Genomic DNA, 115343 nt, shown 5'->3' with positions numbered 1-115343 from the left:
GCCTGCCTCGCGGGACTGGGGCTGGTGCAGGTGCCGCGCCGGGGCAATGACGGCGAGGTGGACAAAGGGCGCCTGCGCGAGGTGTTGCCGCACCACCGTGCGGCGCCGATGCCGGTGCATCTGCTCTATCCGCACCGGCGCCAGTTGCCGCGCCGGGTGCAGGTGTTCATGCAATGGCTGGCGGATCTGATGGCCCCCCGCCTGATCCCGTTATTCTCCGGGGGCAGCATCGGCCACCCGGAAGGCAGCTCGACGGCCGCATGACCTCACCCTCCGACCGCTTCAGCGCTTCCACCGTGGACCTTCTCAACGCCGCCCAACTGGCTCAGGCTGCCCTGCAGTCCGGGGATGCGCTGGCCGCGCAGGCGCCCGGCGAGGAATGGCTGCTGCTCGCTCTGGAGGCTGGCGACCGTGCCCATCAGGCCCAGGCGCTGCTGCACCTGGCCCGCTGCGACCGTGCCCTGCACCGCCCGCGTGACGCCCGGCCCCGCTGTGAGCTGGCCGCACGGCTGTTCCGTCACGTCGGTGACCCCGCGGGCGAGGCGGGCGCGCTGTCGGTACTGGCGCATACCGCCTCCCTGGCTGGCCATCATGAAGAAGCGATCGAGGCCGCGTTGCTGGGCCTGCGACTGGCGCAGTCGCAGGAGAGCGGCGTGGCCCAGGTGGTGGCGCTGCAGGACCTCGGCGCCTGTTATGTCTGGGCCCGCAGCTTCGAGCCGGCGCAGCAGGTGCTACGGCAGGCTGCGGATGCCGCCAATGCCTGCAAGCCCCGGCAGACGCCCCTGGCAGCCTGTCTCTGGCTGGCCACCGGCGAGTTGCTCCGCCTGGCGGGCGAGCGGGAGCAGCGCGGCCAGTTGCCCGCTCTCGGCGCGCTGGAAGCCCACCTGATCAATGCCCGTCACCTGCTGGGTGAGGTGCTGGAAGGGGCCGTCGGCGGCGTGACCGGCGAGCTGGCTGGCGAAGCCCAGTGCTGGTGGACGCTGATGCAGACACTCGCCCAGATCTGGAAGGGCGCGTCGGGATTGGCGCAGCCGGAGTTCCAGCAAGCCCTGGCCCTGCTCCCGGGAGGCGACCGTCATTGGCTCGCGGCGCTGGCGGCCTGGGTGCAGGCGGAGCTGGCCTGGTCTCGGCGCCTGTGGCCGCAGGCGCGGCGTGCGGCGTCGCAGCTCGTGGCGCAGGCCGATGCGGTGCAGCATGAGCCGCTGGCACAGCTCGGGGAGTTGATTGCCAGCCAGATCGAGGAACAGCAGGGCCAGCCGCAGCGGGCCCTGCAGCGGATGCGCGCCCTGCGGGAGCGCGAGGCGCGGGTGCGCATCGCCAGCCTGGACAGTCGGGCCGAAGCGGTGCAGTGGCAGCTCGATGCGCGTCGCAGTGAACGGGACCGCGCCCAGCTGGCGGATCAGGCGCAGCGGCTGGAGAAGCTGTCGATGGAAGATCCGCTGACGGGCCTGGCCAACCGGCGGAGCTTCGAGGCGCAGGCCGAATCGGTGCTGCGTGCCGGCGGTGTGGTCAGTGTGGCGCTGATCGATGTGGACCACTTCAAGCAGGTCAACGACCGCCATTCACATCTGGTCGGCGACCAGGTGTTGAGCCAGATCGCCCGGCTGATGCGGCTGCATGTGCGGGAGCAGGATCTGGCGGCTCGACTGGCCGGCGACGAATTCGTGCTGCTGCTGCGCGGTGCCACGGAGGACGTGGCGCAGCAGGCGTGTGAGCGTCTGTGCAGCGCGGTGAAGGCCCATGACTGGAGCGCCATCGCCGACGGATTGGCGGTCAGCGTCAGCATCGGCGCAGCCCAGCGTCAGGACGGCGACACGCTTCAGACCTGGCTGGCCCGCAGCGACGCGGCCATGTACGCCGCCAAGCGAGAGCGCCATGCGCAGGCGCTGGCATCCGGCGCGGAAGACGGCGAAGGCGACACGCTCGATTGAGCCGACCGGCGCCGCCTGTGTCCGCTTACTTGAAGAACCAGTACCCCACGATGATGGTGCCGATGAGGCCCACCACGTCCGCGATCAGGCCGCAGGTCAGCGCATAACGCGTCTTGCGGATATTGACGCTGCCGAAGTAGACCGCCAGCACATAGAAGGTGGTTTCGGTCGAGCCCTGGATGATGGCGGCGAGCTTGCCCTCGAAGCTGTCCACGCCATAGGTCTTCATCACGTCCACCATCAGGCCGCGGGCGCCGCTGCCCGACAGCGTCTTCATCAGACCCACCGGGAGGGCGGGTACAAAGTCGGTGGGCAGGCCGACCGCGGCCACGGCGGCGGCGATGCCCCGCACCACGTAGTCCATGCAGCCGGTGGTGCGGAACACCGAGATCGCCACCAGGATGGCCACCAGATAGGGAATGATCTGCACCGCCACGCCGAAGCCTTCCTTGGCGCCTTCGACGAAGCTCTCGTAGACGTTGATGCGGCGCCACGCCCCCACGGCGATGAACAGCACGATGATGCTGAGGATCACGAGGCTGCCCAGCAGGCCGATCATCTGCGACATCACCTCGGGCGGGTACTGATGCAGCCAGCCGAAGACGCCGGCCATCAGGCCGACGAAGCCGGCGACCAGCGCCAGCACCGGCGCGGTGAACAGGTTGATGCGCTGGTACACCGCCACGGCCACCAGGCCCGCCATGAAGGAGATGAAGGTGCCGACCAGGGTGGGCAGGAAGATGTCTGCCGCATTGAAGTTGACCAGATGCTGATCCACCGCGATGGCCTGGCGGATGGCGATCACCGAGGTCGGAATCAGCGTGATGCCGGCGGTGTTGAGCACCAGGAACATGATCATCGCGTTGCTCGCGGTGTCCTTCTGCGGATTGAGGTCCTGCAGTTCCCGCATCGCCTTGAGGCCCAGGGGAGTGGCGGCGTTGTCCAGTCCGAGCATGTTGGCGGAGAAGTTCATCACCATCGATCCGCCGGCGGGATGGCCGCGCGGCACCTCTGGAAAGATGCGGGCGAAGAAGGGGCCCATGATCCGCGCGAACAGCTGGATCACGCCGGCCTGCTCGCCGATTTTCATGATGCCCAGCCACAGGCTCATCACGCCGACCAGGCCCAGCGAAATGTCGAAGCCGGTCTTGGCGGTCTCGAAGATGCCGGTGAGCACCTGGGTGAAGAGGGTGAGGTCGCCCTGGAAGAGCCGCACCAGGGCCACCGCGAAGCCGATCAGGAAGAAGCCGATCCAGATGAAATTGAGCACCATGAGGGCGGATTATTCCCGGCCCTTGCGACCTCGAGCGCGGATGCGGCCCGGACGGCGCATGACGAGCGCAGCACCACCCATAACCGGGGGCGGCTGACTTTCAGACGGCGCGCCGGCTTTGGGGCATAGTGCCGGCACTTTCCACATTGCCAACCTCAGCTGCGGACCTGCCTGCGCGCTCGCCTTGCCTGGCGCCCGGTGGCTGGTGCCGCGGCTGTCATCAAGGGTTTCCATGAAACGATCCAGTTCCAACGTCCGCGGGTCCCACCTGGCCCTGGCCGCGGTCCTTTGCGCCGGCGCAGCCGTTGCGGGGGCTGCCGGTGCCGCCACGCCAACGGACCCGGCTGCGCCGACGGGCGATGTCTCGGCCGCGCCGACCCCCAGCGCAGCGGCCCTCGCGGCGGCCCGGTCGGCTTCCAGCCCTGCATCCATGCGAGCACCGAGGGCCGCCTCCAGCGCGGCATCCAGCATCGGATCCAGCGCGGCAGCCAAGGCAGCCGCCCGCAAGCCCGGACCGGCCCCGACCTCGCAGGACGCCGAACGTTTTGTGAAAGAGGCGGAAGCGCGCCTGGAGGCTTTGCTGATCAAGTCTCAGCGGGCCGAATGGGTGGCGGAGAACTTCATCACCGACGACACCCAGCAGATCACGGCCGAGGCCAATGAAGAGCTGCTCAAGGCCAACGGCGAGTTCGCGCTGGCTGCGCGCCGCTACAACGGTCTGACGCTGCCGGCGGACACGTCGCGCAAGCTCAAGCTGATGCAGCTGACGATGATGATTCCGGACGACCAGGAGCGTGCCCGCTTCACCCGGCTGGCCACCAGCATGACCAGCGCCTACGGCATGGCCAAGTATTGCCCGGAGCCCAAGCCGGGCCAGGATGCGTCGGCCAAGCCGGCCTGCCTGCCGCTGGACGAGCTGGAGAAGATCATGGCCGAGAGCCGTGATCCGGCGCAGCTCAAGGATGCCTGGATCGGCTGGCATGCCCAGTCCCGTGCCTACAAGCAAGCCTATGTGGACTATGTGGCCCTGTCCAACAAGGGGTCCCGCGCGATGGGCTTTGCCGACACGGGTGCGCTGTGGCGCTCTGGTTACGACATGACGCCGGAGGCCTTCTCGGCGGACATGGCGCGGGTGTGGCAGCAGGTACGGCCGCTGTATGACTCGCTGCACACCTATGTCCGCTTCAAGCTGCGCCAGACCTACGGCCCGGACCAGGTGCCGGCGACCGGGCCCATTCCGGCGCATCTGCTGGGCAACATGTGGAGCCAGAGCTGGGAGAACATCTATCCGCTGGTCAAGCCGGCGGCGCAGGCCGGTGACTACGACCTGAGCCAGGTGCTGGCGCAGCGTGGCACCTCGGCCAAGGACATGGTCAAGTGGGCCGAGGGCTTCTACACCTCGTTGGGCATGGAATCGCTGCCGGCCACTTTCTGGGAGCGTTCGCTGCTGACCAAGCCGCAGGACCGTGAGGTGGTCTGCCATGCCTCGGCCTGGGACATTGACCAGCAGCAGGATGTGCGGGTGAAGATGTGCATCCGTCCCACTGAAGAAGACTTCATCACCATCCACCACGAGCTGGGCCACATCTATTACGACCTGGCCTACCGCAGCCAGCCGACGCTGTTCCGCAATGGGGCCAATGACGGTTTCCATGAAGCCATCGGCGACACCGTGGCGCTTTCCATCACGCCGGACTACCTCAAGCGTCTGGGCCTGATGAAGGACACCGACCGTCCGGGCGACGACATTGACAACCTGTTGATGCAGGCCCTGCGCAAGGTGGCCTTCCTGCCCTTTGCCTACAAGGTCGATGCCTGGCGCTGGCAGGTCTACGGCGGCCAGGTGAAGCCGCAGGACTACGACAAGGTGTGGTGGTCCCTGAGCGAAACCTACCAAGGCATTTCCCGCCCGGCGCCGATGCAGGCGGACGGCTTTGACGCTGGCGCCAAGTTCCACGTGGCCGCGGACGTGGCCTACGCCCGTTACTTCGTTGCGCACCTGCTGCAGTTCCAGTTCCAGCGCGCCCTGTGCCGTGAAGCCGGCTACACCGGGCCGCTGCACAGCTGCTCCATCTTCGGCAACAAGAAGGCCGGCGAGAAGTACCAGGCCATGCTCAAGATGGGTGCGAGCAAGCCCTGGCCCGAAGCCTTGAAGGCCATGACGGGTGAGGAGCAGCTCGACGGCAGCGCGCTGATCGAGTACTTCCAGCCCTTGAAGGTCTGGCTCGACGAGCAGAACGCCCAACTGGCCCAGACCGCCGCGGCACTGAAGCCTTGAAGGGCGCGACCGCCATCGGCTGAATCGGCGACAACGACAAGGCCGACACGGCCGAAAAACGCTGGGCCAGCCGGAAGCGGCGACACAGTCAGAAGGCGAATGAAACCAACGAAGCCCGCCCAGCCTCGCACCGGCTGGGTGGGTTTTTTTCTGCTCATCCGCTGCAGGCAGGGCCGATGCCCCACCACGATTCGAGCCGCCGGAATGCCGGGGGGTATTAGCGGAAGTAAAGAAGGGAATGGCCGGCGCAGCCGGACAGGAATGACATGAAGCTAATGCCCCCCGGCGTTCCGGTGGCGGCGCGCAGTGCACCACATTGCAATCAGTCGGTTTCCTGAAACCTCGCCCGCACTTCCAGCACCGCCGGCAGCACCCCGATAAACAGCTCCACCAGTCTCGGATCGAAATGCTTCCCTGCCTGTGACCGCAAATGCGCCACCGCATCCTCCACCGGCCAGGCGCGCTTGTACGGCCTCACGCTTGTCAGCGCGTCGAACACATCCGCGATGGCCACGATCCGCGCTTCCTCCGGAATTGATTCTCCCGCGAGCCCCTCCGGATACCCACTCCCATCCCACTTCTCGTGGTGCCCCAGCGCAATCCTGCGCGCCAGCCCCAGCAGCCCGGTCGCATGCTCGCCCAGGATCTCCGCGCCGATCTGCGGATGCCGCTGCATCACCGACCATTCCTGCTCATCCAGCTTCCCTGGCTTCTGCAGGATGGCATCCGGAATCCCCAGCTTCCCCACGTCATGCATCGGTGCCGCATGCAGCAGCTCTTCTGCATCCGCTTCCGAATACCCCGCGGCCAACGCCAGCAGATGGCTGTAGTGGCTCATCCGCACCACATGCCACCCGGTCTCGTTGTCCTTGAATTCTGCGGCCCGCCCCAGCCGCTGCACCACCTGCAGCCGCGTCTCCCGCAGCTCCTGCGCCCGCACCAGCGATAGATGATTCCGCACGCGTGCCCGCACCACCGGCGGACTCAGCGGTTTGGTGATGTAGTCCACCGCGCCCACGTCAAACCCTTCCGCCTCATGCCCCGGATCCGCCAGCGCGGTCACGAAGATCACCGGGATGTGCGCCGTCGCGCTCTGCACCTTCAGCGTCTTGCAGACTTCCATGCCGGACAGCTCCGGCATCATCACATCCAGCAGGATCAGATGCGGCTGCTCCTCCCGGGCCAGTGCCAGCGCCTTGTGCCCATCCCGGGCAAACAGCAGCCGGTACTGATCCTGCAAGGCATGACGCAGCACCTGCAGGTTGGCGGGCTCATCGTCCACCAGCAGCAGCTTGGGTCGATGGTCCTGCGCGGGCTTTGCAGCCACGGACGGCGCCTCAGTTGCCGCCTCAGCTGCCGCTTCAGCAAGCGCCTCGGCAAGCATCTCAGAAGGCACCATGGAGAGTGGGTCAGGCAGAACGCTCATGGCTGGACAGAGGGTATGGCCGTAGAGGCGGTGGGTCGGCCGGGGCTGGCGCCGGAGGTCGTCGCCGGTGAAGTGAACTGCATGCGCAAGCGCTGCAAGGCGCGCAAGGCGCTGTCGAAATCAAAGTCGCTGATCGCATGGATCAGCGGCTCGCAGTGCCGCAGGCCCCAGGCCTCGCACAGCACCCCCAGAGCCTCATCGTCCAGCTCACTCCCGCGCAGCGCATGCGCCAGACGATCTGCGGCCGGCCCCACGCGCGGGTCCGCCATCAACGGCCCAGGCGCCGTGTCCATCGGCCTGGAATCGTCGGCCAACCGGGCGATCGCATTCAAGGCCTGGCTCAGCGCAGCGCACACCGTGTCTGCACAGGCAGCGAAGGCGTCCTGATCGTCCTCCGACAAAGCCTCTTCAAAAGCGGAGGCCGCATCCAGCAGCACCGGCAGTGCCAGCGACCCCGCGGCCCCGCGCCAGCGATGCACCAGCGCCCGCAGCGCCGGCCAGTCGCGCCGCTGCAGCAGCTGCTGAAGCTGGGTCACGCCTTCACGCTGGTCTCGCGCGAATCGTCGCAGGCCCCGATGCCACGCCGTGGCATTGCCCCACAGATGCAGCCCATGCGGCCAGTCGAGGTCGGTCACTTCCAGCCCCATCGGCTGCGTCGGCGTGCCGTGCCGCGCGGCCAGGGTGGCGGCCATCGATGGGGCTGGCGCCCCGCTGGCCGGCAACAGCGGTGTGATGCCCATCACCCGGGCCATCTCCGCCACCAGCCGAACCGGCTCCACCGGTTTCACCGCAAATCCATCCATGCCAGCCGCGAGCGCGGCCTGCCGGTCTTCTTCCAGCACGCTGGCCGTCAGCGCCACGATCGGTGTGCGCGGTCGGCCATTGGCCTGCTCGAAGTTGCGCACCCGGCGCGTGGCGCCCAGGCCATCCAGCACGGGCATGTGCACATCCATCAGCACCAGGTCGAAGCGCTCTTCGGTCAGCGCCTTCACCGCCGCCAGTCCATCCGCCACGGTCCGCACCTCGTGCCCCTGCCGGCTCAGGATCAGCTGCAACAGCTCGCTGTTCTGCGGCACGTCGTCGGCCACCAGCAGCCGCAGCGGCGGCAGCCCCGTCGAGGTGCCGCCGTCGGACGCCTCGGTGTCCAGGGCCTGCCCGGCGGCCAGCGGCAGATGGACGTGGAAGACACTGCCTTCCCCTTCCACGCTCTCCACGGTGATGCGGCCGCCCATGCACTCCACCAGCTGCCGAGAAATCGTTGTGCCCAGCCCCGTGCCGCCAAAGCGCCGCGTGGTCGAGGCATCCGCCTGCGCAAAGGCTTCGAAAATCCGATCCAGCCGGTCAGCCGCAATGCCAATGCCGGTGTCGATGATGCTCAGGTGCACGCGGCCCTGCTCCCACCGCATGCGCAGCGTGACCTCGCCGCGTTCGGTGAACTTGATGGCATTGCCCACCAGGTTGAGCAGCACCTGTTGTACGCGAAGCGCGTCGCCCCGGAAGTGCTCCGGCTGGTCCGCCGCATAGTCCAGATGCAGCCGCAGACCCTTGCGCTGGGCCAGCAGACCGAGCGAGGCGATCGCCTGCTCGCAGACGCGGCGCAGCGAGAAGTCCGCGTCTTCCAGCGTCATCGCGCCCTTGTCGAGCTTGGCGGTATCCAGGATGTCGTTCAGCAGCCCCAGCAGGGAGCGCGCGGAGCTGCGCACGGTGCTCAGATGGCGGCGCTGGGATTCGGTCAGCGTCGTGTCCAGCAGCAGCTCGGTGAAGCCCAGGATGGCATTCATCGGCGTGCGGATCTCATGGCTCATGTTGGCCAGGAAGGCGCTCTTGGCATCGGCGGCGGATTCGGCACGATGCTTGGCTTCTTCCAGTTGCAGGTGCAGGCGCATCCGCTCGGTGATGTCCAGCATCACGCCGTCGATCCAGAGCAGCCGGCCACGATCGTCGGTCACGGCCCGGCCGCGTTCGGAGACCCAGCGCTCGCCCCCATCACGGGTGTGCAGCCGGTATTCGACGGTGTAGGGCTGACGCTGCGCCAGCGCTTCATCCACCGTCTGCTCAACGCGTTGCCGGTCATGGCGGTGGATCAGATCGCCCACATGCAGCTGCCCGCCGATGAACTCGGGCGCAGGCCAGCCGGTCAGGGTCTCGATCGCGTCGCTGATCAGGATCATGCGCCAGGGCGCCCTCAACTGGCAGCGGAAGCTCACGCCCGGGCTGTTGGCGATGAGGGTGCGGTATTTGTTTTCGCTCTCGCGCAGCGCCTGGTCGGTGACGTTCTTCCGCTGGCGTTCTTCCAACAGTTCGCGGTTCAGGCGTCGCAGGGCCATCAGGCCATTGGCGCCAGCGGTCACGCCGCTGATGGTGAGGGTGGCCAGGGTGATGGCCAGCGCCAGCAGCCCGTTGTCTTCCAGGCCGGTGTTGCAGGGACCGTCGCCCACGCCGATGAAGCGGGCCGCTGCCATGGCGGTGTAGTGCATGCCGGCGACGGCGCCGCCCATGACGAGTCCGCCCAGCGAGATCACCCACACCGGCCGCCAGCGGTGCGCCAGCCCGAAGCGGATCCACAGGGCCAGCATCGCCAGCAGCACCGCCACCACGATGGAGGCGGCAAACCAGAGCGGGTCGTATCGCAGTTGCGCGGACATCTCCATCGCGGCCATGCCGGTGTAATGCATGGCGCCAATGCCGGCGCCCACCAGCACGCCGCCCAGCACCCACGAGCGGGTACTGAGCTGCCCGCGCGAGATCAGCGAGAGCGCGACCCAGGAGGCCACGAAGGCCGGCACCGCCGATGCTGCGGTGATGCCCGCCTGAAAGCTCACCCGGGTGCACAGCTGGAAGGCCAGCATGCCGATGAAATGCATCGACCAGATGCCGCCCGTCAGCGCCGTGGCCCCGGTCAGCAAGACCAACTGGCGATGCAGGCCATGGCTGCGCCGCGCGACGCCGGCCACCTGCAGGGCCAGTGCCGACGTGAGCGACGCCACGGCCACCGACAGCAGCACCAGCCAGACCGAATAGTGACCGGTCAGCAGCAGGGTGGGCGCACCTTCGCGGAAGATGAAAAAGCGCGGCAGCAGGGAGGCAAGGTCGGACACGAAGCGCGTTCCAGGGCAGGGCTGCGGAGCAGGTCCGGCAGACGATGGAGGGAGGCCCTCGATGGTGACGCCTGTTCCTGGTTCCGACGCGGAACAAATCCTCGGCTTCTGACTTGGCCGTGGAGCGCCCCCCCTAGACCGGGGCAGGGCGAGGCATCCTGCGCGGCGCGCGTCGGGCAAAAAAAAGCCTGCCGGCGATGTCGCGCGGCAGGGCTGTTGAGGAGGGGCAGGGTCGCGTTGCGTTGCGTTGCGTTGCGTTGAACGCCCAGAAGCGATCAGAACGCCGGCACCACCGCACCCTTGTACTGGGTCTGGATGAAGCGCCGCACCTGCTCGCTCTGCAGCGCGGCGGCCAGCTTCTTCACCGCCGGCGCATTCTGGTTGTCGGCGCGGGTCACCAGCCAATTGGCATAGGGCGAGTCGCCGCCTTCCACCGCCAGCGCATCCTTGGTGGGATTGAGCTTGGCTTCCAGCGCGTAGTTGGTGTTGATCAGGGCCAGGTCCACCTGCGGCAGGATGCGGGGCAGGGTGGCGGCTTCGATCTCGCGGAACTTCAGGCCCTTGGGGTTGTCGGTGATGTCCTTCACCGTGGCCAGGATGTTGGTCTTGTCCTTGAGGTGGATCACACCGGCCTTGTCCAGCAGGATCAGCGCGCGGCCGCCATTGGTCGGGTCATTGGGCAGGGCCACGGTGCCGCCCTTGGGCAGCTCGGCCAGGCTCTTGTGCTTGGTGGAATAGGCGCCGAAGGGCTCCACATGCACGGCCACCACCGGCACCAGGCTCGTGCCCTTGCCCTTGTTGAACTCATTCAGATAGGGCTTGTGCTGGAAGAAGTTGGCGTCCAGACGCTTTTCGGCCACCTGCACATTGGGCTGCACATAGTCGGTGAAGACCTTCACCTCCAGCTCCACCCCCTGTTTGGCCAGCTCCGGCTTGATCAGGTTCAGGATCTCGGCATGCGGCACGGCCGTGGCGGCCACGGTCAGCTTCTCGGCCAGGGCGGTGCCGGCGGACAGGGTGGACAGGGTCGCCAGGGTGGCAACGATGATCTTCTTCATGTTCAAACTCCTCGACTCACAAACACAGGGGCACGCATCCCGCGGCAGGACGCTCATCGATGCGACACCCGCTTGACCAGCCAGTCGCCCAGCATCTGCAAGGCTTGCACCAGCACCAACAAAAGCACCACGGTGACCACCATCACTTCCGTCTGGAAGCGCTGATAGCCAAAACGGATGGCCAGGTCACCCAGGCCGCCACCGCCGATCACGCCGGACATCGCGGTGTAGGACACCAGCGTGATGGCGGTGACCGTCAGGGCCGAGACAATGCCCGGCAGCGCCTCGGGCAGCAGCCCCTGCCAGACGATCTGCCGGGTGGTGGCGCCCATCGACAGGCCCGCTTCCACAATGCCGCGGTCCACACCGCGCAGGGCGGTCTCCACCAGCCGGGCCAGGAAGGGCGTGGCGCCCACCACCAGGGGCGGAATGGCACCGGCCACACCCAGCGATGTGCCGGTGACCAGCAGCGTGAACGGGATCAGCACGATCAGCAGGATCACGAAGGGCAGCGAGCGCAGGACATTGATCAGCAGCGACAGCAAACCATACAGCCGGGGGGAGGCCAGCAGCTGCCCGCGGTCCAGCAGGAACAGGACAATGCCCAGCGGCAGGCCCAGCAGCGTGGTGAAGAGCAGCGAGCCGCCCAGCATCAGCAGGGTGTCGCCCCCCGCCACCGCGATTTCCGACCAGTCCAGCGTGGCCAGCGTTTGCCAGAGGGAGACACTCATGCGCGCAGCTCCTCGACTTGCACGCCGCGATCAGCCAGCAACTGGCGCGCCGCCGGCAGGTCACCGCCGGTGATGGCGATGGTCAGTTGGCCGTAGGGCACCCGCTTGATGCGGTCGATGCGGCCGGAGAGGATGCCGAAATCCAGATTCGCATGGCGGGCCACCTCGCCCAGCAGTGGCTCGTAGGTGCGCTCGCCGAGGAAGGTCAGGCGCCACAAGTGCCCTTGCACCTGCGCATGGTCGTCACGCTGCTCCCCTTCATCCACATGCTCGGCGGCCATCACGAAACGGCGCGCGGTGGGAGATTGCGGATGCAGGAAGACCTGCGCCACCGGCCCTTCTTCCACAATGCGTCCGCCCTCCAGCACGGCGACCCGGTCGCAGATGCGGCGCACCACATCCATCTCGTGGGTGATCAACACGATGGTCAGCTTCAGTTCCTGATTGATCTCCGCCAGCAGGTCCAGGATGGAGCGGGTGGTCTCCGGATCCAGTGCGCTGGTGGCTTCGTCGCACAGCAGCACCTGCGGCTCCAGCGCCAGCGCGCGGGCAATGCCGACACGCTGCTTCTGGCCGCCGGAGAGCTGGGCGGGATATTTATGGGTGTGTTCGGTGAGACCGACGCGGGCCAGCAGGGCTTGCACTCGCGCCTCGATGCGGGCCGGGGGCCAGCCGGCGATGCGCATCGGCCAGGCCACGTTCTGCGCCACGGTGCGGGAGCTCAGCAGGTTGAAGTGCTGGAAGATCATCGCGATCCGCTGCCGGGCGGCGCGCAGGCCGGCGCCATCCAGCGCCGAGAGCGTTTGACCGGCGACCTTCACCTGGCCCTGGTCGGGCCGCTCCAGCAGGTTGATCACTCGCAGCAAGGTGCTCTTGCCGGCGCCTGAGGCACCGATCACCCCGAAGACCTCACCGGGCCGGACATGAAGGTCCACGCCTTTCAGGGCGGCGACCTGACGGCCATCGACCGTGTAGGACTTGTGCAGGGCTTGAAGCTGGATCACAGAAGAGCGGGCTGAAAAAGCGGGCCGAAAAACCGGTGAACCCGTGATCCTTAGGGATTACCCGGCGTTTGGCAACCACTCATTCTTCATATGCATATAAAGGTTGGGGAATTCCCAGCGTTTCGGGCATAAGGTTCGCAAGCGCCGAAGCCCGGCTTCGTTGGCCAGGCGGGTACGGTCGGGTGCGGGCGGCGCCGCTCAGGTCGGCAGCGGCAGGGACGCCAGATCGCGCAGCAATTCGCCGATGTTGGACCGCAGCGCCCCTTCGGTGGCGATGCGCAGCTGCTGGGTGGGGCTGAGGCTGTCGTCAATGCCAGCCTTCTGGGTGGTGCGCAGGATGCGCTGGTAGACCGGGGCCTTGCCGCCACGCTCGGTCAGTGTGTAGCGCACCGAGACGGCCACCTCCGGCGCCATCGGCACATTCGGTTGCGCCACGGCCATCAGTTCCACCTTGAGCTGGTAGCGCCCGGTCTCGGGTACATCCGGCATCAGGCCCACACGGCGCAGCGACTCCTGATAGGCCTGGTTCAGGCTCATGTCGCTCATGCGGGTGCCCCACAGGGGATTGGTGTCCTGCCCGCCTTGCACCGGCAGCAGATCGACATTGCGCCGCAACTGCGGGCTGAGCCAGGAGCGCAGCTGCAGCGAGTCCATGTCGGTGATCGACAGCTCCAGCGGACGTGCGGGGGCGCCGCAGCCGGTCAGCAAGGTCGCGCAGACGGCGGCCATCACAGCGGCCAGGCAGGCGGTCTTTGAGGCGGACGTGCGGGTCTGGGCAGTGCGGCGGTCGATCATGCCCTGCATCTTGCCAACAGGAAGGCCTGTGCGGTCGCTGGAAGTGACGGGGAAAGCCCGGGGACGTCGGGCGTTCAGAGCCGCCGATGGTTCAAGGCCGGCAACTGCGTGCGCACCTGCTTGAGCCGCGCCGGGTCGATGTCGGCCAGCGCCAGGCCTTCGCCTTCCGCAACGCAGGCCAGCACCTCGCCCCAGGGATCGATGACCATGCTGTGGCCCCAGGTCCGGCGGCCATTGTCGTGTTGCCCACCCTGGGCGGCGGCCATCACAAAGGCCTGGTTCTCGACCGCCCGGGCGCGCAGCAGCAGTTCCCAATGGGCCTGACCGGTGGTGTAGGTGAACGCCGCCGGCACGCTGATGAGATCCAGCGGCGGCTGCCCCGCCTCGAAGTTCATCGCCCGGTACAGCTCCGGGAAGCGCAGGTCATAACAGACCGACAGGCCGATGCGCAGGTCCGGATCGCCCGCACCCATCCGGGCGGTGAAGGTGGTCGGCGCATCGCCCGCCTCCAGCACACGACCTTCGTCGTAGTGCTCCCGCCCGTTGTCGTAGCGGAAGAGGTGCAGCTTGTCGTAGCGGGCCGCAAGGCTGCCGTCCGGCGCAAAGACGCAGGTGGTGTTGCGCACCCGCTCGGCCGGTGCTGATCCGCCTTCCAGCGCCATCGGCAACGTGCCGCCCAGCACCCAGACGCCGGTCTCCCGCGCCGCACGGCTGAGCATGCCCTGGATGGGCGCCTCCAGGTCTCCGGCGCGTTCGGCGAAGGCGAGCTTGTCGCCGTCGTGGTGGCCCATCAGGCAGAAATATTCCGGCAGGGACACGAGGCGGGCGCCCTGCGCGGCGGCTTGTTCAATCCAGTGCCGGGCCCGGTCCAGATTCGCCTGGAGCTGGGGGCCGGACACCATCTGAATGGCGGCGATCTTCATGGTGCGCTCTCTCCTGAAGGGTGGGAAGCCTCGCTGCTGCGCGGGGCGTCCGCACTGCGGCTGCGATCTCCACGGCCATTGTGGGCCTCGGAGGCTGACGGGGCGCTGGCGGACGGCTCGGCAGCCGGGACCGACCGACGCGGCAACTGCTCGATTTTGGGGTCGCTCCAGCTGCCCGTCACCCGGAACTCTTCGGTGCCGGCGGCGGCGATCGGTTTGCGCAGCAGCCACTGCGCCACGAAGGTGCCCAGGCCGATGGCCGGGTTGATCGCGGCATAGGCCAGCGCAGCACCGCCGGCATTGATCTCGGGCACCACCAGCACATGCAGGTCCTGCGTTTCGGCGGCGAGATCGGCGGAGCCTTCCATCAGCACCGCGGCCTGCAGGCCCTTCATCCGCAGGTTGTCGCTGCGGGCGACGCCGCGGGCAATCTGGATGTCGCCGCTGACGTTGTCGAAGGCGAAGCCTTCCGAGAAGATGTCGCGGAAGTCCAGCGTCAGCCGGCGCGGGATCGATTGCAGGCTGAGCACGCCCAGCAGGCGGCCGACCCCCGGCTCGGCCTTGAGGAACTGCCCGGCGTCCAGCGCGATGTTCATCTTGCCGGTCATCGACGGATAGTCCGGCGACATCGGCGACCCCGACCAGGCGAGTTGACCGGTCAGATGCCCCTTGCCGCGACGCAGCACCTGCCCCTGGCCCATGCGCTCGGCCAGCTTGCCGGCGTCTTCCACTTCCAGCTTCCAGTTCAGATCGGTGCGGCGCAGCGCCCGGCCGGGCTCCGGCGCCCACTGGCCGGTGGCCGTCAAGGTGGCGTCCTCATTCTTGAGCAGCAGCTTGCTCAGCTTCCAGTCGCGGGCATCGGTCTGCTGCTGCGCCTCGATCTCCAGCCGGCCCAGGCGCTTGCCCTTGAGTTCGAAGTTGTCCACCACGATGTCCAGCGTGGGGAAGGAGCGGGGGTTGCTGTCCAGCAGTTCCTCCACCGACTCCGCCTCGCTCTTGGGCACCGAGAGACGGGCCAGGCGTGCATAGACGCGGCCCGGCTGGTTGGGCCTGGCCATGCGCAGTTGCACGAAGCCGCTGAGCTGCTCTGCGTCGATGGACGCGCTCCAGGTGTTGGCGGGCGCGTCATGCGTCAAACCGGCGACGACGCGGTTGAGCGTGCGTCCGCTGACCTGCAGCGTCTGCGCCTTGATGGCCAGTTGCGTCGGGGCGTAGGGGCTGTCGGCCTCGGCGGCGGCCAGGGCCGGTTCCGGCGCGGCGGCGGTGCCGCTGGTGGTGGGGCCGATCAACGTGGGGATGACGGTCTGCCAGGCATCCACATTCAGCTGGTTCAGCGCCGCGCGGGCCAGCACGCCTTGCGCGGGCAGGTCGGGCAGCTTGTCGCCCAGCGACAGGGCGCCGCGCAGGACCTTCGCGTTCTCGCCGGTCACATCACGTTGATACAGCGCCGCCAGCGGACCGGCCTCTACCCGCAGTTCGTCCCGCAGCGTCCCGGCGGGGGCATTCAGCGCGCGGATGCTGACGCGCAGCGGCCAGGTTTCATCCGCCGTCTTGCGCAGCGGCGCGGGCAGGTCCACGCCCAGGCCTTGCAGATTGCTGGTCAGGCCGATTTCGGTCTGGCCCTTGACGATGCCCAGCTCGAAGCGCACCGGCGTCTGTCCGGTCATCACCGAGGCGAGACGCGACCCCACCAGGATCTCGGGCGCGTTGCGCAGGGCATCGGCGGTGACGGTGCCGTTGGCCACGAAACGCATGCTGCCGTCCGGCAGCGAGCCACCTTCGAAGCTGGTGTCGCCGCCCAGCACACGGGCCTGTCCGCCGCGGATCTGCAGGCCCTTTTCATCGAAGTCGATGCGGGCGCGGGCCTGGTTGAACATTGGCGCATCGGGCCGCAGGCGCAGGTCGTTGCCGGGCAGCAGCACCTGGCCCTTCACCGTGGTGTCGACGATGTGGGAGAGCGGTAGCTTCAGCGCCAGACGCAGCGACATCGGCCCGGTGCCCACCGACGAGTCCAGTGCATGACTGGTCATCTCGTTGACCGGGGAATGCTTGACGTAGCGCAGGGCGTCAGTCAGGGTGCCGCGGGCATCGCCGCTGATGTCCAGGACGGGGCTGTGGTGGTAGAGGTCCTGGATCAGGCCCTGCACATTGGTCAGCTCCAGCCCGCTGAGCCGGGTGCGGCCGTTGCGGATGGCCATGCTCGCGCGGTCAAACACCAGTTCCGCATCCAGCTGCTCCATGACAGGCCAGGGAGACGTGAAGGCCGGCTGGCCGTTCTCCGCCGGGTGGCTGGGCACATAGGCCAGGGTGATCCCGCGCAGCTGGGTGCTGACCTTGAAGATGCCCCTGCTACGTGGTGCGTCGAACGGGAATTCGGCCAGGTCGCCTTGCAGCCGGACGGCGACCTTGTTGGCGGTGCCGTCGCGGATCGCGTCCCGGACATAGCGGCTGGCGTCGACACCCATGCTGGCGGGCAGGTACTTGATCACCCGGTCAGCGCGGACTTCCTCGATGTGGCCGGTCAGGTCGAGGCGACCGGGCGTGCGGGTGCCGCGCGTCTGGCCGCCGCTTTGCCAGGTGCCCTCGAGGTCGGCCTGAAGGTCTTCGGTGACGAGCCGGACCTTGTTGAACTGCACGGTCCAGAGGGTGCCGGGCGCGGCCGAGGGCAAACCCGCACCCGCGCTGGCGTTGGCGCTCGCGGCCGCAGCAGGGGTCGCAGCCACCGATGCAGGCGACGCCGCGGAAGAGGCCGCCCGCTTGGCGGCCAGCACGGCCAGCCCGCCGACGGGCGCCTGCGTCACCGCCGGTTTCTGTGCGCGCCAGCTGAGCGATGCCTGCGCCTGCCGCAGCGCCAGCGTCGGCTCCGACAACACGCCCGGCAGGGTGATTTCACCGTCCCGGATCACCAGCGAGGCGGTGCCGCCCTGGTCGGTGGCTTCAAACTGGAGGTCAGCATTGCGGACGCCCGGGCGGCCGGTGTGCGGGGAGGACGCCGGATCGGCAGGCGCTTCGGCCGCCGCCGCGGCCAGTTGCAGGCCCTGCAGCTGACCCTTGGCGCGATAGCTGCGGGGCCGCTCCAGCGGACCGTCCCAGTGCACCTGCAAGGCATTGAGCATGCCGGCGGGTTTCATGTCCGCCACCAGGGTCCGGGGCGCATCGCCCACCGGCAGGCGGGAGAGGATCTGGGCGCCCAGCGTCAGGTCCAGCTGCTGGGCCTGGAAGTCTCCGCCCAGCACCTGACCGTTGCGTTCATCCCGCTGCAGGTCCACCGACCAGTCCGAGCGCGGCCATTCCAGACCGTCGCCGGCACTGAAACCCAATTGCTGCGCCTGCAGCAAAAACTGGGTGGGCGACTGCTTCATCACCAGTCGGCCTTCGATTCGTGCCAGGTCCAGCTCCGGCAGGCTGGGGGCCACCCGCAGCTTCACTGCGCGCAGGCCCATGTCCAGCGTGAGTTGCGTCGGCTGACCCTTGCGCAGGTCCAGCCAGGCGCGCAGCGCGCCATCCCCTTCATTCAGTTCGAAGGGCAGGTCGAGGTAGCGGCGCAGTTCCCGGACATCGGTGCGGGGCAGGTCGGCAAACAGCTGGCCGCTCCAGTGCTGCAGGGCCCCGGGACGTTCCAGCAGCGACTGGGTGAACTGACCACGCAAGGTGAAGCGCTGACCCCAGCCGGCCGGCGGCGTGGCGTCCACCCGCAGGTCGTGCCGACGCAGTCCGTTGCGCAGCACCAGGTTCAGGTCGAACAGCTCCAGCGGCGGCGCCTGCCGCATTTCATCCACCCAGCGGATGCGGCCATGCGCGATGGCGAATTCATGCTGCTGGAAAAACCAGTCGGCGGCATCGTCGGAAGCCGAGGTGTCCTGCGAGCCTTCGTCCACGCTCAGGCCCGCCACATACACCCGTCCCTGGGTGTCCCGGCGCAGCAGCAGCTCGGGGCTGTCCAGCAGAAGCCTGGAAAACCTCAACTCAAGCGCCAGCAGGGAGCGTGCCGACAGCACCGCATTGACCTGGGGCAGCCGCAGGGTCTGGCGACCGGCGGCATCGATCAGGCGAACATCCCGCAGGTCCAGGGCCGGGGCCCAGCCGGTGGACGGCGCGTGGATGCTGCCGATGCGGACCTGTATCCCCAATGCCTGGGTGGCTTGCTTTTCCAGGTCGGCACGCCAGTCATTGATGTGGGGCAGAATCGCCCACTGCAACGCCAGCCAGGCCGTCAGAAGCAAGGCAAGCAAGCCCGCGGACAGCCCGGCGATCCAGAGCGCGCAACGGGTCCACCAGCGTCGCGTCGCGACCGGGGACCCGGAGGCAGTGCTGGGATCGGCGGGAGAAGACATGTATGAGGGAACGGCGGACGCCGAATCTAGCACAGCCATTCCGGGCCATGAGCCAACGAGAGTTTTCTTTACCGATGGATTCAGTTGCAGCAGCGGTGAGCGCCGAACATAGCCGTTTTGTCCAGAGGATCCGGCGCCGGTATGGGTCGGAATTGTCTCTGTTGCCGCCCGGCCTGCCGGACGACACGGTCATGCGCGACCTCGTCACCCGATTGGGGCAAGACGGGCGCCCGCTCGCGGCGGCACTGCGGGTGATGCGCCAGCTGGTGCTGGAGCGTCTGGCGGTGCTGGATTGCGAGCAGGCCGCGCCGATGACCGACGTGACGCAGGCCATGACCCATCTGGCCGAAGTCAGTCTGGATATCGGCCTGGCCCATTGCCGCAGCGAGCTGGATGCGGTGCACGGCAAACCTCGCAATGAGAACGGCGAGGAAATCGATTTCTGGGTCGTGGGCATGGGCAAGCTCGGCGGACGGGAGCTGAATGTCTCGTCCGACATCGACCTGATCTATGTCTACGAGGACGATGGCCAGACCGACGGTCCGCAGCGCATCTCCGCCCATGAATACTTCGCGCATCTCTCGCGACGCCTCTCAACGCTGATTGGCGACGTGACCGAGGACGGTCAGGTCTTCCGGGTGGACCTGGCCCTGCGGCCCAATGGCAATTCCGGCCCGCCGGCGGTGAGCATGGCGATGCTGGAGGAATACTTCCTGGTGCAGGGCCGTGAATGGGAGCGCTTTGCCTGGCTCAAGAGCCGGGTGATTGCGCCCCGGGCCAGCGTGGCCAGCGGGCGCGCCTTGCAATTGCGCCATCTGGTGCAGCCATTTGTCTTCCGGCGCTATCTGGATTACGGCGTCTTCGAGGGTCTGCGGCAACTGCATCGCAAGATCCGCGATGAAGCCCAGCGCCGTGCCGCCGGCCGCCCCGAACGCGCCAATGATGTGAAATTGTCCCGCGGCGGCATCCGCGAGATTGAATTCATCGTGCAATTGCTGCAGGTGGTGCGCGGCGGGCAGTTCCCGGAAATCCGCACCCGTTCCACCCTCAAGGCTCTGAACCGGCTGGCCGCACGCGGCCTAATGAAGCCGGACACGGCCGCTGCGCTGGCTCAGGGCTACGACTTCCTGCGCCGGGTGGAACATCGCATCCAGTATCTGGACGACCAGCAGACCCACTGCCTGCCCAGCGGCGATGAAGACCTGAGCTGGATCGCCCGCAGCATGGGCCTGATCTGCCGCAACGACACCTGCCAGCTGCTGGACCGGTTGCTGGAGGTGCGCGAGCTGGTCGCCACCGAATTCGATGCGCTGCTGCATGACGGCGTGGCGCCGTCCTCCGGCGGCTGCCGCAACGGCATGTGCGGTGGGCCGCCGCTGCCCATCGACAGCGAAGAATTCCTGGAAAAGCTGCAACCGGACCTCGCCACCAATGTGCGGCGCTGGGCGCAGCAGCCGCGGGTGCAGAACCTGCGGGAAGAGTCGCGGCTGCGGCTGGCCAAGCTGGTCGGCCGCGCGTCCCTGGCGGTGAAGCAGGGCGAATGCACGCTGGAAGCGGCGCAGCGCTTTGTGGACTGGGTGGAGCCGCTGCTGCGGCGCGAAAGTTATCTGGCGCTGCTGGTCGAGCGGCCGGCGGTACAGGGCCGCCTGCTGCGGCTGCTGGGCCTGGCGCGCTGGCCGATGCGGTATCTGATGCAGCATCCCGGCGTCATCGACGAGCTGGCCGACACCCGGCTGCTGCACGAGCGCTTCGACGGGCCCGCATTCATCCAGGATCTGCAGGCGCGGCACGACGCCTGGGCAGAACACGGCGAGGCCAGTGAAGACGCCTTGCTCGACAGCCTGCGACGTGCGCACCACGCCGAGGTCTTCCGTACGCTGGTGCGGGACGTGGAAGGCCAGATCAGCGTGGAGCAGGTGGCGGACGAGTTGTCCCTGCTGGCCGATGCCACGCTGCAGTGCGTCATGGACTGGGCGTGGGACCGGCACAAGCAGAAGCACCGTCCGTCGCCGCGTCTGGCGGTGGTGGCGTACGGCAAGCTGGGGGGCAAGGAGCTGGGCTATGGCAGCGACCTGGACCTTGTCTTCCTGTTCGACGATGACGACGAGAACGCCCCTGAAATCTACGGCGCTTTCGTGCGCAAGCTCATCACCTGGCTGACGCTGCGCACCGCGGCGGGTGAGCTGTTCGACATCGACACGGCCCTGCGGCCCAATGGCAATTCCGGGCTGCTGGTCACTTCGCTTGAATCCTTCAACCGCTACCAGACCGGACGCGGCAGCAACACCGCCTGGACCTGGGAACATCAGGCCATCACCCGGGCGCGTTTCTGCGCGGGGGATGCGTCCCTGGCGGAACGCTTCGAGGCCACCCGTCGCGCCGTGATCACCTCGGCGCGCGATCCGCAGGCGCTGCGACTGGAAGTGGTGTCCATGCGCAACAAGCTGCGCGCGGCGCGGCCGGTGCGCGACGGCTTCTTTGATGTGAAGCACAGCCCCGGCGGCATGGTGGATGCGGAATTTGCCCTGCAGTATCTGATCCTTGCGCATGCCGGAGCCCATGAGGAATTGCTGGCCAATGCCGGCAACATCGCGCTGCTGCAGCGTGCCGAGGCGGTGAATTTGCTGCCGCCAGGTGTGGGCCGGGCCGCCGCCGACGCTTACCGCGAGCTGCGCAGGGTGCAGCATCGGGCGCGCCTGAATGAGCAATCCACCGCGTTGGATTCGGAAGCGGCCAAGGCGCTCGAAGGTCAACGCGACGCCGTGCTCACCCTGTGGCGGTCGGTGTTCGGCGAGTGACGGCGACAGACGCCGACCCACGCGGCGCCGTCCGCGTCTGGATGCTGATGGCCCTGGGGCTGACGGCGGGGTCCCTGCTGGCCTGGCTGCAGCCGCCTGCCGTGCAGGCCTGGCTGGAATGGCGGCCGGAGCATGCCTGGGACCAGCCGTGGCGCGCCTTCACCGCCGCCTGGGTGCACTGGAGCCCGCAGCATCTGGTGGCCAATCTGGCGGGCTGCGCGGTGGTCGGGTTGCTGGGCGTGACCGCGCGGCTGGGCCGCACTGAAACCCTCGCCTGGTTGCTGGCCTGGCCGCTGACGCAACTGCTGTTGCTGTCCGAGCCGCAACTGAACCGCTTCGGGGGGCTGTCTGGTGTGCTGCATGCCGGCGTCGCGGTGGCGGCGGTGTCGCTGCTGCGGGAGCCGCGGATCCACGGTCGGGTGCGGGCCATTGGCCTGCTGATTGCGCTGGGGCTCGGCGCCAAGATCATCGGTGAGCAACCGCTGGCGGAACCGCCCTTGCGTCATTGGGATGGATGGAACATCGCCATTGCACCGCTGGCGCATCTGACGGGCGCTTTGAGTGGCGCGGTGACAGCCCTGTTGTGTCTGATCTTGCGGGATGCGAAGCGTGATGCTTCCACGTCCAGCGACTCTTCTTCCTCATGAACGTTTCTGCGCCTCGCAAGTCCACCTTGTCTTCCACGGAGGCCGTGGTGGTGGCCGCGCTGTGCTTCGGCCTCTTCAGTCTCTGGTCGATCCAGGCGGTGCTGGCCGGCTTTCCGGCGGCCGAATATTCCAACGACGGTGTCCTGCAGATGATGGGCCTGGAGCTGATGCTCGCTGCCGCGGCGCTGCTCTTCCTGCGGGTGCGCGGCTTTGACGTCGCTTCATTGCTGCCCCGGCCCACCTGGTGGGACACGCTGTTGGGGGCCCTGACCTATCTGGCGGCGTGGGTGTTGGAGACGGTGAGCATGTCCGTCTATGAATCGGTCGTGCCGCCGGCCGCCACTCATGATGTCGTGCAGTTCTCGTTCACCGGGTTGACGGTGGCCACCTTGATCGGGTTCTCCGTCGTCAATGGGCTGTTCGAGGAAGTGTTCCTGCTGGGCGTGCTGACTCGGGGCCTGCGTCAGTGGGGGCTGGGTCTGGCCATTGGGTTGCCGATTCTGCTGCGGCTGATCTATCACACCTACCAGGGCCCGCTCGGTGCGATTGGTGTGGTGGCCTTCGGGCTGACGGTCACCGCGGTATACGTGAAGACGGGGCGGCTGTGGCCGTCGGTGTATGCGCACATCCTGGCGGACGTGATTCCGATGGCGGTGTGGGGCGCAGCGCAATAAGCTGCGTTTCGGGGCCACTCAAGCGCCCAGTTGCGGTCCATTTGCGGTCCATTTGCGGTCCGTTTGGCTGTGCAGTCGCCGGGCGCCGTGAAGGATTCGTTACATCGTTCGGGAGCCGCTTGGGGACAATCCAACGGTCCTTTCCAGCCCCTGCATCCGCAGCCCACGCCGGGAGGGCGTCTGGATGTGCGGAAGCGGTGGTATGCAGAAGAATGAATGCCTGGGCCAGCTCGGGCCGTGGATGAGCCGTGCAGCGGCGGCGGTGGCAATAAGTGCCCTCGTGGCATGCGGCGGCGGCAGCAATGGGTCCGGCGACAGTACCGCGACGCCGCCGGCGGGCACGGACCCGTCCTCGCCGGTGGCGAGTGCGCCGACCGGAGGAACCGGTAGCGGAACAGGAACAGGAACAGGAACAGGAACTGGCACTGGGACGGGAACTGGTACCGGCACTGGCACTGGCACTGGCACTGGGACCGGCACTGGGACTGACACCGGAGCCACCACGCCGACGCGCACCTTGAGCTTCACCGCCACGGACGCAGAATTCCCGAACCCCGAGCGCGGCTTCTATCGCTGGGCCTGGAACGACCTGGGCGGCTTCACCGCCGCCGATGCGCAGGACGCCTACAACAATGGTTACCGGCTCGTTTATGGCCGGCTCAACCTCGCCAACTACCGCACCACCGACCTGCCGGCCAGTCTGCTGACTCAGCTGACGACGGCGTTTGCCAATGCACGCGGCGCCGGCATCAAGCTCGTCATCCGCGCGGTCTACAACTATCCGGAAACCGAGACGGACTATCAGAATGCCCAGGACGCCAGCCTGACGCGGGTGCAGTCTCATCTGAACCAGCTCAAGCCCGTGCTGCAGGCCAATGCAGACGTGATCGCCTATGTGCAGGCCGGTTTCATCGGCGCGTGGGGTGAGTGGCACACTTCATCCAACCAGCTGACCACGGAGGCCAACCGTACAGCCGTGCGAGACGCGCTGCTCGCTGCGGTGCCCAGCACCCGCTTCATCGATGTCCGGTATCCGCCGTATGTGATGGCCTGGACGCCGACCCTGCCCAGCCTGCAGTCCGCGCTCAGCGGCGCTTACCGGGTGGGCGTGCACAACGACTGCTTCCTGGCGAGCCGTACCGACGTCGGCACCTATGACGACAACAGCAGCGCTCAAGCCGCCCAGCGCGACTATGTGGCGCGGCTGGGAGACCTGGCGCCGTTTGGCGGCGAGACCTGCAACCCCGCTGATGAAGCGGGCGCGGTGCCGCGCACCAGCTGCGCGGACATCCTGGCCGAGGGCGCCAGGTACCGGCTCACCTACCTCAACGACGAGTACTACCGCGACCTTTTCCACGCCCGCTGGATCCAGAACGGCTGCATGGCGGAAGTGAAGCGCAAGATGGGTTACCGGGTGCAACTGGTGTCAGCGACGCATGCCACCTCGGCGACCCGAGGCCAGGTGCTGACGCTGGACCTGACAGTGCGCAATACCGGCTGGGCGCGGATGTTCAATCCACGCGGCGTGCAGGTGCTGCTGCGGGATGCGTCAGGGTCGGTGCGCAAGCTGACGGCCACCGGTGCCGACCCGCGCAGCTGGTTGCCTGGCGCGGACCAGGCGGCGAGCGTGGCAGTGACGCTGCCGTCGGATCTGCCTGCGGGCCCCTATTCGGTATGGCTGGCCCTGCCCGATGCGGAGCGCAGTCTGGCGGCGGACGTCCGTTATGCGGTGCGATGGGCCAATGCGGACGATGCAGTCACGGGCCAGAAATGGGATGCGACGCTGGGTGCGTTCAGCCTGGGGTCATCGATCGAGGTGAAGTGAGCGGCGGCGGCGGGAATGTCCTTTGCTGAGGATGCGGGTTTCCGATTGGAGGCCCCATGTCCCGCAAGCCGCTTAATCTGTCCCTGGCGCTCTCGGCTGTGCTGAGTGCCGCCGCCTTCAACGTCCATGCCCAGGCCAACACGGCGCCGCCGGGGAAATCCCACGATGGCGAGAAGGAAGTGCTGGGCGACGACAACACCTATTTCCACACGCACAGCCGGGTGCGCATTCCACGCGGGCGCCTGCCACCCAAGGGCCAATGCGGTCTTTGGTATCCGGACAAGAAGGGCAGCGAACAGCCGCAGCCGTTCAAGTGCTCGCCGGATGTGAAGGTGGAGCCGGGCGGCTTCCTGATCGTGCCGGGGACCGATCCGAACAATGTGGAAGTGGCCGTCTTTGACAAAGAGCGTCCCGGGGTGGTCATTGGCCGCGCGCTGTTTGACACCCGCACGGGCGGCATCCTGAGGCCGCTGGATCCGAAGCGAAGCTTGGATGGCACCGTGGGGGGAGAGAAGGGGACGCGGAATTGATAGCGCAGGGTATGGGGCGCTGCGTGCGATGAGGCGGGGTGCCGTGCCGCTGAATGAGATTGCCGAGCGTTGAAGGTAAGCTGCGTGCTCGCGCAGATCAGCGCCGTTTCAACGCATGGTGAACGCAGTGAACAGCGCCATCCCGGACTGCCCGCCCGCCATCAAGGACGACGGTCGCGCGCATCCCATTGCGGGGGCGTGGCGACCCATGCTGGGTGCGCTGGTGCGACGCTTCGCCTTGGGGGACTACGGACTCGCCGAGGCGGTTGAAGGCGTCGATCCCATCGCGCCTGAAACCGCGCAGCAGGTTCGTGACGCCGTGGAGGACTACGGCGCCACACTCATCGAGCTGCCGGAAGCCACGTGGCAGACCTCGGTGTCGCAATGGCAGGGCGACTTCTGGGACATGAACGGGTCGGCGAAACGCGATAAGTATTCCTGAGGCCACCTCCGCCGGAACTCACGGCCGGACACCGACACACGGCAAATACTGGCTGTGCGCCTCGACGCGCACATGCCCGAACGATGCACTCCCCATCGATGCCTGGTCGCTGAAGTCGCATCCAACACGTCGGGTCGTGATGACACCAAGGAGACGAGATGCTGATTGACTTCAAACGACTGAACATCCAGATCAGTGGCCTGGCGCTGTTGCTGCAAGGCGTCGTGATACCGGCGCATGCTGCCGCACCCGCCATGGCGCCATTGCCGGCCGTCCCGGCGCAGATGGGTTGCACCCTGGCCGCCTTCCAGGAGATGAACCTGAAGGGCGTCGCCGACGACAACGCCCCGGTCACCTTCACAGCCGTCTCGGTGGTGCCCGTGTCGTCAACCAATCCTGCCGCCTACTGCTCGGTGCGCGGCGTCATCGGACCGGGCGCCAGCTCCATCGTCATGAAGTTGCCCATGACGGCATGGACGCAGCGTTATGTGCAGAACGGCTGCGGGGGCGAGTGTGGCAATGACAATCTGGGCAATCCGACGCAGTCGGTCGGCTGTGTGCCGGTGAACAACGGTGAGCTGGTGACCGCCACGACCAACATGGGTCACACCAACGCGCAGGGCGCGACCTGGAACGTCAACAACCCCTGGGCCGCCATCGACTTTGCCTACCGCGGCGTGCATGTCACCGCACAGGTCGCCAAGGCCGTCATCCAGAACTTCTACGGCCGTCGTGCCGCCTACGCCTATTTCGACGGCTGCTCGGATGGCGGCCGTGAAGCGCTCATGTCCGCGCAGCGCTATCCGAACGATTTCAATGGCATTGCCGCCGGGGCGCCCGCCAACAACATGGACGTGCAGAACACGTATCACCATGCCAATCGGGTGCTGACCAACCAGACGAAGCCCGGCGTCCTGCCGATTCCCGCCCGCAATACCTACCTGCTTCTCCAATCGAATTTGCCCTATGTGCATTCGAAGGTCGTTGAGGCTTGCGACACCCTGGATGGGGTGGCGGACGGCATCATCGACGACCCGCGCAATTGCAAGTTCAAGACCGATACGCTGGTCTGTGAGAAGAACGGCCAGGAGGCGGGTTGCCTGACGCAGGCGCAGGCCGATGCGGTCGCCCGCATCCACGACGGCGCGCGCTCGACCGACGGCCAGCGTCTGGAGCCCGAGGGCGCCAGTCAGTGGGGATCGGAACTGGACTGGACGCTCTACATGCCGGCAGCGCAGGGCGGGACGGCGCAGGGGGAAAACTTCGTCAACAGCTGGCTGTACAAGACCTTCCTGAACCGACCGTTCAAGGACGCCGCGACACAGACACCCAGAACCCTCAACGACCTCAACTTCAGCGTCGCCGGCTTCCTGTCCACCGTGGCGTCATCTTCCATGTATGCGGCGACCAACCCCGACCTGCGTTCCTTTGCCGGGGCCGGCGGCAAGCTGATCCTCTGGCACGGCTGGGCAGACCAGCACATCTCGCCGCAGGGCACCCTCCAGTATTGGGAGACGATGAGCAAGCTGACGCGTCCGGCCAGCAGCTTCGCGCGCTTCTACCTCTTCCCTGGCATGGGCCATTGCGGCGGCGGTCTGGGACCGAATACCTTTGACCTGCTGACACCGCTGATGGCCTGGGTGGAGACCGGCGCGGCACCGGAGGCGCTGGTCGCCAACAATCCGACCACCGGCGTGTCACGCCCGGTCTATCCTTATCCGGCCGTTGCGCGCTACACCGGCGCCGGCAGCACCAGCGACCCGGCCAACTTCGTGCCGTGGACGCCCGCCACCGCGTCGGACGTCAGCACCAGCAACGTCGGCAACTACCTCTACACACCGTTCCTGAAGCAGGCCGCATGCACCGTGGTCGGCGGCGAAATCGTCTGCACACCTTGATGGCCCTGTCGTCCATCCATTCAACGCAAAGGGTTCTGATGAAAGCAATCTCTTTCAAGCAAGGGTGGCTGACGGCGATGGCCGCTCTCAGCCTGTGTGGTTCCGCGATGGCCGGTGATCTGGTGGTCAATGGAGGCTTCGAAGCCGGCAGTCTGGCGGGATGGTCGGGCAGCGTGCTGACCAATCCGTACAGCGGCGTGGTGTGCCTGGGCGCGGGCAGCGTGCCCGAGGGGAGCTGCGAAGCCTTCCTGGGCACCAGCGGCAGCGCCGATACGATGACCCAGGCGCTATCGACCGTCGCGGGACAGGCCTACGCCATCAGCTTCCTGCTTCAAAGTGACGGGAGTGTGCCCAGTGACTTCTCAGTGAGTTTTGGCGACCAATGGCTGTACACATCGGCGACCAGTCTCCTGCCAACCACGCCCACGGTACTGAGCTTCATGGCAGCGGCCACTGCTGAGGCGACGTCGCTGACCTTCAGCTTCCGCAATGACCCGGGTTACTTTGTGCTGGATGCGGTGTCGGTCACCGCAGTGCCAGAGCCGTCCGCGCTGCCACTGATGCTGCTGGGTGTGGGGGCCATCGCCGTCTGGCGTCGGCGCCCGGGGCCGTCCGCGGTCGCGTAGACCCGGGCGCCCCCCGGGCTGCGGAACACCGCTGCGTCAGCAACGACGCGGCGGATCTCCTCCATCAGCGCCCGCGCGCCGGGTGAGGCGAAGCAGCCCGCCCGCTGGGTCAGACCAATCTGCCGCCGCGTGGTCGCCAGCGGGATGGCGAGTTCCACCAGGCTGCCATCCAGAATCTCATAGCGCAGCTGGTGGGCGGAGATGGCCGTCACCATGTCGCTTTCCATCAGCAGTGCGCGCAGCACCGCCAGGTCACCGGTTTCCACCGCGGGGACGGGCGCGGGCAAGCCCGACGCGGCGAAGCACTGTTCAAACAGTTCGCGCGATGGCGCCCCCCGGCGTGACAGCACCCATCGCGCGCCGCTCAGCGCGCTCAGACCCTGGGTGACGCGGGACAGCGGATGCCCGGCGCGCACGATGAGTGAGAGTCGGTCTTCAAACAATGGCTCCGCTGCAAGTTCAGGCGTCAATTCGCCAGGCCGCAGGGCGCCCAGGATGAAATCCAGGTCGCCGCTGCGCAGCGAAGCCGCCAATGCGCTGTAGGGACTCTCTTCAGTGGCGATGTGCAGTCCAGGATGTTTGTCCAGCAAGGCGGCAATGGCCGTGGGCAGGAGGTGAGTGCGTCCCAGGGGCAATGCGCCGACATGCACGCTGCCCGTCAGCACGCCTTCGCTGGCGGCAATGTCCGGAATGATGTTGCGCAGCTCTGCCAGCACCCGGCGGAAGTAGAACGCGACGATGTCCCCGGCCTGGGTGGGCGCCAGTCCCCGGGCGCTGCGTTCGAACAAGGGCACACCCAGCCGCGTCTCCAGGTCCTTCAATGCGGCGCTCACCGCAGGCTGCGTGATGCCGAACTCGCGCGCCACCGCAGCCATGTTGCGCCGTTCGGCCAGGCTTGCGACCACCGCCAGACGACGGCCATTCAGGATCGACGCAAACAGTGAATTGGCATCGGTGCCGCCCTTGACGCCACCGCGCGCCATCAACTGCGTACGAGCGGCTTCGAACTCGGTGTCGATGCGTCGAGCGCGAACCAGCACGAGCTGGCCGTAGGCGTTCAGCACGGTGCCGCGCGCGCGCCGCTCGAACAAGGGCCGACCCAGCGCGGCTTCGAGTTCTGCAATGGACCGCGTGACCGCTGAGGAGACCCGGTACAACTCTTCGGCCGCTGCCGCAATGCTGCCGGAGGCAGCAACTGCGCATAGCGCACGCAGGTGTCGCAGATTGAGGTCCAGCGATTCGACATGGGTCGTCATGGCGGGCGATCTTCCGGGCAATCCCTGGCCCAAACCTCCGTAGAAACCCGGCCCGATAAAAAAGTTTGAGGTCTGGCGGGCCGGAAATCACGCCGCGCCGCGCGGCCCTTCGCCACACTGGGCAGCATCGAACAAGACCTACGGAGACAACCGTGAACCGAGTACCGACCACCGCGGTGGACGTCAAGGCATTCATTGACGAGCGCCCCATGGGGCGCATGCAATGGCTGCTGCTGGTGCTGTGCTTCGCCATCGTGGCGCTGGATGGCATGGACGTGGCCATCATGGGCTTTCTGGCGCCGTCCATCCTGCAGGAATGGCATGTGTCCCGCGCCGCATTCGGCGTGGTGATGAGCGCAGCGCCGTTGGGCCTGGTCCTCGGCGCGCTCCTGGCGGGCCCTGCGTCCGACCGGATCGGCCGCAAGGTGGTGCTGATTGGCTCGGTCTTGCTGTTTGGTCTCTTCACCTTCGCAACCGCCTACGCAGGCAACCTCACTGAAATGGCGGCCCTGCGTCTCCTGACGGGTGTGGGCCTGGGTGCGGCGATGCCCAACACCAGCACGCTGCTGTCGGAGTACGTCCCTCAGCGCTCCCGGTCCCTGTTGATCGCGGTGATGTTCACCGGCTTCAATCTCGGCTCTGGCGTGGTGGGCTTCGTGGCAGCCGCCATGATCCCTTCGGGTGGCTGGCGCTCGGTACTAATGCTGGGCGGCGTGCTGCCGCTGCTGCTGGTGCCGGTGCTGGTCGTGCTGTTGCCAGAGTCGGCGCGTTTCCTGGTGGTGCGCCGTGCCGCTGCGGACCGGATCGGTCGTGTGCTGGGCCGGGTCACCGGTGCCGTCTTCCCCTCCGGCACCGAATTCTTCGCACCGGAACCGCCCGTGCAAGCCAAGCAATCGATCGGCGTGCTCTTTTCCAAAGGCTACGGCCTGATGACGGGCGCCCTGTGGCTCACCTACTTCATGGGGCTGCTGGTGATCTACCTGCTGACGGGTTGGTTGCCCACCCTGATCAAGGACGCCGGACTGCCGATCTCGGAGGCCGCCACGATCACGGCCATGTTCCAGATTGGCGGCACGCTCGGGGCCATCCTGGTCGGCTGGGCGATGGACCGCCGCCCGCCGACGCGTGTCATCGGCGCGACCTACGCCCTGGGGGCCGTGTGCATCCTGGCGCTGGGTGTGGGCGGGGCGCTCTCCGGCTCCCTGGTCTGGCTGGTGACGGCCGCGGGCTTCTGCATGAGTGGTGCGCAGACCGGGCTGAATGCCTTTGCGCCGAGCTGCTACCCGACCCAGGCGCGCGCCACCGGTGTCAGCTGGATGCTGGGCATGGGCCGCTTCGGCAGCATCACCGGCTCCATGGTGGGCGGGCTGCTGCTGTCGCTGGGCTGGGGCTTCGGGGCGATCATCGGTCTGCTCGCCGTGCCGGCCGTCCTGGCGGCACTCGCGGTGCAGATGGCGCGGCGCGCCGAGCAGCCCGAGGAGCGTCCGCTCGTGGGCAAGTCGATCGCCGCCTGAGTCACCCTCCACCGGATTTTTTCCCATGGCCACGATCATTGGCGGCATTGCCGCCTCGCACACGCCCACCATCGGTTTTGCCTTCGACCGCGACAAGCGCGACGACCCCGTCTGGGCACCGATCTTCGCCGCCTTCGCACCGGTGCAGGCCTGGCTCGAGGCCAAGCGCCCCGACGTGCTGCTGATGATCTACAACGATCACATCACGTCGTTCTTCTTTGACCACTACAGCGCCTTTGCCCTGGGCACCGGTGAGCGCTGGATGCCGGCGGACGAGGGCGGGGGCGCGCGCGACCTGCCGGGGATTCAAGGCGACCCGGCATTCGCGGCGCACCTGGGCCGGTCGCTGATGGCGGACGAGTTCGACATGAGCTTCTTCCAGCAGCGTGCGCTGGATCACGGCTGCTTCTCGCCGCTGTCGGTACTGAGCCGTCATGACGGTCAGGCCTGGCCCCACCGGTTGGTGCCGCTGCAGGTGGGCGTGCTGCAGTTTCCCATCCCCACTGCCAGGCGCTGCTACCGGCTGGGGCAGGCGCTGCGTCGGGCGATCGAAAGCTATCCGCAGGACCTCAAGGTGGCCATCGTTGCCACCGGCGGGCTGTCGCACCAGGTGCATGGGGAGCGCGCGGGCTTCAACAACACCGAGTGGGACGAGCGATTTCTGGACCTCTTCGAGAAGGACCCCGAGCAGCTCACCGCGATGACGCACGCACAGTATGCGGCGCTGGGCGGCCTGGAGGGCAGCGAGGTCATCATGTGGCTGGTGATGCGCGGCGCGCTGGCCGAGCGGGTGAACTGTCTGCACCGCACCTATTACCTGCCGTCCATGGCCGGCATTGCGACCGCCATTTACGAGAACGCAGAGAACACCCCGGCCGAGCCGAGCCGCGCCGACGAACAGCTGGCCGGCATCGAGCAGTTGCCCGGCACCTATCCCTTCACCATTGAGCGCGGCGTGCGCTGCTACCGGCTCAATGCCTTCCTGCATGACCTGGTGATACCGGAGAACCGGGCGGCATTCCTGGCCAATGAGGAAGCTGTGTTCGAACTCGCCGCGCTGAGCGAGGAAGAGCGTGATCTCGTTCGCCGCCGTGACTGGCGCGGCTTGATCCGGTACGGGGCGATCTTCTTTGTGCTGGAGAAGCTCGGGGCGGTGGTGGGCGTGTCCAACCTGCATATCTATGCGGCGATGCGCGGCGAGACGCTGGAAGCGTTTCAGGCCACCCGCAACACCCGGGCGCTTTATTCCGTGGCGGGGCAGGGCGCCGGTGCGCTGAAGTGGGACGCCCCGTCCTCCGCAGCGACACCGCCTTCCCCGGCAGCGCCGGCCCCGGGACCGACCGATCACAACAAGGAGAGAGACAAGTGACGATACTGAAAACAAGCCTGGCCGCGGCAGCTCTGGTGCTGTGCGCCTGTGGCGCGCAGGCCCAGAACCTGGCTCTGTATGGCCTGCTCGACCAGGCGGTGGAGCACTTGAACAACGTAGGGACCGGCCACGATTCGCTGACCCGCCTGCCAGGCCTGGCCGGCAGCTATCCGTCGCGGCTGGGCGTGCGCGGCTCCGAGGATCTCGGGGACGGCCTGAAGGCGATCTTCACGCTGGAAATGGGCATGGGCCTGGACAGCGGAACGTTCAACCAGGGCGGTCGCGCCTGGGGCCGTCAGGCGTTTGTCGGCCTGCAGGGCCACTGGGGCACGGTGTCCCTGGGCCGACAGTATTCGATGCTGTTCTGGTCCCAACTCGATGCCGACATCCTCGGCCCGAACACCTTCGGATCCGGCTCGCTGGACAGCTATCTGCCCAATGACCGGGTTGACAACACCGTGGCCTATCGTGGCACCTTCAGCGGCCTCACGGTGGGTGCTACCTACAGCGTCGGCCGAGATTCGGTCAATGCAGGTCCGACCCCGGCCGGGACCAACTGCCCCGGTGAAAGCGCCACCGACACATCGGCCTGCCGGCAATGGTCCGCCATGCTGAAGTACGACACGGCCACCTGGGGCGCTGCGGCGGTGGTGGACGAGATCCGCGGGGGTGCCGGTGCATTCGCCGGGCTGACGAGCAGCGCGCTGAAAGACCGTCGATCGTCGCTGGCGGGCTGGGTGAAGCTGAGCCCGGACCTCAAGCTCGGCGCCGGCCTCATCGCGCGCAAAAACGACGCCAGCGTCACGACGCCCAAGAGCACCCTCTGGTACGTCGGCGGCACCTACAACTTCACCGCTGCGTGGAGTGCGGACGCGGAAGTCTTTAAGCTCGACTACCGGAACAGTGCCAACCAGGCCACGCTCTATGCCTTGCGTACGACCTACCAGCTCTCCAAGCGGTCGGCCGTGTATGCCACTGGCGGCCACATTGCCAACGACGGCACGCTGGCGCTGGGCGTGAGCAATGGCGCTGCCGGCGCGACGCCCGTGGCCGGCGCGAGCCAGACCGGTCTGGCGGTCGGCATCCGTCATTCATTCTGAGCCTGGGTGCGGCGGTCCGACATGACGCTTCAATTGCACGGCATTTCATCGATGGCCACCCGGGCTTTGCTCGCGGAGATGGCCGCGGCCTATGCACGCGAGACAGGCAGCACGCTGCGATTCGAATCGGTCGGCGGTGTGGATGCAGCGGAACGGGTGCGCCAGGGCGAGGCTTTTGACCTGGTGGTGCTGGCCGAATCCGCGCTTGAGCAGCTTCAGGCCGATGGCCATGTGAATGGCGAGCCGAAGGTGGTCGGCACGTCCGCCATGGGTGTGGCCGTGGCGAAGGGCGTGGCCAAGCCGCGCGTGGACGCCGCCGAGGCGCTGCGTGAGACCCTGCTGGCCGCACCGCGCATCGCCTATTCCACCGGCCCCAGCGGCACCGCCCTGTTGAAGCTTCTGGAACGCTGGCAACTGGGCGGCCTGCTGAAACCCCGACTGGTGCAAGCCCGCCCGGGCGTGCCGGTGGCGGCACTGCTCGCCGCCGGCGAGGCGTCCTTGGGATTTCAGCAGATCAGCGAGCTGCAGGGGCAGCCAGGCATTGAAGTGCTCGGCCCAATGCCCCCCGGCGCCGAGGTCATCACGCGCTTTGTCGGCGCCGTGGCGGCGTCATCCCGACGAGGCCCTGCGGCATTCGCCGCGCTTTCGTTCATCGCCGGACCTGACTGTGATGCGATCCGGCGCGCACTTGGAATGTCCAACACTACGACCAGCCCTTCACCATGATCATTGATGTACACGGCCACTACACCACCGCGCCCGCGGCGCTGGGCGCCTGGCGAGACCTGCAGGTCGCGGGCTTGAAGGAGCCAGGACTGGCGCCCTCCCGCGCATCGCTCAGCATCAGCGACGACGAGTTGCGCGAGTCGATTGAGATCAACCAACTCGCCAAGATGCGTGAGCGCGGCATCGATCTGACGGTGTTCAGCCCCCGCGCCAGCTTCATGGCCCACCACATCGGCAACTTTGAGACATCGGCCATCTGGGCGGCGATCTGCAATGAGCTGTGCCACCGCGTCAGCGAAATGTTCCCCGATCATTTCGTCGGTGCGGCCATGCTGCCTCAGAGCCCGGGTGTGGCACCGGCCAGCTGCATCCCCGAACTGGAGCGCTGCGTCAAAGAGTACGGCTTTGTCGGCATCAACCTCAACCCCGATCCGTCCGGCGGGCATTGGACCAGCCCCCCTTTGACGGACCGCCATTGGTACCCGCTGTACGAGAAGATGGTGGAGCTGGACATCCCCGCCATGATCCATGTCTCGACCAGCTGCAATGCCTGCTTCCACACGACGGGCGCGCATTATCTGAACGCTGACACGACCGCCTTCATGCAGTGCCTGTCCGGCGATCTCTTCAAGGACTTTCCGACGCTACGCTTTCTGATTCCGCATGGCGGCGGCGCGGTGCCCTACCACTGGGGGCGTTTCCGTGGCCTGGCGCAAGAGATGAAAAAGCCGCTGCTGGAAGAGCACCTGCTGAAGAACATCTTCTTCGACACCTGCGTGTATCACCAGCCGGGCATCGATCTGCTGACCGGCGTGATTCCGGTGGAGAACGTGCTGTTTGCGTCGGAAATGATTGGCGCGGTGCGCGGCCTGGACCCGCAGACCGGCCACCACTTTGACGACACACGGCGCTACATCGAGGCCACGCCGCATCTCACCGACGCCCAACGGCACCAGGTCTTCGAAGGCAATGCGCGGCGCGTGTTTCCGCGCCTGGATGCACGACTGGCCAGCAAGGGACTCTGACATGTACGAACTGGGTGTCGTCTATCGCAACATCGAACGCGCGGACCGCGCCACGGCGGATGCCCTGGCCGGCCCGGGATCGGCCACGGTGCACGAAGCCATGGGACGCGTGGGCCTGCTCAAGCCGTACGTGCGGCCCATCTACGCAGGCGCCCAGGTCAGCGGGACGGCCGTGACCGTGCTGCTGCACCCGGGAGACAACTGGATGATGCATGTGGCCGCGGAGCAGATCCAGCCCGGCGACATCGTGGTGGCCGCCATCACCGCTGAATGCACCGACGGTTACTTCGGCGACCTGCTGGCGACCAGCTTCCAGTCGCGCGGTGCACGTGCGCTGATCATTGACGCCGGTGTGCGCGACGTGAAGACGCTGACGGAGATGAAGTTTCCCGTCTGGAGCAAGTGCATTTCGTCGAAAGGCACCATCAAGGCGACGCTCGGCTCGGTCAACATCCCGGTGGTCTGCGCCGGCATGTGGGTGACGCCGGGCGATGTGATCGTGGCGGATGACGACGGGGTGGTGTGCGTCCCGCGCGGCTTGAGTGCGCAGGCACTGGCCGCGGCGCAGGCGCGGGAGGCGCATGAAGGCGCCAAGCGGGAGCGGCTGGCCGCAGGCGTCCTGGGGCTGGACATGTACGGTATGCGAGAGCCGCTTCAAAGGGCTGGGCTGCGGTACATCGACTGAGGCCTGCGCAATCGCGGGAGGCGGGTGATCGGTCGGAAACCATAATAGTGAGGGGAGGCGCTCGAAGTCTTGTAAAAACTAAACTCCGGCCGACGCCCGCATCTGGAGATCCTTGCTTGGATCCGGCCGGCGATGCAGGCCGGTCACTCCAGCAATGTCATTGCTGAATCGAGACACGGCCGCGGTGTGGAATTCCGAGAGCGGTATCAGGCGGATGGCGCCTCATTCCGGTCTTCGCAATCGGGCCCCTGCACAGGGCGAGTGCACCTCGGGCCTATGGTGCCCGGATTCGCATGATCACCCAACAGTCTACGATTTCCGGGCCCCCTTGGCGTTGCCGTTGCCCACTATTTCGGAGTTCCGGCTTCCAGAAAACGACGCCAAATTCGTAGAGTGGGTCGGCAATGAGGCCTGCAAGATTCAGAGCGCTGATGGCACGGTAAGACTGTTTGACGTGCCGGAAAGGTCTGCAACCTAGCATCCGAACATGCGGTCTTGGTGTGGAAGGGGCAGGTCGAACCTGCAGTACATCGCTGTCGGATTGCGCACAACCCAAAACTGAAAACCGGTCCTGATCAGCCACTTGGCCCTGAGTGAATCAGCGGACTTTGAACCCGTATCTCACGCAACTCTGAACTTTCAGCATTTTGTTTCGCTCAACTTTGAACTTTGGGCACCAACAAAGCCTCCGGCGATAGAAGGGGCGACGGCGTCCGCCCAGACGCCGCGTCGGCACCCCGATCGTGCGCTTGAGCAGGCTCATCAGTTGAGCCTGCTAGGATCTGGGCCGCTAGAAGGCTGCTAGGAGTGCGCTTCAGCCCCGCGGGCTGAACGTTCTAGGGAACACAACTGGCGCGCTGCGGTCGGCGAGTCGGTACCCCATGGCAGGCCGGTTCGAACTGCCCTCCACGTACCCCTCCTCCACCAAGAACTGCGCGGCAAGCATGCGTGTCCTGAAACCACTCTTGTCCACGTCGCGATTCAGCACGATCTCGTAGATGCGCTGCAGTTGCGGCAGCGTGAACGGCTCTGCCAGTAAGAAGGCAGGCAGCGAGGTGTATTCCACCCTCCCGCGCAGTCGCTCGACGGCAGCTTGCAGGATGGCGGCATGATCGAACCCCAGCCTCGGGTTCGCCAGCACCTCCTCCACCTTCAACCACGCGACGTCCGCAGCGTTGGCGCCCTTGGCGAGCTCAATATCGCGGCTGGGGATCAACGCGAAGTACACGTGTGTGGCCGACCATCCGCGGGGATCTCTCGCCGCTCCACCCCAACTGCCCAGTTGCTCGAGGTAGGGGCTGCGAACACCCGTCTTCTCGAGGAGCTTGCGTTCGGCGCATGCCAACAGATCCCGGTCGACATCCACGTTCACGAATCCGCCCGGCAAGGCCCACCAACCCGGGAACGACTCCGACGCCTTGTCTTCGGGCCGCTGCACGAGCAGCACCTTCAGCGCCTCGTCGGAGACAGTGAAGATGACCAGGTCTACCGTGGTGAATGGCAGTGGAAAGCCCAACGAAGCGGCTCTCGGCCGAGATGGCTTGGCGGTCATGCGAGCCCTTTACTTGACGCACTTGAATATGAGTTGTATTGTCCAACTTATTAAAGGTTGCACAAAACAACTAACTGAACTCAGGGAAGCTCATGAACGAGACCGTCACGCTCTACCGCCCCACCGGCCCCACGGAATTGGCGCTGGTGGAAGCCAGCGGCAATCGTCGATGGCCGCCACGGCTGCCGGACCAGCCCATCTTCTATCCGGTGACCAACGAGGCATACGCCGTGGAGATCGCGCGCGACTGGAACGTGCCGGCAAGCGGCGCCGGCTTCGTGACTCGCTTCGAAGTGCGGAATGCCTTCATGGAGCACTATGCAGTTCACCAAGTGGGCGCTGCTCATCACACGGAGTGGTGGGTGCCGGCTGAGGATCTGGAAACCCTGAACGACAACATCGTCGGCACCATCGAGGTGATTCGACGCTTCCCCGAGAACAACAATGAGAACGGAACATGAAACTTGCAACCGCTCCCTACCTTCAGCAAGCCGCTGAATGGCCGGAACAAGGCGAACACATGCTTGCCCACCATGACGACACCAGCGTTGTCGTCTATCAGGCCTATCGCCCTTCCATTGGTCGTTACGCCATCGAGCATGGCCACTTCGGCGGGCCGGACTACAGCTTCAACCGCATGAGCTGGGTGAAGCCGAACTTCCTGTGGATGATGTACCGCTGCGGCTGGGGCATGAAGGAGGGGCAGGAGGTCATCCTGGGCCTGCGCATCCGCCGGGCCTTCTTCAACACGTTGCTCGACGCCGCGGTGTCGTCGTCCTTCGATGCCACGCGCCATGCCACTCAACAGGAATGGCAGGACGCCGTGGCCAGCTCAGAAGTGCGACGGCAGTGGGATCCCGACCATGCGCCCAGCGGCGCGAAGTTGCCGCGCCGCGCCATCCAGCTCGGCCTGCGCGGCAGCCTATTGCGTGCGTTCGCGACGACGGAACTGATGGAGGTCATCGACATGACCGACTTTGTCGCCGAGCAGCGCCAGTACGCCCAGGATGACAACCCGCAATTGATGACCCCGCTTGAGCACGTCTACCAACCGCAACACCATGACTGACATCTTGAACCTCCGCAGCGTCGAAGACCTGATGCGTGCGCTCGAAGCTGGCGCCACGCCGAAGTACGTACTCTTCTGGGGACACCAGCCCAATGCCGACGGCTCCATCGGCAAGGGCTGCTTCAGCCAATGGTTCGAAGCGAGCTTCCTGGTCGATGGCCAGACGTACTGACGGCCGAACACTTCATGATGGCCGAGAAGGCCCGCCTCTTCGGTGACATGGCCACCCGAGCCAGGATCCTTGCAGCCAAGACGCCTGCGGAGGCAAAGAAGCTGGGAGAGGCGTGCAAGGGTTCGACGATGTGCGCTGGGAACAGGCTCGTTTTGACATCGTCGTCCGCGCCAATGAAGCCAAATTTTCGCAGAACCAGGCATTGCGGGATTACCTGCTCACCACGGGTGACCGCGTGCTCGTCGAGGCCAGCCCCGTTGACCGCATCTGGGGCATTGGCCTGGCAGCGAACGACGAACGCGCGTTGGAGCCACGCACGTGGTGCGGCCTGAACCTGCTGGGTTTCGCACTGATGGAAGTGCGCGCTCGTTTGGCGGTGAACTGAAGTGGACGGTGTTGATGGAAGCGATTGACCGATACCGGGGAGCGCTGTTGGGCCTGGCCTGCGGCGACGCGGTCGGCACCAACGTGGAGTTCATGCCGAGGGGCAGCTTCGCGCCGGTGACCGACATGCTGGGGGGCGGTCCTTTCTCGCTTGCACCTGGCAAGTGGACCGACGACACGTCGATGGCCCTCTGCCTGGCCGAGAGTCTGATCCAGACCGGCCGCTGCGATCCCGCAGATCAGATGGCCCGCTACGCCAACTGGTACGAATGGGGCTACTGGAGTTCGACGGGCGTCTGCTTCGACATCGGGATCACAACCAAGGGTGCCATCCATCAATTCCTGCTGAGCGGCGAGGCTCTTTCGGGGCCTTCTGATCCAAATGCAGCAGGCAATGGCTCCCTGATGCGAATCGCTCCCATTGCGTTGCGCTTCGGTCATGACGAGCAGCTGGTTCAGGACATGGCCGCCCTCAGCTCGCGGACAACGCACGGCGCCACCGAATGCCTGGATGCATGCCGCGTGTTTGCTGTGGCGCTGAGCCGCGCGCTGCGAGGCCTGCCGAAGGAGAAGGTACTGGACCTCGGAGGAATTGCCACTGAAAGTGCCAAGGTCCGGGCCATCGCCGCTGCCGATCACGCGACCAAGTCGGTTGGACAGATCAAGGGAAGTGGCTATGTCGTCGACAGCCTGGAAGCCGCGCTCTGGTGCTACGCCAGGCACAACAACTTCCGCGACACCATCCTTGAAGCCGTGAATCTCGGCGACGACGCAGACACGACTGCCGCCATCGTGGGGCAGATTGCCTGCGCCACCTATGGCATGGCCGGGATCCCGCCATCATGGTTGGGGCGCCTGCATCTCACGCAGGAAATCACCCACTTGGCCGATGCTTTGTACCGCGCGCGTTCCGAAGCCCTGGCAGGCATCTGACACACGAGGCCAAATGAGCAGAGGGTACGCGTCCGCGCCACTCTTGAGGCCATGAGGCAGGACGCGGCCGGATGGTGACTTGTATGCGGGTGACCAGCACGCTGCGGAGCCTTTGGAGCTGCTGGCGTGCCGGCATGTCAGGACGACACAGGATGAACGCAAGGCTGCGATGGCGTACTCCTTGTACCTGGGCTCCCAAGGATCTACATCGTCGAAATACAGCCAAAGCGACGCAGTGGCGAAGTCGAAGCCGGACTTCAGGCTGACCCCTGACCCCCTGCACCTCATCCCCCCTTTTCTGCATTTCGTCGCGCCCCCTTGGCGCCAGTCCCGCCCTCATCGTTATGGTGTGCTACCTCACCAACACACCGGCGCCTCCCGGCGCCTTGACCGATGCAAAGCTGGAACGACCATGCGCCGATCTACCAGCAGCTCGCGGACCAGCTCGCCGCGCAGTTGCTGGAAGGCGACCCCAATGAAGGCGATGCCATGCCCTCGGTCCGGGCCCTGGCCAGCCGGTACGTCATCAACCCGCTGACCGTCAGCCGGGCTCTACAGTCCCTGGTGGACGAAGGCCTGCTGGAGAGCCGCCGCGGCATGGGCATGTATGTGCGCAGCGGGGCCCGCACCCGACTGTTGCAAACCGAGCGGGAACACTTCCTGCGTGACGAATGGCCCCGATTGCGAGAGAAACTCCACCGCCTGGGCCTCGGTCCGGACGATCTGATCTGGGAGGACGCATGACGCCCAGCCAGCCCATTCCACCCGTTCCGCCCACGCCGCAGACCCCGCCACATGGAGCTTTCATGACCCCCCTCATCGAGGCGCGCAATCTCAGCCTCCACTACGGCCGCAAAGCCGCTCTGCAGGATGTGAGCTTCACCGTCCCGGCGGGACGCGTCGTTGGCCTGCTGGGTCACAACGGGGCCGGCAAGACCTCCTTGATGAAGGCGCTGGTCGGCACCAAGGCCGTCAAGGGCGATCTCACCGTGCTGGGGCTGAATCCTCATGCGCATCGCGCCGAGCTGCTGCAATCGCTTTGCTACATCCCGGACGTTGCGGTGCTGCCCCGCTGGGCCCGCGCCGGGGATCTGATCACCCTGATGGCCGGTCTGCAGCCGAAGTTCTCCGCCGACCGCGCCCGGGCCCTGCTGCGCCGCACCTCGGTCACCGAGCGGGACAAGGTCAAGCATCTCTCCAAAGGCATGGTCACCCAGCTCCATCTGGCGCTGGTGGCCGCCATCGATGCCCGGCTGATGGTGCTGGACGAACCGACCCTCGGTCTGGATGTCATGTCCCGCAAGAGCTTTTACGAGATGCTGATCGACGAATGGTGCGACGGTGAGCGCAGCGTGATCATCTCGACCCATCAGGTGGAAGAGGTCGAGACGCTTCTCTCCGACGTGATCATGCTGGATGAAGGCCGCATGGTGCTCAACATCAGCCTGGCCGAGATCGACGAGCGCTTCGTGGCGCTCTCCCACGACCCGGAGGCCGCTGCCGCCGTCGCCGCGGGCCATCCGCTGCTCCGTTACCGCGTGCAGGGCCGTCCGGCCGCGCTGTTCGATGGGCCGCCGCCGGACGACATCAGCCATCTGGGCCAGCGTCTGCGGCCCAATCTCGTGGACCTCTTCATGGCCCTCACCCGCAAGCCTGAAATCCAGGCACGCGAAGCCTGACCCGCGGAGCCCATCACCATGACTCTCTTCAATACGCTGCTGCTGCGTGAATGGATCCAGTACCGCTGGGGCTGGCTGTGCACCGTCGGCATCCCTCTGACCCTGCTGCTCGCTCTGGTGCCATTCAGCCAGGTGGCCGGTATCGAAACGATGGCACCGGAGCCCATTGCGCTGATCAGCGCCGGCCTGTCCCTGGGCCTGATCATGGCCGTGGCCTTCGCCACCAGCGTCTATCAACTGGTCATCCTCCCGCGACGGGATCAGCAGGACCGCTCCATCGAATTCTGGAAGTCACTGCCGGGCACCGACACCCAGAGCGTTGCCGCACCCATGGTGGCGCACGGGTTGTTGATGCCGCTCGCCGTGCTGGTGCTGGCCTCGATCGGCAGCGCAGTCGTGGGGGTGGCGATGGCCTACAAGGAGCTGGGCGCGGACGGCTTGCGCCAGATGCAATGGGCGGGACTCGGCCCTGCGGCTCTGTGGCTCGTCGCGCGTCTGGCGGTAGGCCTCTCGCTGGCCATGCTGTGGCTCTCCCCCATGGTGCTCGCCATGATGGCCGCCAACGCATGGTTCAAGCGCTGGGGGCCGCCGCTGCTGGTGTTTGTGGTGGGCGCGCTGTTGAAGCTGTATGAACCCCTGGGCCTGCAGCAGGTGCTGGGGCGGCAGTTGCACGGCGCAGCCAGCGCATTCTTCGCCAGTGCGGCCGGGCTGCCCGACATCCCGGACGAATCGAAAAGCCTGCCCATGGAAGTCGTCTACGACACCATCTATCGTGTGCCCACATGGGCCCCTCACGACATGCTGCTGGCGCTTCAGTCCACCTGGAATCCGCAGTTCATTGGCGGCGTTCTGGTCGCTGTGGTCTGCTTCGTGCTGATCGTTCTGCAGCGCCGCCGGGCAGGCTGAGCGGGGAGGCCGTCCCATGGGGACGCTCTCTGGGCCGTTCCCTGGCCGTTCCTTGGCCATTCGCTGTGCCGTTCCCTGTGCCACTCCGTGGGCCGCAGAGGAAGGGCAACGATGAGTCTTCCGCGGAAGGACGACGCAGGACGCGTTTGAAAGAACGGCCCGCCGAAGCGAGCCGTTCGTATGTCCAGCATTCGTGCCGGGATCAGGCGTTGGCCGTGACCGGCGAGCTCAAGTCCGTGGCGCGAACCTGACGCAAATCGCCTTCGGCTTCACTGAGCAGGGCCATCGCGGCCCAGACCAGCGCAACCGCCAGCCCGATGCTGGCGGCGCGCGTCAGGCGCTGGCGCCAGAGGCGTCGCGCTGCGGCCCGTCGTCGCTCGGCATTCGGATGCGCATCCGCCAGGGAACCGGGGAGGTGGAGAGGGGCTTTCATGACATGGCCTTCAACGTGGGAGCTGTCGGCTCAGACGGCTCAGGGCAGCACGGTGCCCAAGCCCCAGAGCAGGGCCGGGTAGACCGCTCCCCAGGCGACGGCCAGGAGGCCGAGTGCCTTGAGTCCGATCATCAGGGGATGTCCGCGCTTGGCGGCAGAAACAGTCTTCAACATGGTGCTCTCCTTGAGCTGGCCGACTTCAAGTGCAAACGCCGTGCCAGCCCCGCCCGTTGACGGGGGTCACCACCCATTCGCGTGAGTTACTCACGTTCACAATCGGTCAGGACTGAATCGCCCCCGCTGCGAACAATCAAGCGTTGCGGTCGACCCGCAGCGCCAGCAGCACCGAGGTGTGGGTCTTGAGCACGCCGTCGATCTCGCCGATGTCGTCCAGCAGTTCGTCCAGCCGGGCGGTGCTCTCCGCCCTGAGCGTAGCCATGTAATCAAAGGCGCCGCTGACCGACGCCAGCTGTCGCAGTTCCGGAAAGCGCGACAGCTTCTTGACCACCTCCCGGCCCGCCCGCGGCTCCACCGTGATGCCGACAAACGCCTGCACCCCACGCTCCACCGCCTCGCCGCCCAGCCGGACGGTGTAGCCGGCAATCAGCCCCTCGGCCTCCAATCGCGCCAGCCGCGCCACCACCGTGGTGCGCGCAATGCCCAATTTCCGTGCCAGGTTGGCGGTGGATTCCCGCGCATTGGCCTGCAACAGGGTGATGAGGTCGCGGTCCAGCCGGTCACGCAATGCGGGGACCGGTGCCTCTGACAAAGCCTTGCTCATGACAAACCCTCGGTTTCGCCGAAATGGTGGTTGGTGGATGACGGATCGTCAGGCTAGCAGTGTTTTCCGACGAAACGAGGCTTTCTTTCGTCACCAAGCCTCGCGAGACTGCGGCCATGCAACGGGCGACCAGCAACGCGCTGGGCCCGCCTCTGACACCAGAAACAGGAGACGATTCATGAAAGTGGCACTGCTCGGCGCCGGACACATCGGCCAGACCATCGCTCGACTGCTGCATGGCAGTGGTGACTATCAGGTCACCGTGATGGACCGCAATGCGCAGGCCCTGGCCCTGCTGGCAAAGGAGGGCATCGGCACCCAGCAGGTGGACACCGAGCATCAACCCGCCCTGGCCGCAGCGCTGCGCGGCCAACAGACGGTGGTCAACGCGCTGCCGTACCACCTGGCCATTCCCGCCGCGCACATGGCGCTGGAAGCCGGCTGCCACTACTTCGACCTGACCGAAGACGTCGCCGCCACCAAGGAAATCAAGCGTATTGCCGAAGGCGCCAAGACCGCCTTCATGCCGCAATGCGGTCTGGCCCCCGGTTTCATCGGCATCGTGGCCCACCATCTGGCCAAGCGCTTTGACGAGCTGCACGACGTGAAGATGCGCGTCGGCGCGCTGCCGGCCTTCCCGACCAATGCGCTGAAGTACAACCTGACCTGGAGCGTGGACGGCCTGATCAACGAATACTGCCACCCCTGCGAAGCCATCCACGACGGCGCCCCGATCTCGGCACTGCCGCTGGAAGGACTGGAGCATTTCTCGCTGGACGGCGTGGAGTACGAAGCCTTCAATACCTCCGGTGGTCTGGGCACCCTGTGCGAGACCTGGTCCGGCCAGGTGCGCAACCTGGACTACAAGACCGTCCGCTACCCGGGCCATCGCGACCTGATGATGCTGCTGCTGGACGACCTGCAGCTGAAGAACGACCAGGAAACGCTGAAGAACATCATGCGCCGCAGCATGCCGGCCACCATGCAGGACGTGGTGCTGGTCTTCGTCACCGTGTCGGGCATGAAGAACGGCACGCTGATGCAGGAAGTGTTCGCCCGCAAGATCTTCGCCCAGCGCGAAGGCGAGCAGCCGCTGTCCGCCATCCAGATCACGACCGCCGCCGGCATCTGCGCCGCCGTGGACCTGTTCCGCGAAGGCCGCCTGCCGCAGCGCGGCTTCATCCGCCAGGAAGAAGTGGCCCTGCCCGACTTCCTCGCCAACCGCTTCGGCCAGGCCTATCAGCAGTCTCGCCAGGTGGAGTCGATCGGCTGAAGGAGAATTGCGCCATGAGCACCACAAGTACCGATCTGCTGGCCGCCCTGGGCGTCCCTAGCACTGCCTATACCGGCGGTTCCATGACCGTCCGCAGCCCCATTGACGGCGCCGTAATCGGCGCCGTGGCGGAGGCCTCCAGCGCCGCCATGACTGAAGCTGTCGCCCGCGCCCACACCGCCTTCCTGGCCTGGCGCCAGGTGCCCGCGCCCAAGCGCGGCGAGCTGGTGCGCCTGTTCGGCGAAGAGCTGCGCGCCCACAAGGCGGATCTGGCCCGTCTGGTCTCGCTGGAAGCCGGCAAGGTGACCAGCGAAGGCGAGGGCGAAGTGCAGGAGATGATCGACATCTGCGACTTCGCCGTCGGCCTGTCGCGCCAGCTGCATGGCCTGACCATCGCCAGCGAGCGCCCCGGGCACCGGATGATGGAGCAGTACCTGCCGCTGGGCGTGGTCGGCATCATCTCCGCCTTCAACTTCCCGGTGGCCGTGTGGGCGTGGAACTCCGCGCTGGCCCTGGTCTGCGGCGACACCTGCGTCTGGAAGCCGTCCGAGAAGACCCCGCTCACTGCGCTCGCAACGCAGGCGCTGTTCGACAAGGCGGTGGCCCGTTACGCCGGTGCCCCCGCGCATCTGTCGCAGGTGGTGATCGGCGGGGCCGCCGTGGGCGAAGCAATGGTGGACGATGCGCGCGTGGCGCTGGTGTCTGCCACCGGCTCCACCCGCATGGGTCGCGCGGTTGGCCCGCGTGTGGCGGCGCGTTTTGGCCGCTGCCTGCTGGAGCTGGGCGGCAACAACGCCATCATCGTGACGCCAAGCGCCGATCTGGACCTGGCGGTGCGCGGCATCCTCTTTGGTGCTTATGGCACGGCCGGCCAGCGCTGCACGACCACCCGCCGCGTGATCGCCCATGAGTCCATTCATGACGAGCTGGTGCAGCGACTGGAGCGCGCCCGTGCGCAGCTGAAGATCGGCAGCCCGATCGAAGCCGGCAATCTGATCGGTCCGCTGATCGACAAGGGTGCCTTCGATGCGATGCAGGCGGCTTTGGCTGCGGCACGGGCGCAGGGCGGCGAGGTGTCCGGCGGCGAACGGGCGCTGGCCTCGCGATATCCGGAAGCCTGGTATGCCGTGCCGGCGCTGGTCCGCATGCCGGCCCAGACCGAGGTGGTGCGTCAGGAAACCTTCGCGCCCATCCTCTACACGCTGAAGTACAAGACGCTGGATGAAGCCATCGCGATGCAGAACGACGTGCCGCAGGGCCTGTCTTCCGCCATCTTCACCAACGACATCCGTGAGGCCGAGACCTTCGTCAGCGCCACCGGCTCTGACTGCGGCATTGCCAACGTCAACATCGGCACCTCCGGCGCTGAGATCGGCGGCGCCTTCGGCGGCGAGAAGGAAACCGGCGGCGGACGTGAGTCCGGCTCCGACGCGTGGAAGGCCTACATGCGCCGCACGACCAACACCGTCAACTATTCGCGCGAGCTGCCGCTGGCGCAGGGTGTGAAGTTCGATGTCTGAGATCGGCACCAGCGCGACCGCTCCGGCGACGGAGGTGGTCGCGGAAGACAGCGGCGTCTATCGGCTGCTCAAGGTCGCGCTGGGCGAAGTGCCCGCGCGGCAAGCCTTTGCGCAGGTGGACGTGGTGCCGGCGCTGCTGCGCCCGGTCGGCGACATCGTCAGCCGCGCCGAGCTGGCGCAGGCACTGAACATGGCGCTGTTCCTGGACGTCACCCGGCGGGTGCCCATGGCCTCGGCCTATGTGGCGGACCTGCAGCGGGCCGGTCAGCGGCTGGTGTTCGACCACGGCGCCCTGCGCACCGTGGCCTGGCCCAGCGGCGCCTTGCCGCCTGGGGAAGCGTCGATCACCCGGGTGCTGCGCCCGCTCGGTTTCAAGATGGCCGCGACCTATCCGCTGCCCAAGCTGAAAATGACCGGTCGGGCCTGGCGGCATGCAGACCTGCCGGAGGACATTGCACAGTACTTCGTCTCCGAGCTGCATCCGGAGCGCTTCTCCGAAGTCTTCCAGGCGACCGTGACCCGGGTGCTGGCCAGCTCGCGGGATCCGCTCTCGCCGTCCGACCTGGCGCTGCTGGAGCAACTGGCGCGAGACCGTCAGTTGCCCCGCGCATCGGCGGAAGTGCTGTTGCCGCATCTCATCGCCTGTTTTGCGCGTCACCACGGCTTGTTCGAGGCGGACGACTATCAGGCGCTGCTGAGTGAATCCGCCGAGATGGCCTGGATCTCCACCGAGGGCAATGCCTTCAACCATGCGACCGACCGGGTGCCCGATGTGGCGGCCGTGGCGCAGGGCCAGCGGGACCTGGGCCGTCCGGTCAAGGACAGCATCGAGACCTCGGCCACCGGCCGGGTGCGCCAGACGGCCTTCCGGGCCGCCCGGGTGATGCGGGAGTTCCATGACCGGGGTCAGCGGGTAATGCTGGAAGTGCCGGGCAGCTTCCACGAATTCATCCAGCGCGAGACGCTGCCGAATTCGACCGCGCTGGATCTGGCCTTTGATGCAGGCAATGCCACCGGCATCTTCAAGATGACGGCCGGCCGTGCGGCGGACGAGGCGCCTGCATGCTGAGCCGCCTGCTCGCGCAGGCCCGTGGCCTGTGCGGCGATGCGCAAGTGCAGGAGGGCGGAGACATCGAAGCCCGCTATCTGCAACCGGCGCGTTATGGCGCGGGGCAGGCCGCAGGTGTGGTGCGACCGGGGACGGTGGCGGAAGTGGCCTCTCTCATGGCGATGGCCGCCGAGCACGAGGCGCGGGTGATCCCGCAAGGGGCGCACACCGGGCTGGTCCGTGCCGGCACGCCGACCGATGGCGCGCGCGACTTATTGCTGAGCACCGAACGGCTCAAGCAGGTCTTTGAGCTGGATCTGCTGGACCGCACGGTGCGGCTCTCGGCTGGTTTTCGCCTGTCGGAGCTGAATGAGCGGCTGGCCGAGCACGGACTCTGGTTCCCGGTGGATCTCAGTGCCGATCCGAGCATCGGCGGCATGCTGGCGCACAACACGGGCGGCACGCGCATGCTGCGTTACGGCGACGTGCGGGCCAACACGCTGGGCCTGGAGGTCGTGCTGGCCGAGCCGGCCGGGCAGGTGCTGCGGTGCGGGCAGGGGCTGCAGAAGGACAACTCCGCGCTGGCGCTGGGCCACCTCTTCATCGGCTCCTCCGGCAGCCTTGGGGTGATCACCGAGGCCACGCTCAAGCTGAGCCCGTTGCCTCGCCAGCGGGCCGTCGCGCTGGTCGCACCAACGGGCCTGGGGCCGGTGTTCCCGCTCTATCAGACGGTGATGCAGCGCTGGGGTGTGCTGGTGTCCGCGTTTGAGGGCATCAGCCGTGCGGCGCTGGAAGCAGGGCTGCATGGTCAGGAGGTGTCGCGTTGGTTCAGCGGTGAGCTGCCGGACTATGCGCTGCTCATTGAGCTCAGCAGCGAGCTGGCGGCAGACCAGCTCGATCTGAATGCATTGCTGCAAGGCTGGCTCGAGTCTGAATTCGAGAGCGGGCGGGTGGCGGATGCGGTGCTGGACGCCGATGAAGCCATTTGGGGGCTGCGCCATCGGATCAGCGAGGGGTTGAGGGCGCAGGGCAAGGTGATCGGGCTGGACCTGTCGCTGCCCCGTCGGTCCTTCATGGTGTTCCGTGAAGAGGGCTCAGCCTGGCTGGCGTTGCACCATCCGCAGATGCGTCTGGCGGACTTCGGCCATCTGGGCGACGGCGGCATGCACTTCAACATGGTGTGGCCGGCGGCCGCGGGCCCGCTGGCGCCGGAGCAAGAGCTGGCCGTGCGGGACGGGCTTTATCGGCTGGTGGCGGCGCATGGCGGATCCATCAGCGCGGAGCACGGGGTGGGGCCGCAACTGCAGCAGGCGTATGCGGCGCATTGGCGTCAGGTCTCGCCTGCCATCCTGGAATGGGCGAAGCGAGTACAAATGCTCTTTGATCCGCACGAGCGTTTGGGAACCACACGCTGGGCTGGATAAAACGCTTGCCAACCCTTCAAGTTGTGCTAAAGTCTAATTCTTCGCTGATCGCTGCAGCAAACAGCCGAAACGCAAAAGCCGGAAGTTGAGACTTCAGGCACTTGTGAAGAGGTTGGGAGAGCCAGGCGGTGAGTGAATAAATCCTGAAAGCCCAGGTGGCGGAATTGGTAGACGCACTAGTTTCAGGTACTAGCGGGTAACTCCGTGGAGGTTCGAGTCCTCTCCTGGGCACCAAAATTCAAAAAGGGTCAGCGAAAGCTGACCCTTTTTTCATTCTGCCGCCCAGGAAGTGAAGTCCGGTGGACTTCACGCGAGGACTCGAATGGTTTTGACCGTGAGGTCAAAACCGGGGTCGCGCTTGCGTGACCGAGTCCTCCAACGCAGTCAAAGAACGCAACGTGTCCTGGCTGCTCCCGCTCCCCGCCACCTAGGCCCTGCGCATCTCCCCACATTGCGCCAAAATCCGCGCATGCCCAAACCCGCCACCATCATCGACGTCGCCCGTGAGGCGGGGGTGTCGATCAAGACCGTGTCTCGCGTTGTGAATCGCGAGGCCGGCGTGCATGCCGAGACGCGGGAGCAGGTGGAGCAGGTCATGGCCCGGCTCAACTACCGGCCCAAGCAGTCCGCGCGCAGCCTGGCGGGTGGCCGCTCATTCCTCATTGGCTTGCTGTACTACGACCCGAGCGCGGCCTTCGTCGGCGGTGTCCAGCAGGGCGCCACACTGCGCTGTCGGGAAGCCGGTTACCACCTGGTGGTCGAGTCCTTGCACAACGACGCCCCTGACCTCCCGATGCAGGTGGACCGCATGGTGTCGGCCCTGCGACCGGACGGCATGATCCTCACGCCGCCGCTGTGCGACAACCCGCAGGTGCTGAAGGCGTTGCGGGACAGCCAGACGCCTTGCGTGCTGATCTCCCCTGCGGCGGATGATCCTGAACATCCCAGCGTCCGCATGGACGACGTGCATGCCGCCGAAGAGATCACCAACCTGCTGATCAGCCTGGGCCACCAGCGCATTGCCATCATCAAGGGGGCGAAGGACCAGGTGGCGTCCAAGCGGCGGTATCAGGGCTATGCGGCCGCACTCAAGGCCCATGGCATTCCCCTGGACAAAGACCTGGTGGTGCAGGGCGACTTCACCTTCCCCACCGGCGTGGAAGCGGCCTACCAGCTGCTGAGCCGCCGTCAGCGCCCCACCGCTGTCTTTGCAAGCAACGATGAAATGGCGCTCGGCGTGCTGGTGGCCGCGCAGCGGCTCGGTCTGGAAGTGCCCGGAGATCTGTCGATTGCCGGCTTCGATGACACACCAGCCGCCGCGCGGGTCTGGCCGCCGCTGACGACCGTGCGTCAGCCGATGGACGACATGGCCCGTGCCGCAGTGGATCTGCTGGTCGGCACCCGCGCGAGCGACGGCGGCGGGCAGGTGGTGGTGACCAGTGGCAGCGCGCAGCACAAGGTGCTCAAGCACGAACTCATCGTGCGCGATTCCACAGCGGCGTCGGTGGACAAGCCGACACGCGCGCGCAAAGCGGCGTCGGCCTGAGCCGCCGCCCCTGCAACTCAAGCCGCTTTAAGCCGCTTTAAGCCGCTTTAAGCCGCTTTAAGCCGCTTTAAGCCGCCATCTTGAGCCCCGCCCGGCTCAGCATCATTTCGATCAAATCCCGATGCCGCGGCAGGTCTCGCACCGCATGCTGGCCCAGCTGGGCGATCATGCCGAATTCCTTGCGGGCCTCTTCCGCACGTCGCCATCCCGCACGTGCGCCCTGCAGCTGCGTGTCGTACTCCATGCCATAGAGCACGTATTGCCAGCTCGCCGGCAGGTACATCTCCACATCGGTGATGAAGTCCAGCCGCTGCGGCGGCCGATGGCGCCACATGGCCAGCTTGTCCTTGAGGCTGTCCGGATGCGAGGCCGGATCGGCGTTGTCGCGCCAGAAGGCGGTGTCCTGCCGCTTCGTCACCGCGTAGTGCAGCTTGATGAAATCCACGATGCGGGCGTAGCGCTCACTCATGAATCGGTTGAAATGACGGGCCACCGGCTCGGTGTCTCCGTCAAATGGGAACAGCTGCGCAATCAGATAGGCCGCAGTCTCGATCAACCCGATGCCTGACGATTCCAGGGGTTCCAGGAAGCCGCCTGACAGCCCGACCGCCACGCAGTTCTTCACCCACTGCGTCTCCCGATAACCGACGTTGAGGGTGAGCTTGCGGGGGCTCAGTGCATCCGCGGCGGGGCCGATGTAGTGCCGCAGCTCACGCTCGGCCTGTTCGTCGTCGGTGTGGCGGCTGCTGTAGACGTGGCCGATGCCGCGACGCTCCTGCAGTCCGATGTCCCAGATCCAGCCATTGCGCTGCGCAGTGGACAGGGTGCAGGAGGCAATCGGCGTGTCCGGCCGGTCGTAGGGCACCTGCATGGCAAGGGCCCGGTCCACAAACAGCGTGTCGTTCAGCGAAGTGAAGGGCGCGCCCAGCGCCTGGCCGATCAATCGTGCATGAAAGCCGCTGCAATCGACGTAAAGACCCGCACGCAGCGCGCCGGCCTCACGCGTGACAACGCCGGCGATCGCGCCCTGCTCATCGAGCTCCACCTGATCCACCGTCGCAATCACCCGCTTCACACCCAGCGACTGCGCCTGTTCCGCCAGCAGCGCGGCGAATCGGCCGGCGTCGAAGTGATAGGCGTAGTTGAGGGCGCCCATGAAGTCGCCGTCGGTGGCGCGCTTGGGGCCGTGTCTCGCATCCACCACCGCCTTCTGCAGTGTCACCGCTTCGGCAAAGGCGCGGTCCGGCCCTGCGTCCCCCATCAACCAGTACGGCAGCAATTCCGGCGCACCGGGGCGCTGGCTGGGCAGGCTGAAGGGATGGAAGTAATGGTCGGGGCCTGATTCACCGGCACCGCGCTGATCCACCGGAGGCCGTACCCAGTCATTGAATCGAATGCCCTGCTTGAAGGTGGCGGAGCACGCCTGCAGGAAACGCGATTCGGAAATGCCAATGGCGGACAGGGTCCCCCGGATCGAGGGGAAGGTGCCTTCGCCCACGCCGATGATGCCAATGTCACTCGACTCCACCAGGGTGATGCGCACCCCGCCGTGCGCCGTTCCCAACTGCTGCGCCAGGAAGGCGGCGGTCAGCCAGCCGGCAGTGCCTCCGCCCACGATGAGAATGTCTTCAATCGCCTTCATGCCGTTGTGTCTCCGTGTTTGTGCTGTGTTGTGCAAAGGCATCAGTCTCGCGGCAGCCCTGTGTCCATCGGCTCTGCGGCCTCTCTGGGAGCATGGGGTCCACTACGGGTAAATGATAGTGCCCGAAATGACAACGGTGTCAATCCAGCCGTTGACAACGTTGTCAACGATTGCCTAGGATGGCTGCAAACGACAAGAACAAATTTTTGAAGAGCTTTCAGAGCCACCCAGGAGACAACATGACTTCAGCTTCGTCCCGCCGACCCGCCATCGGGCTGGTCACACCCGTCCAATTCGCCGTGCTGGCCTTGATCGCCGGCGCCGTGCAGGCGCAACAGGCGCCCGACACACCGGCCTCACAGACTGTCGCCCAGGCCGCACCGCAGGATTCCGCCCCGCAGGGCAGTGCAGGCGCCAATGCCACCACCACGGCTGACGGCAAGCAGGCCCTGCCCCAGGTGCTGGTGACCGCCACCAAGCGCAGCACCTCGCTGCAGAAGACGCCGGTCTCGGTGACCGCCATCAATTCCCAGACCCTGGACGACAACCATGTGAAGAGCATGCTGGACGTCTTCAATCTGGTGCCCAGCATGCAGGGCACCGGTCAGGGCGACCACGGCATCGTGAGCATCACGCTGCGCGGCATCGGCAACGACAGCGCCAAGACCGAATATGCCGACCCGGAAGTCGCGCTGTTCGTGGACGGCGTGTTTGCGCCGCGTCCCGAAGGCGCCGCGACCATGCTCTTCGACCTCGATGGCATCGAAGTGCTGCGCGGCCCACAGGGCACGCTGTGGGGCCGCAACTCCACCGTCGGCGCCATCAACATGAAGACCGCCAAGCCGGTGCTGCGTGACACCTCCGGTTATATCGAAGGCGGGGTCGGCAACTACGCCCGCATGGGCATCAAGGGCGCGGTCAACATTCCGCTGGGCGACACCATCGCCGCACGGGTCGCCTTTGCCCATGAGCAGCATGACGGCTACGTCTCCTATCAGCGTGCGCCGAACGTCTCGCTGGCCTCGCAACGGGCCGCCTACGACGCTTATGTCGCGGGCGGTGGCAAGGACGTCGGCTTCCAGCCGATCAATCCCAACCTGTTCGTCCAGAGCGGCGACAAGTACAACGCCCAGGACCAGACGGCCGCCCGTCTGAGCTTCCTGATCAAGCCCAGCGACAAGCTGCGCTGGGACATCTCTCTCGAGCAGTTCGCCGACCGCGGCACGCCCTCGATGAGCCTGATGCAGACGCCGCGCGAAGGCGAGAAGTTCTGGTCCGCCCTGATCGACACCGCCCCGTCGCTCAAGCGTGATTCGACCTCCATCCGCAGCCGTCTCGAGTACGACATGGGCGGCATGTCTCTGGCCTACGTGGCGGGCTACACCCACTTCAAGGGATCGGGCACCTACGACCAGGATCTGGGCGTCAACGTGCCCACCAGCTTCACCACCGGCGCCACGTATCAGGCCGACAACACCGTGTGGAGCAAGTACACCAGCCACAGCCATGAAGTGACGCTGCAAAGCAATGAGCGTCAGACCATCGACTGGGTGCTGGGCCTGTACTACGCGGCGGAAGACAACGGCATCCGCTTCGACATCCCGATCATGAACGGCACCCAGCAGGGCACCGTGAATTGGCAGGGCTCCTTCATCCAGCCCAAGGAAACGGTGGATTCCTCCGCCGCCTTCGGCCAGGCGACCTGGAATCTGTCCGACGCCTTCCATGTGACCGGCGGCCTGCGCTACACCCACGACGACCGCAAGAACAAGGGCGGCCGGGGCTGGACCTGGGCGAACGTCGCCACGGCGCCGCAGATTCCGCTGAATCCGTCGGTGGACCCGACCGATCCGGCCAACGGCTATACCGCCGGCAACATCAACGACGCGCACTACACCGGCAACAAGACCACCTGGCTGGCCCGCGCCGCCTATGACCTGAGCAAGACCACGATGGTCTACGCCAGCGTCTCCACCGGCTACAAGTCCGGCGGCACGGGTGACGGCGGCCTGGCCTACGGTCCGGAAACGCTGACCAACTACGAAGCCGGCTACAAGTCCACGCTGCTGGACGGACGCATGACCTTCAATGCCAGCGTCTATCACATGAAGTTCAAGGACTTCCAGTTCAGCGCACCGGTCATCGTCAACGGCAACCGCCAATTCGCCTACAGCAACGCCGAGGGCGCGAAAGTGTCAGGCGTGGAAGTGGAAGCGGCCTACCTGATCACGCCGGACGACCGGCTGCAGCTCAGCGCCAGCTACACCAAGACGAAGCTGGGTGCCCTGGTGGCGTCGTCCAACGACTATGCGCTGCCCGCCTGCACCACGCTGACCGGCAACTGCCTGGACGTGACCGGCAACGAACTGCCCCACGCGCCGAAGGTGTCGCTGCAGCTGATGTACGAGCACAACTTCCCGCTCTCCAACGGGGATTCCGTCGCTCCGCGCATCAGCTATCACTACCAGAGCGCCAACTGGCTGTCGGTGTTCAACCTCGGGGACGGCGATCGCCAGAAGGCCTACTCGACGGCGGACGTCGCGGTCCGCTACAGCTCCAAGCGCAACTGGTATGCCGATCTCTACGTCCGCAATGTGGGCGACGAAAAGATCAAGACCAGCGCGGGCAGCTCCGGCAGCTACGCCAGCGCGATCTGGACGGCGCAATACGCCGCACCGCGCACCTTCGGCCTGAACGCGGGCTACAACTTCTGACGGGCAGGTGATGGGAGCGCCCGGTCCGACATCGTTTCTCTGCACTGCACCGCCGGTCGCTTCGGCGATGGCGGGCCGTGCCGCTCCCTGCCCTTGATTCCGCCATGAACAGAAAGACCATGCAGCCTTCCGACGCCACGCCTGCGGCCGACACCGCCCTCATTCGCGACCTGATCGCCACCTTGCCCAGCGGTTTCCAATGGGGCTCGGCCACCAGCGCCGCGCAGATCGAGGGTGCCGCCCGCGAGGACGGCAAGGGCGAGTCGATCTGGGACCGTTTCTGCGCCCAGCCGGGCCGCATCAAGGACGGCTCCAACATCGACATCGCCTGCGACCACTATCACCGCTACGGCGAGGATGTGGACCTGATGAAGTGGCTGGGCCTGGACGCCTACCGCTTCTCCTTCGCCTGGCCGCGCGTGCAGGCGCAAGGCCGTGGCGCCTGGAATGAAGCAGGCTTTGCGTTCTACGACCGGCTGATCGACAAACTGCTGGAAGCGGGCATCCGTCCGCATGCGACGCTCTATCACTGGGACCTGCCGCAGGCGCTGGACGACGGCATCGGCGGCTGGCTGTCGCGGGATGTGGTGCCGCTGTTCGCCGACTATGCCGCCGAGGTGGCCCGCCGCTTCGGGGACCGTCTCGGCAGCATCGCCACGCTCAATGAGCCGTGGTGCTCGGCGACGCTCGGTTATGAGACCGCGCAATTTGCGCCCGGCCACACGAGCCGGGCGGAAGCGGCGCAGGTGTCGCACCACCTGCTGATGGCCCACGGTGCGGCCATCCAGGCGATGCGGGCGGTGGGGTCGAAGGCCGAGCTGGGCATCGTGCTCAACTTCACCCCGTCCTTCCCGGCCGAGCCGCTGCTGGAGGCCGACCGCCGTGCCGCGCGCATTGACGACGGACTCAGCACCCGCTGGTACATGGACCCGGTCTTCCGCGGCCAGTATCCGGCCGATGTGATCGAGTACCTGGGCGCCGACGCACCGAAGATCCAGTCGGGAGACCTCGCCTTGATCCAGCAACCGCTGGACTTCCTGGGCGTGAACTTCTACACCCGCAGCTTCATCAGCACCCAGCAGCCGGGTCTGACGCCGCCAGGGGAACTGGGCTTCACCGACATGGGCTGGGAGATCTACCCGCAGGCGTTGACGCAGCATCTGCTGCGCATCACTCGCGAGTACACCCCGCCGCCGCTCTACATCACCGAAAACGGCATGGCCAATGCCGACTCGGTGGTCGATGGCGCGGTGCCGGACCAGGAACGCATTGCCTATTTGCGCAGCCATCTGTCGGCCTTGTCGCAGGCGGTGGCACTGGGAGCGGATGTCCGCGGCTACTTCTACTGGAGCCTGCTCGACAACTTCGAGTGGAACTCCGGCTACCAGAAGCGCTTCGGCCTTTTCCACGTCGACTACGCGACGCAGCAGCGGCTGGCCAAGGACAGTGCGCACTGGTACAGGAACGTCATCCAGCAGTATCGTCAGCCGTGATAGGGAGCGCTGAGCGCCACCACTGAGCGCCGGCATCGATATCAGCGAGCGGAGTGGTGTACCCACCCTCTGCGCCTGCTGAAAAACCAACGGGGCCTCGCATCCAACCGGATGTCGAGGCCCCGTTCTTTTGCAGGGTCGTCAGGCCCCGGACCTGCGCGGGTGCGCAGGCGTCGGGCCAGGGATCAATCGATCGACCCGTCCATCAAAGGATCACCAGATGCGGATGCGGTCCTGCGGCGCCTTGTACATCTTGTCGCCTTCGCGGGTCTTGAAGGCTTCATGGAAGCCGTCATGGTTGACCGCGGCGCCGTTGGCGCGGAAGGCCGGCGGCGAGTGCGGGTCCACCGTCAGCAGCGTCAGCTCGCGCTCTTCACGCGTCTTCTGACGCCAGGCCTGCGCCCAGCCCATGAAGAAGCGCTGCTCGCCGGTGTAGCCGTCGATCACCGGCGACGGCTTGCCGCCCAGCGAGCGCAGGTAAGCCTTGTAGGCGATCTGCAGGCCGGACAGGTCGGCGATGTTCTCACCCAGCGTCAGCTTGCCGTTCACATGCTTGCCCGGGATCGGCTCGTAGCCGTCATATTGGGCCACGAGGCGGGCGCCGATGGCGTCGAAGGCCTTGCGGTCTTCATCGGTCCACCAGTTGCGCAGCGCGCCGTTGCCGTCGAACTGGCTGCCCTGGTCATCGAAGCCGTGGCTGATCTCGTGACCGATCACCGCGCCGATGGCTCCGTAGTTCACCGCATCGTCCGCCTTCGGGCTGAAGAAGGGCGGCTGCAGGATGGCGGCCGGGAACACGATCTCGTTCATCGTGGGGTTGTAGTAGGCATTGACCGTCTGCGGCGTCATCAGCCAGTCTCGGCGATCCACCGGCTTGCTGGCCATTGCGGCCTTGCGCTGCCATTCAAACTGCGAGGCGCGGATGTCGTTGCCCAGCGCATCGCCGGCGCGCACTTCCAGCTTGCCGTAATCACGCCAGGTGTCCGGGTAGGCGATCTTGATCATGTACTTGGACAGCTTGTCCTGCGCCTGCGCCTTGGTGGCGGGCGTCATCCAGCTCAGGCCGTCGATCGAGTCCTTGTACGCGGCCAGCAGGTTGTTCACCAGCGCCAGCATGCGGGCCTTGTCCGCCGCAGGGAAGTAGCGCTTCACATACTCCTGGCCCACGGCTTCGCCCAGCGCGCCATTGACCTGGTCCACGCCCTTCTGCCAGCGGGCCTGCTCGGTCTTCAGGCCACTCAGCGCCTGGCCGTGGAAGGCGAAATGCGCTTCACGGAAGGCCTTGGGCAGCAGCTCGGCATGGTTGTCCAGCGTGTGCAGGGTCAGGTAGAGCTTCCAGTCGTCCAGCGAGGCTTCGCCCAGCAGCTTGGCCACGGCGGTGAAATAGCTCGGCTCCAGGACCACCAGCTTGTCGAGGTCGGGCACCGAGGCGGCGGCCAGGAAGCCCTTCCATTCGAAGCCCGGCGCCTTCTCGGTCAGCTCGGCCGGCGTCATCGGGTTGTAGACCTTGGTCGGTTCACGCAGGTCGACCTTGTCCCACTGCACTTCCGCCAGGCTGCGCTCCAGCGCCAGCACGCGGCGGGCGGCGTCGGCCGGGTCCTTCAGGCCGGCGTGGCGGGCGAGCGTCTGCAGGTAGTTGGTATAGGCGCCCAGGGCCTTGGCCAGCCGCTCGTCGTCCTTCTTCAGGTAGTAGTCGCGGTCCGGCAGGCCCAGTCCGGCTTGTCCGGCCTGCAGTCGGTTGATGCCGGGTTCGGCATAGTCGGCTTCGATGTCCAGGCCCACCGGCGTGTTGACCACGCCGCTGGCCTTGCCCATCCAGGCGGCCAGCTGTTCGCGGGTCTGGATGGCGTTGATGCTGTCCAGCATCGGACGCACCGGCGTGAGGCCCGCCTTGTCGATGGCGGCGGTGTCCAGGAAGGACTTGAAGTAGTCGCCGACCTTCTGGTCATTGCCGGTCTTGGCCTTCTTGGCGGCCAGTTCCTCGGCGATGCTGCGCACGCGCTTGTCGGTCATGTCGGCCAGCACGGTGAACGCGCCGAACGAAGACTTGTCGTTCGGGATCGCCGTATGGGCCAGCCAGTGGCCGTTGGCAGCACGGAAGAGGTCATCTTGCGGACGGGCGGTCTTGTCCGCGCCGGACAGGTCCAGGCCCGACTGCGGCGGGGCGGCCATGGCAAGGGCGGCGAACTGCATCGCGGTCGCCAGCAGGGTCAGACGGATGGCTTTTTTCATCACAAGCGCATGAAAGGAGTGCGGGCAAGCCCGGCGGAACTTTGAGCCTATGTCAAAAGTCAGGACCTGCCAAAAGGCATGAATCCCGCAATCGCAGGGGAGGGCGCCCGGCGCACTGCGATACTCCCGTCCAAACAGGACCGCCGGGGCTGCGGCAGACCGTCGCCCGCCCACGGCAGAGCCAGGAGACCGTGTGGAGACATTGCAGATCACAACCGATGCCCGAGGCGTCGCCCGGGTGCTGATGAACCGGCCGGAGGTGTTCAACGCCTTCAATGAGGCGATGATCGCCGAGCTCACCGATGCCTTCGACCAGCTGGGGCAGGATCCCGCCGTGCGGGTGATCGTGCTGAGCGGCCAGGGCAAGGCGTTCAGTGCCGGCGCCGACATCCAGTGGATGAAACGGGCGGCCGAGGCCACCCAGGACTGGAACCTTGCGGACGCCCGCAAGTTCGCCGCCATGCTGGACGGGCTGGCGCGCTGCCCCAAACCGACGCTGGCACAGGTGCATGGGGTGGCACTGGGCGGTGGGGTGGGCTTGACACTGGCCTGCGACCTGGCGATTGCGTCCTCGAAGGCCCAGTTTGCGGTCAGTGAGGCGCGCTTTGGCATCCTGCCTTCGGTCATCGGCCCGTATGTGGTCAATGCCGTGGGACCGCGTCAGGCGCGTCGTCTGGCACTCACCGCCAGCCGCATCGGCGCCCAGGAAGCGCTGCAGCTCGGACTGGTGCAGCAGGTCGTCGAAGCCGAGGCGCTCGATGCCGCCGTGCAGACCTGCATCACCGAGCTGCTGGCCGGCGGACCACAGGCCCAGGCCGAAATCAAGCGTCTGATGGCGCAGCTGGAGGTCGGGCCGATCACGCCGCAGGTGCGGGAGCTGACGGCACAGACCATCGCCCGGGTGCGCACTGGCGACGAAGCGCGCGACGGCTTCGCGGCCTTCCTGGCCAAGCAGCCGGCGCCCTGGGTGCCGCCGACGTCCACACAGGACTGAGTTGAGGAGACATGCAATGACAACAGCAGGCAACACGTGGCGGGTGGCCTCGGCCGCCGCGGCCGACGCGCCGGTGGCGGTGATCGGCGCCGGCGTGATGGGCGCCGGGATCGCCCAGGTGGCGGCTCAGGCGGGACATCCGGTGCAACTGATGGATCTGCGTGAGGGGGCGGCGCAGGCCGCCATCGCCAGGATCGGCCAGACGCTGGACACGCTGGTGGGCAAGGGCCGCATGAGTGCGGAGGAGCGCAGCGCGGTGATGAGCCGGCTGCAGCCCGCCGCTGCGGTGGCGGACCTGGCGGGCGCGGCGCTGGTGGTGGAAGTCATCATCGAGCAGCTGGAACCGAAGCGGGCACTGCTGAAGGAACTCGACGCCCTGCTGCCGCCCGACGCCCTGATCGCCTCCAACACCTCGTCCATCAGCATCACCGCGCTGGCCAACGGCATGGCCATGCCGCAGCGGCTGGTGGGCATGCACTTCTTCAATCCGGTGCCGCTGATGAAGCTGGTGGAAGTGGTGTGGGGCGCGGAGACCGACGCCACCGCCGCATCCGCCATTGAAGCCCTGGCCCGGCGCTGGAACAAGACGCCGGTGCATGCACGCTCGACCCCCGGCTTCATCGTGAACCGGATCGCGCGGCCCTATTACGCGGAATCCCTGCAGGTGCTGCAGGAGCAAGGCGCGACGCCCGCGATGGTGGACCGGGCCCTGCGCGGCGCCGGCTTCCGCATGGGCCCCTGCGAACTGATGGACCTGATCGGACATGACACCAATGCGCTGGTGACCCAGTCCGTGTTTGAAGCGAATTTCGGAGACAAGCGCTTCCAGCCATCGCTGGTGCAGCGAGCGCTGGTGGACGGGGGCCGCCTGGGCCGCAAGGTGGGCAAGGGCTTTTATGACGGGGTGCCTGCTGCCGCCGAACCGGTGCCGCCGCCCCAGACCTCACCGCCCGAGGTGACGCTCATGGGCCGGGGGCCGCTGGTCGACCGTCTGGCCAGCTGGCTGACCCATCGCGAACTGGCATTCGCGATCTCGCCGCAGTCCGACTGGCAAGGACTGGCCCTGAACGGCCTCGAATTGCATCTCACCGATGGCCGCTGCGCCGCCGAACTGGCGCATCAACGGCAGCAGCCCAAGCTCGCAGTGATGGACTGGCCCCTGGCGCCTGACCGCGCCGACGGACTGGCCGTGGCCTTCGGTCCGAAGGTGAGCGCCGACCAGCAATCCGCCGCGCGAGACCTGCTGCGTCACCTGGGCTGGGACCTGCTGGTGCTGCGCGACATCCCCGGCCTGGTGGTCGCGCGGACGGTTGCGATGCTGATCAATGAAGCGTCCGATGCAGTGTGGCAGGGCGTTTGCGATGCCGAAGGCGCCGACACCGCCATGAAGCTCGGCGTGAACTATCCGGCTGGCCCCTTCGAGTGGCTGTCGCAGCTGGGCGCCGGGCCGGTGGTGCAGGTGCTGGACGGCCTCTTCTCCAGCTACCGCAGCGAGCGCTACCGGGTGAGTCCGCTGCTGCGGCACCGGATCTGGTCCGTCTGAACTGCTTCGCCCAAGAAAAACGCCGCGGCGGCAAACCGCGGCGGCGTTGTTCAGAGCGGGTCTGACTCGATGCGGCGCGAGCCGTTCAGAGCAGCATGCGCAGGTGAGCCTGGGCCTGCAGCAGCGGCGGCAGGCAATGCTCGACCATCTGTTCCATGCTCATGCGCGAAGCATGCACGCTGATGGCCATGGCGGCGACGGTGTCACCCTTGTAGTTCTTCAGCGGCACGCTCACCGAACGCAGGCCCTGTTCCAGTTCCTGGTCGATCAGCGCATAACCCTGAGCGCGGGCGCGGGCGATTTCGATGCGCAGGCGTTCCGGGTGAACGATGGTGTGCGGGGTCAGCGCGGTCAGTTCCTGACGGGCGATGAATGCATCCACATCCGCCTGCGACTGGGCCGCGAGCAGCACACGGCCGTTGGCGGTGCAGTAGGCCGGCACACGGGTGCCCGGCTGCAGGGTCGGCGAGACCACGCGGCCCGCGCTGGTGGCGGAGATGCAGATCACGTCGTTGCCATCCAGCACGCCGGCAGAGCTGGCTTCCTTCATCGCATAGGCCAGCTTGTGCAGCTCGGGCTCGATGATGCGGGGCAGGCGGGCGGAGTGCATGTAGCTCTGGCCCAGGCGCAGCACCTTGGGGGTCAGGGCAAACATCTTGCGGTCCTGCGAGACGAAGCCCAGATGGGTCAGCGTCAGCAGGTAGCGGCGGGCGGCGGCGCGGGTCAGACCGGTGCGGCCAGCCACTTCACTGATGGTCAGGCGGGGACGTTCCTGGTCGAAGGCCTCGATGACGGCCAGGCCCTTTTCCAGACCGGCGACCAGATCCCGCTTGAGCGGACCCGTGCGGACTTCTTCGGTGGGGGCGTCGGGAATGACCGCAGAGGTCAGTTCGTCGTCTAGGGAGCGTTCAGCGGACATGGTAAACCGTTTGTGCGTTTGACGCCCAAATCTGCTGGGCGTGGGCAGGAGTTCCCGTCACTATAGGGACAACCCTGTGAAGAATCTTTGCCAGGGCAATTGTTTCCAACGCTATTCGCACCAACCTGCCCCACTTTGGGGATATCGCGACGGTGGTCGCCCGGCGGCCATCAAAAGCAGGACGTCGGGGCGGCAATCGCAACTCAAACGGGTGAAACGGGGTGGTGACGGGCGATTGGCAACAGGAAATGACGAGGGGGACCGCGGGGAGGTGGTCGTACAACTCATATATGAGCGGTATGCGCCACCGGACGCCGTCAGTATCCCATGCGATGTGCGATTACCGCTTCCTCGAATGGGAGCGATGCCATGACAATTTTTCTGACTTGTCTGACTTTTTCTCATGCATGTCTTACGCGTACATCAGCGCGCGGCTCGCCCAGACCTCCCCCAAAGGGGCGAAGGCGCTCCGAAAGCGTCAAGGGCGCCCGAAGGCGCCCTTGAAAGCGGAACAAGCGTGACAGTGCGAGAAGTCAGCCAGGAGATCGGACGACTCAGGCCCGATCAGCGCCCAGGTCGGAGCCGCTCAGACCCGCTCCACCACCACCGCAATCCCCTGGCCGACGCCGATGCACATGGTGCACAGCGCATACCGGCCGCCGGTCCGCTGCAGCTGGTGCACCGCGGTGGCCACCAGCCGCGCGCCGCTCGCCCCCAGCGGATGACCCAGCGCGATGGCGCCGCCGTTGGGATTGACCCGGGCGTCGTCGTCCTTCAGGCCAAGGTCGCGCAGAACGGCCAGACCCTGGGCCGCAAAGGCTTCGTTCAGTTCGATCACATCCATCTGGTCCAGCGTCAGGCCGACCTGCGCCAGCACCTTGCGGCTGGCCGGCGCCGGACCGATGCCCATGATGCGCGGCGGCACACCGGCGGTGGCCATGCCCAGCACCCGGGCCTTGGGTGTCAGCCCGTGGCGCCGGACGCCTTCTTCGCTGGCCATCAGCAGGGCGACGCTGCCGTCGTTCACGCCCGACGCATTGCCTGCCGTCACCGTGCCGTCCGGCCGGACAACGCCCTTCAGTCTGGCCAGCGCTTCCAGACTGGTCTCGCGCGGATGTTCATCCTGGCTGACGACCACCGGATCGCCTTTTTTCTGCGGCAGGGTGACCGGGCAGATTTCCTCCGCCAGGAAGCCGCTGCGCTGGGCAGCCAGCGCCTTCGTCTGGCTGGCCAGCGCCATGCGGTCCTGCGCCTCGCGTTCGATGTGGAAGTCGGTGGCCACGTTCTCCGCCGTTTCGGGCATCGCATCCACGCCGTATTGCGCCTTCATCTGCGGATTTACAAAGCGCCAGCCGATGGTGGTGTCATACAGGGCGCTGCTGCGGGAGAAGGCGCTCTCGGCCTTCGGCATCACGAACGGGGCGCGACTCATGCTCTCCACCCCGCCGGCCAGCATCAGATGCGCTTCCCCGCTTCGCAGGGCGCGGGCAGCGGTGCCCACTGCGTCCATGCCGGAACCGCACAGGCGGTTCAGGGTCATGCCGCCCACGCCCACCGGCAGACCCGCCAGCAGGGCGGCCATGCGGGCCACATTCCGGTTGTCTTCCCCGGCCTGGTTCGCGCACCCGTAAAGCACGTCATCCACGTCGGCCCAGTCCAGCGACGGATGCCGTGCGATCAGCGCCCGAATCGGCATTGCAGCCAGATCGTCCGCGCGGACCGAGGACAACGCACCGCCATAGCGACCAAAGGGCGTCCGCTGTGCGTCACAAATGTAGGCAAACATGACAGTCTCCGGAATCTTTATGAGAATGGTGGGTCGGGAACGATCATAGGGGGGCAGGGGAAAAAGCCGTGACAAGTTGCACGCAAGCGGATGGAACGTCTGCGCCGTCGTGCTGCCGACGCGAATATGGCTTAACTTCCGCCCCTCTTCAGCCGATGCTCGGATGAGGGCGCAAACCCTGTGGAATCAAAATGAAGGATAAGTCGGCCGATCCGTTGATCGATGTCAGTCAGCTCAAGGTGGGGATGTTCATCCACCTCGACCTGGGCTGGATGTCGCATCCGTTTCCGCTGAGCAGTTTCAAGCTCAGCTCGGAAGAGCAGCTGCTCATCCTTCGTCGGCTGGGCCTCAAGCAGGTTCGCTGGAGCCCCGGCCGGAGTGACCTGCCGCTGGAAGCCGCCCCGATGCCGGCCACTGCAACCGCCGCCAGCGCCGCCGCGGCCGCTGCTGCCGCGGCTCAGTCCGACCCTGAAAAAGATCAGCACCGCCTGGCGCTGGCACAGCAGCGGGAAGCCCTGCTGCTGTGCGAGCGTCAGTATGCGGAAGCCACGTCCGCGCTGCGCGACCTGATGGATCTGGTCCCGCGCGAGCCGGTGAATGCCCGCGACCGCTCCGCCGCGCTGTCCCGCGCCCTGCTGGACAAGATGCTGGTCGAGGGGGACATCAACATCCGCCTGCTCAACGAAGGCGCGGGCGACCGGGCCTCGGCACATGCGTTGAACGTGGCCATCATTTCCATGTTGCTGGGCCGGGCCTTCGGCCTGGGCAATGAAGAGCTGGCCGACCTCGGCCAGGGCGCGCTGCTGCATGACGTCGGCAAGCTGGAACTGACCCCGCGCTTCCGGCATCGCGACGAGAGCTTCACCGGCGCCGAAGTGCAGGCCTATCAGCAGCACGTGGCCAAAGGCGTGGCGCTCGCCCAGAAGATGGGCGTCGGCGCGGCGCCGCTGCTGGTCATTGCGCAGCATCACGAACATGCGGACGGCAGCGGTTTCCCCCAGCATCTCAATGCAGACCGGATGAGCATCCTGGCGCGCATCGTCGCCCTGGTGAACCGCTTCGATGGCCTGTGCAATCCGCTGATTGCGGCCAAGGCGATGACGCCGCATGAGGCGTTGTCGCTGATGTTTGCACAAGGCCGCAGCCGCTTTGACGCGACCATGCTCAATGCGTTCATCCGCATGATGGGTGTGTACCCGCCCGGCTCCGCGGTGCAGCTGACGGACGACCGCTATGCGCTGGTGGTGGCGGTGAATTCTTCCCGCCCGCTCAAGCCCAAGGTGATGGTGCATGACGCCAGGGTGCCGCGCGACGAAGCGCTGCTGCTCAACCTGGAAGAGTTGCCGGACCTGGGCATCCGGCGCAGCCTGAAGCCGCAGCAATTGCCGCGCGCGTCGATGGATTACCTGTCGCCGCGCGGCCGCATCGCCTACTTCTTCGAACCCGCCAACGCATCACAGTCCCGGGAGCTGGCGGCGTGACCACAGTGCGTCCTGTGCGCGGCGCCGCGGTGGTGCCGGAATCGGTATCGACTGCCGCTTCCTTGCTGGATCCTTCCTTCCTGCGCCTGATCGACGGCCTGCAGGAATCGGTCTGGCTGGTGTGCGCCCGCAGCCACACGGTGGTGGCGGTGAACACCGCCTCGCGCGCCCTGCTGGGCCTGGAGGCCCGGGACCTGATCGGCACGCAAATCGAATCGCTCGCCACCACGCCGGAAGATGCGCTGTTCTGGATGGATGCCGCCATCGGCCGCCGGGAGCCGCTGCACAGCGACACCATGATGCGCCATGCCGATGGCCGCATGCTGTGGGTGTCGCGACGGATCAGCCACGTGCCGCAGCCGCAGGGTCACGGCCTGTGGCTGGTGGCCATGCGGGACCAGACCCAGCAGCGCCATCACGATGAGGAACGCGAGACACTGCTCGCCGAGCTTCGCGCCACGCTGGAATCAACGGCCGATGGCATTCTGGTGACCGACCTGGCCGGCCGCATCCGCAGCTTCAACCAGCGGCTGGCGTCCCTGTGGGGGCTGCCGGAAGACCTGCTCAACGAGCGCAATGACGATGCGGTGCAGGCGTGGATGCGCCGCAGTGTGGTGGACGGCCAGGCGTATGCGGTGCGGCTGACCGCCATCCAGGAATCGCCGCTGCTGCACACCAGCGACAACATCAAGCTGATCGACGGCCGGGTGCTGGAGCGTGTGTCGCTGCCGCAATGGAGCCGGGGCCGTCCGATCGGCCGGGTCTATTCCTTCCGCGACCTGAGCGAAAAGCTGGCCGCGCATCAGCGCATCGAAGAGCTGTCCCACAACGACATGCTCACCGGACTGCCCAACCGCCGCGCCCTGCTGGAGCGGGTGGACTATGCGCAGGCCATGGCACGCCGCGAGGCCTCGCCGTTTGCGCTGCTGAATGTGGACCTGGACCGGTTCAAGCAGATCAACGACACCCTGGGCCATTCCTACGGCGACCGGGTGATCAAGGAAGTGGCCCTGCGCCTGAAGGAATCGCTGCGGGAGGTGGACACCGTCGCCCGCCTGGACGGCGATGAATTCGCGCTGCTGATCCATCAGGCCGATGCACGCGGGGCGGAACATGCCGCCCGCCGGGTGCAGGAAGCGATGTCGCGGCCGTTCAGTTTCGACACCCTGAGTTTCACCGTCACCTGCAGCATCGGCATTGCGCTGTTCCCGGGCGATGGCGCCAGCGCGGACGACCTGCTGGCCAGCGCCGAGCGCGCCATGCACTGGGTGAAGGAGAGCGGGCGCAGCGCCTTCCGCTTCCATCAGCCGCGCAAGGATGTGGACCTGCTGTCGCGCATGCGGCTGGACCATGCGATGCGCCGGGCCCTGCAGGAGCACGAATTCCGGCTGCACTTCCAGCCGCAGATTGCGGTGGAGTCGGGCGCACTGATCGGTGCCGAAGCCCTCATCCGCTGGCGCGATCCGCATCGCGGCGACGTGCCGCCTTCCGAATTCATTCCGGTGGCGGAGGAGAGCGGCTTCATCGTGGCCATCGGCCAGTGGGTGCTGCATCAGGCGGTGGCGCAGGCGGCCGACTGGTTGAAGAAGGGCTTGCGGGTGCCGATTGCGGTGAACGTGTCGGCACTGCAATTCCAGCAGCCGCAGTTCGTGGATACCGTGGCCCAGGCGCTGCGGGCGGCGCAGCTGCCGCCGGAGCTGCTGGAGCTGGAGCTGACCGAGTCGGTGCTGCTGCGGGATGCGGACGAAGCGCTGCACCGGATGCAGGCGCTCTCCGAGCTGGGGCTGCAGCTGGCCATCGACGATTTCGGTACCGGCTATTCCAGCCTCGGGTATCTCAAGCGCTTCCCGATCCAGCGCCTGAAGGTGGACCGCAGCTTCGTCAAGGGACTGCCGGGCGATGCAAGCGACAAGGGCATCGTCAATGCCATCGTGCAGATGGGGCGGGCGCTGAACCTGCAGGTCATTGCCGAAGGCGTGGAGACCGACGCGCAGCTGGCGTTTCTCGGCGAGTGCGGCTGTCACGAATATCAGGGATTCCTGTGCGCGCCGGCGCTGGATCCGCGCGCCTTCGAGCAGCGGTTCAAACCCGACCCCGTGGTCGGCACGACCCCGGCCCACGACGACGCTGCGGGCCCGGTGGACGGCGCCAAGGCCGAGGGCGTCAAGCCCGCCTCGCCCGTCCGTCTGGTGCGCGGCGCCTGAGGGCACAATGCACGCAGCCGCCGATGCACGGCGGAGCGGAGACCAGCGTGCTGTACAAATTCAAATCCAAGGCGGGTGCGGACGTGATCATGCTTCAGCCCCATGGCGACCACGCCCTGGAGGTGCTGGGACGCGAGCCGTCCGCCCAGGGCATCTTTCAGGCGTCTGACCTGTCCGCGCTGATCCAGCGCGGCGAGGCCGCCATCGCCGAAGAACAGGCCGCCCACGAGCGGGCCCGGGCGGAAGCGCAGGCTGAAGGCCGCAAGGCGCCGCCGGCCCCCGAGGTCTCGCTGCGGCAACGCCTGTGGCCGCTGCTGGAGCTGATGCGCGCAGCGGCTTCCTCGAACACCGACGTGGTCTGGGGCGTCTGAGTGGACGCCACGCTGATCCTGGCCCTTCGGCACGGCGAGACCGCCTGGAACCGGGAAGGTCGCCTGCAGGGCCATCTGGACCTGCCGCTCAATGAGCGGGGACAGGCCCAGGCCCGTCTCCTCGGTGAAGCCCTCGCGGATCAGCCCCTGCACGCGGTGTATGCCAGCGACCTGGACCGCGCGTTCACCACCGCCAAGGCGGTGGCTGCGGCCCACGGTCTGCCGGTGATCCGCGACGCCCGCCTGCGCGAGCGCAGCTTCGGCCGTTTCGAAGGACGGCTCTGGGCCGAGATCGAGGCGGAACACCCAGAGGCGGCGGTGCGCTGGAAGCAGCGCGATCCGGGCTTCGAGCCGCCCGGCGGTGAAAGCCTGAACACCTTTTATGCCCGCTGCATTGAGGCGGCCTCCGCCATCGCACAGGCCCACGCCGGCCAAACGGTGGCGCTGGTGGCCCATGGCGGTGTGCTGGACTGCCTCTACCGCGCCGCCACCCATGTGGACCTCCAGGCGCCGCGCAGCTGGATGCTGGGCAATGCCAGCATCAACCGGCTGCTGCACACCCCGCAGGGTTTCAGCTTGGTCGGCTGGAACGACGACCAACATCTGCAGGGGCTCGCCCTGGACGACGCCGGCGTGCCGGGTTTCATGCCGCGCGCGGAGACCCGCCCGGCCTGACTGGGTCATTGCGTCTGTGGTGCGCATTTGCGCGTATCGCGCCCACACTGCAATGGACACCGGATTGCTATGCGACCCCGGGGTTTCCCTAACGCACTCTTTGGTGGGATCCATCCGCAGGTTTGTCGGTGCAAACGGACTCGGCATTCAATTGAAGTGATTGACCTGCAATCGCTCGAAGCGCGAGAAGCCCGTGTTCATCGGCATTTCGGGACGCAAGTCCCTGATTCCCATGGCGTTCGTCTGTTGTTGATTTCCCTAGCCGAGAACTGTTGCAATTTCGCGTCGGGGCTCAACAGGTGCGTGCAACGCACTTCTATACTCGCTTCACTCTGCAGTACGCCCATCGCGCCAATCGCGACCACTTTCTCCAACAGATGAAGGTCACTATGAAGAAGATTGCTCTTGCTGCTGCCGTGGCGGCCCTGTCCGCTCCGGCGTTTGCCCAAAGCTCCGTCACGCTGTGGGGACGTATCAACACCTCGATGGAATCGCAGAAGACCGGCAACGGCGATCGCATCTCGGTGCTGCAGAACAACGCATCCCGTCTGGGCTTCAAGGGCACGGAAGACCTGGGTGGCGGCCTGAAGGCCAGCTTCGCCCTGGAACACGGCCTGAACGCCGACAACGGCGCAGCCACCGGCGGTACCCAGTTCTGGAACCGTGAAGCCAGCGTGCAACTGGCGGGTGACTTCGGCGCCGTGCGCCTGGGCCGCTGGACCAACGGCAGCTACTACGCCACCGCCGACTACGTGTCCATGCACAACCATGACACCGGCACCTCGTCGGACGCGCTGTACTCGGGCGTGGGCTTCTTCACCCCGAACGGCAACCCGCAAAGCAACAAGATCGCCTACTTCACGCCGAACCTGGAAGGGTTCAACGCTGAAATCGCCCTGCACGCTGGCGAAGGCGTCGACAAGCGCGCCTACGACGTGGCCCTGAACTACGACCAGGGTCCTCTGCACCTGGGCGCCGGTTACACCAAGCAAGGCAGTGCCAACCAGTACGCCGTGCGCGCCCTGTATGAAATGGGCCCGTTCACCTTCGGCGGCTACGTGCAGCGTGAAGACAGCGGCGTGGCGCAGTCCATCGGCGCCAAGGACACCCGCACCATCGGTCGCGTGTCCGCCATGTACACCCTGGGCCAGTCCGAATTCCACGTCAACGTGGGCGGCACCAAGGCCGGTGGCTACTCCTTCAACGGCGGCCGCAACGGCGGCAAGCAGTACACGCTGGCCTACAACTACAACCTGAGCAAGCGCACCAAGGTGTACGCTTTCTACACGGCTGTGGACGCCACGACCGCCAACAAGGCCGACGATTTCAACTCGTTCGCCGTGGGCGTTCGTCACAACTTCTGATCGTCTGATCGGGACTGCGGGCCTGCGGGCCCTACCGCCCAAAAAAAGGCGCCTCCTTGCGAGGCGCCTTTTTTCATGGGTCGGTCGTTGCCCGATGCCCGTTGGGGAGCGGACTACTCGTCGAACAGCTGCCCCACCTGACGCGGCGGTGCCACACCCAGATGCCGGAAGGCCGCGAGGGTGGCGATGCGTCCGCGCGGGGTGCGCTGCAAAAAGCCCTGCTGGATCAGATAGGGCTCGATGACGTCTTCAATCGTGCCCGGCTCCTCGCCGATCGCAGCGGCCACATTGTCCAGGCCCACCGGCCCGCCATCGAAGCGATGCACCACCGCTTCCAGCAGCTTGCGGTCCATCAGGTCGAAACCTTGCGGATCCACATCCAGCATGGCCAGCGCCTTTTCGGCCATGTGAAGGGTGATGGTGCCGTCGCCCTTCACATCGGCATAGTCGCGCACCCGGCGCAGCAGGCGGTTGGCGATCCGCGGCGTGCCGCGGGAGCGCCGCGCCACTTCCAGCGCACCGGAGGGATCGATCGGCGCGCCCAGCAGTGCGGCCGACCGGGTGACGATGCGCTGCAGTTCCTGCGCGGTGTAGAACTCCAGCCGCGCCACGATGCCGAAGCGGTCGCGCAGCGGATTGGTCAGCATGCCGGCGCGGGTGGTGGCGCCGACCAAAGTGAAAGGCTGCAGGTCCAGCTTGATGGAGCGGGCCGCCGGACCCTCGCCGATCATGATGTCGATCTGATAGTCCTCCAGTGCCGGATAGAGGATTTCCTCGACCACGGGCGAGAGGCGATGGATCTCGTCAATGAACAGCACGTCATTGCGTTCGAGATTGGTGAGGATGGCCGCCAGGTCCTTCGGCTTTTCCAGCACCGGGCCGCTGGTCTGCCGCAGATTCACGCCCAGTTCGGCCGCAATGATGTGGCTCAGGGTCGTCTTGCCCAGACCCGGCGGGCCGAACAGCAGCACATGGTCCAGCGCTTCACCGCGTTTGCGGGCGGCACCAATGAAGATCTCCAGCTGCTCGCGCGCCTTGGCCTGGCCCACGTATTCGTCCAGCAGCTTGGGCCGCAGCGCCCGCTCGATCGCGTCCTCGTTGGGCGAGGTCGGATGGGCGCTGATCAGCCGCGCCTGCTGGGGCGCGGGGGTGAAGTCGTCGGTCTGGATGCTCATGGCGGAGGGGATTGTGGCGGCTGCGCGGCGTCAGGCCGTCAGGAGAGATGTTTCATCGCCAGCTTGATGCCGTCGCTCACCGACACATCAGGCGGCAAGGTCTTGAGGGCCGCAACGGCTTCCTTCTCGCTGTAGCCCAGGGCCACCAGGGCCTGAAGGATGTCGGCCTGGGCGTCGTTGGCCACGGTGACCGGCTGCGCGAGGTCGGGGCCGAGCTTGCCCTTGAGTTCCAGCAGCAGGCGTTCCGCCGTCTTCTTGCCGATGCCCGGCACCTTCACCAGCCGGCCGGCTTCCTGACGCGACACCGCCTGCGCCAGTTCCGGCACCGACAGGCCGGACAGCAGCGACAGCGCCATCTTCGGCCCGACGCCGCTGATCTTGATCAACAGGCGGAAGGTGTTGCGTTCTTCGGCGGTGAGAAAGCCGAACAGGACGTGGGCGTCCTCCCGGATGGAGAGATGGGTGAGCAGGCTGGCCCGCTCGCCCAGGGCCGGGAGGTTGAAGAAGGTGCTCATGGGCACGTCGACTTCATAACCGACGCCCTGGACGTCGATGAGGATCTGCGGGGGCGATTTTTCCGCGATGACGCCAGTGAGTCTGCCGATCATTCCGGCATTATCCGCTGGCGCCGGCGCTCGCCCCGACGGCGGCGGTGTGGATCAGTTCCGGCCGAACAGGCCCAGACGCTGGGCTTCCAGCGCAGCTTCCGCGCGGGAGCTCACATTGAGCTTGCGGTAGATCTGCTTGACGTAGTCGGCAATGGTGTGACGGGACAGGCCCAGCTGCACACCAATCTCCGGGAGGGTGAAGCCCTTGGCCACACGCAGCAGCACTTCGGTTTCACGGTCGGTCAGCGAGACCTCATGCAGCACGGCGGCCGCCTGCGGACGGCGCTGCGAGGTGAAATAGGCGATGACCTTGCGCGCGATGCTGGGCGACAGCGGCGGCTCGCCCTGGCTGATGCGCTGCAGCTGTTCCACCAGCAGCTCGCGGGACTGTTCCTTCAGCAGGTAGCCGAAGGCACCCGCCTGCAGGGCGGGGAAGAGGTGCTCGTCGTCGTCATGGATGGTGACGATGACCGACTGCACTTCCGGCTGCTTCTCGCGCAGGGCGGTGATCACCTCGACGCCAGAGCCATCCGGCAGACCCAGGTCCAGCAGCGCCAGGGTGAAGCGCTGGCTGTTCACCTGCTGCAGGGCGTCCTGCACCCGCGAGCATTCGGTGACCACCGCATTGGCGAAGACCTGTTTGATCAGGACCTTCAGCCAGGCGCGGATTTCGGGAATGTCTTCGAGCAGGAGGATGTGATTCATGGCGCGCGTTCTTCGCTGAGTTTTCTATCTTCATTTTCTGGCCCACAGGCCGGAAAGGGGGGCCCGCTGCTGACGCAATGGGCCTCGATGCAACACTACGGCTTTCTCCGCAGTGTGCCTACCCCACTTTGTGGCCAGTGACGGCCGTCGTGGGGAAAGCGTCACGCCCGAGGCTTTGCTGAACGCAGCGGCTCGTGGGGTCTTTCCTCTGAGCGGAATTCAGGCCGCACAGAGGGAAGCGGTCAAAGGGGAATCGTCAGACGAATGACGGTGCCCCAGCCCGGGCCGGACTCCACCAGGCACTGGCCATGCATCTGCTTGGCGCGCGACTTCATGCTGGCCATGCCGTGTCCCTTGTCCAGGCGACCTTCCAGCTCCAGCGGGATGCCTTGGCCGTTGTCCTGGATCACCACAGAGAAGTAGCCGTCCTGGGCGGAGCAGCCCACCACGCAGTGGGTGGCGCCGCTGTGTTTGATGATGTTGCTGACGGCCTCGCGCAGGATGCGGGTCGTCTGCACATAGGCGCGGGCGGGGAAAGTGTGGTCGATGTCTTCCGCCGGCGACTTCCATTCCGCCAGGATGTTGGCCTGAGCCAGGCGGGACACCACTTCGGCCCGCCAGTCGCCCAGCGCATCCAGCAGCTGAACCGGCTTGCCGGTCAGGCCCCGCACCGACAGCCGCATTTCTTCCAGTGCCTCGCGGGCCAGGGTGGAGATGCGGTCGGATTCGCTGGTGTGGACGATGGTCAGGAGTTTGGCGCCGAGGTCATCGTGCAGGTCGGCGGCAATGCGCTTGCGTTCGCGTTCGGTCACCTGCTCCAGCTTGGCCTCCGCCACCTGGTCGAAATGACGCTCCAGCTCGGCGATGCGCTCCTGCATCCGCAGCTCGCCCTGCAGCACCTGCAGCTCTGCCTGGGTCAGCCCGCGGGAAAACTCGCGCACCCGCTGCAGCGCCAGACCGATGAGCGAGACGGCACCGAGCACGCTGGTCAGGCCGGTGGCCGGCAGCAGCACGGCGGAGACGGCGGCACCGGCGGCGAGTGCCAGCAGGACGCAGGTCAGGATGAAGTCATTGCGGGGATAACGCTCTTCCAGGGTCGGCAGAAACATGTCCTGCCACAGCAGCCACAGATGCCAGCCCATGGCAGCGATGAGCTCCAGACCCAGGCAGATGGTGACAGCCACCGCCAGCGCCGCATGGGGCAGCGGCAGCAGCAGGGTGAGCGGCAGCATCACCGCCTGGAGCAGCATCAGCCGCTTCAGGCGTCGGTCCTGCCGACGCACCCGGCGCAACAAATACTGCACCGCCATCAGCAGCAGCCAGGGACCCACCAGCACGGCCAGCGCCGCCGGCCAGGGCGTGTGGGGCACGAGGCCAACGAGCACCACCCATCCCGCCATCAGCCCGGCCAGCCAGCCGATATGGCGCTGGGCGCGGCGCTGCCAGATCAGCAGGGTCAGCACCAGGGCCAGCGCCAGCACCATCGCGTTCAGGCCACCGATCAGCCAGTCGAGCGGATGGCCGTGGGCGGCGGCCAGGGATGTGGTGGTGGCGGTGAGTGACGCAGCGCTGGGCACGGCACCCACCGGGGTACCCGCCGCGGCGCTGACCGCAGCGCGGGCCGCAACAGGTGCAAAGACCGATGCGGAGAAGGCGGTAGACGCCGCCAGAAGACCGGCGATGGAGCGGAAAGGCGAAGCCGAAGGTGTGTCGTTTGCTGGGATGCGCTGCATGAGGACGATTGTGCAGGCGTGGGCACACGCCAAAGCCTGCGCGGGAGACAATAGCGTGCTTAACCCCCCTGAATACGGAGCTTCGGCTGTCTTGAACCTGCGTCACGACTTCACCCCTGTCGACAACGATCGACTCTCGCATCTGTGCGGCACCCTGGATGAGCATCTGCGCGCCATCGAATCGGGCCTTCGGGTTCGCATCAACCACCGCGCGCAGCACTTCCAGATTGAAGGCGACAAGTCCGCCGTACAACGCACGTTGATGCTGCTGGAATCGCTCTATGCGCGGGCGGACCGCCCCATCGAGCCGGACGATCTGCGAATGGCCATCATCGAGGCGGCGGGCGATGCGCGCGGGCCGGGTGGTGAAGGGAGTGGATCGTCGGATGGCGCCGCGGCCGACGGCAGCATCGTGCTGCGCACCCGCCGCGCGGACCTGGCCGGCCGAACGGCCAACCAGCATCAATACCTGCGGCAGATTCTGTCGCACGACATCAGCTTCGGCCTGGGCCCGGCGGGCACGGGCAAGACCTTCCTGGCGGTCGCCTGCGCGGTGGATGCGCTGGAGCGGTCGTCGGTGCAGCGCATCATCCTGACCCGTCCGGCGGTGGAGGCGGGTGAGCGTCTGGGCTTCCTGCCCGGGGATCTGGCGCAGAAGGTGGACCCTTACCTGCGGCCACTCTATGACGCGCTGTATGACCTGATGGGCTTTGACCGGGTCACCAAGGCGTTTGAGAAAGGGCAGCTGGAGATTGCGCCGCTGGCCTTCATGCGGGGCCGCACGCTCAATCACGCCTTCGTGATTCTGGACGAAGCGCAGAACACGACGCCGGAACAGATGAAGATGTTCCTCACCCGGATCGGGTTTGGCAGCAAGTGCGTGGTGACCGGGGACACGAGCCAGATCGACCTGCCGCGCGGCATGGTGAGTGGGCTGGTGGATGCGCAGCGGGTACTGGACGGGGTGGAGGGCATTGCCATGACCCGCTTCACCCGTGCGGACGTGGTGCGGCATCCGCTGGTGGCGCGCATCGTGCAGGCGTATGAGGAGCGGCAGTCGGCGCGGCAGTTGCAGGAAGCGCGTGAGGAGCGCGAGGCGCAGCAGGCGCGGGGCGAGCGGGAGATGCCACAGTCGCAAGGTGAGCGCGAAGCGCTGCTGGTGCGGGATGAGCGGGTGTCGTCCCCTGCGCCGGCACCGGTGAAACGGGCCGCCGCGACGAAGTCGGCCACCACGCGGCAGCCCGCGCCGAAGGCATCGGCGAAGGTGCCGGCAACCGCTTCTGGAAAGACATCGGCGAAGGCCTCTGGGAAGCCGGCTGCCAAGGCACCGCTTAAAGCGACCGCCAACGCTGGGAGTAGGACAGTGGGCAAGCCGGCCGGCAAGACTGCTGCAAAGACCGACTTGAAAACCGCATCGAAGGCCGCTGCAAAGACCGTGGCCAAGCCCGCGGTCAAGGCCGCTGTTAAGCCGGGTGCCAAGGCCGCTGCCAAGTCCGCTTCGTCCGCCCGTGCGCGCACGAAGGGAGGTTCGCGATGAGCCAGCCGGATCTGAGTTTGTCCTTGCAGTTCGCGGATCCACGCCACAAGGCTTTGCTGCCTCGGCACAAGGTGATGCGTTGGATGCGAGCGGCGCTGGAGTTGCCGGGCGAGATGACGGTGCGCATCGTGGATGCCGACGAAGGCCGCAGCCTCAACCACGAATACCGGCAGAAGGATTACGCCACCAACGTGCTGACCTTCGACTACACCCATGAGCCGGTGGTGGCGGCTGACCTCGTGATCTGCGCCGAGGTGGTGGAACGCGAGGCCAAGGAGATGGGCCTGGACCTGACGGCCCACTACGCCCACATGCTGGTGCACGGCACGCTGCATGCGCAAGGCTACGACCACGAAGAGGATGACGAAGCCGAGTGCATGGAGGCCCGCGAGACCGAGATCATGCTGGCCCTGGGCTTTGCCGATCCCTACAAGAAGTAGAAGAAAGTCGAAGGACCATGGCACTGACGAAGAAGGGTGAGTTCTGGTACGGGACCACGTCCGGGGACACCCAGGCTGAACTGCGCAGCTACAGCGTGGCGAACGAGCATGAGGCTTCGCGGTTTGCCGCGTCCAAATGCGATTGCGGATGCCGGACCTTTGCGCTTCAAAGTGATGAAGACGCCGGCGTGGCCATCCGCACCTGTACCGACTGCGGCCAGGAACACCTGATGGGCGACAGTGCAGACCACCTGGACGATGCCGCCCCGGAAACGCATGAGTGCGTCTGCGAAAACGAGGTGTTTGAGCTGATGTCCGGAGTCTCGGTCACGCCAGGGACGCATGACGTGCGCTGGTATTACATCGGGTGCCGCTGCGTGGAATGCAATCTGGTCGCGGTCTTTGCGGATTGGCCGTGTGACGCGGGGGATGCGGCAGCGTTCCTCGCCAAGGTCTGAGCCTCAGGCGGGGTCATTCCCGGCCCTGGGCCGGCTGAGGCCAGCGCCGGATCCACAGCGGGCCTCAACTCGTCCCCAAGTACCGCTTCCGCCAAAAGAACGCCCCCAGCCCGATCGCCAGCGCGCCCATCAGCGATACCGCCACCCAGAAGCCAGTGGCCTGGTGAATCAGTGGCAGGTTGTCGAAGTTCATCCCGAACACGCCGGTGATCAGGTTTAGCGGCAGGAAGATGGCGGTCAGCACCGTCAGCGTCCGCATGATGTTGTTGGTGCGCTCGCCCGTCAGCGAGAAGTGCATTTGCACCGACGTCTCCGCCGACGTCTCCAGCCGCCGCACGTGGGTCAGCACCCGCTCGACGTGCTCCAGCACATCCCGCGACCGCACCCGCAGCAGCTCCCGTTCGCGCTCTTCCTGCAGGCTGCCCATCGGCCACTCGCCCAGCGCATCAATCCATTCCTGCACCGCGCTGCGCTGGTCCTCGCAGATGTCTTCCAGCCGAGAGAGCGTGTCCCGCGCCACCAGCACCACATTCCAGTCCCTGAAGTGGCTGCGGCGGTCCAGCAGCAGTTGCTGCAGCGTGGTCAGGTCCCGGGTCAGCAGCCGGCGCAGGTCCAGGTAGCTGTCCACCATGTGGTTGACCATGCGCAGCATCAGTTCCGCGGGGCTGGTCGGCAGACGGGTGCTGCCGCGCAGGTCGCGGCCTTCCTGCTGGTGCCCCAGCTTCGATGCGAAGTAATCGCGCAGCGAGCATTCGCCGGGGTGGACAGTGATCAGCACCCGGTCGAAGACCGCAAAGCCCACCGGGCTCGTGTCGATCGACTTGAACGCCTGATCGGCCGACGCCACCGTGCGCGGCGCCTCTTCCACCACCGTGGCGGAACCGGCTGCATTGGCCATGCCGTTGCTGCTGCTCGCGCCAGTGCCGGTGCCGAGGCTACCCGCGCCGCCGCTCATCCCACTGCCACCATTGGCCCCGCCGCCCGGCAAGGCCCCAGGCAGCGCCGCCAGACGGCGGAACACCATCAGGTCATACCAGCTGGTGTAGTCAAAGTGCGAAGGCAACTGCTGGTTCAGCAGGTCCGAGACATGCAGGTCCAGCAGTTGGGCGCCGGTCCAGTGCTGCAGGCGCTGCTGCATCGTCGGCAGCTGCAGCTCGAACTCCCGCCGAGGCATGCCCAGCCACAGGAAGCCCTGCTCTGGCAGGTCGAACGGCAGCTCGGACAGCTCTTCGTAGATGTTGTCGCTGAGATGGAAGATGCGCATGCGCAGGCGGTGTTCAGGCTTCCCGGATCAGGCGGGCGGCGTCCATGGCGAAGTAGGTCAGGATGCCGTCGGCCCCGGCCCGCTTGAAGGCCAGCAGCGATTCCAGCATCACCGCATCATGCTCCAGCCAGCCATTGGCAGCCGCAGCCTTGAGCATGGCGTACTCACCACTGACCTGATAGGCGAAGGTCGGCACCCGGAACTCTTCCTTCACGCGGCGGACGATGTCCAGATACGGCATGCCGGGCTTGACCATCACCATGTCGGCGCCTTCGGCAAGATCCAGGCCCACTTCGCGCAGCGCTTCATCGCTGTTGCCGGGGTCCATCTGGTAGGTCTTCTTGTCCGCCTTGCCCAGGTTGGTCCGAGAGCCGACGGCGTCTCGGAACGGACCGTAGAAGGCGCTGGCGTACTTGGCGCTGTACGCCATGATCCGCGTGTGGATGTGCAGGTCGCCTTCCAGCGCATTGCGGATGGCGCCGATGCGGCCGTCCATCATGTCGCTGGGCGCCACGATATCCACGCCCGCCTGGGCCTGGACCAGCGCCTGCTGCGTCAGCAGGTCCACCGTGCGGTCGTTCAGGATGTAGCCGTGTTCATCCAGCACACCGTCCTGTCCATGGCTGGTGTAGGGGTCCAGCGCCACATCGGTCAGCACCCCCAGGTCGGGGAAGTGCTGCTTCAGTGCCCGCACCACGCGGGGGATCAGGCCCTCCGGATTGGTGGCCTCGACGCCGTCCGGCGTCTTGAACTGCGGGTCGATCGCCGGGAACAGCGCCATCACCGGAATGCCGAGCGCAACGCACTCTTCGGCCACCGGCAGCAGCATGTCCAGGCTCAGGCGCGAGACGCCGGGCATGGAACTGATCGGCTCCACCCGCTTCTCGCCCTCATGGACGAACACCGGATAGATGAAGTCGCTGGCATGCAGACGATGCTCGCGAACAAGCGCGCGGGTGAAGGCATCCCGACGCAAACGGCGGGGGCGACTGGCGGGGTAGGGGGCTGGCAATTGCATGTTTGATGTGAAATTTGCGAGAAATTCCACCGGTATGAGGGGCCTTACGTAGAAAGACGTAGCGACGGAAATTCGACAGATCTGTTAAAGTCGTTCCTGAATGATAGCCGCTCGGTTGTCATTCCCTGCTTTTCCTCCCTGAGCAGGAGCCTTAGCGTGATGACAGCGATAAGGCTTTCCAACCCCGGCTGTGAAGCCGGGGTTTTTTTTCGCCGCGTTGATAATGCACGCATGCTCTGGATCAAAGCGCTGCACATCATCTTCGTGGCCGCCTGGTTTGCCGGCCTGTTCTATCTTCCCCGGATTTTCGTCAACCTGGCGATGGTTCCGGCGGACAGCCATCCGGAGCGCGAACGCCTGTTGCTCATGGGCCGCAAGCTCTACCGCTTCAGCAGCGGGTTGATGGTGCTCGCCCTGGTCTTCGGCGCCACGCTCTGGCTCTACTACGGCATCGGCCGTGGACCGGGCAATGGCTGGATGCATGCCAAGCTGGCCCTGGTGGTCGGCGCCATTGGTTATCACCATGTCTGCCGCGCCATGCTGCGCCGCTTCGAACTGTTGGCCAATCAGCGCAGCCATCGCTTCTACCGGGTGTTCAACGAGATGTCGGTGCTGCTGTTCGCAGCCATCGTGATTCTCGTGGTCGTCAAACCCTTCTGATCTGACCGGGATGGACCACAGGCGCAGTTCCGCCACCTGGCTGGCCCTGGGCTACCTGGTGCTGGTGGTGTATGCCAGCCTTTATCCGTTCTGGCCCTGGCGGTTGCCGCCGAGCCTGCCCTGGCCGGGGGTGATCGGCCTGCCCTGGCCGCGGTACTGGAGCCGGTTCGATCTGTGGACCAATGTGGTGGGTTATGCGCCGCTCGGTTTTCTTTGCTTCTCCGCCGTGCTGCGCAGTGGCAAGGGCGCGGGCGGCGGCTTGCTGCTGGTGGGGGTCGGGTTGCCGCTGCTGTCCTTCGGCATGGAGACCCTGCAGTACTTCCTGCCCGGGCGCGTCCCGTCGCTGGCGGACTTCCTCCTGAACAGTGCCGGTGCCTGGCTGGGCGGACTCATCGCCTGGGGCCTGCACCGCTTCGGCGGCCTGCAGCGCTGGACCGGCTGGCGGGAGCGCTGGTTCGTGCCCCACAGTGCGGGCGCGCTCGCGCTGCTGGCGGTGTGGCCGGTGGGCCTGCTGTATCCCGCACCGGTACCGCTGGGGCTCGGCCAGCTGTTCCCGCGGCTGCGGGAGCTGGCAGAGCAGGTGCTGGCCGGCACACCGTGGGAACTGTTGCCCGACGAATCGGTGATGGACCTGCCCCTGCCCCCCGGCCTGGAAGCCATTGCCATCGCCATGGGCCTGCTGGCGCCGTGCCTGCTGGCGCTGTCGGTGGCGCGGGCCGGCTGGTTGCGCCGGATGCTGCTGGTGGTGGGCGCGGGTGTTCTCGGGCTGGCCACCACCGCGTTCTCAACCGTGTTGAACTTTGGACCGGACCACGCCTGGGCGTGGTTCACCGTCACCACCTGGCCCGGTCTGCTGATCGGCGGGGTGCTCGCCCTGCTGGCGGCGCTGATGTCCCGCCGGGCCAATGCCGCCTGGGGGCTGGTGGTGCTGACGGCGCTGATCGCGCTGATGTCCGAGGCGCCCGCCGACCCCTATCTGGCGGAGAGCCTGCAAGCCTGGGAGCAGGGCCGGTTTGTGAACCTGTACGGCCTGGCGCAGTGGGTCGGCTGGCTGTGGCCGTTCACCGCGCTGGCCTGGTTGCTGTATGGGGTGACCCAGAGTCAGAGCGACTCGTCGCCGTCCCCCCTTCGGTCGCGTCTGGACACCCCTGCAGGGGACGCGCCGGGGCGTGATCCGCGTGACATATCGCACACCTCTCGTGCTGGTGAAAACCCCGACCCTACAATGGCGCCATGAGCTATTACCAGCGTCACATCTTCTTCTGCCTGAACCAGCGCGACGGCGAAAACGCCTGCGCTCAGCATGGGGCTCAGGAAGCGTTTGATCACTGCAAGAAGCGGGTGAAGTCCGAGGGACTGGCCGGCAAAGGCGGGGTACGGGTCAACAAGGCCGGCTGCCTGGACCGCTGCGCCGGCGGCCCGGTGGCGGTGGTCTATCCCGATGCCGTCTGGTACACCTTTGTGGACCGCAGCGACATCGACGAAATCGTCGAGCGCCATCTGAAGCAGGGCGAAGTGGTGGACCGTCTGGTGCTGCCGGACAACGTCGGACGCTGAACGGAGGCGCTGCATGAATGCTCAGACCCAGCGCCGGCAGATCGCCGGGCCGGCCGGCGAGATCGAATGCGCCATCGATGAACCGACCCTGGCGGATGGCCAGTCCTTGCGCGGCGTGGTGGTGATCTGCCATCCGAATCCGACGCAAGGCGGCACGATGGACAACAAGGTGGTCCAGACGGTGGCCCGCGGTTTCCTGCACATGGGCTACCGCACAGTGCGCTTCAATTTCCGAGGCATCGGGCAGTCGCAGGGCGGCTGGGACGAAGGCCGCGGCGAAGTGGACGATGCGCTGGCCGTGGTGGCTGCCTTCCGCAAAGCCGGTCTGCCGCTGGCCTTGGCCGGTTTTTCGTTCGGTGGTTTTGTAGCGTCCCAGGCGGCGCTGCGGCTGGACGACCCGGCCGAGCGACTGCTGCTGGTGGGCCCGGCCGCGAGCCGCTTCGGCGTGGCCACGGTGCCCGCCACGACCGTGGTCATCCACGGTGAACAAGACGATGTGGTGCCGCTGACCGCGGTGCTGGACTGGGCGCGCCCGCAGGCGTTGCCGGTGATCGTGGTGCCCGGCGTCGGGCATTTCTTCCATGGGCAGTTGCCGCTGCTCAAGAATTTGGTGCTGCGCAGCTGGCATCCCGCCGGGACCCAACCCGCCTGATTGCGCCCCACCTGAGGACCTCTCCCGCATGAAACGATTCCTTGCTCCCTTGATGGCGCTGGCCACCGGACTGCTGACCGCGGTGGCCGTGCAGGCGCAGGTGCAGCCGCCCGAGATCGCGGCACGCAACTATGTGCTGATGGACCTGACGACGCATCAGACGCTCGCCGAGCGCGAAGCGGATGTGCCGCAGGATCCCGCCTCGCTGACCAAGCTGATGACGGCGTATGTGGTGTTCGACGCCCTGAAGGCCAAGCGGCTGACGCTGGACCAGACGCTGCCGATTTCGAAGCGGGCCTGGGATGAGCGCAAGGGCGATCCGTCGCTGATGTTCATCGACACGACGATGACGCCGAAGGTGGACGAGCTGCTGCGCGGCATGATCATCCAGTCCGGCAATGATGCGTCGGTGGCGCTGGCCGAAGGCGTGGCGGGTTCGGTGGACCAGTTCGTGGCGCTGATGAACCGTCAGGCGCAGGCCTGGGGGTTGAAGAACACCAGCTTCAAGAACGTGACGGGCATCACCGAGCCGGGCCACAAGACGAGTGCGCGGGATATTGCCGTGGTGTTCGCGCATGTGATCCAGGACTTCCCGCAGTACTACGCGGACTACTACTCGAAGAAGGAATACACCTTCAACAAGATCCGCCAGTACAACCGGAATCTGCTGCTGACGCGCGATCCGACGGTGGATGGTGGCAAGACGGGCTTCACTGACGCAGCGGGCTATTGCCTGGCAGCGAGTGCGCAGCGGGACGTGCCCAATGGCAAGCGCCGGCTGCTGAGCGTGGTGATGGGCACGGCATCGAAGGAAGCGCGTGCGACGGAAAGCCAGAAGCTGCTGAACTGGGGCTACGCTGCCTTCGATGCGGTGCGGCTGTTTGATGCGAACCAGGCGATCACGACGGCGCAGGTGTGGAAGGGCACCAGCGCGGAAGCGAAGCTCGGCGCCGCAGGACCGGTGTTTGTGGCAGTGCCGCGCGGCGAGGGCAGCAAGCTGAAGACCGAAGTGCAGCGGACGGATCCGCTGGTGGCGCCATTGGCGGCGGGTCAGCGTGTGGGAACCTTGAAGGTGACCACCGCCGCCGGCGCGACGGTGACCGAGGTGCCGCTGGTGGTGCAGCAGGAAGTGCCGCTGGCCGGCATCTTCGGCCGCGCCTGGGATGCGATCCGGTTGTGGATCAAGTGATCGCCGGATTGCGTTCTCGGTGAACGACAGACAGAAACGCCGCCCTCGGGTGGCGTTTCTGCTTTCTGGCAGCTTGTTCTTGTGCCCCGCGCTCGGGACTGCAGCGGATTTCGCGCTTCTGACGGCAGCCCATCGTGCCTTGCGCTCCGGACGCCAGCGGGCCGGGGCTGTTGACTTCATGTCATTCCTGTCCGGCTCCGCCGGCCATTCCCTTCTTTACTTCCGTCAACAGCCCCGGCCCACTGCCGTCCTCGAATCGAGGTGTTTGACGATTGGGGTGGGGGGCAGGGGTGGTGCAGGTCGCTGCGACCGTTGATCAGCAGCACCGCCGCTCGGCCTTCAGATGTTGATAATGGGAGCGCTGCACGGGAGAACCGCTGATGACCATGCCCTGGAACGAGCTGCCCTGCTACCTCAATGGCCACCTCGGCCTGTTGGGTGAGGCCCGTGTGCCTGTGATGGATCGCGGATTCATGTTCGGGGACGGCGTCTACGAACTCATCCCCGTCTATGGAAAGCGAATGTTCCGGGTGCACGACCACCTGGACCGCCTCGGCCGCAGCCTCAAAGCCCTACGCATCGAAGACCCCTACGAGCGCGAAGCGTGGCTGGACCTGTTTCGCAGCCTGATCTCCCATCTGCCGGACCACGAGGATCAGTGGATCTATCTGCAGGTGACCCGCGGCGTGGCGCCGCGTGACCATGTGATGCCGAAGGATCTGGAGCCGACGGTGCTGGTGTATGCAAGCCCGCAGCGGGCGCTGACGCCGGAACAGCGGCATCAAGGCCTTGCGGTGGTCACGGCGCGCGACTTCCGCTGGCAGCGCGGAGATATCAAGAGCACCTCGCTGCTGGGCAATGTACTGGCGCGGCAGATGTCCGCCGACCAGGGCGCGGACGAGACGCTGCTGGTGCGCGACGGCTATCTGACCGAAGCTTCGGCCAGCAATGTGTGGATCGTGCGCGACGGCGCGCTGCTGGGGCCGCCACCCGGCGAACTGTTGCTGGAAGGCGTGCGGGTGGGGCTGCTGGCGGAGCTGTGCGAGGAGCTGGGCCTGGCCTACAACCTGTGCCCGATCGCGGAATCGGAACTGCCGACGGCCGACGAGATTCTGCTGAGTTCGGCCACCAAGGAAGTGGTGGCCGTCACCCGGCTGGACCATGAACCCGTGGGCCATGGCGCCCTGCGCGGTCGCCCCGGACCGGTCTACGCGCGGCTGTACGAGGCCTACCAGCGGGCCAAGCTCTTGCAGAGCATGTGATCGACCCCAAGTAGGATGTCACCATGACTAGCGCATTCAATTCCCCGATTCCGCCCGAGCAGTCCCTGATCGAGTACCCGTCCCAGTTCCCCATCAAGGTGATGGGCGCCCACGTGGAAGGCTTCCCCGAGGCGATCGTGTCGATTGCGCGCCAGTTCGACCCCACGTTTGACGAGTCGAAGGTCGAGCACCGTCCGAGCAAGGGCGGCAATTACCTGGGCATCACCATCACGGTGACCGCCACCAGCCGCGAACAGCTGGATGAGCTCTATCGCACCCTCACCACCCATCCGATGGTGAAGGTGGTGTTCTGATCGTGGCGCCTCAGATGGCCGCCGCTTCAGAAGACATCGTCTCCGCCAGCGCCTTCACCTTGGCCTTGGCGGCGACGTCGCCGTTGCTGGCTGCCGCCGCGTACCAGTAGCTGGCCAGCCGCAAGTCCTTGCCGACGCCCAGGCCCGTCTCATACATCGAGGCAATGAGGTACTGGGCACCCACATCGCCGCCATTGGCTGCCTCGCGATACCAGCGGGCGGCCTGGGCCATGTCGGGCGGGGCGCCCCTGCCCAGATAAAAAGCGGTGCCCACGGCGACTTGGGCATCCACGCTGCCGTGTTCCGCCGCCTTGAGATACCAGGTATGGGCCTGGACCAGGTCCTTGCGGCCCAGCACCCCTTCTTCGTAGAACTGGCCCAGCGACAGCTCGGCCCGCACCAGTCCGCGCGACGCGGCACGCTTGAGCAGTTGCTGCGCCAGCGCCAGATCCGGCCGCGCGGCCTCCCGGCGCAAATGCATCATGGCGAGGTTGTAGTCGCCCAGCGCTTCACCGCGAGCCGCGAGTTCACCGAACTGCCGCTCCGCCTGCCGCCAGCGGCGCTGCTCATAGGCGGCCAAAGCAGTCTCCAGGGTGATGGCGCTGGTGCCCTTGCTGGCCCGCGCGGCCGCACTGGCGCCCGGAGTTGGCGCTGACGCTGCCTCAGCGGCAGAGGCGGCAGAGGGGATTGAGGCAGCCGAAGCGGACGCAGGGGGGACCGGCCGGTCGTCGGCCTGGGTGGTGGCAGACGCCGCGTCGGCAATGCCCACCACGACGTCCGTTGCCGCGACAGCCGAAGATGTGGAGCTGCCGCTGGATGACCGTGCGGACGCGGTCGAGGGAGATGGCCCGTTCGGCCCGTCCTTCGGCGCCGCCGTCGCCGTGGTCGTCGCTCCTGTGGCGGCCATCACTGCAATCCCGGCCATCGCTGCGGCCCGGGTGACCCGGCCATGCCAGGCGGCGCGCCAACCGCCCCCGTCGCGTGAGAATCTGACCGTCATGCTGCATCCCCAAAGTCCCGACTGGCCTCATCCTATGCAGTTCACCGCTAGCATGCCGACATGTTGATCAAGACCCTGGGCCGCGTCGACTATGCGGCCACGCTGGAGGCGATGCGCGCCTTCACCGACGCCCGCACCCCCGACACTCCCGATGAACTTTGGCTCTGCGAGTTCGACCCGGTCTACACCCAGGGTCTGGCCGGGCAGGCGGATCATGTGCTGGCGCCTGCCGGCATCCCGGTCATCCAGACCAATCGCGGCGGGCAGGTGACCTATCACGGACCCGGCCAGGTGGTCGCCTATCCGCTGGTGGACCTCAAGCGCCTGGGCATCTACGTCAAGGAATATGTGTTCCGGCTGGAAACCGCGGTCATCCAGACACTCGAATCGGTGGGCATCACCGGCCATCGCGTGGCGGGCGCCCCCGGCATTTATGTGCGTCTGGACGATCCGGGGGCGCATGGCGCACTGTCCATGCCGCCGGATCCGACCGACCCGTTCAAGGGGCTCGGAAAGGTCGCTGCGCTGGGGATCAAGGTGAGCCGGCACTGCACGTATCACGGGGTTGCCCTCAATGTGGCGATGGACCTGAAGCCCTTCTACGGCATCAACCCCTGCGGGTATGCCGGACTGGCGACGGTGGACCTCGGTACACTGGGGGTTTTCACGGACTGGGCCACGGTGGCCCGGCGGTTCGGCGAGCGCCTGGAAGCGCAGCTGAGCCCCTGAGCTTCCGACGGAGCATCGCCTGCCATGGCAACCGAGAACATCACGCACGAAGCAAAAAGCGCGGCCGATTACGACGCGACCGCCAAACAGAAGGCCCAGGCCAAGACGGCGCGGATCCCAATCAAGATCGTGCCGGCCGAGATCCTGAAGAAGCCGGACTGGATCCGGGTGAAGGCGGGCTCGCCGACCACCCGCTTCTACGAGATCAAGCAGATCCTGCGCGAGCACAAGCTGCACACGGTCTGTGAGGAAGCGTCCTGCCCGAACATCGGGGAGTGCTTCGGCAAGGGCACGGCCACCTTCATGATCATGGGTGACAAGTGCACCCGTCGCTGCCCGTTCTGCGACGTGGGCCACGGCCGCCCCGATCCGCTGGACGTCGACGAGCCGATGAACCTGGCCAAGACGATCGCCGCGTTGAAGTTGAACTACGTGGTGATCACCAGCGTGGACCGCGACGACCTGCGGGACGGCGGTGCCGGGCACTTTGCCGAGTGCATCCGTCAGGTGCGTGCGCTGAGCCCGAAGACGCAGATTGAAGTGCTGGTGCCGGACTTCCGCGGCCGTATGGACCGTGCGCTGGACATCCTGCGCGCCGCACCGCCGGACGTGATGAATCACAACCTGGAGACGGCGCCGCGCCTGTACAAGGAAGCGCGTCCGGGATCGGACTACCAGTTCAGCCTGAACCTGCTCAAGCGCTTCAAGGAAGAAGTGCCGAACGTGCCGACCAAGAGCGGCATCATGGTGGGTCTGGGCGAGACGGACGAAGAGATCCTGCAGGTGATGCGCGACATGCGCGAGCACAACATCGACATGCTGACCATCGGCCAATATCTGGCGCCGTCGGGTCACCATCTGCCGGTGCGTCGCTACGTGCACCCGGACACCTTCAAGATGTTCGAGGAAGAGGCCTACAAGATGGGCTTCACCCACGCCGCCGTGGGCGCGATGGTGCGAAGCAGCTACCACGCGGATCAGCAGGCTCACGCAGCCCTGGAAAAGATCGATCCCACCACTCGCTGACGCTCGTGCCCGCCAAGGGCGCTCAGGATTGAGTGCCCCGCAGGCGCTGTCGCTCCTGCCACCAAGGGTGGCCGACAGTCCACTGCCTGCGAAGCCCCCCATGGCCGGTGGCCGCTTCCAGCTGTCAGCGACTGTCGTCCTCGTGCGGAACGCGCTCTGGTCGGACGCCTGCCGCATTCAACCGGGCCTCGACCTCAGACATTCGATAGACGGCCAGAGTCCCGATCAGAAGGCCGTCGTCCGAGGATAGCTGGGCTGCGACCTGGCTGAACGGGAGGTCCCGCGCTTCGATGAGCACGTTTCGCATGCGCTGAGCAGCGCGCCTCAAAGAGACCTCAAGCATCGCTGAACTGAAGCGCTCCATGGCATTGAGGGCAGACGGCTTTCATGTAGCCAGGATATTCAATGACCGCCGCAGCGTATTGAGGCCTCGCACCGGCAACGTCCGCTTGAGGGTGATCTGAGACGTTCGCCGCCGAAGGCCTGAACGGCGGCGACGACGAATACCGGTCATCCAGCGCCGGCAGCCTCGACCGACTGCTTCATCTCCGATTCCTGCCGCCCCGATCAGGGTCGGCGAGCTAGGGGGCCACCGAATGACTGCCGCCGCCGACCGGCTCGCGCCCAACGCGACCTGTTGCCTTCGCAGCCCCTCCGTCCCGGCCGGCAGCTAAGTGCCCGAAGCGGTAGCTCACCAGTGTCCGCTTCAGAGCTCCCCGGTGACTGGCAGTGTGTCCAGCGGACTTCGCACTGCGCCGCCGCCAACCTTGAGCACATGGGTGTAAATCATGGTCGTCGCTACGTCGGCGTGGCCGAGCAAGTCCTGCACGGTCCGAATATCGCTGCCCGCTTGCAGGAGGTGGGTCGCGAAACAGTGACGCAACGTGTGAGGCGTGGCAGGTCTGTCGATCTGCGCGGCCCGGACGGCGCGTTTGAAGGCGCGCTGGAAGGTCTGGTCGTACAGATGATGCCGATGTACAACGCCGCTGCGCGGGTCGGTCGAGTGGTGGTCTTGAGGAAACACCCAGACCCATGCCCACGACGCGCCGGCTCGCGGGTACTTGCGCTCCAGGGCGTGTGGCATCTCGACGCCTGCCGTCCCCGCAGCCACTTCCTGCGCCCAGACTCTTCGAGAGCTTGCGAGTTGCTCTCGCAGCGGCTGCGCCAGGGCCTGGGGCAGCATCAGGACGCGATCCTTGCCGCCCTCGCCCGCGCGCACGACCACCGCCTGATGGGCGAAGTCCACATCCTTGACTTGCAGCTGCAAGGCTTCATTGATGCGCATTCCCGTCCCGTAGAGGAGTCGCGCCAACAAGCCCAACTCGCCGACCATGCCGCCCAGCACCGCCGACACCTCTTCGCGACTCAGGACGACGGGCAGCCTCCGGCGCACGCGTGGGCGTTCGATCTGATTGATCCACGGCAGGTTGAGTTCCAGCACCTTCGTGTACAGAAACAGCAGTGCCGACAAGGCCTGCTTGTGCGTCGCGCTGGCCACTTGCCGCTCGTCCGCCAACCAGGTCAGGAACGCCTCAACCTCGGTACCGCCCATCTCGCGCGGATGCCGCAACCCATGGAACCGGATGAACGCCCGGCACCAGTAGACGTAGATGTCCTCTGTGCTGCGGCTGTAGTGCAGGTAGCGGATGCGCTCGCGCAGCTGGTCAAGGAGGCGCACCGCACGCACCGCACGCAGCGGAGGCAGTCCGCCCGTTGGCGGCGGCCGCAATTCGCCTCGGCGCTGGCTCAGGTCAACGACTGCACTCGACATGGCGGGCCTCGCTCGGTGGGGTGAAAACCCACGATTGCCTCGGCGTCACACGGCTGGCAGAGTCCCGGACGTGGGTGCCGGTTTGCGCACGAATTTAATGCTGTATAAATAAACAGTCAACGGGAGATTTTTCAATGACAACAACAACTTCCAAGCCCTCCGCGCGCTTGGTTAAGCAGCAGCGCTCGGAGTTAACCGGCACGGCGTGCTGGATAAACTAGTAGTTGAGGATCAAAGTGAAATCCACGTTGGGTGTGCTTTGTGCCCTTCTTGCGTCGGGTCACGTCGGCGCGGCGGCACCACGTCCTGTTGGCACGAATTGCAGCGCTGCACTGCCACCAGCTTCGGCGGGCGAGGAAGGCGGCCACGGATTCGTGCTGAAGGTCTTTCCAAGAACAGGCGACATTGGCGGGCATTACTCTGGGTGCCAAGCGGTGTTTGCGATGAGCCGCGATGGTGAGGTTCGGCTTGCTTGGCTAATCGAAATAAAGAGCGGAGAACCCGTACGCATGTGGTCAGCCGATGAGGACATGAAGGACGTCTTGCAATGCCGGTATAAGAATCGGTCACTCGTGCGAGGAAATCCGGACGTGTGTCCGCGCGGCGAGTCGCTCCTCATGCCCACGCGACCTGCGGGTTGTTTCACAGCTACGCCGGAGCCCGACCAATGTCAGTACGACGTAAATTGATACCCAACCGATCATTGCAGCGGACGGCCCCTCCGCCCGCTGAACTTCGCCGGTTGAGCAGCAGCTTTCCGGACGCTTGGTAGGCCTGCGCCGATGTCCGCTTCGGGCACAACGCTGCCATTCGCGGCGCTGCGTCTAACAGGGAGCTGGCCGGGAGGCTCGACCTGCCCTGGAACCCGGAAGCAGCCGTTGCGGCCAACCGACCAGCCTCTGGCAAACGGCGGCCTCCGGGTGGCTTCTCAGATTTCGGTCTGCTCCGAAATCTCGAGGGCGTCGTCCACTTCGATGCCAAAATACCGGACCGTCGACTCCAGCTTGGAGTGCCCAAGCAGCAGCTGAACGGCTCGCAAGTTCTTGGTCCGCCGATAGATCAGCGTCGCCTTGGTCCTCCGCATCGAATGCGTCCCGTAGTCGGCAGGATCAAGCCCGAGTTCTTCAACCCAGCCTTCCAGGATTCGGGCGTATTGCCGCGTGCCCAGATGCGGCGAGGCGTGCATGCGACTCGGGAACAGGAAGTCCTCGGATCTCAGCCCGGCTTGCTTGATCCAGCGCTGCACGGCATCGCGGGTCACGGGCGTGATCTCGAACTGAACGGGACGCTGCGTCTTGTGCTGCATCACCACCGCCCGACTAGCGACGGTGTCACCGTGGCAGACATCTCGTACCTTGAGCGCGACGAGGTCGCAGCCCCGAAGCTTGCTGTCGATGCCGAGGTTGAACAACGCCAGCTCGCGCACGCGGTTGTCCATCTGAAGCCGGACGCGAAGTGCCCAGATGTCCTTGACCTTGAATGGTGCCTTCTGGCCAACGATCTTGCCCTTGTTCCAAGGCTCGCGCGACGGGGTGTTGGCTGCTGATCCCATGATGGTCTCCCATCGAGTTGAGGATCCATCAGCATGCGCCGGTGCTGCACTGACCTTGCAGGCCCTGCTCGCAGTACGAGTGTCGGCTTTCCGGCACCTCGATGGCCTCACGCTGTCGGCCACAAGCCGACAGCCGCCAACGACCAGTCTGCGCCAGTCCAGCCGGACGGTGGTCATCCGTTCGTTAGACCCGCTTGCGAATCCATCGTGCGGCGAACCCCTCCGCCGATGACCTTGAGCACGTGGTTGCAACTCATCGTGGTGGCCACATCGGCGTGACCCAGAAGCTCCTGCACGGTCCGGATGTCATAGCCCGCTTGTAGCAGGTGGGCCCCTTTCTGCCCGGCGCTCGGCTGAGAACTGGTGCACCGAACTGGGCGGGCCTGCGGGCCCGTCCTCATTTGTTAGGCACGGCCTTGCCTGTCCGCTCGGCCTCCATATCGAGAAGCAGCACCAGCAGGTCGCCGAGACTCATGAGCGACGAGAGCTCGGTTCCGTTGTGGGCAGGCGCAAGAGTCAGGCTCCGCCATGTGACGGCCGGATGGTCGGGCGACTTAAACCAGACCCTGCCGTTGTGCGAGATGGCATTGCGTACCGCCCAGGCTGCTTGCCAAACCGGCGGCCATCCCTTGTCGTCCCGTCCATAGCGAGCTCGAATCTCCGGCACATGCTGTTCAAAGTAGTTGGCGTAGAACGGCTGAACCAGTATCGTGAGGGTCCGAACAAGTCCTCTCGTGTTGAAACGAAACCGAGGCGGCGAGGGCGGAGTTGGCAACACCGTGATCTCAATCACGTCTGGAGTGCGATCCTGGATGGCCGTAGCGATTGGCCCGTGGAGCGGAACCCTCACGTCCATCTTCGACACCAAGCCCTCGATGGTCGAGAAGTCCCCTGGATTCAGTTGAACCCTCTGTCCAGCGGCCAAGCTGGTCGCCGTGAAGACGCCTTCCAGAGCAATCAGAAACACGTTGAGGTGGTGGAAGAGGCCGCTGTTCTTGTCGATCAGGAAGGTTGTCATGTTCTTCTGAGCGGGATAGTTCGGCGATGTTCGCAGATGCCGCACGGGTTGATTTTCGGACTTTCACCCTTGCGATGCTGCTCATGCCCTTCGCGCAAGAGTGCCTGAGCAGCACGCCACCCCAATCCGACCGCCCGACGAACCTCTACCAGGCGGTTCTCCTCGCAGCACAGCAACGCCGAGACACCCAGCGCACGCATAGGCGGTGCCTGTCGGCTACGTCACCGCGAGGGTGGTCGAACCGCGGTGAACCTCGATGCGGATGGGCTCGCCGGTCGGTGCAGGCGGCGCGGGTGTCAACGAACTCTAAGACCGCAATGGGTCGATAGCGCCATTCCAACCCCATGAGGAGCAGACATTCCCGCGTGAGTCAGCGATGACAGGCGCGGGCAACTCGTCCGGATGACGGCAGCACCCTCAACACCCGTCGTCAAAGCCATCAGCCGGGTGGGTGTGCCGCCGGCTGCTTCATGCCAGGCAGCGTGAATTCGGTAGCTGCCCGCCGATGACGGAACCCGCTGCTCTGCCGTCGGTCGCACGGCGATGATGGCTTCCTGCTGGAACCAGTCGCCCGACACGCGCTCTCGGACGACTTTCGCTCCTAGGAACTTTCACCCTGCCGAATCCCGTGCTCCAATGCCCACGACATTAAGTGGGCACAGATGGACAACCACGACTCAGTCCGCGCCAAGGTGGCACAGATTTTCATAGACGCTTTTGGGGAGCGTGCTGCGCTGTTCAAGGGTGGGGTTCCTGCCCGCGACGCAAACGACGCGCTTGGCGTCGCGCTTGCGGAACAACTGGAGCCGCTGGTCGCGGATGAGGTCGCATTTCATCTCATTGACTGGGAGACCGACGCCGCGTTTCTGGTTGCGTTCATGATGTTCCCGGAGCGGTTCACGTCGGCGGAGCTTCAAGCTGCGGTTGAAATGTTCCTGGTGCATGTCCCGGCTCATGTTCAAGCGGCAGCTCGCTTGGCCGGCTACGAGGTGCCGAACATTCTCGGTGGGGGGGATGTCGCGGACGGCGAGCGGCCTGCACCATTGTCTGAAGCAGGCTGATTGTGGACACTCACCAGCGGCTGCTTTCCGGCTGCCCAGCTCGAAGCAGCGAGTTCAGATGGTGCCATGCGACCTGGCAGCCAAGAAATGACACCCGACCCGTCGCTTGATCCGACTCGCAACGGCTGGCGGCTTCAGACCCTCATCTCATTTTGGGCGTTGCGTGCCCAGCCGCAGCTCGCGGCTCAGCTCCAAACTTAGGCTCAGGAATGCAACCTCGCCTCGTGATCTTTGACCTTGATGAGACGCTAGTCCATGCGGCAGCGGCGAGGCTGGCTCATGCGCCCGACTTCGAGTTTGGCGGCCACTTTGTTTACCTTCGTCCCCATCTGCAAACCATGCTCGAGGCTATCTGGCCTGAGTTTGACGTTGCCGTCTGGTCATCTGCCTCAAGGCCGTACGTCGATGCGGTGGTCTGGCATGTTTTCGGCAAGCGGGTGCCGTTGAAGTTCGCCTGGGCCATCGAGCGTTGTGTGCAGCGTGTGGACATCAGGACGAATAGCTATGTCTACTTGAAAGACCTGAGGAAAGTGCAGGGGCAGGGCTACCGACTTGAGCAAATTCTTATGGTTGATGATTCACCGGACAAGGTGGCGCGGCAGCCGCGCGATCACATTCAAGTTGTCCCTTTCGTCGGAGATCCCGGAGACAGAGCACTGCTTGAGCTGCCGGCAAGGCTTGCTCATGCATTCACCACCACCTCAACAGGGGCACGAAGTGAGTTCTAACCAGTCGCTCGAGCCGACCCGCGTTGGCAGGTTGCCGCTCGTGACTCAGCTTCAACGTCAGGCGGCACAGCACATGAGGCTGCTCTGGAAGAGCATGGCGCTTCTGTTGATTTTGGCGCTGGCTTTCACGGTATATGCGTACGCTTCCTTGTACTTCGCCGGGTACTTGTTCCCGCGGGTCGTTCCTCGGCCGTACATCGAGATGATGAGCGCTGCCGTTGTCGGTTCGGTTGCCGCGGCAGTCGTTATGTCGTGGTTGCTCGTTCGTCTCTACGCGGGTCGGGCCTGGCTGGCTGCCCTTCTTGTCGCCGCTCCCTTGGTCGTTGTTCGCATTAGTGATCTCATGCACTATTCAAGCAAAAACGAGCCCCGCATCATGGTGATGTCGTTGTTCGAGGCGCTTGTCTATCCGGCGTTTCTTCTTGGCGGCGTTTGGCTAGTGGCTCGCTTGCCCCGTCGGCGCAGCAGTGCCGCCTAACCCTTCGTTGCACCCGACCTGCTACAGCGGGCTTCGCCGGTTTCCGCGGGCGGATGTGACCTGCCCGGTTTCTTCGGACCAATGATTTCTAGGAAGATGGCTCCCAATCCACGAGGAGCCCATGAGAAAGAGCCGATTCACTGAAGAGCAGATGGTCACGATCCTGCGCGAGGCAGACCGGACCACAGTGGCCGAGGCCGCGAAAAGACACAAGGTCAGCGAGCCCACGATCTATGCCTGGCGCAAGCACTTCGGACAGATGGAAGCGGCCGACGTCAAACGCCTGAAGGCGCTGGAGTTGGAGAACTCCCGTCTGAAGAAGCTGCTGGCCGAGCGTGATCTCGACATCGAGGTGCTCAAGGAGATCAATGCAAAAAAATGGTGAGCCCGCATGCGCGGCGCGAACAGGTCAACTTCGCCTGCCAGCGAGGTCTGTCGCAGCGCCGGGCTTGCGGGCTGATCGAGATCTCCCGCTCGTCGCTGAGCTACGAGTTGCGCCTGCCGGCCAAGGATGGCCCGGTCATGCAAGCGATGCGAACGCTGTCGGCGCAATATCCGCGCTACGGATACCGGCGTATCCGGATATTTCTGCGTCGCCAAGGCTTCGAGCTGGGTTGGTCGCGCACGCACCGGCTGTGGCGTCAGGCGGGGCTGCTGCTGCCCAAGAAGCGGCCACGCAGGCGAATCGCCACAGGCAGGCCCCGGGCCTTCACGCCCTTCAAGGCCAACACGGTCTGGGCCTACGACTTCGTCTTCGACACCACCGCCGAAGGCCAGCAGATCAAATGCCTGACGGTCATCGACGAGTACACCCGCGAGTGTCTGGCCATCGACGTGGCTGGCTCGATTCGATCCAAGCGGGTGGTTGAGGTGCTGTCCAGACTGGTCAGCTTGCATGGCGCGCCGCTGTTCATGCGCTCGGACAACGGCCCGGAATTCGTCAGTCACGCCATCCTGGAGTGGATCGCCCAGGCCGGCATTGCGACTGCGCTGAGCGACCCCGGCAAGCCTTGGCAGAACGGGGCCGACGAGAGCTTCAACGGCAAATTCCGCGACGAATGCCTGTCGCTGGAATGGTTCAGATCGCGCAGGGAGGCCTCCGTCATCATCGAAGCCTGGCGCCGGCACTACAACGCCGTACGCCCCCACAGCAGCTTGAATTACATGACCCCGCATGAGTTCAAGCTGCACAATCCCACTCACCCCAACCGAGCCGTCTTACAGGAATAACTGGCTCGAAAAAACCGAGCAGGTCAGATGGACTCAAACGTTAGATGAATGATGATCAGAGTTTCACTTCTTCAAGGTTTTCTCACATTCGTTCTCGGCGCCGCAACTGTCGCGGCCAATGCCCAGTCCGTGGCTGCAGATTTCTTTGCTCAGGGTGTGTTGCTGGGCATGCAACTGTCAGCGAAGCATGGAGAGCGGAAAGGGACAACTTCAAGTGGACAAGCGGCATGCATTCAGGCTCTTAAGCCGACCGCCTTTCATGACGCCGTGAACGAGGCTATGACCTCCGTCCTCGCACCTCAGGACTTGTCTGCGGCAGACCAGTTCTTCGCGACACCGGTCGGCGAAAAGTATGCAAAGTACGGACTGCTTCAGATCTATCTCGCTGTAGGCGAAAGAGCGCCAGAGTCATTGCCCACGTTTTCAGATGCTGAGTATCGGGAGCTAGAAACGTTCGCTGCGACACCTGCCGGAAAGCGGCTAATCCTGGACAAGGGCATGCAATCGGCGTCGGCGAAGAGCATCTACGACAGGAAAATCCGTGAACTTCTGGATCAATGCCGGGAGAAATGATTCGCGCGCATCGTTTCACCCGTCGCTCGCGCGGACTCGCGTCTCAGCCCGATGCTGGCATCCAGCGGCCAGCGATGTTTTTCAGAAGCAGGTTCACCGCGGCAAGCTGCCGATTCCGGATGGACAGCAATGACGCCTCCGCGCTGAACGCACTGTTCTGCGCCGTCGTCACTTCCAGAAAGCTCACCGTCCCGGCCCGATACTGCTCCGTCACCAGCCCCAGATTGCGCTGCGCCGAGTCCACCGCCTCCTGCTGCAACTGCGCCTCGCGAGCCAGCCGGTCCGCCAGGATCAGGTTGTCTTCCACTTCCTGCATCGCCGTCAGCACCGTCTGCCGATAGGTCGCCACCGCCGAATCCGCACTGGCCCGCGCCTGCGCACTGGCGAGCTTGTGCTGACCATTGTCGAAAATCGACAGCGCCAGCGAAGGCCCGATCGACCAGAACAGGTTGGGCGCACTCACCAGATTCGACAAGGTGCTGCTGCGATAGCCCCCACTCGCCGATAACGACAGCGACGGATAAAACGCCGCATCCGCCACCCCGATCTGCGCATAGGCCGCCGCCACCCGTCGCTGGGCCGCCGCAATATCCGGGCGCCGCTCCAGCAGCTCGGACGGCACCATGCGCGGCACCCCCGGCGGTGCCGGCAAGGTGGCATTGGCACTGAGCTCCAGCGCCGACGGCGGCAGCCCCAGCAGCACCGCAATGGCGTGCGCCAGCTGCGCGCGGGTGGCCTGCGTCTCCAGCAGCTGCGCCTGCGCCGACCGCAATTGCGTCTGCGCCTGCAGCACATCACTGCGGGCCGCCACGCCGCCCTGATACCGCGCTTCGGTCAACGACAGAAAGCGCTCATACGACTTCACGCTGCGCTCGTACAGCGCCTCCTGGGCTTCGGCCGTGCGCAGCGAAAAATAGCTCTGCGCCAAAGTGGTCTGCGCCGATAGCCGCGCGGCCGCCAGGTCATCCGCACTCGCCTGCAGCGTGGCTTGCGCCCCTTCGCTGGCCAGTCGCAGACGACCCCAGAGATCCGCCTCCCAGCTCGTGCTGAGCGAGAGCTGCGCACTGTTGGTCGGCCCGCGGCTGATCGAGCCGCCGCTGACGCTGCCGTCCGGGCTCGCGCTGCGCGTGCCGCTCAGCCCCAGGGACAGGGACGGCAGCAGCGCCGAACTGCTGGCGTCCACCGCGGCGCGGGCGCTGGCCACCTGCGCAATCGAGACCTTGAGGGTTTCGTTGCCGATCACCAGTCGCGCCTGCAGGTCGTTCAGCACCGGGTCATTGAACAAGGTCCACCAGGACGGGGGCACCGCCTCCGCCGCGCCGGGCTGCGCGTGACGCCAGAGGTCGGTCTCCTTGTACTCGGCCGGCGCGGTGACCGGTGGGGGTGGATCCTTCCGGGTGATGGCGCAGCCGCCCAGTGCGGTCGCCAGCGCCAGGGTCAGCAATGCCAGCGCCGGCGCGCGGGCGGCGGAAACAGCAGTCAAATCAAAGCAACGGATCTTCATGGATCTCTCAACCCTGGAGGGACGGAGCCGCAGGCGGCTCGGCAGACAAAGCGGAAGGCGGTGTGGGGCCCGACGACGGACCGGCCCCGGACGAGCGGCGACGCAGTCGCAGACGGAGGCGCAGCAGGCGCTGGCGCAGCCGCTCCATCAGCACGAACACCACCGGCGTGGTGTAGAGGGTCAGCAACTGGCTCAGGATCAGGCCGCCGACGATGGCGATGCCCAGCGGCTGGCGCAACTCGGCACCATCGCCACTGCCCACGGCCAGCGGCACCGCCCCGAAGATGGCCGCGAAGGTGGTCATCAGGATGGGTCGCAGGCGCAGCTTGGCCGCCCGGAAGATCGCCGCGCCCGCCGACAGATGCGCCGTGGTGCGCTGCCGGGCGATGGCGAAGTCGATCATCATGATCGCGTTCTTCTTCACGATGCCGATCAGCAGGATCACCCCGATCAACGCAATGATCGAGAACTCGGTGTTGAACATCATCAGCGCCAGCAGCGCCCCCACCCCGGCCGAGGGCAGTGTGGAGAGGATGGTCACCGGATGCACCAGGCTCTCATACAGCATGCCCAGCACCAGATAGATGGCGATGATGGCCGCCCCGATCAGCAGCGGCTGTGACTTCAGCGCGTCCTGGAACGCATTGGCGGTGCCGGCGAAGGTGCCGCGCAGCGACACCGGCACACCCAGCTCCGCCATGGCGTTGTTGATCGCGTCGGTCGCCTGCGACAGTGAGACGCCCGGCGGCAGGTTGAAGCTGATGGTGGACGCCGGGGTGCCGCCCTGATGGTTGACCGACAGCGGCGTGTTGGTCGTCTCCACGCGGGTGAAGGCGGACAGCGGCACCTGCGCGCCGCTGCTGCTGGTCACGTACAGCTTCTTCAGCGTTTCCGGGCCCTTCAGGTAGTCCGGCGCCAGCTCCATCACCACCCGGTACTGATTCAGCGGGTTGTAGATGACGCCCACCTGCCGCTGGCTGAAGCCGTTGCTCAGCGTGGTGTCGATGTTGCTGACGGTGATGCCCAGCCGCGCCGCCGCTTCACGATCAATCACCAGCGTGGTCTGGATGCCTTTGTCCTGCTGGTCGGTGTTGACGTCGGTGAGTTCGGGCAGTTGCGAGAGCGCATTGCGCACCCGCGGTTCCCAGGTGCGCAGCACCTCCAGGTCGTCCGCCTGCAGGGTGAACTGGTACTGGGCATTGGACTGCCGGCCGCCGATGCGGATGTCCTGCACCGGCACCAGGAAGAGGTTGGCGCCCGGCTCATGCGCCATCTTGTCCCGCAGGCGATTCACCACACCGTCGGCCGAGATCTTGCGCTCGGCCAGCGGCTTGAGGGTGATGTAGAAATTGGCGGAGTTGCCGCCGGAGGTGCTGCCGTTGACGTTCTGCACCGCCGGGTCGGACAGGATGATGTCCATGAACCGGTCCACCCGTGCCCGCATCATGCCGAAGGAGCTGCCCTGGTCGGCCTGCACGCCGCCGAAGAGCACACCGGTGTCCTGCTGAGGGAAGAAGGTCTTGGGAATGGCGCCATAGAGGTAGACGTTCACCGCCACCACCGCCAGCAGCGAGAGCAGCGCCACCGGCTGATGACGCAGCGTCCACATCAGGCTGCGGCGGTAGCCGCGCGACAGACCCCGGCTGAAGCCGCCCGCCCAGCGCGCCAGCCGCGAGGGGCGGCGCGTCGGGACTGATGGCGCCGTCTCCTTGCGGGCGCGCAGCACGCGGGAAGCCATCATCGGCGTGGTCGTCAGGGAGACGACCATCGACACCAGAATCGACGCCGACAGCACCACTGCGAATTCCCGAAACAGCCGGCCCACCACCCCGCCCATCAGCAGGATGGGAATGAACACCGCCACCAGCGAGAGGCTGATGGAGATGACGGTGAAGCCGATTTCCTTGGCCCCTTTGAGTGCGGCCTCCCGGGGGGCATAGCCCTGTTCGATGTAGCGGGAGATGTTCTCCAGCACGACGATGGCGTCGTCCACCACGAAGCCGGTCGCCACCGTCAGCGCCATGGCCGAGAGGTTGTCCAGGCTGTAGCCGCACAGGTACATGATGCCGAAGGTGCCCGCCAGCGACACCGGCACCGCCACCGCTGGCAGCAGCGTCGCCCGCCAGCTGCGCAGGAACAGCAGCACCACCAGAATCACCAGCCCCACCGACACCGCCATCGCCCGTTCCACTTCCTCCAGCGAGGCGCGGATGGTGGGCGTGCGGTCGCTGATCACCTTCAGCTCGATGGACGGCGGAATCGAGGCCTGCAGATGCGGCAGCAGCTCGCGGATGCGGCCCACCGTCTCGATGATGTTGGCGCCCGGCTCCTTCTGGATGAACATCAGGATCGCGGGTTGACGGTTGGAGGCGGCGTAGTTGCGCACGTCCTGCACCGAATCCACCACCTCGCCGACATCGCGCAGCCGCAGCGCCGCGCCATTGCGGTAGGAGAGCACCACCGGCGCATAGTCCGCGGCGGTGCGGGCCTGGTCATTGGCGCCAATCTGCCAGTAGCGGCCGTCTTCTTCCACCGAGCCTTTGGGCCGGTTCGCATTGGTGCTGCTGATGGCGGTGCGCACGGCATCCAGGGAGATGCCGTTGGCGGCCAGCTTGTCGGGGTTGAGTTCCACCCGCACGGCCGGCAGCGCGCCACCGCCCACATTCACCTGACCCACGCCTTCCACCTGCGCCAGTCGCTGGGCCAGGACGGTGGAAGCCGCGTCATACATCTGGCCGCGGCTCAGGGTCTGCGAAGTCAGCGCCAGGATCATGATCGGCGCATCCGCCGGATTGACCTTGCGGTAGGTGGGATTGCTGGGCATGCCGGTCGGCAGCAGCGAACGGGCGGCATTGATGGCCGCCTGCACGTCGCGCGCGGCACCGTTGATGTCCCGGCTCAGGTCGAACTGCAGGACGATGTTGGCCGATCCCTGGGACGAGCGCGAGGTGATTTCCGTCACCCCGGCAATGCTGCCCAGCGCCCGCTCCAGCGGGGTGGCCACTGTGGCGGCCATCGTGTCCGGGCTGGCGCCCGGCAGGGAGGCGGACACCGAGATCGTCGGAAAGTCGACTTGCGGTAGAGGCGCGATCGGCAGTAGCTGGAAGCCCAGGATGCCGGCCAGCGCAATGCCGATGGTGATTAGCGTGGTCGCCACCGGCCGCGCAATGAAAGGCGCGGAGATGTTCATCGCGCCCCCTGGTCGTCGGCCGAAGGCGCACCTGCACCTGCACCTGCAACAGCGCCAGTCCTCGCAGCCTCACCGGTCGGGCGGCCCGCCTTGCGGGACTGCCGGTCCCGCCAGCGCTGCGCCAGACCGGCGAAGCCCAGATAGATCACCGGCGTGGTGAACAGCGTCAGCAACTGGCTCACGATCAGGCCACCGACCATCGTCACCCCCAGCGGATGCCGCAGCTCATGGCCGACCCCGGTGCCCAGCATCAGCGGCAGGGCGCCCAGCAGGGCCGCCATCGTGGTCATCAGAATGGGCCGGAAGCGCAGCAGGCAGGCCTGGTAGATGGCATCCCGCGGCGCCATGCCCTGCTCGCGCTCGGCTTCGAGCGCGAAGTCGATCATCATGATCGCGTTCTTCTTCACGATGCCGATCAGCAGCACGATGCCGATGATGGCAATGATGCCCAGGTCCAGCCCGCCCAGCAGCAGCGCCAGCAGCGCACCCACCCCGGCGGAAGGCAGCGTGGAAAGAATGGTCAGCGGATGGATGTAGCTCTCATAGAGCACCCCCAGCACGATGTACATCGTGACCACCGCCGCCAGGATCAGCAGCAGCGTGCTGGAGAGCGAATTGCTGAAGGCTTCGGCCGCGCCCTGGAAGCTGGTCTCGACACTCACCGGCAGGTCCAGTTGCGCCTGCTCGGCCTTGATCGCCTTGACCGCGTCGCCCAGGGCCACGCCCGGTGGCAGGTTGAAGCTGATGGTGGCCGCCGGGAACTGGGCCACATGGTTGATGGCCAGCGCCGCCGGACGCTCCTGGATCTGCGCCACCGAACTCAGCGGCACCTGCACCGAGGTGGTGGTGCTCACGCCGTTGGTGGTGGTGGTGGTGCTGCCCGGCACATACAGGCTCTCCAGCGCGCGCGGGCCGGTGCGGAACTCCGGCCCGGCCTCCAGCACCACCCGGTATTGGCTGGACTGGGTGTAGATGGTCGAGATCAGCCGCTGGCCGAAGGCGTTGTAGAGCGCGGTGTCGATGGCCGCCACGGTCACTCCCAGACGGCCCGCCGCTTCCCGGTCGATCTGCACCCAGGCCTGCAAGCCCTGGTTTTGCAGGTCGCTGGCCACATCGGTCAGTTGAGGCAGGGCGCGCAGACGCGTCAGCAGCGCTTCATTGGCCGTCGCCAGGTCGGTGGCATCGGGGGAGCTGATCAGGAACTGGTACTGGGTCTTGGAGACGCGGTCCTCGATGGTCAGGTCCTGCACCGGCTGCATGTAGGCGGTGATGCCGGGCACCCGCCGGTTGACCTCGGTCAGCCGGGCGATCACTTCCGTCGCGCTGCTGTGCCGCTGCGCAAACGGCTTGAGGGTGATCTGCATGCGGCCGGTGTTCAGCGAGGTGTTGGAGCCGTCCACCCCGATGAAGGAGGTGATGTGGTCCACATCCGGGTCCTTCAGGAAGGCCTCGGCCAGACGGCGCTGGCGCTCCCCCATCGCATCGAAGGAGGTGGTCTGCGTCGCCTCGGTGATGACCTGCACCAGTCCTGTGTCCTGTACCGGGAAGAAGCCCTTGGGCACCAGCACATACAGCAGCGCGGTCAACGCCAACGTGGCGAAGAAGCCCAGCAGGGTCAGCGCCGGACGGTCCAGCACCCAGTTCAGGCCGCGGCCGTAGGACTGGATCAGCCGGTCGAACCGGTCGGCGGTCCAGCGGCCCAGGCGCGACGGCTGGTGCTGGCTCTCCGGCTTGAGCAGCCGGGCACTCATCATCGGCGTCAGGGTCAGGGACACAAAGGCAGAGATGAGGATGGCTACCGCCAGCGTGATCGCGAATTCGTGGAACAGGCGGCCCACCACGTCGCCCATGAACAGCAGCGGGATCAGCACCGCAATCAGCGAGACCGTCAGCGAGATGATGGTGAAACCGATCTGCTTGGAGCCCTTGAAGGCCGCCTCCATCGGCGAATCGCCTTCCTCCACGAAGCGGGCGATGTTCTCGATCATCACGATGGCGTCGTCCACCACAAAGCCGGTGGAGATGGTGAGCGCCATCAGGGTCAGGTTGTTGATCGAGAACCCGGCCATGTACATCACGCCGAAGGTACCCACCAGCGACAGCGGCACCGCCACGCTGGGAATCAGGGTGGCGCTGGCGCTGCGCAGGAACATGAAGATGACCATCACCACCAGGACGATCGCCAGCAGCAGTTCGAACTGGGTGTCGTCCACCGAGGCGCGAATGGTGGTGGTGCGGTCGGCCAGCACCTGCACGTCCACCGAGGCGGGGAGGGTGGCCTGCAGCTTGGGCAGCAGTTCCTTGACGCGGTCCACCGTCTGGATGACGTTGGCACCGGGCTGGCGCTGCACATTGAGGATCACACCCTGGGCCAGCGAACGCGGCGCGGCGGCAGTGTCTTGGGTCGATGCAGCGGCGGTGTCGGTCGTAGCGGGCGAGCCCGACGTGCCAGAGCGGCCCGAAGCGTCAGCGGCGTGACCCCGGGCTGCGCCGCAGTCCGCGTTCGCCGCTGGATCGTTGGACGCGCCGCAGGGCACGTCCGCCCAGGCGGCCAGGCGAAGGTTCTCCGCATCGTCCACGATCTCGGCCACGTCCCGCAGCCGCAGCGGGCTGCCGTTCTTCCAGGCCACGATCAGGTCCTGGTATTCGGCGGCGGAGCGGAGCTGGTCGTTCGCGTCGATGGTGGAAGCCCGCTGCGAGCCGTCGAAGCTGCCCTTGGCCTGATTGACGTTGGCCGCGGCGATGGCGCTGCGCACGTCGTCCAGCGACAGACCCAGTGCCGCCAGCGCCCGAGGATTGGCCTGGATGCGCACGGCAGGGCGTCGGCCACCCGCGATGCTCACCAGACCGACGCCGTCCACCTGGGAGAGCTTGGGCGCGAGCCGGTTTTCCACCAGGTCATGCACCTTGATGACCGGCAGCGAGGGCGAGGTCACTGCAATCGTCAGCACCGGGGCATCCGCCGGGTTGACCTTGCTGTAGACCGGCGGCATGGGCAGGTCGCTGGGCAGCAGGTTGCTGCCGGCATTGATGGCGGCCTGCACCTCCTGCTCGGCCACGTCCAGCGACAGGCCCAGCGAGAACCGCAGCGTGATGACCGACGCCCCGCCGGAGCTGGCCGAGGTCATCTGGCTCAGGCCCGGCATCTGGCCGAACTGCCGCTCCAGGGGCGCGGTCACCGTGGTGGAGATGACGTCCGGACTGGCGCCGGGGTACAGCGTCGTGACCTGGATGGTGGGGTAGTCCACCTCCGGCAGCGCCGACAGGGGCAGCAGCCGGTAGGCCAGCAACCCCGCCAGCAGGATGGCGAGCATCAGCAGCGAGGTGGCTACCGGCCGCTGGATAAAGGGACGTGACGGGTTCATCGCCGCAACTCTCGATCGGGGCGCGGGGTCACTGACCGCTGGCGCCGGAGGCACCGCGGGCGGACTGACGCTGGGCGCGGCGTTCGGCGATCCAGGCCTCCCGCTCAGCGGGGCTCATCTTCATCACCTTCTCGGCGACGTCCGGCGGCAGGCGGTCCAGCCAGGCGGGACGGTCTGCGCTGACCTGAGCGCTGGCGCCGTCGGCGGCTGGGCGGCCGGTGGTTCCCGCCGTGCCCGTGGTACCTGTCGTGCCTGTCGTGCCCGTGGCGCCGGCCCCCGGGCGCATCGCGCCATCCGCCGGCGTGGCCGGGCGTGCACCGGACGCCGCGCCGGAGGCAGCGCCCCAAGCACCCCGGGCGCCGCCTGCACCGCCTGCGTCGCCTGCACCACTCGCGCCGCGCTGCCGACGTGGCGCCGCATTGGCACCGGCCCGCAGCTTCGGATCCGCCGCAATCACCTCGACCTTCGCGCCTTCACGCAGCCGGTCCACCCCGTCGATGACGATGCGTTCGCCCGGCTTGACCGCCCCGTCGATGGCTGTCCAGTCACCGTCCACCGCGCCGGTCTGCACCACACGGGTGGCGACGCTGTTGTCGTCGTTCACCACATAGACGTAGAACCCTTGCGCGCCGCGCAGGACCGCGGCGGACGGCACCGCCAGCTGGTTTTCCAGCGTGGCCAGCTGCAGCCGCACGCTCACCGACTGGTTGGGATAGAGGGCATCGTCGTCGTTCGGGAACAGGGCCTTGAGCTTGATCGTGTCGGTGGCCAGGTCGATGGCGTTGTCCGCCGTCGCCAGCTTGCCGGTCGCCAGGCGCGTCTTGCCGTCTCGGCTCCAGGCCTCGACCGTCATCGGCGTGCCCGCCTTCAGCCGGGGCGTGATCTGCGGCAGCAACGACGACGGCACCGCGAAGGTCAATGCGATCGGACGCGTCTGGGTGATGCTCACCACGCCCGCCGTGTCACCGGTCTGCACCACATTGCCGATGTCCACCTGCTTGAGGCCGACGCGGCCGCTGATCGGTGCGATCACCCGGGTGTAGGTGACCTGCAGCCGGGCGCTGTCCACGCTGGCCTGGTCGGCCTTGACGGTGCCTTCCAACTGGCGGACGGTGGCCTCCTGGGTGTCCAGCGTCTGGCGGGCCATCGCATCCTTGGCCACCAGGTCCTTGTAGCGGGCCAGGTCGATGCGGGCGTTGTCCAGCTGGGCCTTGTCCCGCGCCAGCGTGCCTTCGGCCTGGGCCAGCGTCGCCTGGAAGGCGCGCGGGTCGATCTGTGCCAGTGGCTGGCCGGCCTGGACCTGCTGACCTTCCTTGAAATGCAGCGCCTGCAGCACGCCGCTCACCTGCGCCCGCACGACCGCCGTGTTGGACGCGGTGATGGTGCCGATGGCCGAAGCGGTCTGGCGGATGTCCTGCAGCCGGGCCTGGGCGACCGAGACGGGTTGCACGCGGTTGGCGGCGAAGCGGCGATTGCCGGCGGCGCCCCCTGGGGCCCCAGGGCCGCCCGGGCCGCCGGCGCCGGACGCTGCGCCGGGTCCGCCCGCGCCACCGGCCGCATGGGAACCGCCCGCCCCGGTCATCCCGTCCCGACCCTTCCACCACCACCAGCCCCCGGCAGCAGCGGCCAGCAGGACGACGGCAAGGATCCACGGGGCGGCTTTGCCGGACTGGGATCGGACCCGCGGTCGGTGCTGACCGGCGGATGCGAGGCGATTGGCCTCCATCGCAGTGGAGGTGGCAACGAAGAGAGACGGAAGGCGGGTCTGAGTCGTTTTCATGCGGGCCGTCGTGGGTCCTGGGGCATACGGTCGAGGCAGTCCCTCTGGCACGGGCGGGGCCAGTTCAGAAAGACTGCGGGGAAAAGCGGCCGCTGGCTCGTTCGGCAGGGCGCGCGGAAGGGGAATACCTTCCACGGAACCGAACCGGCTGGGCACCTGTGTACACCCTAGTATCGGGCGGCGACGCCCTGGTGTCCCTCAGGAAAAGATCTGCAAAGGGGGTGGGCTTCCCCCTAGGCCCGCGTCGCGATGCGAGGCCTGCGCGGGAGGCGCACGGCCAGGGTTGAAGCGGGTGGGCTCAGCCTTCGGCGAGCAGCTTCTCGATGGTGGCGTGCAGCGCGTCGAAGTCGGGTTCACCGACAAAGCGTTTGACGATCTCGCCCCGCTTGTTGATGAGGAAGGTGGTTGGTGTGAGCTGCACCTTGCCAAAGCTGCGGGCGATGTCGCCGGTGCTGTCCATCGCCACCTTGAACGGCAGCTGCCGCGTCTCCGCGAAGTTGGAAACGTAGGCGGGCGGGTCGTAGCTCATGGCCACGGCCAGGGTGTCGAAGCCCTTGTCCTTGTACTTCTGATAGGTGGCGACCACCTGCGGCATTTCCTTCACGCAGGTCGTGCAGGAGGTGGCCCAGAAGTTGACCAGCATCACCTTGCCGGCCCAGGCCTGCTGCGAGTCGTGGCGGGAGCCATCCAGCAGCACATAACTCACCGGCGGGGCGGTGTCGCGCGACAACGAGCCCCTGAAAGCAAAGCCGGCGCCCGCCGCAAGGGCGACGCCTAGCACCACGGGAAGAGTCCAGCGAGGCAGCTTGTTCATGCGCCCAAGTGTAGGACAGGCCGCCCCGGCCGTGCCTGCGCACGGTCAAAGCCGGACACGCGGCGAAACCGGGTACTCGGAGAAGGCGCGCGCTCCAGCCGATCGAGGCGCCGGGATGCAGGACTGCAGGGCGAATGGCGAATGGCGGATCAGATCGCCTTGGACAGCTCGAACAGCAGCACCGAGGGCAACGCATCTGTCAGGTTGCTGCGGGCGATGCGAGCCAGCCGGTCCGGCGTGGCGGTGGAGAGCTGGGTCGGCTGCTCGCCGTCCCGCACCTCGATGAAGCTGAAACCGGGCACCTCGGCGGTGATGTCGGCATGCAGGCGGTCGAAGTCGGCGCCGTGCAGCGACTGCTCGAAGGCGATGCCGTGCGGCAGGCCTTCCTCGCAGAAGGCGAGAGCCTCGTTCATCGATCCGACGGTGTCGATGATCAGTCCCATGTGGCGCACCGCGTCCTGGATCTCCTGGCGCACGTCCTTGCGAGCCGAGATGATCAAGAGATGGCAACCCGCCAAGGGCTTGGAGTTGTGGCCAGGCAGTGAGTCGCCCTGGTCCAGCAGTTGGGAGACCGAGGGCGAGCGGGACGGAGAGAAGGAGGGCGTGAGCGACGGCGATTGCGAAGGCAAGTGCGACGGTGTGTAGGCGGAACCGTGCGCCGAGCCGCTCACACCAGTGCCGCTGGCGCCACTGGCGCTGCTCGACACGCCGCGCAGACCGCCACCGCTGCCACCGCTGCCCGAACCCCCGCCGTTTGCCGCGCCCACGCCACCTGGAGACGGCGACTGCGAGGACGTTCCCGCGGCCGCGGACGGTCCCGGGCGCTCTTCGGTCGCAATGTGCGGAAACTCCAGCGTCAGCAGGGTGATGCCCGCTTCGTCTTCGCGCAGGGGCAGCACGCCCATCGTCAGTGCGGTCTGCTCGATGAGCCGCCAGGTGAGCGAGTTCAGCGATTCCGGTGTGTCCGACAAGGTCACCGTCGGCGCGCTGCCCAGATCCAGCGAGCGGTGGGCAAACCGGCAGACCAGCCGGGCCTTGGCCGGCCACGGCGTCACATCCAGCCGCATCTCGAGCGATGAATGGGTGTTGCACAGCGCCCAGTCCATCACCGCATTGAGCAGCGAGAACAGCAGCGAGCCGTCCGTCATGATCTCGATCGGTTGCAGCATCTGCCGCACCTGGATGCCGCGCGCCTGGGTTTCCCGGCTGCGCTGGGCCAGCACGCCGCGCATCACCTGCGTCAGGTGCACCCGCTCGCGGGAGAGCCGCAGCCGCCCGGACGCCAGACGAGACAGCTGCTGCGTCACCATGCCGGCTTCGCGGGCCTGGGCCACCGACTCCCGCAGCACCCGCAGCCCCTGACGGTCGATCTGGCCGGTGCTGATCAGCTCCTGGATGCGCTCCAGGGCAGTGCTCAGCGGCCCGGCGATCTCCGCGCCCAGCTGCTGGACGATCTCTCCCCACTGGGCGTCGTTCATCCGCGACGCCATGTCATTGGCGGCGGCTGTCCCTGCAGCGTTCGGGGGTGAGCTGGGCATGGCTTCTCGAGGTTTTTGTGATTTATGCCGCGATCGGCCGCCGCGGTCAGAGGGCGCCATGGTTCCGAGCGGGCTGAACAGCGTCCATCCCCCGACTCGGTGTACATTTGACACGCCCTGTTACACCGTGAATTTCTCACGAAATGCGGAGAGCGAACAGGTTGGCGAACGTGGGATGGCGCACTTTTCCTGGGCAGCGCTGACGCCTGGAAGCGTCAGCGCGTCGAGGCCTGGCCGGGGGCGGATGGAGACGCTGTTCCGGGTGAAACAGTCGCCTGTGCGGCGATTTGCGAGGCCGCCAACGGCAACAGGATGTCCAGCAGCGCAGGCGCGGCGGAGATCATCGCGTCGTGGCCGGTCGGAATTTCGAACACCTGCCATCCTGGCTGTTCCCGGACCCGTTTCCGGAAGTCGGCAATGGTCAGCAGGGCCGGACGGTTACAGTCAATGAAGGTCCTGGGCAGCGCCTGCCAGGCGGTGGCATCAAAGGACAGCGGGCTGTCATAGACGCCCCCGGGATGCGGCCGCTGGCGGCGCTCCACCCAGGCAAAGTCGTCGGCATTGAGGCCCATGCCCTGCGGCGGCGTGTCCGGCAGATGGCCATGGGCCTGGATCAGCGCCCGGCGCTGCTGCCGCGTCTCTTCCGTGTGTCGGCTGGACCAGGATTCGCCAGGCAGCGGCACGACCGCATCCAGATACACCAGCTGGGCGATGCGATCCCGCATCTGGTCCGCCACCCCGGTGATCACCATGCCGCTGTAGCTGTGGCCGACCAGGACGACGTCCGTCAGCTCCTCGCAGTCGATCACCGCCTTCACATCATCGATATGGGTCTGCAGCGTGATGTCCTTCGACGGCTGATGGGCGCGCTCGCCGACGCCGCTCAGGCTCACCGCAAACACCCGGTGACCCGCCTCGCGCAGGGGACCCAGCACCCGCTGCCAGACCCAGGCGCCGCCCCAGGCGCCGTGGACCAGCACGATGGCGGCCCCGCGCGGGGCGGGTGACGCTTTCGACACCTCTGGCGCATTGGGCGCAGCCGGCGCAACCGGCGCATTGGGGGAACTCGGCGCGCTTGGCGAGGTCGGCGATGTTGGCGACTTCGGTGGGTTCGCGGGCAGACTCATGCAATCACTCCTTGCTGGCGCCAGGCGGCAATGGTGTCGGCCGTGTGGCCCAGTTCCGCCAGGATGGCCTCGGTATGTTGTCCCAGCAGCGGAGGGGGCAAGCGGTACGCCACCGGGGTGGCGGAAAGCTTCATCGGGCTGCCCACCAGACGCAGCCGGTCGGTGAGGGGATGGTCCATCGGCACCACCATGCCGCGATGGTGGACCTGCGGATCGTCGAACACCTCCGCCAGATCGTTGATGGCACCGCCGGGTACCTTGGCGGCTTCCATCGCGGTCAGCCAGTGCTGGCGCGGCTGGGTGGCGATGCACTCGGCGAGCAGCGGCACGAGGACGTCGCGATGGCGCACACGCTGGGCATTGGTGGCAAAGCGTGCGTCCTGCGCCCAGTCGGGGTGGCCCAGGATCTCGCAGAACTTGGCGAATTGACGGTCGTTGCCGACCGCCACGATCAGGTGGCCGTCCGTGGCCTGGAAGGTCTGGTACGGGACGATGTTCTGATGCGCATTGCCCATTCGCCGGGGTGCCTGGCCGGTGCAGAGGTAGTTGGCGCCCAGGTTCGCCAGCATCGCCACCTGGGTGTCCAGCAGGGCCATGTCGATGACCTGCCCCTGGCCGGTGGCGTCCCGGTGGCGCAGCGCCGCCAGGATGGCCACCGTCGCATACATGCCGGTGAACAGGTCGGCCACGGCAACGCCCACCTTCTGCGGCCCGCCGCCCGGCAGCGCATCCCGCTCGCCGGTGACGCTCATCAGGCCGCCCAGGCCTTGCACCGCATAGTCATATCCCGCGCGGTCGCTGTAAGGACCACTCTGACCGAAGCCGGTGACCGAGCAAAAGACCAGGCGTGGATTGAGTGCCAGCAGCGCCGGAGCGTCCAGGCCGTAACGGGCCAGGTCGCCGACCTTGTAGTTTTCCAGCAGCACGTCCGACTGGGCCGCCAGTTCCCGGATCAGCGCCTGACCCTGCGGCTGGGCGATGTCGATCGCGATCGAGCGCTTGTTGCGGTTGGCACCGAGGTAATAGGCTGCCTCGGACGTATCCCCGCCCTCGGTGTCCTTCAGGTAGGGCGGGCCCCAGCCGCGGGTGTCGTCGCCGCCCGGGTGGCCGGCGGAAGGCGGACGTTCGACCTTGATCACATCGGCGCCCAGGTCGGCCAGGGTCTGGCTGCACCAGGGCCCGGCCAGCACGCGGGAGAGGTCCAGCACCCGCACGCCTTGCAGCGCCATGGGCGCTGAGGGGGCGGAAGGCGCCGCGGCTGCGGAGGTGGGAGGCGTCGTCGCTTGTGAAGTCATGGGCGGAGATTGTGGAGCGCTCACTGCGGCGCCAGGGCGATAGAGCTGACGAAGACATCCCAGGCCTCGTCGTCAGGCCGGCTGCTTTGCATCAGGAGTTGATAGACCCGCGTACCTCTGGCAAACACGGCCTGTCGGACCACCTGGGAGGGCTCCCCCGGTCGGGCGGAGAAACGTTGCTGGCCGGCGGCCGGCAGAGGGGTCATGCCCCGGAGTTTCAGGTCAGCCGTCGGTCCCGGGGCCAGCAGCTGGCCCATGCGGTCGCGCATTCGCTGCAGCGCGGCCGACACCTGGGTGGCATCGCCGAGGTCGACCCACGTCAGTGAGTACTGGCCTTGCCCCGCTTTGCAGCTGGCGGTCTGCACCGTCATCGGGGCGCCGGAGGGGCCGGGCTGGGAGCGGGACTCCCGCTCCGGCTTGCAGGGAAACATCAGCTGAAGACCGGCGCCTTCGGGCGTGACCTGCCGCCAGTCCAGGGCAGGCGTGCAAGCCGTTCCGAAAGCGGTCAGCACCATCAGCGCCATCAGCGCCCTCAGTCCGACGGCGGTCAGCCGCGGGCTTGTACCTGGCGCATGATGACGCGTTCCAGGGGGCGGGGCGGCCGGCGATCGGCCCGTGAACGTCAGGAAGATCATTCCCCATTATGTTGGCCGGTGTGCGGGCGCGTCTCGCACCTTCAATGGGACGAATGGCGATAATGGATCCATGTCCGGCTTGTTATTGATCGCCCACGCGCCACTTGCGTCCGCCTTGAAAGAGGTGGCCGAGCACACCTTCCCGCATTGCTCGCTGCAGTTGAGCGTGCTGGACGTGACGCCCGATATGGGCGCCGACGAGGTGGAAGCGCGCGCCCGGGCCCTGATCCTGGCCTCCGGACATGTGCAGACCCTGGTGTTGACCGATGTCTATGGCGCCACCCCGTCCAATGCAGCGCTGCGTCTGCAGGGCGAACAGGTCAAGGTATTGGCAGGTGTGAATGTGCCTATGCTGTGGCGTTCGCTCTGTTATGCCGGCGAAGGGCTGGAGGCGCTGATGCAGCGCGCCAGCCAGGGCGGCTTGCAGGGCATCGTGTGTGAACAGCCGACCCACCCTCCGCCTGAACGTTCCTGCTCATGATCAAGTCCACGCTCACCATCAGCAACAAGCTGGGGCTGCATGCCCGCGCCTCGGCCAAATTGACCAAGCTGGCAGGTGGGTTCAAGTCGGAAGTCTTCCTCAGCCGCAATGGTCGTCGCGTCAATGCCAAGAGCATCATGGGCGTGATGATGCTGGCGGCCGGCATTGGCTCCCAGGTGGAACTGGAGACGGAAGGTGAGGACGAACAGGCCGCCCACGACGCCATCACGGCGCTGGTGAACGACAAGTTCGGCGAAGGGCAGTGACGCCCCCGGGACGCTTTACGCGTCCCCGCCCAGGAAGTGGCGGCGATACCGGGCCGGCAGGTCGCTGATGCGCATCATCATCGGCAGGTCGGCGGTGTTGAAGTCAGGGTCCCAGGCCGGACGGCCCAGTACCCGGGCGCCGCAGCGCAGGTAGCCCTTGATCAGCGGCGGCGGTTCCACCGTCAGGTCCTGGCGCAGCTCGTCCACCGGCAGCGGCAGCCGCGGCCGCACCTGCCATTCGATGTCGGCCATGTGCCGGCCTTCCAGCTGCTTCCAGATGCTGGCGGCATAGTGGCCGCCATCGCGCATGCTGATGCTGGCGCAGCCGATCATCGTGTCCAGGTCATTGCGGATCATGAACTCGGTCAGGGCGCCCCACAGCGCCATGATGGCGCCGCCATTGCGATGGTCCGGATGCACGCAGGAGCGACCCAGTTCCACCATGCGCGGGCGCAGGCTGCGCAGCCGGGTCAGGTCGAATTCGGTCTCGGTGTAGAGGCCCCCGGCGCGGCGGGCCGCTTCCGGTGTCAAGACCCGGTAGGTGCCGATCACTTCACCCGGCTGGTCATGCTTGTCCAGCAGACGCACCAACAGGTGTTCACAGAAGGGATCGAAGATGTCGACGTCATGGCCCTTCGGCGCATGCTTGGGCACGCTCAGGCGGGCGCCCATTTCCTCGACAAACACCCGGTACCTCAGGCGCTGGGCCTGGCGGACGTCTTCTTCGGACCTCGCCCAGCCCACATGGAAGCGAGCGCGCGCAGGCGCCACAACCTCCCCTTGGGATGCAACTGGAAGTGACCTCCGGGACGCCTCGGGCGGGCGCAGATCGGAGAAGGGCAAGGTCGGCAGCGGCAGATCCCTCATGGCGGAGCCTCGTTCGGATGGGATGGCGTGATGCTGCGGGAGCGGGGTGACTTGTCAGTGACCCCGCCGTGAACGAATCGTGACAGCGAGGCGCCAGCCCGCCACCGCAGGGCCGTCACACCTGCACACCGGCGGCTGCGCGCGGTGACCAGATCGGCCTGAAGGATCCCGGCGGCGCTGCTACAGTCAGCGCATGAGCTTTCAGGTCTTTGGCATTCCCGTTTCGCGTGGCGTGGCCATCGGCCGCGCTGTGCTGGTCGCGTCCAGTCGTGTGGACGTGGCGCACTATTTCGTCCCCACGGCCGAGGTCGAGTCTGAATTCGACCGGCTGCTCAAAGCCCGGGATGCGGTGACCCACGAGTTGCAGGTGCTCAAGGCCGACCTGCCGCCGGACGCCCCCCATGAACTGGATGCGCTGCTGGACGTCCATCTGCTGCTGCTCAATGACGAAGCGCTGGTGGATGCCGCCCGGCTGTGGATTGAAGAGCGGCACTACAACGCCGAATGGGCGCTGTCGGCGCAGCTGGAGGTGCTCGCCCGTCAGTTCGACGAGATGGAGGACGACTACCTCCGCGAACGCAAGGCCGATCTGGAACAGGTGGTTGAGCGGGTGCTGTCCGCGCTGGCGCATGCGCAGGACAAGGGGGCGCCCGGTGCGGCCGCCGTGGTCGCCCGCGACTTTGCCGGGGAGGATCCCTTGCTGCTGGTGGCGGCAGATATTGCGCCGGCCGACATGATTCAGTTCAAGCGCAGTGTGTTCCAGGGCTTCATCACCGATATTGGCGGGAAGACCTCCCATACCGCCATCGTGGCCCGAAGCATGGATATTCCTGCGGTGGTCGGCACGCGCGAGGCCTCCCGCCTGATCCGGCAGGACGACTGGGTGATCATCGACGGAGATGCGGGCACGGTCATCGTCAATCCCTCGCCCATCGTGCTGGAGGAATATCGCTTCCGCCAGCGCCAGGCCGAACTGGAACGTGCGCGCCTGGCCCGCCTGCGGCATACACCGGCCATCACGCTGGATGGGCAGCGCATTGAACTGCATGCCAATATCGAGCTGCCCGGAGATACCGGGCCGGCCCTGGACGCTGGCGCGACCGGCGTCGGGTTGTTCCGCAGCGAATTCCTCTTCATGAACCGGAACGGGGAGCTGCCCAGCGAAGATGAGCAGTTTGAAGCCTACCGGGCCGCGGTGGAAGCCATGCGCGGCATGCCAGTCACCATCCGGACGGTGGATGTGGGGGCCGACAAGCCGCTGGACCGCATGAGCGTGAATGAACTGCGCCATGAACATGTGCTGAATCCGTCCATGGGATTGCGGGCGATCCGCTGGAGCCTGGCCGAACCCAGTATGTTCAGGCAGCAGCTGCGCGCCATATATAGAGCGAGCGCATTCGGACATGTGAAGCTGCTGTTGCCGATGGTGGCCCACCTCAGTGAGATTCGCCAGGTGCAGGACGCCATCCGGCGGGTGAAGCAACAACTGGACGATGCCGGGCAGGCGTATGGCCTGGTGGAGCTGGGGGTCATGGTGGAAGTGCCGGCGGCGGCGCTGATGCTGCCCTTGCTGCTGCGCCATGTGGATTTCATCTCCATCGGCACCAACGACCTGATTCAGTACACCTTGGCCATTGACCGCGCTGACGAAGCGGTGGCTCATCTGTATGACCCCTGGCATCCGGCGGTGCTGCATCTGCTTGCATCGTCGATCTCCCAGGCCCGCGCGGCCGGGAAGGGCGTCAGCGTGTGTGGGGAGATGGCGGGCGACGCGCTGTTCACTGACCTGCTGTTGGGCATGGGGTTGAACTGCTTCTCCATGCATCCCTCGCAGATTCCGTCGGTGAAGCAGCGGGTGCTGCGGGCAGACACGCAGCGGCTCGCGGCAGCGATCCCCCGGATCCTGGAAAGCGAAGAGCCCGGACGGACGGCGCTGGAAGCACTGGCGTCTCAGCGCCTGCACTGAAGGCGTGGAGCGGCCGCTGGACCGCCCCTGCCGCACTTCTTGCCGCCCAAATGACGGCGATCCGGTGAATTTTTCAGGCGGCTCTTGTGCGGCCTCAAAAATGCATGCTAGACTCGCGGTCTTCGCTGCTTACGACATGTCTTTAGACAGGTTGCCAGGCAGTTTTCACCGGCTCTGCATATTGCAGGGCCTGCAGGTTTGAGAAGAGATTGCTCCCAGCGCCCCGAAAGGAATGGCCTGGCAGCAGGATCAGAATCAAGACGAAGCGGTGATTAAGAAGACTGGTTTGAGTTTGAATCTGAAAAGAAATTAAATTCAAATCAAGCTGTGAAAACTGCGATATACTGCGTTTCACGGTAGCGAGATAGTTGTTCAGCAGGTCGCGAAAGCAGCAAGTTGAATAACAGGAATACGGCGAAAGCCACGTTCTGATTGAATCTCTCGCAGACAGCGTAAAAAATATTTTGCACTGACTGCTTGACGAGACGATAAAGAATGATTCATAATCTCGCTTCTGCGCTGCTGACGACGTAAACAAAACGTCGACAGCGACGCAACGAAGACGGCTCAGCCGCTTTGATGATCTTTAAAAATTTACAGCCAATAAGCGTGGGCGTCTGAATAGAGGCAACCTGAGAAGGTTAAATCTTTAGACGCTCACGGAAAATGAATG

Annotated in this window: 94 protein-coding genes, 1 tRNA gene and 3 pseudogenes (1 of these 98 running past the window's edge); 59 read left to right on the top strand and 39 right to left on the bottom strand. The window is 66.2% G+C overall.

What is annotated here, in order from left to right:
* Both FHS28_RS16765 and FHS28_RS16760 read left to right on the top strand, forming a co-directional pair.
* Positions 1 to 264, top strand: the end of a protein-coding gene (locus FHS28_RS16765) for a LysR family transcriptional regulator (protein WP_088453424.1). It extends 702 nt beyond the left edge of the window; 264 of the gene's 966 nt are visible here — the last part of the coding sequence; the start codon falls outside the window, past its left edge; it ends in the stop codon at positions 262 to 264.
* Positions 261 to 1931, top strand: coding sequence for a GGDEF domain-containing protein (locus FHS28_RS16760; RefSeq protein ID WP_088453425.1), 1671 nt, complete (start codon positions 261 to 263; stop codon positions 1929 to 1931). Before FHS28_RS16765 ends, FHS28_RS16760 begins: the two co-directional genes overlap by 4 nt.
* Positions 1932 to 1956: 25 nt before the next feature.
* Here the strand turns inward: FHS28_RS16760 and FHS28_RS16755 are convergent, their stop codons facing one another.
* On the bottom strand, positions 1957 to 3204 hold the full coding sequence (locus FHS28_RS16755; protein WP_088453426.1) for a spore maturation protein: 1248 nt from the start codon (positions 3202 to 3204) through the stop codon (positions 1957 to 1959).
* A gap of 232 nt (positions 3205 to 3436) precedes the next feature.
* On the opposite strand from FHS28_RS16755, the gene FHS28_RS16750 reads away from it, so the two are divergent.
* The gene (locus FHS28_RS16750) at positions 3437 to 5482 is read left to right on the top strand and encodes a M2 family metallopeptidase (protein ID WP_246410263.1); all 2046 of its coding nucleotides are present in this window, start codon (positions 3437 to 3439) and stop codon (positions 5480 to 5482) included.
* 322 nt (positions 5483 to 5804) lie between these two features.
* On the opposite strand, the gene FHS28_RS16745 is transcribed toward FHS28_RS16750, so the two are convergent.
* The 8 genes from FHS28_RS16745 to FHS28_RS16710 all read right to left on the bottom strand — a co-directional run bounded on the left by FHS28_RS16745 (position 5805) and on the right by FHS28_RS16710 (position 18851).
* Positions 5805 to 6809 (bottom strand): HD domain-containing phosphohydrolase, encoded by a 1005-nt coding sequence (locus FHS28_RS16745; protein ID WP_310736801.1) that lies wholly within the window; start codon positions 6807 to 6809, stop codon positions 5805 to 5807.
* Between the two features lie 95 nt (positions 6810 to 6904).
* Positions 6905 to 10006 carry an MHYT domain-containing protein gene (locus FHS28_RS16740; protein ID WP_088453429.1) on the bottom strand — a complete coding sequence of 1034 codons (3102 nt, stop codon included), beginning with the start codon at positions 10004 to 10006 and terminating at the stop codon, positions 6905 to 6907.
* 275 nt (positions 10007 to 10281) lie between these two features.
* Positions 10282 to 11064, bottom strand: a complete 783-nt coding sequence (locus tag FHS28_RS16735) for a MetQ/NlpA family ABC transporter substrate-binding protein (protein ID WP_088453430.1) — start codon at positions 11062 to 11064, stop codon at positions 10282 to 10284.
* A gap of 53 nt (positions 11065 to 11117) precedes the next feature.
* On the bottom strand, positions 11118 to 11795 hold the full coding sequence (locus FHS28_RS16730; protein WP_088453431.1) for a methionine ABC transporter permease: 678 nt from the start codon (positions 11793 to 11795) through the stop codon (positions 11118 to 11120).
* Positions 11792 to 12799: a methionine ABC transporter ATP-binding protein gene (locus FHS28_RS16725; protein ID WP_088453432.1), complete on the bottom strand. Its 1008-nt coding sequence runs from the start codon at positions 12797 to 12799 to the stop codon at positions 11792 to 11794. Before FHS28_RS16725 ends, FHS28_RS16730 begins: the two co-directional genes overlap by 4 nt.
* Positions 12800 to 12997: 198 nt before the next feature.
* Entirely contained in the window at positions 12998 to 13594 is a 597-nt protein-coding gene (locus FHS28_RS16720) for a hypothetical protein (RefSeq protein ID WP_184295069.1), read from the bottom strand.
* 74 nt (positions 13595 to 13668) lie between these two features.
* Positions 13669 to 14517, bottom strand: a complete 849-nt coding sequence (locus FHS28_RS16715) for a carbon-nitrogen hydrolase family protein (protein ID WP_088453434.1) — start codon at positions 14515 to 14517, stop codon at positions 13669 to 13671.
* The gene (locus FHS28_RS16710) at positions 14514 to 18851 is read right to left on the bottom strand and encodes a YhdP family protein (protein WP_445677840.1); all 4338 of its coding nucleotides are present in this window, start codon (positions 18849 to 18851) and stop codon (positions 14514 to 14516) included. Before FHS28_RS16710 ends, FHS28_RS16715 begins: the two co-directional genes overlap by 4 nt.
* Positions 18852 to 18898: 47 nt before the next feature.
* Between FHS28_RS16710 and glnE the strand changes: the two genes are divergently transcribed.
* The 8 genes and pseudogenes from glnE to FHS28_RS24270 form a co-directional block, all read left to right on the top strand.
* Positions 18899 to 21649 carry a bifunctional [glutamate--ammonia ligase]-adenylyl-L-tyrosine phosphorylase/[glutamate--ammonia-ligase] adenylyltransferase gene (gene glnE, locus FHS28_RS16705; protein ID WP_088453436.1) on the top strand — a complete coding sequence of 917 codons (2751 nt, stop codon included), beginning with the start codon at positions 18899 to 18901 and terminating at the stop codon, positions 21647 to 21649.
* On the top strand, positions 21646 to 22296 hold the full coding sequence (gene rrtA, locus FHS28_RS16700; RefSeq protein WP_088453437.1) for a rhombosortase: 651 nt from the start codon (positions 21646 to 21648) through the stop codon (positions 22294 to 22296). Before glnE ends, rrtA begins: the two co-directional genes overlap by 4 nt.
* Complete coding sequence (locus FHS28_RS16695; RefSeq protein WP_088453438.1) at positions 22293 to 22970, top strand: CPBP family intramembrane glutamic endopeptidase; 678 nt, start codon at positions 22293 to 22295, stop codon at positions 22968 to 22970. Before rrtA ends, FHS28_RS16695 begins: the two co-directional genes overlap by 4 nt.
* 517 nt (positions 22971 to 23487) lie before the next feature.
* Positions 23488 to 24795 (top strand): DUF4832 domain-containing protein, encoded by a 1308-nt coding sequence (locus tag FHS28_RS16690; RefSeq protein ID WP_184295062.1) that lies wholly within the window; start codon positions 23488 to 23490, stop codon positions 24793 to 24795.
* Between the two features lie 56 nt (positions 24796 to 24851).
* On the top strand, positions 24852 to 25325 hold the full coding sequence (locus tag FHS28_RS16685; RefSeq protein ID WP_088453439.1) for a hypothetical protein: 474 nt from the start codon (positions 24852 to 24854) through the stop codon (positions 25323 to 25325).
* A gap of 115 nt (positions 25326 to 25440) precedes the next feature.
* Positions 25441 to 25767, top strand: a complete 327-nt coding sequence (locus FHS28_RS16680; RefSeq protein ID WP_088453440.1) for a DUF7668 domain-containing protein — start codon at positions 25441 to 25443, stop codon at positions 25765 to 25767.
* Positions 25768 to 25925: 158 nt separating this feature from the next.
* On the top strand, positions 25926 to 27665 hold the full coding sequence (locus FHS28_RS16675; RefSeq protein WP_088453441.1) for a tannase/feruloyl esterase family alpha/beta hydrolase: 1740 nt from the start codon (positions 25926 to 25928) through the stop codon (positions 27663 to 27665).
* Positions 27626 to 28237: pseudogene (locus tag FHS28_RS24270) on the top strand (carbohydrate binding domain-containing protein); the annotation flags it as partial. The gene FHS28_RS16675 and the pseudogene FHS28_RS24270, both read left to right, overlap by 40 nt.
* Here the strand turns inward: FHS28_RS24270 and FHS28_RS16670 are convergent.
* Positions 28165 to 29547, bottom strand: a complete 1383-nt coding sequence (locus FHS28_RS16670) for a LysR family transcriptional regulator (RefSeq protein ID WP_088453443.1) — start codon at positions 29545 to 29547, stop codon at positions 28165 to 28167. The pseudogene FHS28_RS24270 and the gene FHS28_RS16670 sit on opposite strands and share 73 nt — an antisense overlap.
* Positions 29548 to 29756: 209 nt before the next feature.
* Between FHS28_RS16670 and FHS28_RS16665 the strand changes: the two genes are divergently transcribed.
* The 6 genes from FHS28_RS16665 to ligK are packed head-to-tail and all read left to right on the top strand — an operon-like array spanning position 29757 to position 35966.
* Positions 29757 to 31061, top strand: a complete 1305-nt coding sequence (locus FHS28_RS16665; protein WP_088453444.1) for an MFS transporter — start codon at positions 29757 to 29759, stop codon at positions 31059 to 31061.
* Between the two features lie 25 nt (positions 31062 to 31086).
* The gene (locus FHS28_RS16660; protein ID WP_088453445.1) at positions 31087 to 32430 is read left to right on the top strand and encodes a gallate dioxygenase; all 1344 of its coding nucleotides are present in this window, start codon (positions 31087 to 31089) and stop codon (positions 32428 to 32430) included.
* 2 nt (positions 32431 to 32432) lie between these two features.
* Positions 32433 to 33530 carry a porin gene (locus FHS28_RS16655; RefSeq protein WP_375140774.1) on the top strand — a complete coding sequence of 366 codons (1098 nt, stop codon included), beginning with the start codon at positions 32433 to 32435 and terminating at the stop codon, positions 33528 to 33530.
* Between the two features lie 21 nt (positions 33531 to 33551).
* Positions 33552 to 34256, top strand: coding sequence for a substrate-binding domain-containing protein (locus FHS28_RS16650; RefSeq protein WP_088453447.1), 705 nt, complete (start codon positions 33552 to 33554; stop codon positions 34254 to 34256).
* Positions 34253 to 35281 carry an amidohydrolase family protein gene (locus FHS28_RS16645; protein WP_088453448.1) on the top strand — a complete coding sequence of 343 codons (1029 nt, stop codon included), beginning with the start codon at positions 34253 to 34255 and terminating at the stop codon, positions 35279 to 35281. Before FHS28_RS16650 ends, FHS28_RS16645 begins: the two co-directional genes overlap by 4 nt.
* 1 nt (position 35282) lies before the next feature.
* Entirely contained in the window at positions 35283 to 35966 is a 684-nt protein-coding gene (ligK, locus tag FHS28_RS16640) for a 4-carboxy-4-hydroxy-2-oxoadipate aldolase/oxaloacetate decarboxylase (protein ID WP_088453449.1), read from the top strand.
* A gap of 814 nt (positions 35967 to 36780) precedes the next feature.
* Here the strand turns inward: ligK and FHS28_RS16635 are convergent.
* The gene (locus FHS28_RS16635) at positions 36781 to 37518 is read right to left on the bottom strand and encodes an NUDIX hydrolase (RefSeq protein WP_088453450.1); all 738 of its coding nucleotides are present in this window, start codon (positions 37516 to 37518) and stop codon (positions 36781 to 36783) included.
* 92 nt (positions 37519 to 37610) lie between these two features.
* On the opposite strand from FHS28_RS16635, the gene FHS28_RS16630 reads away from it, so the two are divergent.
* The 7 genes and pseudogenes from FHS28_RS16630 to FHS28_RS16600 all read left to right on the top strand — a co-directional run bounded on the left by FHS28_RS16630 (position 37611) and on the right by FHS28_RS16600 (position 42661).
* Entirely contained in the window at positions 37611 to 37979 is a 369-nt protein-coding gene (locus FHS28_RS16630) for a hypothetical protein (RefSeq protein ID WP_088453451.1), read from the top strand.
* Positions 37976 to 38587 carry a DUF4291 domain-containing protein gene (locus tag FHS28_RS16625; RefSeq protein WP_088453452.1) on the top strand — a complete coding sequence of 204 codons (612 nt, stop codon included), beginning with the start codon at positions 37976 to 37978 and terminating at the stop codon, positions 38585 to 38587. The genes FHS28_RS16630 and FHS28_RS16625 overlap by 4 nt, the downstream gene beginning before the upstream one ends.
* Positions 38580 to 39144 (top strand): annotated as a pseudogene (ybiA, locus tag FHS28_RS16620) (riboflavin biosynthesis intermediates N-glycosidase). Before FHS28_RS16625 ends, ybiA begins: the two are co-directional and overlap by 8 nt.
* A 14-nt stretch (positions 39145 to 39158) precedes the next feature.
* Positions 39159 to 40076 (top strand): ADP-ribosylglycohydrolase family protein, encoded by a 918-nt coding sequence (locus tag FHS28_RS16615; RefSeq protein WP_088453453.1) that lies wholly within the window; start codon positions 39159 to 39161, stop codon positions 40074 to 40076.
* Positions 40077 to 40469: 393 nt separating this feature from the next.
* Positions 40470 to 40820, top strand: a complete 351-nt coding sequence (locus tag FHS28_RS16610; RefSeq protein ID WP_088453490.1) for a GntR family transcriptional regulator — start codon at positions 40470 to 40472, stop codon at positions 40818 to 40820.
* Positions 40821 to 40882: 62 nt separating this feature from the next.
* Positions 40883 to 41755 carry an ABC transporter ATP-binding protein gene (locus FHS28_RS16605; RefSeq protein ID WP_184295056.1) on the top strand — a complete coding sequence of 291 codons (873 nt, stop codon included), beginning with the start codon at positions 40883 to 40885 and terminating at the stop codon, positions 41753 to 41755.
* Positions 41756 to 41773: 18 nt separating this feature from the next.
* Positions 41774 to 42661, top strand: coding sequence for a hypothetical protein (locus tag FHS28_RS16600; RefSeq protein WP_088453455.1), 888 nt, complete (start codon positions 41774 to 41776; stop codon positions 42659 to 42661).
* 202 nt (positions 42662 to 42863) lie between these two features.
* On the opposite strand, the gene FHS28_RS16595 is transcribed toward FHS28_RS16600, so the two are convergent.
* The 3 genes from FHS28_RS16595 to FHS28_RS16590 all read right to left on the bottom strand — a co-directional run bounded on the left by FHS28_RS16595 (position 42864) and on the right by FHS28_RS16590 (position 43875).
* Positions 42864 to 43094 carry a hypothetical protein gene (locus FHS28_RS16595; RefSeq protein WP_088453456.1) on the bottom strand — a complete coding sequence of 77 codons (231 nt, stop codon included), beginning with the start codon at positions 43092 to 43094 and terminating at the stop codon, positions 42864 to 42866.
* 39 nt (positions 43095 to 43133) lie between these two features.
* Positions 43134 to 43268: a hypothetical protein gene (locus FHS28_RS24470; protein WP_259373076.1), complete on the bottom strand. Its 135-nt coding sequence runs from the start codon at positions 43266 to 43268 to the stop codon at positions 43134 to 43136.
* A gap of 136 nt (positions 43269 to 43404) precedes the next feature.
* On the bottom strand, positions 43405 to 43875 hold the full coding sequence (locus FHS28_RS16590) for an Lrp/AsnC family transcriptional regulator (RefSeq protein ID WP_088453457.1): 471 nt from the start codon (positions 43873 to 43875) through the stop codon (positions 43405 to 43407).
* Between the two features lie 178 nt (positions 43876 to 44053).
* Here FHS28_RS16590 and FHS28_RS16585 point away from each other — a divergent pair, with 178 nt between their 5' ends.
* The 6 genes from FHS28_RS16585 to FHS28_RS16560 all read left to right on the top strand — a co-directional run bounded on the left by FHS28_RS16585 (position 44054) and on the right by FHS28_RS16560 (position 50686).
* On the top strand, positions 44054 to 45148 hold the full coding sequence (locus tag FHS28_RS16585) for a saccharopine dehydrogenase family protein (RefSeq protein ID WP_088453458.1): 1095 nt from the start codon (positions 44054 to 44056) through the stop codon (positions 45146 to 45148).
* 14 nt (positions 45149 to 45162) lie between these two features.
* The gene (gene amaB / locus FHS28_RS16580; protein WP_088453459.1) at positions 45163 to 46668 is read left to right on the top strand and encodes an L-piperidine-6-carboxylate dehydrogenase; all 1506 of its coding nucleotides are present in this window, start codon (positions 45163 to 45165) and stop codon (positions 46666 to 46668) included.
* On the top strand, positions 46661 to 47737 hold the full coding sequence (locus tag FHS28_RS16575; protein WP_088453460.1) for a 2-oxoadipate dioxygenase/decarboxylase family protein: 1077 nt from the start codon (positions 46661 to 46663) through the stop codon (positions 47735 to 47737). The genes amaB and FHS28_RS16575 overlap by 8 nt, the downstream gene beginning before the upstream one ends.
* The gene (locus FHS28_RS16570; RefSeq protein WP_088453461.1) at positions 47731 to 49140 is read left to right on the top strand and encodes an FAD-binding oxidoreductase; all 1410 of its coding nucleotides are present in this window, start codon (positions 47731 to 47733) and stop codon (positions 49138 to 49140) included. Before FHS28_RS16575 ends, FHS28_RS16570 begins: the two co-directional genes overlap by 7 nt.
* A 149-nt stretch (positions 49141 to 49289) precedes the next feature.
* Positions 49290 to 49374: transfer RNA gene (locus FHS28_RS16565), tRNA-Leu, on the top strand.
* Between the two features lie 235 nt (positions 49375 to 49609).
* Positions 49610 to 50686, top strand: a complete 1077-nt coding sequence (locus tag FHS28_RS16560; RefSeq protein ID WP_088453462.1) for a LacI family DNA-binding transcriptional regulator — start codon at positions 49610 to 49612, stop codon at positions 50684 to 50686.
* Between the two features lie 67 nt (positions 50687 to 50753).
* Here the strand turns inward: FHS28_RS16560 and FHS28_RS16555 are convergent, their stop codons facing one another.
* Positions 50754 to 52328 carry a tryptophan halogenase family protein gene (locus FHS28_RS16555; protein ID WP_184295052.1) on the bottom strand — a complete coding sequence of 525 codons (1575 nt, stop codon included), beginning with the start codon at positions 52326 to 52328 and terminating at the stop codon, positions 50754 to 50756.
* A gap of 239 nt (positions 52329 to 52567) precedes the next feature.
* On the opposite strand from FHS28_RS16555, the gene FHS28_RS16550 reads away from it, so the two are divergent.
* Both FHS28_RS16550 and FHS28_RS16545 read left to right on the top strand, forming a co-directional pair.
* A complete protein-coding gene (locus tag FHS28_RS16550) occupies positions 52568 to 55042 on the top strand; it encodes a TonB-dependent receptor (RefSeq protein WP_088453491.1) in 2475 nt (824 codons plus the stop codon).
* Positions 55043 to 55146: 104 nt separating this feature from the next.
* Complete coding sequence (locus FHS28_RS16545) at positions 55147 to 56535, top strand: GH1 family beta-glucosidase (RefSeq protein ID WP_246410256.1); 1389 nt, start codon at positions 55147 to 55149, stop codon at positions 56533 to 56535.
* A gap of 213 nt (positions 56536 to 56748) precedes the next feature.
* Here FHS28_RS16545 and FHS28_RS16540 read toward each other — a convergent pair whose 3' ends face one another.
* Entirely contained in the window at positions 56749 to 58767 is a 2019-nt protein-coding gene (locus FHS28_RS16540) for a M13 family metallopeptidase (RefSeq protein WP_088453492.1), read from the bottom strand.
* 193 nt (positions 58768 to 58960) lie between these two features.
* Here FHS28_RS16540 and FHS28_RS16535 point away from each other — a divergent pair, with 193 nt between their 5' ends.
* Both FHS28_RS16535 and FHS28_RS16530 read left to right on the top strand, forming a co-directional pair.
* The gene (locus tag FHS28_RS16535; RefSeq protein ID WP_088453493.1) at positions 58961 to 59761 is read left to right on the top strand and encodes an enoyl-CoA hydratase-related protein; all 801 of its coding nucleotides are present in this window, start codon (positions 58961 to 58963) and stop codon (positions 59759 to 59761) included.
* 16 nt (positions 59762 to 59777) lie between these two features.
* Positions 59778 to 61304 carry a 3-hydroxyacyl-CoA dehydrogenase gene (locus tag FHS28_RS16530; RefSeq protein ID WP_088453494.1) on the top strand — a complete coding sequence of 509 codons (1527 nt, stop codon included), beginning with the start codon at positions 59778 to 59780 and terminating at the stop codon, positions 61302 to 61304.
* Between the two features lie 85 nt (positions 61305 to 61389).
* On the opposite strand, the gene FHS28_RS16525 is transcribed toward FHS28_RS16530, so the two are convergent.
* Together FHS28_RS16525 and pcaF are read right to left on the bottom strand one after the other, a co-directional pair.
* Complete coding sequence (locus FHS28_RS16525) at positions 61390 to 62223, bottom strand: IclR family transcriptional regulator domain-containing protein (RefSeq protein WP_088453495.1); 834 nt, start codon at positions 62221 to 62223, stop codon at positions 61390 to 61392.
* Between the two features lie 586 nt (positions 62224 to 62809).
* Positions 62810 to 64009, bottom strand: coding sequence for a 3-oxoadipyl-CoA thiolase (gene pcaF / locus FHS28_RS16520; protein ID WP_088453496.1), 1200 nt, complete (start codon positions 64007 to 64009; stop codon positions 62810 to 62812).
* 191 nt (positions 64010 to 64200) lie between these two features.
* On the opposite strand from pcaF, the gene FHS28_RS16515 reads away from it, so the two are divergent.
* From FHS28_RS16515 to FHS28_RS16495, 5 genes are all read left to right on the top strand, one after another.
* Positions 64201 to 65490, top strand: coding sequence for an HD-GYP domain-containing protein (locus FHS28_RS16515; protein ID WP_088453497.1), 1290 nt, complete (start codon positions 64201 to 64203; stop codon positions 65488 to 65490).
* Complete coding sequence (locus FHS28_RS16510; RefSeq protein ID WP_310736800.1) at positions 65487 to 67694, top strand: putative bifunctional diguanylate cyclase/phosphodiesterase; 2208 nt, start codon at positions 65487 to 65489, stop codon at positions 67692 to 67694. Before FHS28_RS16515 ends, FHS28_RS16510 begins: the two co-directional genes overlap by 4 nt.
* Positions 67695 to 67741: 47 nt before the next feature.
* On the top strand, positions 67742 to 68065 hold the full coding sequence (locus FHS28_RS16505; protein ID WP_088453542.1) for a DUF1840 domain-containing protein: 324 nt from the start codon (positions 67742 to 67744) through the stop codon (positions 68063 to 68065).
* On the top strand, positions 68066 to 68740 hold the full coding sequence (locus tag FHS28_RS16500; RefSeq protein WP_088453498.1) for a histidine phosphatase family protein: 675 nt from the start codon (positions 68066 to 68068) through the stop codon (positions 68738 to 68740). It begins immediately after the preceding gene.
* Positions 68741 to 69129: 389 nt separating this feature from the next.
* Positions 69130 to 70104, top strand: a complete 975-nt coding sequence (locus FHS28_RS16495) for a porin (protein WP_088453499.1) — start codon at positions 69130 to 69132, stop codon at positions 70102 to 70104.
* 113 nt (positions 70105 to 70217) lie between these two features.
* On the opposite strand, the gene ruvB is transcribed toward FHS28_RS16495, so the two are convergent.
* The 4 genes from ruvB to FHS28_RS16475 form a co-directional block, all read right to left on the bottom strand.
* The gene (gene ruvB / locus FHS28_RS16490) at positions 70218 to 71279 is read right to left on the bottom strand and encodes a Holliday junction branch migration DNA helicase RuvB (protein WP_088453500.1); all 1062 of its coding nucleotides are present in this window, start codon (positions 71277 to 71279) and stop codon (positions 70218 to 70220) included.
* Positions 71280 to 71317: 38 nt separating this feature from the next.
* Complete coding sequence (gene ruvA / locus FHS28_RS16485) at positions 71318 to 71887, bottom strand: Holliday junction branch migration protein RuvA (RefSeq protein WP_088453501.1); 570 nt, start codon at positions 71885 to 71887, stop codon at positions 71318 to 71320.
* A gap of 51 nt (positions 71888 to 71938) precedes the next feature.
* On the bottom strand, positions 71939 to 72592 hold the full coding sequence (locus FHS28_RS16480) for a response regulator (protein WP_088453502.1): 654 nt from the start codon (positions 72590 to 72592) through the stop codon (positions 71939 to 71941).
* Positions 72593 to 72834: 242 nt separating this feature from the next.
* Positions 72835 to 74325, bottom strand: coding sequence for a sensor histidine kinase (locus FHS28_RS16475; protein WP_088453503.1), 1491 nt, complete (start codon positions 74323 to 74325; stop codon positions 72835 to 72837).
* 91 nt (positions 74326 to 74416) lie between these two features.
* On the opposite strand from FHS28_RS16475, the pseudogene FHS28_RS24265 reads away from it, so the two are divergent.
* The 3 genes and pseudogenes from FHS28_RS24265 to FHS28_RS16460 form a co-directional block, all read left to right on the top strand.
* Positions 74417 to 75403: pseudogene (locus FHS28_RS24265) on the top strand (PhoH family protein); the annotation flags it as partial.
* 455 nt (positions 75404 to 75858) lie between these two features.
* Positions 75859 to 76302, top strand: coding sequence for an rRNA maturation RNase YbeY (gene ybeY / locus FHS28_RS16465; RefSeq protein WP_088453504.1), 444 nt, complete (start codon positions 75859 to 75861; stop codon positions 76300 to 76302).
* A 17-nt stretch (positions 76303 to 76319) separates the two neighbouring features.
* Positions 76320 to 76760, top strand: coding sequence for a hypothetical protein (locus FHS28_RS16460; protein WP_088453505.1), 441 nt, complete (start codon positions 76320 to 76322; stop codon positions 76758 to 76760).
* A 64-nt stretch (positions 76761 to 76824) separates the two neighbouring features.
* Here FHS28_RS16460 and FHS28_RS16455 read toward each other — a convergent pair whose 3' ends face one another.
* A complete protein-coding gene (locus FHS28_RS16455) occupies positions 76825 to 78024 on the bottom strand; it encodes a CorA family divalent cation transporter (RefSeq protein WP_088453506.1) in 1200 nt (399 codons plus the stop codon).
* Between the two features lie 13 nt (positions 78025 to 78037).
* A complete protein-coding gene (gene hemB / locus FHS28_RS16450) occupies positions 78038 to 79042 on the bottom strand; it encodes a porphobilinogen synthase (protein ID WP_088453507.1) in 1005 nt (334 codons plus the stop codon).
* Between the two features lie 231 nt (positions 79043 to 79273).
* Here hemB and FHS28_RS16445 point away from each other — a divergent pair, with 231 nt between their 5' ends.
* The 7 genes from FHS28_RS16445 to FHS28_RS16415 all read left to right on the top strand — a co-directional run bounded on the left by FHS28_RS16445 (position 79274) and on the right by FHS28_RS16415 (position 84676).
* The gene (locus FHS28_RS16445) at positions 79274 to 79702 is read left to right on the top strand and encodes a CopD family protein (protein WP_088453508.1); all 429 of its coding nucleotides are present in this window, start codon (positions 79274 to 79276) and stop codon (positions 79700 to 79702) included.
* A 10-nt stretch (positions 79703 to 79712) separates the two neighbouring features.
* Positions 79713 to 80939: a VanZ family protein gene (locus FHS28_RS16440; protein ID WP_088453509.1), complete on the top strand. Its 1227-nt coding sequence runs from the start codon at positions 79713 to 79715 to the stop codon at positions 80937 to 80939.
* Positions 80936 to 81259, top strand: coding sequence for a (2Fe-2S) ferredoxin domain-containing protein (locus tag FHS28_RS16435; RefSeq protein WP_088453510.1), 324 nt, complete (start codon positions 80936 to 80938; stop codon positions 81257 to 81259). Before FHS28_RS16440 ends, FHS28_RS16435 begins: the two co-directional genes overlap by 4 nt.
* A gap of 13 nt (positions 81260 to 81272) precedes the next feature.
* Entirely contained in the window at positions 81273 to 81911 is a 639-nt protein-coding gene (locus tag FHS28_RS16430) for an alpha/beta hydrolase (RefSeq protein WP_088453511.1), read from the top strand.
* A 28-nt stretch (positions 81912 to 81939) separates the two neighbouring features.
* Positions 81940 to 83100, top strand: a complete 1161-nt coding sequence (locus FHS28_RS16425) for a D-alanyl-D-alanine carboxypeptidase family protein (RefSeq protein ID WP_088453512.1) — start codon at positions 81940 to 81942, stop codon at positions 83098 to 83100.
* Positions 83101 to 83480: 380 nt separating this feature from the next.
* Complete coding sequence (locus tag FHS28_RS16420; RefSeq protein WP_088453513.1) at positions 83481 to 84362, top strand: aminotransferase class IV; 882 nt, start codon at positions 83481 to 83483, stop codon at positions 84360 to 84362.
* A gap of 23 nt (positions 84363 to 84385) precedes the next feature.
* A complete protein-coding gene (locus FHS28_RS16415) occupies positions 84386 to 84676 on the top strand; it encodes a DUF493 family protein (protein ID WP_088453514.1) in 291 nt (96 codons plus the stop codon).
* A gap of 10 nt (positions 84677 to 84686) precedes the next feature.
* Here the strand turns inward: FHS28_RS16415 and FHS28_RS16410 are convergent, their stop codons facing one another.
* Positions 84687 to 85676, bottom strand: coding sequence for a tetratricopeptide repeat protein (locus tag FHS28_RS16410; RefSeq protein ID WP_088453515.1), 990 nt, complete (start codon positions 85674 to 85676; stop codon positions 84687 to 84689).
* A gap of 60 nt (positions 85677 to 85736) precedes the next feature.
* Between FHS28_RS16410 and lipB the strand changes: the two genes are divergently transcribed.
* Entirely contained in the window at positions 85737 to 86405 is a 669-nt protein-coding gene (lipB, locus tag FHS28_RS16405; RefSeq protein WP_088453516.1) for a lipoyl(octanoyl) transferase LipB, read from the top strand.
* A 24-nt stretch (positions 86406 to 86429) separates the two neighbouring features.
* The gene (gene lipA / locus FHS28_RS16400; RefSeq protein ID WP_088453517.1) at positions 86430 to 87431 is read left to right on the top strand and encodes a lipoyl synthase; all 1002 of its coding nucleotides are present in this window, start codon (positions 86430 to 86432) and stop codon (positions 87429 to 87431) included.
* A 706-nt stretch (positions 87432 to 88137) separates the two neighbouring features.
* Here lipA and FHS28_RS16395 read toward each other — a convergent pair.
* The 4 genes from FHS28_RS16395 to FHS28_RS16380 form a co-directional block, all read right to left on the bottom strand.
* Positions 88138 to 89202, bottom strand: a complete 1065-nt coding sequence (locus FHS28_RS16395) for an integron integrase (protein WP_088453519.1) — start codon at positions 89200 to 89202, stop codon at positions 88138 to 88140.
* Between the two features lie 928 nt (positions 89203 to 90130).
* The gene (locus tag FHS28_RS16390; protein WP_088453520.1) at positions 90131 to 90754 is read right to left on the bottom strand and encodes a tyrosine-type recombinase/integrase; all 624 of its coding nucleotides are present in this window, start codon (positions 90752 to 90754) and stop codon (positions 90131 to 90133) included.
* A 173-nt stretch (positions 90755 to 90927) separates the two neighbouring features.
* On the bottom strand, positions 90928 to 91155 hold the full coding sequence (locus FHS28_RS16385) for a tyrosine-type recombinase/integrase (protein ID WP_088453521.1): 228 nt from the start codon (positions 91153 to 91155) through the stop codon (positions 90928 to 90930).
* A complete protein-coding gene (locus FHS28_RS16380; protein ID WP_088453522.1) occupies positions 91152 to 91772 on the bottom strand; it encodes a hypothetical protein in 621 nt (206 codons plus the stop codon). The genes FHS28_RS16385 and FHS28_RS16380 overlap by 4 nt, the downstream gene beginning before the upstream one ends.
* Before the next feature lie 662 nt (positions 91773 to 92434).
* Here FHS28_RS16380 and FHS28_RS16375 point away from each other — a divergent pair.
* From FHS28_RS16375 to FHS28_RS16355, 5 genes are all read left to right on the top strand, one after another.
* On the top strand, positions 92435 to 92833 hold the full coding sequence (locus tag FHS28_RS16375; RefSeq protein ID WP_088453523.1) for a hypothetical protein: 399 nt from the start codon (positions 92435 to 92437) through the stop codon (positions 92831 to 92833).
* Positions 92834 to 93042: 209 nt separating this feature from the next.
* Complete coding sequence (locus FHS28_RS16370) at positions 93043 to 93561, top strand: HAD family hydrolase (protein WP_088453524.1); 519 nt, start codon at positions 93043 to 93045, stop codon at positions 93559 to 93561.
* 40 nt (positions 93562 to 93601) lie between these two features.
* Positions 93602 to 94039 (top strand): hypothetical protein, encoded by a 438-nt coding sequence (locus FHS28_RS16365; RefSeq protein ID WP_184295049.1) that lies wholly within the window; start codon positions 93602 to 93604, stop codon positions 94037 to 94039.
* A 121-nt stretch (positions 94040 to 94160) separates the two neighbouring features.
* Positions 94161 to 95269, top strand: a protein-coding gene (locus tag FHS28_RS16360; RefSeq protein ID WP_088453526.1) for an IS3 family transposase whose coding sequence is annotated in 2 segments (ribosomal slippage) — positions 94161 to 94419 and positions 94419 to 95269 — 1110 coding nt in all. Because the reading frame shifts where the segments join, the coding sequence is not laid out codon by codon here.
* A gap of 48 nt (positions 95270 to 95317) precedes the next feature.
* On the top strand, positions 95318 to 95842 hold the full coding sequence (locus FHS28_RS16355) for a hypothetical protein (protein WP_088453527.1): 525 nt from the start codon (positions 95318 to 95320) through the stop codon (positions 95840 to 95842).
* Positions 95843 to 95885: 43 nt separating this feature from the next.
* Here FHS28_RS16355 and FHS28_RS16350 read toward each other — a convergent pair whose 3' ends face one another.
* From FHS28_RS16350 to FHS28_RS16305, 9 genes are all read right to left on the bottom strand, one after another.
* Positions 95886 to 97346: an efflux transporter outer membrane subunit gene (locus tag FHS28_RS16350; RefSeq protein ID WP_088453528.1), complete on the bottom strand. Its 1461-nt coding sequence runs from the start codon at positions 97344 to 97346 to the stop codon at positions 95886 to 95888.
* Between the two features lie 7 nt (positions 97347 to 97353).
* Positions 97354 to 100536 (bottom strand): multidrug efflux RND transporter permease subunit, encoded by a 3183-nt coding sequence (locus FHS28_RS16345; RefSeq protein ID WP_088453529.1) that lies wholly within the window; start codon positions 100534 to 100536, stop codon positions 97354 to 97356.
* Entirely contained in the window at positions 100533 to 103901 is a 3369-nt protein-coding gene (locus FHS28_RS16340; protein ID WP_088453530.1) for an efflux RND transporter permease subunit, read from the bottom strand. Before FHS28_RS16340 ends, FHS28_RS16345 begins: the two co-directional genes overlap by 4 nt.
* A gap of 28 nt (positions 103902 to 103929) precedes the next feature.
* Positions 103930 to 105681 carry an MdtA/MuxA family multidrug efflux RND transporter periplasmic adaptor subunit gene (locus tag FHS28_RS16330; protein WP_246410254.1) on the bottom strand — a complete coding sequence of 584 codons (1752 nt, stop codon included), beginning with the start codon at positions 105679 to 105681 and terminating at the stop codon, positions 103930 to 103932.
* Positions 105682 to 105979: 298 nt separating this feature from the next.
* Positions 105980 to 106495, bottom strand: a complete 516-nt coding sequence (locus FHS28_RS16325) for a TlpA disulfide reductase family protein (protein WP_088453532.1) — start codon at positions 106493 to 106495, stop codon at positions 105980 to 105982.
* 149 nt (positions 106496 to 106644) lie between these two features.
* Positions 106645 to 108033, bottom strand: a complete 1389-nt coding sequence (locus FHS28_RS16320) for an ATP-binding protein (protein ID WP_184295046.1) — start codon at positions 108031 to 108033, stop codon at positions 106645 to 106647.
* A 215-nt stretch (positions 108034 to 108248) separates the two neighbouring features.
* Positions 108249 to 109160 (bottom strand): alpha/beta fold hydrolase, encoded by a 912-nt coding sequence (locus FHS28_RS16315; protein WP_088453534.1) that lies wholly within the window; start codon positions 109158 to 109160, stop codon positions 108249 to 108251.
* Entirely contained in the window at positions 109157 to 110389 is a 1233-nt protein-coding gene (locus tag FHS28_RS16310; RefSeq protein WP_088453535.1) for a CaiB/BaiF CoA transferase family protein, read from the bottom strand. Before FHS28_RS16310 ends, FHS28_RS16315 begins: the two co-directional genes overlap by 4 nt.
* Positions 110390 to 110475: 86 nt before the next feature.
* Entirely contained in the window at positions 110476 to 110979 is a 504-nt protein-coding gene (locus tag FHS28_RS16305) for a hypothetical protein (protein WP_088453536.1), read from the bottom strand.
* Between the two features lie 181 nt (positions 110980 to 111160).
* Between FHS28_RS16305 and FHS28_RS16300 the strand changes: the two genes are divergently transcribed.
* Positions 111161 to 111571: a PTS sugar transporter subunit IIA gene (locus tag FHS28_RS16300; protein WP_246410252.1), complete on the top strand. Its 411-nt coding sequence runs from the start codon at positions 111161 to 111163 to the stop codon at positions 111569 to 111571.
* On the top strand, positions 111568 to 111837 hold the full coding sequence (locus FHS28_RS16295) for an HPr family phosphocarrier protein (protein WP_088453537.1): 270 nt from the start codon (positions 111568 to 111570) through the stop codon (positions 111835 to 111837). Before FHS28_RS16300 ends, FHS28_RS16295 begins: the two co-directional genes overlap by 4 nt.
* A gap of 15 nt (positions 111838 to 111852) precedes the next feature.
* Here FHS28_RS16295 and FHS28_RS16290 read toward each other — a convergent pair whose 3' ends face one another.
* Positions 111853 to 112704, bottom strand: a complete 852-nt coding sequence (locus tag FHS28_RS16290; protein WP_088453538.1) for a GNAT family N-acetyltransferase — start codon at positions 112702 to 112704, stop codon at positions 111853 to 111855.
* Positions 112705 to 112897: 193 nt separating this feature from the next.
* Here FHS28_RS16290 and ptsP point away from each other — a divergent pair, with 193 nt between their 5' ends.
* A complete protein-coding gene (ptsP, locus tag FHS28_RS16285; RefSeq protein ID WP_088453539.1) occupies positions 112898 to 114670 on the top strand; it encodes a phosphoenolpyruvate--protein phosphotransferase in 1773 nt (590 codons plus the stop codon).
* Positions 114671 to 115343: the final 673 nt, after the last annotated feature.

It is taken from the genome of Roseateles terrae (assembly GCF_014192155.1).
Classification (GTDB): domain Bacteria; phylum Pseudomonadota; class Gammaproteobacteria; order Burkholderiales; family Burkholderiaceae_C; genus Roseateles; species Roseateles terrae.
Note: the sequence above shows the minus strand (reverse complement) of the source record. Positions and strands in the feature narration are given on the sequence as shown.

Coding starts and splice junctions, on each gene's coding strand:
- FHS28_RS16760 (WP_088453425.1), top strand. CDS start 261: ATGACCTCACCCTCCGACCGCTTCAGCGCTTCCACCGTGGACCTTCTC.
- FHS28_RS16755 (WP_088453426.1), bottom strand. CDS start 3,204: ATGGTGCTCAATTTCATCTGGATCGGCTTCTTCCTGATCGGCTTCGCG.
- FHS28_RS16750 (WP_246410263.1), top strand. CDS start 3,437: ATGAAACGATCCAGTTCCAACGTCCGCGGGTCCCACCTGGCCCTGGCC.
- FHS28_RS16735 (WP_088453430.1), bottom strand. CDS start 11,064: ATGAAGAAGATCATCGTTGCCACCCTGGCGACCCTGTCCACCCTGTCC.
- FHS28_RS16730 (WP_088453431.1), bottom strand. CDS start 11,795: ATGAGTGTCTCCCTCTGGCAAACGCTGGCCACGCTGGACTGGTCGGAA.
- FHS28_RS16720 (WP_184295069.1), bottom strand. CDS start 13,594: ATGATCGACCGCCGCACTGCCCAGACCCGCACGTCCGCCTCAAAGACC.
- FHS28_RS16715 (WP_088453434.1), bottom strand. CDS start 14,517: ATGAAGATCGCCGCCATTCAGATGGTGTCCGGCCCCCAGCTCCAGGCG.
- FHS28_RS16710 (WP_445677840.1), bottom strand. CDS start 18,851: ATGTCTTCTCCCGCCGATCCCAGCACTGCCTCCGGGTCCCCGGTCGCG.
- glnE (WP_088453436.1), top strand. CDS start 18,899: ATGAGCCAACGAGAGTTTTCTTTACCGATGGATTCAGTTGCAGCAGCG.
- FHS28_RS16695 (WP_088453438.1), top strand. CDS start 22,293: ATGAACGTTTCTGCGCCTCGCAAGTCCACCTTGTCTTCCACGGAGGCC.
- FHS28_RS16685 (WP_088453439.1), top strand. CDS start 24,852: ATGTCCCGCAAGCCGCTTAATCTGTCCCTGGCGCTCTCGGCTGTGCTG.
- FHS28_RS16680 (WP_088453440.1), top strand. CDS start 25,441: ATGGTGAACGCAGTGAACAGCGCCATCCCGGACTGCCCGCCCGCCATC.
- FHS28_RS16675 (WP_088453441.1), top strand. CDS start 25,926: ATGCTGATTGACTTCAAACGACTGAACATCCAGATCAGTGGCCTGGCG.
- FHS28_RS16670 (WP_088453443.1), bottom strand. CDS start 29,547: ATGACGACCCATGTCGAATCGCTGGACCTCAATCTGCGACACCTGCGT.
- FHS28_RS16665 (WP_088453444.1), top strand. CDS start 29,757: ATGGGGCGCATGCAATGGCTGCTGCTGGTGCTGTGCTTCGCCATCGTG.
- FHS28_RS16660 (WP_088453445.1), top strand. CDS start 31,087: ATGGCCACGATCATTGGCGGCATTGCCGCCTCGCACACGCCCACCATC.
- FHS28_RS16650 (WP_088453447.1), top strand. CDS start 33,552: ATGACGCTTCAATTGCACGGCATTTCATCGATGGCCACCCGGGCTTTG.
- FHS28_RS16645 (WP_088453448.1), top strand. CDS start 34,253: ATGATCATTGATGTACACGGCCACTACACCACCGCGCCCGCGGCGCTG.
- ligK (WP_088453449.1), top strand. CDS start 35,283: ATGTACGAACTGGGTGTCGTCTATCGCAACATCGAACGCGCGGACCGC.
- FHS28_RS16635 (WP_088453450.1), bottom strand. CDS start 37,518: ATGACCGCCAAGCCATCTCGGCCGAGAGCCGCTTCGTTGGGCTTTCCA.
- FHS28_RS16630 (WP_088453451.1), top strand. CDS start 37,611: ATGAACGAGACCGTCACGCTCTACCGCCCCACCGGCCCCACGGAATTG.
- FHS28_RS16625 (WP_088453452.1), top strand. CDS start 37,976: ATGAAACTTGCAACCGCTCCCTACCTTCAGCAAGCCGCTGAATGGCCG.
- FHS28_RS16615 (WP_088453453.1), top strand. CDS start 39,159: ATGGAAGCGATTGACCGATACCGGGGAGCGCTGTTGGGCCTGGCCTGC.
- FHS28_RS16610 (WP_088453490.1), top strand. CDS start 40,470: ATGCAAAGCTGGAACGACCATGCGCCGATCTACCAGCAGCTCGCGGAC.
- FHS28_RS16605 (WP_184295056.1), top strand. CDS start 40,883: ATGACCCCCCTCATCGAGGCGCGCAATCTCAGCCTCCACTACGGCCGC.
- FHS28_RS16600 (WP_088453455.1), top strand. CDS start 41,774: ATGACTCTCTTCAATACGCTGCTGCTGCGTGAATGGATCCAGTACCGC.
- FHS28_RS16595 (WP_088453456.1), bottom strand. CDS start 43,094: ATGAAAGCCCCTCTCCACCTCCCCGGTTCCCTGGCGGATGCGCATCCG.
- FHS28_RS24470 (WP_259373076.1), bottom strand. CDS start 43,268: ATGTTGAAGACTGTTTCTGCCGCCAAGCGCGGACATCCCCTGATGATC.
- FHS28_RS16590 (WP_088453457.1), bottom strand. CDS start 43,875: ATGAGCAAGGCTTTGTCAGAGGCACCGGTCCCCGCATTGCGTGACCGG.
- FHS28_RS16585 (WP_088453458.1), top strand. CDS start 44,054: ATGAAAGTGGCACTGCTCGGCGCCGGACACATCGGCCAGACCATCGCT.
- amaB (WP_088453459.1), top strand. CDS start 45,163: ATGAGCACCACAAGTACCGATCTGCTGGCCGCCCTGGGCGTCCCTAGC.
- FHS28_RS16575 (WP_088453460.1), top strand. CDS start 46,661: ATGTCTGAGATCGGCACCAGCGCGACCGCTCCGGCGACGGAGGTGGTC.
- FHS28_RS16570 (WP_088453461.1), top strand. CDS start 47,731: ATGCTGAGCCGCCTGCTCGCGCAGGCCCGTGGCCTGTGCGGCGATGCG.
- FHS28_RS16560 (WP_088453462.1), top strand. CDS start 49,610: ATGCCCAAACCCGCCACCATCATCGACGTCGCCCGTGAGGCGGGGGTG.
- FHS28_RS16555 (WP_184295052.1), bottom strand. CDS start 52,328: ATGAAGGCGATTGAAGACATTCTCATCGTGGGCGGAGGCACTGCCGGC.
- FHS28_RS16550 (WP_088453491.1), top strand. CDS start 52,568: ATGACTTCAGCTTCGTCCCGCCGACCCGCCATCGGGCTGGTCACACCC.
- FHS28_RS16545 (WP_246410256.1), top strand. CDS start 55,147: ATGAACAGAAAGACCATGCAGCCTTCCGACGCCACGCCTGCGGCCGAC.
- FHS28_RS16540 (WP_088453492.1), bottom strand. CDS start 58,767: ATGAAAAAAGCCATCCGTCTGACCCTGCTGGCGACCGCGATGCAGTTC.
- FHS28_RS16530 (WP_088453494.1), top strand. CDS start 59,778: ATGACAACAGCAGGCAACACGTGGCGGGTGGCCTCGGCCGCCGCGGCC.
- FHS28_RS16525 (WP_088453495.1), bottom strand. CDS start 62,223: ATGTCCGCTGAACGCTCCCTAGACGACGAACTGACCTCTGCGGTCATT.
- pcaF (WP_088453496.1), bottom strand. CDS start 64,009: ATGTTTGCCTACATTTGTGACGCACAGCGGACGCCCTTTGGTCGCTAT.
- FHS28_RS16515 (WP_088453497.1), top strand. CDS start 64,201: ATGAAGGATAAGTCGGCCGATCCGTTGATCGATGTCAGTCAGCTCAAG.
- FHS28_RS16495 (WP_088453499.1), top strand. CDS start 69,130: ATGAAGAAGATTGCTCTTGCTGCTGCCGTGGCGGCCCTGTCCGCTCCG.
- ruvB (WP_088453500.1), bottom strand. CDS start 71,279: ATGAGCATCCAGACCGACGACTTCACCCCCGCGCCCCAGCAGGCGCGG.
- ruvA (WP_088453501.1), bottom strand. CDS start 71,887: ATGATCGGCAGACTCACTGGCGTCATCGCGGAAAAATCGCCCCCGCAG.
- FHS28_RS16480 (WP_088453502.1), bottom strand. CDS start 72,592: ATGAATCACATCCTCCTGCTCGAAGACATTCCCGAAATCCGCGCCTGG.
- FHS28_RS16475 (WP_088453503.1), bottom strand. CDS start 74,325: ATGCAGCGCATCCCAGCAAACGACACACCTTCGGCTTCGCCTTTCCGC.
- ybeY (WP_088453504.1), top strand. CDS start 75,859: ATGAGCCAGCCGGATCTGAGTTTGTCCTTGCAGTTCGCGGATCCACGC.
- FHS28_RS16460 (WP_088453505.1), top strand. CDS start 76,320: ATGGCACTGACGAAGAAGGGTGAGTTCTGGTACGGGACCACGTCCGGG.
- FHS28_RS16455 (WP_088453506.1), bottom strand. CDS start 78,024: ATGCGCATCTTCCATCTCAGCGACAACATCTACGAAGAGCTGTCCGAG.
- hemB (WP_088453507.1), bottom strand. CDS start 79,042: ATGCAATTGCCAGCCCCCTACCCCGCCAGTCGCCCCCGCCGTTTGCGT.
- FHS28_RS16445 (WP_088453508.1), top strand. CDS start 79,274: ATGCTCTGGATCAAAGCGCTGCACATCATCTTCGTGGCCGCCTGGTTT.
- FHS28_RS16440 (WP_088453509.1), top strand. CDS start 79,713: ATGGACCACAGGCGCAGTTCCGCCACCTGGCTGGCCCTGGGCTACCTG.
- FHS28_RS16435 (WP_088453510.1), top strand. CDS start 80,936: ATGAGCTATTACCAGCGTCACATCTTCTTCTGCCTGAACCAGCGCGAC.
- FHS28_RS16430 (WP_088453511.1), top strand. CDS start 81,273: ATGAATGCTCAGACCCAGCGCCGGCAGATCGCCGGGCCGGCCGGCGAG.
- FHS28_RS16425 (WP_088453512.1), top strand. CDS start 81,940: ATGAAACGATTCCTTGCTCCCTTGATGGCGCTGGCCACCGGACTGCTG.
- FHS28_RS16420 (WP_088453513.1), top strand. CDS start 83,481: ATGACCATGCCCTGGAACGAGCTGCCCTGCTACCTCAATGGCCACCTC.
- FHS28_RS16415 (WP_088453514.1), top strand. CDS start 84,386: ATGACTAGCGCATTCAATTCCCCGATTCCGCCCGAGCAGTCCCTGATC.
- FHS28_RS16410 (WP_088453515.1), bottom strand. CDS start 85,676: ATGACGGTCAGATTCTCACGCGACGGGGGCGGTTGGCGCGCCGCCTGG.
- lipB (WP_088453516.1), top strand. CDS start 85,737: ATGTTGATCAAGACCCTGGGCCGCGTCGACTATGCGGCCACGCTGGAG.
- lipA (WP_088453517.1), top strand. CDS start 86,430: ATGGCAACCGAGAACATCACGCACGAAGCAAAAAGCGCGGCCGATTAC.
- FHS28_RS16395 (WP_088453519.1), bottom strand. CDS start 89,202: ATGTCGAGTGCAGTCGTTGACCTGAGCCAGCGCCGAGGCGAATTGCGG.
- FHS28_RS16390 (WP_088453520.1), bottom strand. CDS start 90,754: ATGGGATCAGCAGCCAACACCCCGTCGCGCGAGCCTTGGAACAAGGGC.
- FHS28_RS16385 (WP_088453521.1), bottom strand. CDS start 91,155: ATGAGGACGGGCCCGCAGGCCCGCCCAGTTCGGTGCACCAGTTCTCAG.
- FHS28_RS16380 (WP_088453522.1), bottom strand. CDS start 91,772: ATGACAACCTTCCTGATCGACAAGAACAGCGGCCTCTTCCACCACCTC.
- FHS28_RS16375 (WP_088453523.1), top strand. CDS start 92,435: ATGGACAACCACGACTCAGTCCGCGCCAAGGTGGCACAGATTTTCATA.
- FHS28_RS16370 (WP_088453524.1), top strand. CDS start 93,043: ATGCAACCTCGCCTCGTGATCTTTGACCTTGATGAGACGCTAGTCCAT.
- FHS28_RS16355 (WP_088453527.1), top strand. CDS start 95,318: ATGATGATCAGAGTTTCACTTCTTCAAGGTTTTCTCACATTCGTTCTC.
- FHS28_RS16350 (WP_088453528.1), bottom strand. CDS start 97,346: ATGAAGATCCGTTGCTTTGATTTGACTGCTGTTTCCGCCGCCCGCGCG.
- FHS28_RS16345 (WP_088453529.1), bottom strand. CDS start 100,536: ATGAACATCTCCGCGCCTTTCATTGCGCGGCCGGTGGCGACCACGCTA.
- FHS28_RS16340 (WP_088453530.1), bottom strand. CDS start 103,901: ATGAACCCGTCACGTCCCTTTATCCAGCGGCCGGTAGCCACCTCGCTG.
- FHS28_RS16330 (WP_246410254.1), bottom strand. CDS start 105,681: ATGAAAACGACTCAGACCCGCCTTCCGTCTCTCTTCGTTGCCACCTCC.
- FHS28_RS16325 (WP_088453532.1), bottom strand. CDS start 106,495: ATGAACAAGCTGCCTCGCTGGACTCTTCCCGTGGTGCTAGGCGTCGCC.
- FHS28_RS16320 (WP_184295046.1), bottom strand. CDS start 108,033: ATGCCCAGCTCACCCCCGAACGCTGCAGGGACAGCCGCCGCCAATGAC.
- FHS28_RS16315 (WP_088453534.1), bottom strand. CDS start 109,160: ATGAGTCTGCCCGCGAACCCACCGAAGTCGCCAACATCGCCGACCTCG.
- FHS28_RS16310 (WP_088453535.1), bottom strand. CDS start 110,389: ATGGCGCTGCAAGGCGTGCGGGTGCTGGACCTCTCCCGCGTGCTGGCC.
- FHS28_RS16305 (WP_088453536.1), bottom strand. CDS start 110,979: ATGGCGCTGATGGTGCTGACCGCTTTCGGAACGGCTTGCACGCCTGCC.
- FHS28_RS16300 (WP_246410252.1), top strand. CDS start 111,161: ATGTCCGGCTTGTTATTGATCGCCCACGCGCCACTTGCGTCCGCCTTG.
- FHS28_RS16295 (WP_088453537.1), top strand. CDS start 111,568: ATGATCAAGTCCACGCTCACCATCAGCAACAAGCTGGGGCTGCATGCC.
- FHS28_RS16290 (WP_088453538.1), bottom strand. CDS start 112,704: ATGAGGGATCTGCCGCTGCCGACCTTGCCCTTCTCCGATCTGCGCCCG.
- ptsP (WP_088453539.1), top strand. CDS start 112,898: ATGAGCTTTCAGGTCTTTGGCATTCCCGTTTCGCGTGGCGTGGCCATC.